Origin of the sequence: Pasteurella atlantica, from assembly GCF_963693435.1 — a bacterium.
In the GTDB taxonomy this organism is placed as follows: domain Bacteria; phylum Pseudomonadota; class Gammaproteobacteria; order Enterobacterales; family Pasteurellaceae; genus Phocoenobacter; species Phocoenobacter atlanticus.
Genome location: NZ_OY856306.1, coordinates 57,672 through 173,014, shown reverse-complemented (window position 1 = coordinate 173,014; position 115,343 = coordinate 57,672). Strand labels below are relative to the sequence as shown.

Annotated in this window: 99 protein-coding genes, 6 tRNA genes, 4 rRNA genes, 1 other RNA gene, 4 pseudogenes and 1 riboswitch (1 of these 115 only partly in view); of the genes and pseudogenes, 56 read left to right on the top strand and 58 right to left on the bottom strand. The window is 34.9% G+C overall.

What is annotated here, in order from left to right:
- The 4 genes in view from U9966_RS00840 to panF are tightly spaced (at most 56 nt apart) and all read left to right on the top strand, a layout consistent with a single transcriptional unit that may run on beyond the window.
- On the top strand, positions 1 to 305 hold the 3' portion of the coding sequence (locus tag U9966_RS00840; RefSeq protein ID WP_306346726.1) for an ABC transporter permease. The gene continues 904 nt to the left of window position 1, outside the view; only the last 305 of its 1,209 coding nucleotides appear in the window; its start codon lies beyond the left edge, outside the window; the stop codon is at positions 303 to 305.
- Positions 306 to 309: 4 nt separating this feature from the next.
- On the top strand, positions 310 to 1,422 hold the full coding sequence (locus tag U9966_RS00835) for an ABC transporter permease (protein WP_306346725.1): 1,113 nt from the start codon (positions 310 to 312) through the stop codon (positions 1,420 to 1,422).
- 56 nt (positions 1,423 to 1,478) lie between these two features.
- A complete protein-coding gene (locus U9966_RS00830) occupies positions 1,479 to 1,724 on the top strand; it encodes a YhdT family protein (RefSeq protein ID WP_211599054.1) in 246 nt (81 codons plus the stop codon).
- On the top strand, positions 1,714 to 3,138 hold the full coding sequence (gene panF / locus U9966_RS00825) for a sodium/pantothenate symporter (protein WP_306346811.1): 1,425 nt from the start codon (positions 1,714 to 1,716) through the stop codon (positions 3,136 to 3,138). The genes U9966_RS00830 and panF overlap by 11 nt, the downstream gene beginning before the upstream one ends.
- Before the next feature lie 90 nt (positions 3,139 to 3,228).
- Here panF and U9966_RS00820 read toward each other — a convergent pair whose 3' ends face one another.
- The 25 genes and pseudogenes from U9966_RS00820 to rppH all read right to left on the bottom strand — a co-directional run.
- Positions 3,229 to 5,685, bottom strand: a complete 2,457-nt coding sequence (locus tag U9966_RS00820; protein WP_306346724.1) for a YadA-like family protein — start codon at positions 5,683 to 5,685, stop codon at positions 3,229 to 3,231.
- Between the two features lie 344 nt (positions 5,686 to 6,029).
- Positions 6,030 to 7,013: a thiamine ABC transporter substrate binding subunit gene (gene thiB, locus U9966_RS00815; protein ID WP_306346723.1), complete on the bottom strand. Its 984-nt coding sequence runs from the start codon at positions 7,011 to 7,013 to the stop codon at positions 6,030 to 6,032.
- A gap of 50 nt (positions 7,014 to 7,063) precedes the next feature.
- A riboswitch (TPP riboswitch) is annotated at positions 7,064 to 7,183 on the bottom strand.
- A gap of 342 nt (positions 7,184 to 7,525) precedes the next feature.
- Complete coding sequence (locus U9966_RS00810) at positions 7,526 to 7,825, bottom strand: hypothetical protein (protein ID WP_306346722.1); 300 nt, start codon at positions 7,823 to 7,825, stop codon at positions 7,526 to 7,528.
- A gap of 93 nt (positions 7,826 to 7,918) precedes the next feature.
- Positions 7,919 to 8,344 (bottom strand): hypothetical protein, encoded by a 426-nt coding sequence (locus U9966_RS00805; protein ID WP_306349279.1) that lies wholly within the window; start codon positions 8,342 to 8,344, stop codon positions 7,919 to 7,921.
- Positions 8,298 to 8,645 carry a lysozyme inhibitor LprI family protein gene (locus U9966_RS00800; RefSeq protein WP_306346720.1) on the bottom strand — a complete coding sequence of 116 codons (348 nt, stop codon included), beginning with the start codon at positions 8,643 to 8,645 and terminating at the stop codon, positions 8,298 to 8,300. Before U9966_RS00800 ends, U9966_RS00805 begins: the two co-directional genes overlap by 47 nt.
- Positions 8,642 to 10,963, bottom strand: coding sequence for a hypothetical protein (locus U9966_RS00795; protein ID WP_306346719.1), 2,322 nt, complete (start codon positions 10,961 to 10,963; stop codon positions 8,642 to 8,644). The genes U9966_RS00800 and U9966_RS00795 overlap by 4 nt, the downstream gene beginning before the upstream one ends.
- A 79-nt stretch (positions 10,964 to 11,042) precedes the next feature.
- A pseudogene (locus U9966_RS00790) lies at positions 11,043 to 11,708 on the bottom strand (IS256 family transposase); the annotation flags it as partial.
- Between the two features lie 15 nt (positions 11,709 to 11,723).
- Entirely contained in the window at positions 11,724 to 12,848 is a 1,125-nt protein-coding gene (locus U9966_RS00785) for an ISAs1 family transposase (RefSeq protein WP_306347859.1), read from the bottom strand.
- An 81-nt stretch (positions 12,849 to 12,929) separates the two neighbouring features.
- A pseudogene (locus U9966_RS00780) lies at positions 12,930 to 13,481 on the bottom strand (IS256 family transposase); the annotation flags it as partial.
- Between the two features lie 321 nt (positions 13,482 to 13,802).
- The gene (locus tag U9966_RS00775) at positions 13,803 to 14,102 is read right to left on the bottom strand and encodes a hypothetical protein (RefSeq protein WP_306347761.1); all 300 of its coding nucleotides are present in this window, start codon (positions 14,100 to 14,102) and stop codon (positions 13,803 to 13,805) included.
- A 115-nt stretch (positions 14,103 to 14,217) separates the two neighbouring features.
- The gene (locus U9966_RS00770) at positions 14,218 to 16,368 is read right to left on the bottom strand and encodes a WG repeat-containing protein (protein WP_306347762.1); all 2,151 of its coding nucleotides are present in this window, start codon (positions 16,366 to 16,368) and stop codon (positions 14,218 to 14,220) included.
- A gap of 49 nt (positions 16,369 to 16,417) precedes the next feature.
- Entirely contained in the window at positions 16,418 to 17,422 is a 1,005-nt protein-coding gene (gene truD / locus U9966_RS00765; RefSeq protein ID WP_306347763.1) for a tRNA pseudouridine(13) synthase TruD, read from the bottom strand.
- Between the two features lie 93 nt (positions 17,423 to 17,515).
- Complete coding sequence (locus tag U9966_RS00760; RefSeq protein ID WP_306347764.1) at positions 17,516 to 18,610, bottom strand: peptidoglycan DD-metalloendopeptidase family protein; 1,095 nt, start codon at positions 18,608 to 18,610, stop codon at positions 17,516 to 17,518.
- Positions 18,611 to 18,635: 25 nt separating this feature from the next.
- Positions 18,636 to 19,061, bottom strand: coding sequence for a LysM peptidoglycan-binding domain-containing protein (locus U9966_RS00755; RefSeq protein ID WP_306347765.1), 426 nt, complete (start codon positions 19,059 to 19,061; stop codon positions 18,636 to 18,638).
- A 14-nt stretch (positions 19,062 to 19,075) separates the two neighbouring features.
- Positions 19,076 to 19,660: a YqaA family protein gene (locus U9966_RS00750; protein ID WP_211597545.1), complete on the bottom strand. Its 585-nt coding sequence runs from the start codon at positions 19,658 to 19,660 to the stop codon at positions 19,076 to 19,078.
- Positions 19,661 to 20,428 (bottom strand): 5'/3'-nucleotidase SurE, encoded by a 768-nt coding sequence (gene surE, locus U9966_RS00745; protein ID WP_211597544.1) that lies wholly within the window; start codon positions 20,426 to 20,428, stop codon positions 19,661 to 19,663.
- Positions 20,429 to 20,570: 142 nt separating this feature from the next.
- The gene (locus U9966_RS00740) at positions 20,571 to 23,735 is read right to left on the bottom strand and encodes a type I restriction endonuclease subunit R (protein ID WP_306347766.1); all 3,165 of its coding nucleotides are present in this window, start codon (positions 23,733 to 23,735) and stop codon (positions 20,571 to 20,573) included.
- Positions 23,736 to 23,837: 102 nt separating this feature from the next.
- A complete protein-coding gene (locus tag U9966_RS00735) occupies positions 23,838 to 24,833 on the bottom strand; it encodes a Fic family protein (protein WP_306347767.1) in 996 nt (331 codons plus the stop codon).
- 7 nt (positions 24,834 to 24,840) lie between these two features.
- The gene (locus tag U9966_RS00730) at positions 24,841 to 26,205 is read right to left on the bottom strand and encodes an ATP-dependent helicase (RefSeq protein ID WP_306347768.1); all 1,365 of its coding nucleotides are present in this window, start codon (positions 26,203 to 26,205) and stop codon (positions 24,841 to 24,843) included.
- A 3-nt stretch (positions 26,206 to 26,208) separates the two neighbouring features.
- The gene (locus U9966_RS00725; RefSeq protein ID WP_306347769.1) at positions 26,209 to 27,960 is read right to left on the bottom strand and encodes an ATP-dependent nuclease; all 1,752 of its coding nucleotides are present in this window, start codon (positions 27,958 to 27,960) and stop codon (positions 26,209 to 26,211) included.
- The gene (locus tag U9966_RS00720) at positions 27,957 to 29,357 is read right to left on the bottom strand and encodes a restriction endonuclease subunit S (protein WP_306347770.1); all 1,401 of its coding nucleotides are present in this window, start codon (positions 29,355 to 29,357) and stop codon (positions 27,957 to 27,959) included. Before U9966_RS00720 ends, U9966_RS00725 begins: the two co-directional genes overlap by 4 nt.
- Before the next feature lie 139 nt (positions 29,358 to 29,496).
- The gene (locus tag U9966_RS00715; protein WP_306347774.1) at positions 29,497 to 31,107 is read right to left on the bottom strand and encodes a class I SAM-dependent DNA methyltransferase; all 1,611 of its coding nucleotides are present in this window, start codon (positions 31,105 to 31,107) and stop codon (positions 29,497 to 29,499) included.
- Between the two features lie 209 nt (positions 31,108 to 31,316).
- Entirely contained in the window at positions 31,317 to 32,111 is a 795-nt protein-coding gene (gene lgt / locus U9966_RS00710) for a prolipoprotein diacylglyceryl transferase (RefSeq protein WP_306347771.1), read from the bottom strand.
- Between the two features lie 21 nt (positions 32,112 to 32,132).
- Complete coding sequence (locus U9966_RS00705; RefSeq protein WP_211597538.1) at positions 32,133 to 32,933, bottom strand: sulfite exporter TauE/SafE family protein; 801 nt, start codon at positions 32,931 to 32,933, stop codon at positions 32,133 to 32,135.
- A gap of 94 nt (positions 32,934 to 33,027) precedes the next feature.
- Positions 33,028 to 33,490 (bottom strand): annotated as a pseudogene (gene rppH / locus U9966_RS00700) (RNA pyrophosphohydrolase); the annotation flags it as partial.
- 213 nt (positions 33,491 to 33,703) lie between these two features.
- On the opposite strand from rppH, the gene U9966_RS00695 reads away from it, so the two are divergent.
- Positions 33,704 to 34,432, top strand: a complete 729-nt coding sequence (locus U9966_RS00695; RefSeq protein ID WP_306347772.1) for a DUF4184 family protein — start codon at positions 33,704 to 33,706, stop codon at positions 34,430 to 34,432.
- Between the two features lie 30 nt (positions 34,433 to 34,462).
- Here the strand turns inward: U9966_RS00695 and trmB are convergent, their stop codons facing one another.
- From trmB to U9966_RS00670, 5 genes are all read right to left on the bottom strand, one after another.
- Positions 34,463 to 35,209 carry a tRNA (guanosine(46)-N7)-methyltransferase TrmB gene (trmB, locus tag U9966_RS00690; RefSeq protein ID WP_407675182.1) on the bottom strand — a complete coding sequence of 249 codons (747 nt, stop codon included), beginning with the start codon at positions 35,207 to 35,209 and terminating at the stop codon, positions 34,463 to 34,465.
- A gap of 22 nt (positions 35,210 to 35,231) precedes the next feature.
- Entirely contained in the window at positions 35,232 to 36,185 is a 954-nt protein-coding gene (locus U9966_RS00685) for a beta-ketoacyl-ACP synthase III (protein WP_306347773.1), read from the bottom strand.
- 135 nt (positions 36,186 to 36,320) lie between these two features.
- Entirely contained in the window at positions 36,321 to 36,482 is a 162-nt protein-coding gene (gene rpmF / locus U9966_RS00680) for a 50S ribosomal protein L32 (RefSeq protein WP_211597406.1), read from the bottom strand.
- Positions 36,483 to 36,503: 21 nt separating this feature from the next.
- Complete coding sequence (gene yceD, locus U9966_RS00675) at positions 36,504 to 37,025, bottom strand: 23S rRNA accumulation protein YceD (protein WP_211597405.1); 522 nt, start codon at positions 37,023 to 37,025, stop codon at positions 36,504 to 36,506.
- 83 nt (positions 37,026 to 37,108) lie between these two features.
- A complete protein-coding gene (locus tag U9966_RS00670) occupies positions 37,109 to 38,233 on the bottom strand; it encodes an ISAs1 family transposase (protein WP_306347859.1) in 1,125 nt (374 codons plus the stop codon).
- Between the two features lie 146 nt (positions 38,234 to 38,379).
- Here U9966_RS00670 and U9966_RS00665 point away from each other — a divergent pair, with 146 nt between their 5' ends.
- The gene (locus U9966_RS00665) at positions 38,380 to 39,639 is read left to right on the top strand and encodes a paraquat-inducible protein A (protein ID WP_306347455.1); all 1,260 of its coding nucleotides are present in this window, start codon (positions 38,380 to 38,382) and stop codon (positions 39,637 to 39,639) included.
- A gap of 3 nt (positions 39,640 to 39,642) precedes the next feature.
- On the opposite strand, the gene U9966_RS00660 is transcribed toward U9966_RS00665, so the two are convergent.
- The 3 genes from U9966_RS00660 to U9966_RS00650 form a co-directional block, all read right to left on the bottom strand.
- A complete protein-coding gene (locus tag U9966_RS00660) occupies positions 39,643 to 40,167 on the bottom strand; it encodes an MltR family transcriptional regulator (protein ID WP_306347456.1) in 525 nt (174 codons plus the stop codon).
- Entirely contained in the window at positions 40,167 to 41,306 is a 1,140-nt protein-coding gene (locus tag U9966_RS00655) for a mannitol-1-phosphate 5-dehydrogenase (RefSeq protein WP_306347457.1), read from the bottom strand. Before U9966_RS00655 ends, U9966_RS00660 begins: the two co-directional genes overlap by 1 nt.
- 77 nt (positions 41,307 to 41,383) lie before the next feature.
- A complete protein-coding gene (locus tag U9966_RS00650; RefSeq protein ID WP_407675181.1) occupies positions 41,384 to 43,252 on the bottom strand; it encodes a PTS mannitol transporter subunit IICBA in 1,869 nt (622 codons plus the stop codon).
- 397 nt (positions 43,253 to 43,649) lie between these two features.
- On the opposite strand from U9966_RS00650, the gene U9966_RS00645 reads away from it, so the two are divergent.
- The 3 genes from U9966_RS00645 to glmS all read left to right on the top strand — a co-directional run bounded on the left by U9966_RS00645 (position 43,650) and on the right by glmS (position 47,920).
- Positions 43,650 to 44,990, top strand: coding sequence for an ATP-binding protein (locus U9966_RS00645; RefSeq protein ID WP_306347458.1), 1,341 nt, complete (start codon positions 43,650 to 43,652; stop codon positions 44,988 to 44,990).
- A gap of 293 nt (positions 44,991 to 45,283) precedes the next feature.
- Positions 45,284 to 46,048, top strand: a complete 765-nt coding sequence (locus U9966_RS00640) for a DeoR/GlpR family DNA-binding transcription regulator (RefSeq protein WP_306347459.1) — start codon at positions 45,284 to 45,286, stop codon at positions 46,046 to 46,048.
- Between the two features lie 36 nt (positions 46,049 to 46,084).
- Positions 46,085 to 47,920, top strand: coding sequence for a glutamine--fructose-6-phosphate transaminase (isomerizing) (glmS, locus tag U9966_RS00635; protein WP_306347460.1), 1,836 nt, complete (start codon positions 46,085 to 46,087; stop codon positions 47,918 to 47,920).
- 64 nt (positions 47,921 to 47,984) lie between these two features.
- On the opposite strand, the gene grxD is transcribed toward glmS, so the two are convergent.
- On the bottom strand, positions 47,985 to 48,311 hold the full coding sequence (grxD, locus tag U9966_RS00630) for a Grx4 family monothiol glutaredoxin (protein WP_306347461.1): 327 nt from the start codon (positions 48,309 to 48,311) through the stop codon (positions 47,985 to 47,987).
- A 106-nt stretch (positions 48,312 to 48,417) separates the two neighbouring features.
- Entirely contained in the window at positions 48,418 to 49,218 is an 801-nt protein-coding gene (cysZ, locus tag U9966_RS00625; RefSeq protein WP_306347462.1) for a sulfate transporter CysZ, read from the bottom strand.
- A 96-nt stretch (positions 49,219 to 49,314) separates the two neighbouring features.
- On the opposite strand from cysZ, the gene zipA reads away from it, so the two are divergent.
- On the top strand, positions 49,315 to 50,157 hold the full coding sequence (zipA, locus tag U9966_RS00620; protein ID WP_306347463.1) for a cell division protein ZipA: 843 nt from the start codon (positions 49,315 to 49,317) through the stop codon (positions 50,155 to 50,157).
- 132 nt (positions 50,158 to 50,289) lie between these two features.
- On the opposite strand, the pseudogene truD (U9966_RS00615) reads toward zipA, so the two are convergent.
- Positions 50,290 to 50,445, bottom strand: a pseudogene (gene truD, locus U9966_RS00615) (tRNA pseudouridine(13) synthase TruD); the annotation flags it as partial.
- 84 nt (positions 50,446 to 50,529) lie between these two features.
- On the opposite strand from truD (U9966_RS00615), the gene U9966_RS00610 reads away from it, so the two are divergent.
- The 3 genes from U9966_RS00610 to U9966_RS00600 all read left to right on the top strand — a co-directional run bounded on the left by U9966_RS00610 (position 50,530) and on the right by U9966_RS00600 (position 51,795).
- Positions 50,530 to 50,742, top strand: coding sequence for an ISAs1 family transposase (locus U9966_RS00610; protein WP_407675180.1), 213 nt, complete (start codon positions 50,530 to 50,532; stop codon positions 50,740 to 50,742).
- 72 nt (positions 50,743 to 50,814) lie between these two features.
- Entirely contained in the window at positions 50,815 to 51,132 is a 318-nt protein-coding gene (gene metJ / locus U9966_RS00605; RefSeq protein WP_211597007.1) for a met regulon transcriptional regulator MetJ, read from the top strand.
- Positions 51,133 to 51,189: 57 nt separating this feature from the next.
- A complete protein-coding gene (locus tag U9966_RS00600) occupies positions 51,190 to 51,795 on the top strand; it encodes a trimeric intracellular cation channel family protein (RefSeq protein ID WP_306347464.1) in 606 nt (201 codons plus the stop codon).
- Positions 51,796 to 51,858: 63 nt separating this feature from the next.
- Here the strand turns inward: U9966_RS00600 and U9966_RS00595 are convergent, their stop codons facing one another.
- On the bottom strand, positions 51,859 to 53,409 hold the full coding sequence (locus U9966_RS00595) for a peptide MFS transporter (protein ID WP_306347465.1): 1,551 nt from the start codon (positions 53,407 to 53,409) through the stop codon (positions 51,859 to 51,861).
- 287 nt (positions 53,410 to 53,696) lie between these two features.
- Between U9966_RS00595 and U9966_RS00590 the strand changes: the two genes are divergently transcribed.
- Entirely contained in the window at positions 53,697 to 55,292 is a 1,596-nt protein-coding gene (locus U9966_RS00590; protein WP_306347466.1) for an ABC transporter ATP-binding protein, read from the top strand.
- A 90-nt stretch (positions 55,293 to 55,382) separates the two neighbouring features.
- Here the strand turns inward: U9966_RS00590 and U9966_RS00585 are convergent, their stop codons facing one another.
- Together U9966_RS00585 and rpoH are read right to left on the bottom strand one after the other, a co-directional pair.
- Positions 55,383 to 56,096 carry an SIMPL domain-containing protein gene (locus tag U9966_RS00585; protein ID WP_306347467.1) on the bottom strand — a complete coding sequence of 238 codons (714 nt, stop codon included), beginning with the start codon at positions 56,094 to 56,096 and terminating at the stop codon, positions 55,383 to 55,385.
- A 147-nt stretch (positions 56,097 to 56,243) separates the two neighbouring features.
- The gene (gene rpoH / locus U9966_RS00580; RefSeq protein ID WP_211597015.1) at positions 56,244 to 57,152 is read right to left on the bottom strand and encodes an RNA polymerase sigma factor RpoH; all 909 of its coding nucleotides are present in this window, start codon (positions 57,150 to 57,152) and stop codon (positions 56,244 to 56,246) included.
- A 117-nt stretch (positions 57,153 to 57,269) separates the two neighbouring features.
- On the opposite strand from rpoH, the gene ssrA reads away from it, so the two are divergent.
- From ssrA to U9966_RS00510, 14 genes are all read left to right on the top strand, one after another.
- Positions 57,270 to 57,636, top strand: a transfer-messenger RNA (tmRNA) gene (ssrA, locus tag U9966_RS00575).
- 765 nt (positions 57,637 to 58,401) lie between these two features.
- A complete protein-coding gene (locus tag U9966_RS00570; RefSeq protein ID WP_306347468.1) occupies positions 58,402 to 58,944 on the top strand; it encodes a YggT family protein in 543 nt (180 codons plus the stop codon).
- 156 nt (positions 58,945 to 59,100) lie between these two features.
- Positions 59,101 to 59,176, top strand: a tRNA-Lys gene (locus U9966_RS00565).
- A 35-nt stretch (positions 59,177 to 59,211) separates the two neighbouring features.
- Positions 59,212 to 59,287: transfer RNA gene (locus U9966_RS00560), tRNA-Lys, on the top strand.
- Positions 59,288 to 59,307: 20 nt separating this feature from the next.
- Positions 59,308 to 59,383: transfer RNA gene (locus U9966_RS00555), tRNA-Lys, on the top strand.
- Positions 59,384 to 59,472: 89 nt separating this feature from the next.
- The gene (mltG, locus tag U9966_RS00550) at positions 59,473 to 60,486 is read left to right on the top strand and encodes an endolytic transglycosylase MltG (protein ID WP_306347469.1); all 1,014 of its coding nucleotides are present in this window, start codon (positions 59,473 to 59,475) and stop codon (positions 60,484 to 60,486) included.
- Position 60,487: 1 nt separating this feature from the next.
- Positions 60,488 to 61,111, top strand: a complete 624-nt coding sequence (gene tmk, locus U9966_RS00545; protein ID WP_306347470.1) for a dTMP kinase — start codon at positions 60,488 to 60,490, stop codon at positions 61,109 to 61,111.
- Positions 61,112 to 61,230: 119 nt separating this feature from the next.
- Positions 61,231 to 62,562 carry an anaerobic C4-dicarboxylate transporter gene (locus tag U9966_RS00540; RefSeq protein ID WP_306347471.1) on the top strand — a complete coding sequence of 444 codons (1,332 nt, stop codon included), beginning with the start codon at positions 61,231 to 61,233 and terminating at the stop codon, positions 62,560 to 62,562.
- Between the two features lie 73 nt (positions 62,563 to 62,635).
- On the top strand, positions 62,636 to 62,977 hold the full coding sequence (erpA, locus tag U9966_RS00535) for an iron-sulfur cluster insertion protein ErpA (protein WP_306347472.1): 342 nt from the start codon (positions 62,636 to 62,638) through the stop codon (positions 62,975 to 62,977).
- 144 nt (positions 62,978 to 63,121) lie between these two features.
- Positions 63,122 to 63,334, top strand: a complete 213-nt coding sequence (locus U9966_RS00530) for a hypothetical protein (protein WP_306347473.1) — start codon at positions 63,122 to 63,124, stop codon at positions 63,332 to 63,334.
- A gap of 206 nt (positions 63,335 to 63,540) precedes the next feature.
- Positions 63,541 to 64,308: a PP2C family protein-serine/threonine phosphatase gene (locus U9966_RS00525; RefSeq protein WP_306347474.1), complete on the top strand. Its 768-nt coding sequence runs from the start codon at positions 63,541 to 63,543 to the stop codon at positions 64,306 to 64,308.
- Between the two features lie 143 nt (positions 64,309 to 64,451).
- Positions 64,452 to 64,961 (top strand): DUF1643 domain-containing protein, encoded by a 510-nt coding sequence (locus U9966_RS00520; protein WP_306347475.1) that lies wholly within the window; start codon positions 64,452 to 64,454, stop codon positions 64,959 to 64,961.
- 189 nt (positions 64,962 to 65,150) lie between these two features.
- Positions 65,151 to 66,317: an FtsK/SpoIIIE domain-containing protein gene (locus U9966_RS00515; protein ID WP_407675179.1), complete on the top strand. Its 1,167-nt coding sequence runs from the start codon at positions 65,151 to 65,153 to the stop codon at positions 66,315 to 66,317.
- A 70-nt stretch (positions 66,318 to 66,387) separates the two neighbouring features.
- Positions 66,388 to 67,395, top strand: a complete 1,008-nt coding sequence (locus tag U9966_RS00510; RefSeq protein ID WP_306347476.1) for an ADP-ribosylglycohydrolase family protein — start codon at positions 66,388 to 66,390, stop codon at positions 67,393 to 67,395.
- A gap of 117 nt (positions 67,396 to 67,512) precedes the next feature.
- Here the strand turns inward: U9966_RS00510 and U9966_RS00505 are convergent, their stop codons facing one another.
- The 4 genes from U9966_RS00505 to U9966_RS00490 form a co-directional block, all read right to left on the bottom strand.
- Complete coding sequence (locus U9966_RS00505) at positions 67,513 to 67,731, bottom strand: hypothetical protein (RefSeq protein WP_306347477.1); 219 nt, start codon at positions 67,729 to 67,731, stop codon at positions 67,513 to 67,515.
- 181 nt (positions 67,732 to 67,912) lie between these two features.
- Positions 67,913 to 69,277, bottom strand: coding sequence for a bifunctional UDP-N-acetylglucosamine diphosphorylase/glucosamine-1-phosphate N-acetyltransferase GlmU (glmU, locus tag U9966_RS00500; RefSeq protein ID WP_306347478.1), 1,365 nt, complete (start codon positions 69,275 to 69,277; stop codon positions 67,913 to 67,915).
- Positions 69,278 to 69,333: 56 nt separating this feature from the next.
- Positions 69,334 to 69,927 (bottom strand): 16S rRNA (guanine(966)-N(2))-methyltransferase RsmD, encoded by a 594-nt coding sequence (rsmD, locus tag U9966_RS00495; protein ID WP_306347479.1) that lies wholly within the window; start codon positions 69,925 to 69,927, stop codon positions 69,334 to 69,336.
- 121 nt (positions 69,928 to 70,048) lie between these two features.
- Positions 70,049 to 71,542, bottom strand: coding sequence for a PTS transporter subunit EIIC (locus tag U9966_RS00490; RefSeq protein ID WP_306347480.1), 1,494 nt, complete (start codon positions 71,540 to 71,542; stop codon positions 70,049 to 70,051).
- A 246-nt stretch (positions 71,543 to 71,788) separates the two neighbouring features.
- Here U9966_RS00490 and ftsY point away from each other — a divergent pair, with 246 nt between their 5' ends.
- Positions 71,789 to 72,949, top strand: a complete 1,161-nt coding sequence (gene ftsY, locus U9966_RS00485; protein WP_306347481.1) for a signal recognition particle-docking protein FtsY — start codon at positions 71,789 to 71,791, stop codon at positions 72,947 to 72,949.
- 129 nt (positions 72,950 to 73,078) lie between these two features.
- Positions 73,079 to 73,630: a hypothetical protein gene (locus tag U9966_RS00480; protein ID WP_306347482.1), complete on the top strand. Its 552-nt coding sequence runs from the start codon at positions 73,079 to 73,081 to the stop codon at positions 73,628 to 73,630.
- A gap of 95 nt (positions 73,631 to 73,725) precedes the next feature.
- Here U9966_RS00480 and U9966_RS00475 read toward each other — a convergent pair whose 3' ends face one another.
- Positions 73,726 to 74,709, bottom strand: coding sequence for a DNA polymerase III subunit delta' (locus U9966_RS00475; RefSeq protein ID WP_306347483.1), 984 nt, complete (start codon positions 74,707 to 74,709; stop codon positions 73,726 to 73,728).
- Between the two features lie 142 nt (positions 74,710 to 74,851).
- On the opposite strand from U9966_RS00475, the gene murD reads away from it, so the two are divergent.
- From murD to lpxC, 9 genes are all read left to right on the top strand, one after another.
- Complete coding sequence (gene murD, locus U9966_RS00470; RefSeq protein ID WP_306347484.1) at positions 74,852 to 76,159, top strand: UDP-N-acetylmuramoyl-L-alanine--D-glutamate ligase; 1,308 nt, start codon at positions 74,852 to 74,854, stop codon at positions 76,157 to 76,159.
- On the top strand, positions 76,152 to 77,351 hold the full coding sequence (gene ftsW, locus U9966_RS00465) for a putative lipid II flippase FtsW (RefSeq protein WP_306347485.1): 1,200 nt from the start codon (positions 76,152 to 76,154) through the stop codon (positions 77,349 to 77,351). Before murD ends, ftsW begins: the two co-directional genes overlap by 8 nt.
- A 106-nt stretch (positions 77,352 to 77,457) precedes the next feature.
- A complete protein-coding gene (gene murG, locus U9966_RS00460; RefSeq protein WP_306347486.1) occupies positions 77,458 to 78,519 on the top strand; it encodes an undecaprenyldiphospho-muramoylpentapeptide beta-N-acetylglucosaminyltransferase in 1,062 nt (353 codons plus the stop codon).
- A gap of 20 nt (positions 78,520 to 78,539) precedes the next feature.
- Positions 78,540 to 79,967 carry a UDP-N-acetylmuramate--L-alanine ligase gene (murC, locus tag U9966_RS00455; RefSeq protein WP_306347487.1) on the top strand — a complete coding sequence of 476 codons (1,428 nt, stop codon included), beginning with the start codon at positions 78,540 to 78,542 and terminating at the stop codon, positions 79,965 to 79,967.
- Position 79,968: 1 nt separating this feature from the next.
- Positions 79,969 to 80,880 carry a D-alanine--D-alanine ligase gene (locus U9966_RS00450; RefSeq protein ID WP_306347488.1) on the top strand — a complete coding sequence of 304 codons (912 nt, stop codon included), beginning with the start codon at positions 79,969 to 79,971 and terminating at the stop codon, positions 80,878 to 80,880.
- Entirely contained in the window at positions 80,880 to 81,689 is an 810-nt protein-coding gene (locus U9966_RS00445; RefSeq protein WP_306347489.1) for a cell division protein FtsQ/DivIB, read from the top strand. Before U9966_RS00450 ends, U9966_RS00445 begins: the two co-directional genes overlap by 1 nt.
- A gap of 13 nt (positions 81,690 to 81,702) precedes the next feature.
- Positions 81,703 to 82,968: a cell division protein FtsA gene (gene ftsA, locus U9966_RS00440; protein WP_306347490.1), complete on the top strand. Its 1,266-nt coding sequence runs from the start codon at positions 81,703 to 81,705 to the stop codon at positions 82,966 to 82,968.
- 228 nt (positions 82,969 to 83,196) lie between these two features.
- Positions 83,197 to 84,402 carry a cell division protein FtsZ gene (ftsZ, locus tag U9966_RS00435; protein WP_306347491.1) on the top strand — a complete coding sequence of 402 codons (1,206 nt, stop codon included), beginning with the start codon at positions 83,197 to 83,199 and terminating at the stop codon, positions 84,400 to 84,402.
- A 10-nt stretch (positions 84,403 to 84,412) separates the two neighbouring features.
- Positions 84,413 to 85,330, top strand: coding sequence for a UDP-3-O-acyl-N-acetylglucosamine deacetylase (gene lpxC / locus U9966_RS00430; protein ID WP_306347492.1), 918 nt, complete (start codon positions 84,413 to 84,415; stop codon positions 85,328 to 85,330).
- Between the two features lie 154 nt (positions 85,331 to 85,484).
- Here the strand turns inward: lpxC and rph are convergent, their stop codons facing one another.
- The 8 genes from rph to purR all read right to left on the bottom strand — a co-directional run bounded on the left by rph (position 85,485) and on the right by purR (position 92,737).
- Positions 85,485 to 86,207, bottom strand: coding sequence for a ribonuclease PH (rph, locus tag U9966_RS00425; RefSeq protein ID WP_306347493.1), 723 nt, complete (start codon positions 86,205 to 86,207; stop codon positions 85,485 to 85,487).
- Positions 86,208 to 86,342: 135 nt separating this feature from the next.
- Positions 86,343 to 87,170, bottom strand: a complete 828-nt coding sequence (rnm, locus tag U9966_RS00420; protein WP_306347510.1) for an RNase RNM — start codon at positions 87,168 to 87,170, stop codon at positions 86,343 to 86,345.
- Between the two features lie 17 nt (positions 87,171 to 87,187).
- Complete coding sequence (gene relA / locus U9966_RS00415) at positions 87,188 to 89,392, bottom strand: GTP diphosphokinase (protein WP_306347494.1); 2,205 nt, start codon at positions 89,390 to 89,392, stop codon at positions 87,188 to 87,190.
- A gap of 80 nt (positions 89,393 to 89,472) precedes the next feature.
- On the bottom strand, positions 89,473 to 90,081 hold the full coding sequence (locus tag U9966_RS00410) for a UbiX family flavin prenyltransferase (protein ID WP_306347495.1): 609 nt from the start codon (positions 90,079 to 90,081) through the stop codon (positions 89,473 to 89,475).
- Between the two features lie 18 nt (positions 90,082 to 90,099).
- Positions 90,100 to 90,591 (bottom strand): CvpA family protein, encoded by a 492-nt coding sequence (locus U9966_RS00405; RefSeq protein ID WP_306347496.1) that lies wholly within the window; start codon positions 90,589 to 90,591, stop codon positions 90,100 to 90,102.
- A 48-nt stretch (positions 90,592 to 90,639) separates the two neighbouring features.
- Positions 90,640 to 91,104, bottom strand: a complete 465-nt coding sequence (gene rnhA / locus U9966_RS00400) for a ribonuclease HI (protein ID WP_306347497.1) — start codon at positions 91,102 to 91,104, stop codon at positions 90,640 to 90,642.
- Positions 91,091 to 91,711: a DedA family protein gene (locus tag U9966_RS00395; RefSeq protein WP_306347498.1), complete on the bottom strand. Its 621-nt coding sequence runs from the start codon at positions 91,709 to 91,711 to the stop codon at positions 91,091 to 91,093. Before U9966_RS00395 ends, rnhA begins: the two co-directional genes overlap by 14 nt.
- 12 nt (positions 91,712 to 91,723) lie before the next feature.
- Entirely contained in the window at positions 91,724 to 92,737 is a 1,014-nt protein-coding gene (gene purR, locus U9966_RS00390) for an HTH-type transcriptional repressor PurR (protein ID WP_211598565.1), read from the bottom strand.
- Positions 92,738 to 93,051: 314 nt separating this feature from the next.
- Here purR and mnmC point away from each other — a divergent pair, with 314 nt between their 5' ends.
- The gene (mnmC, locus tag U9966_RS00385) at positions 93,052 to 95,052 is read left to right on the top strand and encodes a bifunctional tRNA (5-methylaminomethyl-2-thiouridine)(34)-methyltransferase MnmC2/FAD-dependent 5-carboxymethylaminomethyl-2-thiouridine(34) oxidoreductase MnmC1 (protein WP_306347499.1); all 2,001 of its coding nucleotides are present in this window, start codon (positions 93,052 to 93,054) and stop codon (positions 95,050 to 95,052) included.
- Here mnmC and ygfZ read toward each other — a convergent pair.
- Positions 95,049 to 95,888, bottom strand: a complete 840-nt coding sequence (ygfZ, locus tag U9966_RS00380; RefSeq protein ID WP_306347500.1) for a CAF17-like 4Fe-4S cluster assembly/insertion protein YgfZ — start codon at positions 95,886 to 95,888, stop codon at positions 95,049 to 95,051. The genes mnmC and ygfZ overlap by 4 nt on opposite strands.
- A 12-nt stretch (positions 95,889 to 95,900) precedes the next feature.
- Positions 95,901 to 96,764, bottom strand: coding sequence for a YicC/YloC family endoribonuclease (locus U9966_RS00375; protein WP_211598552.1), 864 nt, complete (start codon positions 96,762 to 96,764; stop codon positions 95,901 to 95,903).
- Between the two features lie 244 nt (positions 96,765 to 97,008).
- On the opposite strand from U9966_RS00375, the gene ppc reads away from it, so the two are divergent.
- The 4 genes from ppc (at position 97,009) to upp (ending at position 101,454) form a co-directional block, all read left to right on the top strand.
- A complete protein-coding gene (gene ppc / locus U9966_RS00370) occupies positions 97,009 to 99,663 on the top strand; it encodes a phosphoenolpyruvate carboxylase (protein WP_306347501.1) in 2,655 nt (884 codons plus the stop codon).
- Between the two features lie 194 nt (positions 99,664 to 99,857).
- The gene (rplM, locus tag U9966_RS00365; RefSeq protein WP_211598548.1) at positions 99,858 to 100,286 is read left to right on the top strand and encodes a 50S ribosomal protein L13; all 429 of its coding nucleotides are present in this window, start codon (positions 99,858 to 99,860) and stop codon (positions 100,284 to 100,286) included.
- Between the two features lie 16 nt (positions 100,287 to 100,302).
- Positions 100,303 to 100,695: a 30S ribosomal protein S9 gene (rpsI, locus tag U9966_RS00360; RefSeq protein ID WP_211598546.1), complete on the top strand. Its 393-nt coding sequence runs from the start codon at positions 100,303 to 100,305 to the stop codon at positions 100,693 to 100,695.
- 132 nt (positions 100,696 to 100,827) lie between these two features.
- Positions 100,828 to 101,454, top strand: coding sequence for a uracil phosphoribosyltransferase (gene upp / locus U9966_RS00355; RefSeq protein ID WP_211598544.1), 627 nt, complete (start codon positions 100,828 to 100,830; stop codon positions 101,452 to 101,454).
- 145 nt (positions 101,455 to 101,599) lie between these two features.
- Here the strand turns inward: upp and U9966_RS00350 are convergent, their stop codons facing one another.
- Positions 101,600 to 102,544: a 2-hydroxyacid dehydrogenase gene (locus U9966_RS00350; RefSeq protein ID WP_306347502.1), complete on the bottom strand. Its 945-nt coding sequence runs from the start codon at positions 102,542 to 102,544 to the stop codon at positions 101,600 to 101,602.
- Between the two features lie 156 nt (positions 102,545 to 102,700).
- On the opposite strand from U9966_RS00350, the gene nhaA reads away from it, so the two are divergent.
- Positions 102,701 to 103,861 (top strand): Na+/H+ antiporter NhaA, encoded by a 1,161-nt coding sequence (gene nhaA / locus U9966_RS00345; protein ID WP_306347503.1) that lies wholly within the window; start codon positions 102,701 to 102,703, stop codon positions 103,859 to 103,861.
- Positions 103,862 to 103,930: 69 nt separating this feature from the next.
- On the opposite strand, the gene U9966_RS00340 is transcribed toward nhaA, so the two are convergent.
- Both U9966_RS00340 and U9966_RS00335 read right to left on the bottom strand, forming a co-directional pair.
- Complete coding sequence (locus U9966_RS00340; RefSeq protein ID WP_306347504.1) at positions 103,931 to 104,455, bottom strand: rhodanese-like domain-containing protein; 525 nt, start codon at positions 104,453 to 104,455, stop codon at positions 103,931 to 103,933.
- A gap of 9 nt (positions 104,456 to 104,464) precedes the next feature.
- Complete coding sequence (locus U9966_RS00335; protein WP_306347511.1) at positions 104,465 to 104,746, bottom strand: ArsR/SmtB family transcription factor; 282 nt, start codon at positions 104,744 to 104,746, stop codon at positions 104,465 to 104,467.
- A gap of 144 nt (positions 104,747 to 104,890) precedes the next feature.
- Here U9966_RS00335 and U9966_RS00330 point away from each other — a divergent pair, with 144 nt between their 5' ends.
- The 11 genes from U9966_RS00330 to U9966_RS00280 all read left to right on the top strand — a co-directional run bounded on the left by U9966_RS00330 (position 104,891) and on the right by U9966_RS00280 (position 114,635).
- Positions 104,891 to 105,241, top strand: coding sequence for a carboxymuconolactone decarboxylase family protein (locus tag U9966_RS00330; protein ID WP_306347505.1), 351 nt, complete (start codon positions 104,891 to 104,893; stop codon positions 105,239 to 105,241).
- Between the two features lie 157 nt (positions 105,242 to 105,398).
- Positions 105,399 to 106,439, top strand: coding sequence for an extracellular solute-binding protein (locus U9966_RS00325; protein WP_306347506.1), 1,041 nt, complete (start codon positions 105,399 to 105,401; stop codon positions 106,437 to 106,439).
- A 305-nt stretch (positions 106,440 to 106,744) separates the two neighbouring features.
- Positions 106,745 to 107,944, top strand: a complete 1,200-nt coding sequence (locus tag U9966_RS00320; RefSeq protein ID WP_306347507.1) for an ATP-binding protein — start codon at positions 106,745 to 106,747, stop codon at positions 107,942 to 107,944.
- A 65-nt stretch (positions 107,945 to 108,009) separates the two neighbouring features.
- On the top strand, positions 108,010 to 108,822 hold the full coding sequence (mutM, locus tag U9966_RS00315) for a bifunctional DNA-formamidopyrimidine glycosylase/DNA-(apurinic or apyrimidinic site) lyase (RefSeq protein ID WP_306347508.1): 813 nt from the start codon (positions 108,010 to 108,012) through the stop codon (positions 108,820 to 108,822).
- A gap of 330 nt (positions 108,823 to 109,152) precedes the next feature.
- A 16S ribosomal RNA gene (locus U9966_RS00310) occupies positions 109,153 to 110,694 on the top strand.
- A gap of 86 nt (positions 110,695 to 110,780) precedes the next feature.
- Positions 110,781 to 110,856, top strand: a tRNA-Glu gene (locus U9966_RS00305).
- 261 nt (positions 110,857 to 111,117) lie between these two features.
- A 23S ribosomal RNA gene (locus U9966_RS00300) occupies positions 111,118 to 114,026 on the top strand.
- 150 nt (positions 114,027 to 114,176) lie between these two features.
- Positions 114,177 to 114,292, top strand: a 5S ribosomal RNA gene (rrf, locus tag U9966_RS00295).
- A gap of 52 nt (positions 114,293 to 114,344) precedes the next feature.
- A 5S ribosomal RNA gene (gene rrf, locus U9966_RS00290) occupies positions 114,345 to 114,460 on the top strand.
- The 16S, 23S and 5S rRNA genes sit together here with 3 tRNA genes alongside, the layout of an rRNA operon.
- A 13-nt stretch (positions 114,461 to 114,473) precedes the next feature.
- A tRNA-Asp gene (locus tag U9966_RS00285) sits at positions 114,474 to 114,550 on the top strand.
- Between the two features lie 9 nt (positions 114,551 to 114,559).
- Positions 114,560 to 114,635, top strand: a tRNA-Trp gene (locus U9966_RS00280).
- Between the two features lie 390 nt (positions 114,636 to 115,025).
- Here the strand turns inward: U9966_RS00280 and U9966_RS00275 are convergent.
- Positions 115,026 to 115,286 (bottom strand): GrxA family glutaredoxin, encoded by a 261-nt coding sequence (locus U9966_RS00275; protein WP_306347794.1) that lies wholly within the window; start codon positions 115,284 to 115,286, stop codon positions 115,026 to 115,028.
- Positions 115,287 to 115,343: the final 57 nt, after the last annotated feature.

Below are 115,343 nucleotides of genomic sequence, written 5' to 3'. Positions count from 1 at the left end.
TAACAACAATGTCTAACCGAATGGGTTTATCTAATGCAGGAATTATCACTGCCCCTGCCTTTGCATTTTCAGGTGTAACCTATCCGTTAGTGGCAATGCCTAAAGTTGCGCAAATTATTGCAACAATGTTACCGCTTACTCACTATTTACAATTGCAAATTGCTCAAATTCAAACTCAACAAAATTGGCATTTAGGATTAGCAACCAGTTATGGTTTTATTATTGCTATTATTATAATGATGATATTAGCAACACTATTTACAGCAATAGCATTAAAACGTAAGCATCGTTGGGGTATGAGGTAAAAAAATGAATACATTTATTGCCGCAATACGAGACACATTTAAAAGTATTTTTACGGATGCTGGAGTATTACTTCTTCTCATTATTGCCCCCATTATCTATGGGTTATACTACCCCTTACCTTATAGCACTGAAATTGTACGAAATGTACCAGTGGCGATTGTTGATAATGCTCACGATAGTTTATCTCGTAAAATGATCCGAATGATCACCGCTACACCAACAGTGACAGCAAAGGTAGTTAGTGATGAAAGGCAAGCTAAAGAGTTATTACTTGAAGATAAAATAATGGCATTGATGGTTATTCCTGAAAATTTACAACGCAACGTAATTTTAGGGAAACCAGCAACTGTCAATATGATAGGTAATGGAAACTATGTTCTTGCCAGTAAATACGCACAACAATCTATGGCAAGTGCAGTACTCACACTATCCGCAGGAGTGGAAATTAAAAAATTATTACCTTTTGCAAAAAGTTATCAAAAAGTGACCGCTATTAGAGATCCCGTCCCCTTACAAATTCAGCCTCTTTACAACCAAACAGAAGGTTATGGAAGTTATGTTGTACCTGCAGTAGCTTGGTTAATTCTACAACAAACGTTACTCATTGCTTGTGCAATGTTAGTGAGTACTTGGTATGAAAATCACAAAGCCTATGCTTTTGCAACTCAATGGTTGGGTCGATTAACTACCATTAGTGTTATTCATTATGTTATCTGTTTGGGTTATACAGGGAGTATGTTTAGTTTTTGGGGATACCCTTCAGGAGCAAATCCAATCGGGAATTTATTTTTGATTGCATTATTCTCCCCTTGTGTGGCGACTTTAGGTTGCTTATTGGGGTTACTGATTAAAGACCGTGAACGAACAATGCAAATTTTAGTTTTTTCAGCCTTGCCAATGTATTTTATGAGTGGGTTTTCTTGGCCAGCAGATCTATTACCAATCCCCTTACAATATTTGCGTTGGATTTTCCCTAGCACCAGTGTTATTCAAGCAGGTGTTAGCTTAAATCAACTGGGTGGCACAGTGCTTGATAATCTTCATTATTTTATTGCACTAGGAATCATTACTTGGCTTGGTTTAGCAATGCTATTTTGGTTTGGAAAAAAAGAATAAAAATGTTAACATTTTGTAAATTTTTATAAAAATATGACCGCTTCAAGGAACAATTAATGAAATTATCTGTTACTCAACAGCTTCTTAAAGAAGCTCGCTGGGCGTTGGCTCTTACTGTTTTTTATATTGTGGGTTGGGTTGGATTTGGTTATTTTTCTCCAGCAGGCAAAGGAATGTTAGGTTTTCCTATTTGGTTTGAGTTTGCTTGTATTTACTTCCCTCTATTATTCATTTTTATCACCTTTACTGTTGTAAAAGTCGTTTACAAAGAAATGGATCTTGAGGTAGATGATGAATCTTGATATGTTAGTTCCCTTAATTGCTTACTTGCTATTTGTATTTGGTGTGGCATTTTACGCTTATCAAAAACGTAAAGGACAAAGTTTCTTAAACGAATATTATATGGGTAGTCGCTCAATGTCTGGCTTTGTATTAGCAATGACAACAGCGGCAACTTATGTAGGTGCAAGCTCTTTTATTGGCGGACCAGGAGCGGCTTATAAATTTGGTTTAGGTTGGGTTTTATTGGCAATGATCCAAGTCCCAGTGGTTATATTAACTTTAGGGGTGTTAGGGAAACGCTTTGCCATATTGGCACGTAAAACTAACAGTGTCACTATTAATGATTTACTTTATGCACGTTATAAAAATCGTTTTGTTGTTTGGGTCGCCAGTTTCTCATTACTGATTTCTTTCTTTGCAATGATGACGGTGCAATTTTTTGGTGCAGGACGTTTACTTGAAACAACTTTAGGAATTCCCTATCAAACCGCAATTTTAATTTTTGCGTTAACCGTTGGAATTTATACCTTTATTGGTGGTTTTCGTGCCGTCGTACTTACGGATACTATTCAAGGTATTGTAATGATTGTGGGAACCACCTTATTACTTGGTGGAGTCATTTATACAACTGGTGGGGTAAGTGCTGCAATCAAAACATTAGAAAATATTGATCCAAATTTAATTAGCCCTTATGGGATTGAAGCTCGTCCACTGGATTTTACCTTTATGTTATCATTTTGGGTACTTGTTTGCTTTGGAATTATGGGATTACCAACCCTTGTGGTCAGAAGTATGGCGTATAAAGATAGCAAGGCATTACATCAAGGCATTATTATTGGAACCGTTGTTGTCGCATTTTTAATGTTAGGAATGCATTTATCTGGCGTATTGGGGCGTGCTTTAGATCCAAATTTAACGGTGTCAGATAAAATTATTCCAACACTAATGCTACAAGTAATGCCTCCTATGGTAGCAGGTATTTTTCTGGCAGCACCAATGGCAGCCATAATGTCTTCTATTGATTCAATGTTAATCCAAGCTTCTTCAACGTTAATTAAAGATTTATACATTGCCATCAAACCAGAAGCTATTCATAACGAAACCAAAATTAAACGACTTTCTACCTTAACCACCTTAATTTTTACCCTATTACTTATTATTGCAGCACTCAATCCACCTGATATGTTAATTTGGCTGAATTTAAATGCGTTAGGAGGATTAGAAGCCACTTTCTTTTGGGTAATTCTACTCGGTTTTTTATGGAAAAAAGCCAATGCAATGGGGGCTATTTTCTCTATGATAGGTGGTTTAGGGAGTTATGGTATGTTAGTGATAACAGAAATTAAATTCTTTAATTTCCACGCTATTGTACCAGCGATATTCGTTGGATTAATCGCATTTTTGATTGGGAATATACTACAAGCTAAAAAATAATTCATTTCTCCAAAAGAGGGGATATGAAAAAATAGGGTTCAAAACTATCTTTGAACCCTAAACCTATCAAACTACATTAAATCAACAGAATTACCATTGATAACCAGCACCTAATGTTGTACCAACGCTTCCACCAGATGTTGAATTAAGCGAACCTTTAATAATCCATTTTCCATCATTAGAAATTGTTGAAATACCTATTGCTATAGCATTCGCTCCTTTGTAGTTTGAGCCTGCAACAGCAACCATATTTTTACCCGGTAAATAAGCTTGTGGTAAACCTGCTACTGCCATTGAGCCAGCAATACCTTTATTAGCTTGTTTTTCAACATTGTTAATCGTATTTTTGACTTCATTAAGTTGAGAAACATTAACAGCATCCGTCGGGGCGGTACCGTTAGCTACACCGTGAATTTGATTTTTCCCCATATTGATAGTGATCTTACCAGTATCTGTTTTCTTCATAATCACATTACCAATATTTAGCTGATCAAATTTACTATTTGGTATTGCTGCACTATTATTAGTATGGCTACCTTTAGGGCTTTGGATACCTTGATCACCTTTATCTCCTTGGATACCTCGGTCGCCTTTATCTCCTTTGGCACCAGTATCCCCTTTAGGACCTTTCAGACCTTGAATACCTTGATCGCCTTTCTCTCCTTTGGCACCAGTGTCCCCTTTAGGACCTTTTAGACCTTGAATACCTTGATCGCCTTTCTCTCCTTTGGCACCAGTGTCCCCTTTAGGACCTTTTAGACCTTGAATACCTTGGTCGCCTTTCTCTCCTTTGGCACCAGTATCCCCTTTAGGACCTTTCAGCCCTTGAATACCTTGGTCGCCTTTGTCACCTTTTGCCCCAGTGTCTCCTTTAGGACCTTGAATACCTTGGTCGCCTTTGTCACCTTTTGCTCCAGTATCTCCTTTAGGACCTTTCAGCCCCTGAATACCTTGATCACCTTTTTCTCCTTTGTCCCCTTTATCTCCCTTAAAATTAGGATCATTTTTAAGTGCATCTTTATCTAATGTGACTAAGGCAATATCTTTACCGTCTTTTGTTGTTTTTTGAACTTTTAAGCCATCACCAAAATCAAAAGCAAGACTAGAAAGATTGATATTCGTTCCTTGCGTATAGTTTGCTCCATTTAAAGAACCACCATTATAAAAACTGATAGTAGGTAATGTCACCGCTTGTCTTAATTGGGCAACGTTAACCGCATCAGTATCATTTGTACCTGCCGCTAGTCCTGTAATTTGTCTTGTGTATTTATTTGTACCGTCAGTATCACCAATTGCTAATGCACCTAATGTAGATTTCCAAGTTGCTGTATCATCTGCTCCATTTCTACCACTTACATCTATTCCTTTAGTACCCGGCATTCCTATGGCTTTTGCGTATGATCCTAATGCAATTCCACCTTGAATATTCGCTTCAGCATCAAAACCTAAGGCAATTGTTTTATTTGCCACTGCTTTTGATCTATAACCAATAGCAACGGCTTCTTCAGTACCTTGTCGCCATTGCCGAACAATATCTTCTGATGCAGATTTATCGGCGAAACCAGCTATTGTTCCCGCACCTATTGCAATTGCTCCTTTTGAAAGTGCTTGAGCACCATCAATAAATTTATAGGTTTGATCAGGTTGTTTATCGTTATAGCCCCCCATTGCAATTGAACCATCACCAATGGCTTTATTACGATATCCCAATGCTGTTGAATTAAACCCATAGGAGTGGTTTTCTTCGCCTAACCCAAAAGCATACCAGCCATCTACTTCATTTTGTTTACCTATTGCAACATAGCCATCTGATGTTGCTTTATTACTATTACTTTCAATCCCATCTCGATGACTTTTGTTATTATCTAAACCAACCATCAAGGAATGTTTTCCCTGTGCAATATTATTTTTACCAAATGCTAAAGCATATTCTCCTGCAACATAATTATTTTCTCCTCCTAAAATAGCACCATAAGTGCCACCATCAATTTTATTATTTACACCACCAATAAGTGTTGCCATATTTGCATTCACAATATTTCTCTGAGCAGAATTTGTACTCATTACAATACTGTTATTTCCTTTCATAATATCTTCTGGTTTAGCATTTTGAGGTATATTTTCAGGAAGTGGATTAAAGGTTGTAAATGCCATCGAATGATCACCAATGACTTTTGCCCCTGCACCAACTGCTAATGAATTAATACCCATAGAATGAGCATCTCGTCCAATTGCAATAGCACTTGTTGGCTCTGGACCAAATTCCCGTTTCGTTGCTTGAGCATTATGTCCAATGGCAATGGTGTTATCTGCTCCTACAATAGCATTGTGACCAACTGCAACCACATTATTAGGACGACAATCATCACTGTTTGGATTATTAGGATCTGTATTTACCATCGCTCCTTGACCGAGCAATACTTTAACAAAAGTGGTATCGGGTATTTTACCGTTACAGGTATCATTATAATGCCCCACATAACCATCTTGAAAATCAGTAGGAGCTGCATAAACCTGACAAGAGGCGAGGGCTAACCCTATAGCCAAGCAAAGAGAAGATTTTTTGTATGTATGTATGTATGTATGTATGTATGTATGTATGTATGTATGTATGTATGTATGGTTTTTCATAAAACACCCCATTATATTAGTTGATTTATATAGTTTTGGATAAAGATTGGCCTGCCAAAAAATATACATTTGATTGAGGGCATAGAAAAGGATGATTTTTTTACATTTTAGGGATGATTTTTTGATTTTTGTGATATATATCACAGATTAAAATTAAGATAATATCAATTTTTCATATAATTCATTGATGTGTAAGTATTGTATAGACAGGGTATGCCCTGTCTATTTGCTATATATTTTGTACAATCATACGTTTTACATTAATTAGCCACTGCACTTTGCCATTCTGCTTGCCATTTTCTTAATGTATCTACATTAGGTAAAGATACATTTAAGGCTTTATATACAGGCATAGTCGCAAAAGCAGGATCAATATAATCCACAATAACAGGTTTCATTATGTTATGTGTCGCAATCACTTTTTGTACTTCTTTTTTGTGTAAAAAAGCCAAAAATTGGCGGGCTAACTTTTGTTTTTTGCTGCTTTTCAAAATAGCGGCTACTTCAATTTGAGATAAATGTCCCTCAGAAAAATTGGCTGCAACATAATTATCATTTTTATCATACCAATGGTGATAGAGCGGCGAAGTGCTATAACTTAATACCATATCAGATTCACCTTTTAAAAATGCACCATAAGTTTCAGACCAACCTTTACCGATAGTCACAGTATGGTTAGCTAAATTTTGCCACGCTGTTTTTACTTTATCGCCATAAACACTGTTCATCCAGACTAATAAACCACGCCCAACTGTGCTGGTGCGAGGATCTTGATAAATGATTTTTATATCTTGACGATTAACCAATTCTGCCAAACTTTTAGGTGGTTTTTTTAATTTTTGTTTGTTATACACAAACGTAAACTCACCAAAATCATAAGGATAAAAAGTGTCATTCGTCCATTGTTGTGGCAAATTTAAATCAGCGATTTTTAATTGATGTTTAGTGAATAAGTCTGATTTTTCCGCTTGTTGTAACGAAAAGTTATCTAATCCTAACATTACATCTGCTTTCGTTTTCTTACCCTCTAAACGGATACGATTAAACATTGTAATACCATCTTGAAATGGCATAAATTTCAGGTTACAACCACACTCTTTTTCAAAAAGGGGTGTTAATACTGGTGCCACTCCCCATTCTGCCGTAAACGAATCATAGGTATAAACCGTTAATGTTGGCGTATTCGCTAAAACTGTAGTGGATAATACAAGTGTGGAAAGGATAACGAGTTGATGGTGTTTCATTTGATTTCCTTCTAAAAAATAAAAATAGAAGGATTTAAAACAGAATAATTAAATTGAACTGCCTCAAATCCCTACGCTGATATTACTCAGATCAGGTTCTATGGGTATTTCTCAGCTTTTGTAAAAAGTCACTAAAATGTAACCGCTTACCAGCACCCCAATGAGAACAGTAAGATTATAGAAAAAAGATCGTGATGATACAAGCTTAAACTTAATCAGTTAGAGGCGGTGAGATGTGATTAAGTATTTGCAAATTTTTATCAACATCTTACCGCTTGTTTTCCATAAACGTAATTCCATATAATAGAAGAGTGATAGGCAGTAATAATGAATAACATACCTATTGTAAAAAGTATTTTGATATCTTTTTATAAACTTCTCTCTTTTTAATATTCAGTATGTGTATGTATTTCTTATTTAATCAGTCAAAACCAACTCTCTCACTAACGCAGTCGCATAACTTCCTGACTCTAAAAAGAAGTTTAATTTCAATCCTTCATCAACAAATCAACTTATCTTTCACAATATCTACCTATATCTCCTGCGAGACTCTCAACAAATAACCTGCGTTCTATGTAGTAATATTCGATTCTATCAATAATACCAATTAAAGTCTCTTTAACATAAATACTGTTATTTTTTATAATAAAATAGTTTTGCTTTCTGAAGTCAAGTACATCTGCAATATCTCCCTTTCCATTACCACAATATTTCCATACAGAATTTTCTAAATTATTTTTATCTTTATAAAAAATGAATGTGATAGCTCCTATTAAAAAGAACAAGCTGATTACACCACATTTTCTTCTCATTCTGTTTCCTTCTAAAAGTTTAAAGCAATATTGATAAAGGTAAAAATTTTTATTTTATTAAAATATTTGCAAGAAGTTGTGATCATCTTACCGCTATTGATCTTGGCTTTTTCTCCAATCAGCCAATTCAATCTCTTCACCTGTAATGGCGTCCAAGTACATTATTTTCCCACTTTCTGGATAGATAACAAAATTATAATGTGTCACATAATTTGTACCATTATCTTCAACAACTTTTATACAATAATCTGTATTTTCTATTTCACTAGGGCTTTTAGAAATCAGTAATTTCAATTTCCTTTTACCATTGGATTTATTAACAATATATTGGTTGCTTGCTTGAACCTCTTTCAAGTTCCATATTCTATTCAGCATAGCTTCTTCTGTTGAAAGTTTCTCAACAACTTTTATAGAACCAGCAAGAGTACCAAACTCCACTCCCTGTAACCACTGATTTAAAGTATCAATTCTTTTATCTGTTAATTCTTTTAAGTATGTTGCACTCAATGTTGGATACATACATCACTCGTGGATTCGCATTTTCAGAAACAGGATATTTCATCTCTAATTCTGCATCTCTGAACTTTACCCATAGCCGTTGTGATTTCTTTAACTTTTCAATAAAAAGCGAAGCGGTTTTGTATTCTGATAGAATTGCTTGATACACTTCATTTAATTTTTTATCTGATTTTTGAAACTCAGCATAAGCTAATTGATTCATTTCAGTTTGGGTTTGTGCAAAACAAATTCCACTAAAACAAAATATGATAAATACGAATTTTTTAATTAGTTCTCCTTTAGCTGATTTTTTGGCACTCAAAAAATTCCCAAAAATCGCTTACGCTTCCCCATTTTTTTAAAAATGCGTTCTATCTTGGGTAAATCTTCATGTTTCGGAAAGTCCTGTTTTAGAGTTTCTAATAATGGTTCAGCACGTTCTTTGTCACCAAACTCAAGTAAATTCATCACTGTTGTGCTTATAACATCTCCACGAGCTTCAAAATCAGGTTGTATTTGTTCAACTGCATCAATGTACTGCAAAGCATGTTGATATTGCTCATCGACACGAGATTTTTCTAGGGTTGATAAAAAGGCTACTTCATACGCACTCAAGTATGCATCTTCGCTATCATTAATAGCACAAAATTTAACAAAATCATCCGCAATTACTGTATCTTCAGGACGATGTTTTGGAAATTTATCCCGAGCCATACCACGAAAATGATAAGCGTATGACAACAGCGGATCACCAATAAACCCCAGTTCTTCTAAGGTATTTGACTTAAGACCATATTCTTCAAGTAAATTGATTGCCTCACTTAAATATTTGTCGGCTCGGACGTAATCCTCAAGCTTCATATAGGATGTATATCCCATTTTTACGTAAAGATCAGCTCGTTCACGTGGAGCTACGGTTTTGATCTTAACGGCTTTTTCAAGTTGAGTTAATCCTTCATAGTAGCTTGCGATATCATTTTCGTAAGCACCTTCTTTGAGTTTTAAATAACCATAACCTGCATACGCCTTGAAACAATTCGCTTTATAATCAGGGTGGTTATTGTCACGAAGAATACGCTTAAAATTAGAGGTAAATTCTTTGCACCAAGCCACTTGTGATCTATTTGCCGTCAGAGCTTGTACTTCAAAATAGTGTGCAAGTACTGCTGAATCTTCAGGATTGTTTGCGTATAATAATTTAACTGCACTTTCCAGATTACCAATATAAACATTGTGGGTACATGTCCATTCAACAACTGCTGATGGGCGTAGATCAGATTCTGTCATTGCATTAACCCGCATAGCATGTAAGAAATCTCCATAACGAGCATTAAATGCATTAAGTGCATCGAAATATGGAACAACACCTTTAGTTGCTTGTATCATTAAATAGCAAACATCTAAATAAAGTAGTGAATCAAAATCTAAATAACCATCCAATGTTTGACGAACTGTATCAATATTTTTTTCAGCACGTACGTATTCTCCAAGATTGATCGCACAGTTGATCATACCTGCGCCATTTTCTATAAAAGGGGACAAATAAAAACCTTTTTCACACAGAAGTAGTGCTTTTTCTTCGTTATCTAAATAGCGGTGAACTGATGAAAAATTGCGACAAAACATTGCATACAAATGAGCACTATTAGCATACCCATTGATTATTTTTCCCTGCTCAACACTTTGAAAAATAGAATCGACAAACTCACCTAACCACAATAATAAATGTGCTAATTCATCGCGCTCACGAATTTGCTTCACGCTAGGTTTCTCACATTCTTTGACATCGTTACACGCAACTTTTAAGTTTGTCATAAAAGTTGTCAATTGATCATAGCCTTCCTTTACCTGAGATCCATTAGGTAGCATAAGTTTTTCAGGTAAGCCAATTCCCCGATAAATGCGCGATATCATTAGGCGTAAATACACCCAGTCATTAGTTATGTTATTTAAGTCATAGTTGTCCCACAGAGATAGAACATCAGCATATTTTTCAGCATTAAATAATACAGCAGTTCGCTGTTCATTCGCTCGCTTTTTTTCTAAACCTTTCTGTTCATAAAAATCAATTAAACTGAGTGCTTCATTGAAATCATCTAATCTAATGCGTGCAAAAAACAATTCATTTTCAAGCAATCGTTGCTTAACAATAGGTAAATCCTGATATTGTTCTAGTGCCTTAGTGATTGCATTTGCATCTTCGTATGGAAACAGACCATTTCTATCAACATAATCTTGGTCTTCTTTTGACCAAAAACTAATAAAATCAGTTGATTCAAAGAACTCATAAGAAGTAAGAAATTTCCAAGCAACTTCACTTGCAAAGGTCTGTGTCTCTTCTGTTCTTATCGTTAGTGCTAATGTAATTAATGCTGGGTGACAAGGAAAAGCAAATGCATCGTATTGATACGATTTTTTTGCAAATTCAAATGCTTGATCAGGTTCATTTTGAGCAAAAGCAATTACTGCACGCTGAAAACATAAATGTCCCAAACGCTGATTGCGTTCGTAGTGGTTGATATTCGTATCATTGCTGACTACTTGCTGCTCACTCAAAATAAATGCAATAGCCTTAGAAAAATCCTTTTCATCAATTAAAGAATTTAAGCTTTGAGGAATGAGTTTATTAAAATTTTTCATTATACGTCCTTATTTTTATAAGTTCAGTGAGTGCTTTTAGCAGAGACTGTCTCTTAAACTGTGTAACTGCACTTTTTAGTTAAAGATAATCAGCTAAGCGATCATCAAACTCAATCATAAACTTATTGAGTGCTAATTTCCAGTCTCTAATTGGCATTGTCCATTTTTTAGAGGCATTTTGAATAGCCAGATAAACGACTTTTTTCGCAGAGTCATCCGTTGGGAATAATTTTCTCTTATTGATGACTTTGCGAATAACACTATTTACAGACTCAATAGCATTAGTCGTATAAATGGCTTTTCTTATATCCTCAGGGTAGTTAAACAAGGTATTCAGCTTATCCCAGTGTTTATACCAAGACCGTGATATTTGCGGATATTTATCATCATAAGTATTCGCAAAATTCTCTAGTTCCTGTAAGGCTTCATCTTCCGTTGCGGATTGATAAATTTTCTTTAAATCTCGAGCTACCGCTTTATAATCCTTATAAGGTACATATTTCATTGAATTACGCACCATATGGACAATACAAAGCTGGATTTTGGTTTTTGGATAAACGGCATTAATCGCATCAGGAAAGCCCGTTAAACCATCTACACAAGCAATAAGGATGTCTTTTACACCTCTATTTTGTAATTCAGTCAGTACGCCTAACCAAAATTTAGCCCCTTCATTTTCAGACATCCACAAGCCTAAAAGCTCCTTTTGTCCTTGCATATTAATGCCTAAGGCAAGGTAAATAGCCAGGGCAAGAGCATTTTAATTTATATTTAGAAGTAATTGAGCTCTAAAATTATCATCCAATGCAGCCATTTTTAGCTTACGTTTCATACTTGCTTTACGAGTTGTATCAGTTTTAACAATATTTAATGCTAGTTTTCTAAAAGCATTCATTACCTCAGCTGCATTCCCTCGCCTAATCCTTGAATTATCTTCATGGAAAGTCATATCTAAAGTCCAGTGTAAGCTATTTTCTATCGCCCAATGATTACGAATAATACTATTTAATCTTTCTGCATTAAGGCTAAGAGAACTTATATAATAACGGTTTTCTATTGTCACTTTTTCACCAATATGGCATTTAGCTTCTATACAAATTACGGTTTGGATATTCGCCCATTTTTTATGTTCTGTAAGCCAATTTTTATCAATTTCTAATTGAATACATCTTCGCTCTTCTATTCGTCCATGACCACTAGTAATATGCTCATAAATAGAATGACCAACATTTGCAAACTGTTCTCTATGACATTTGTGAAACCAAGCCTTAACTTCTTTATTTAACTGTCCTTGATTACCTTTTAATGACACCACATAATCCGCACCTTTAGAATGAATCTTATTGATAATAGCATGCTGACATCCCATTGCATCAAGTGTAATAGTGGCTCCTTTTACATCAAGTAAATCTAATAGTTTAGGGATTGCTGTAATTTCATTTGATTTACCCTCTACTTTTTGTTGTCCTAACACTAAGCCATTTTCACAACTCCAAGCACTAACCATATGTAGACTATCTTTTCTATTTTTTGTAGAAAAACTGCCTCTTGCACTTTTTCCATCAATGGCAATAATTTCTCCATCTACTTCTGTTATGAGTTCTTTAACCCAATTGATAAAACAAGTTTGAATAGCTTCAGGTTCTAAGCGACTCATTACCCTTGCTATAGTATCATGTTTAGGAATTCCATTATGAAAAGGTAAATAACGTCTCAACCAGTCTAGTTTTACGTGACCGAAGTCTTCTATATCTTCCCAACCTTCTGCACCAGATAGGACTGCACAGATAGATAGAAATAAAATATCTATAAGTGCATGCTTTTTACATCGTTCAATTCTAGGATCTTTGATAATTGAAAAGTGAGTAATAAAATTATTTGTCATATCAGTAAACCTTTTTTACATTTGTTACTGATCTGATCGTAAAAATAGTATTTAGTTCAATTTAAAATGATCTTGCCCTGGGTAAATAGCCTTGTTAATCACACGTTTATCTTGACGGACTTTAACAACAATGCAGTCTAAATAAACAATAGGATAGACCTCATCAAGGGGGCGAGATTGCCACTCTATAACATCATCTAATAGAGCATCTGTCACACGTGATACCAGTGTAGGTGAGACTTCAGTCCCATACAGGTCTGACACGGTTTCAGTGATTTCACGGGTACTCATTCCTTGTGAATATAAATAGATAATTTTTGAGTCTAGTGTAGGCACTCTTGTTTGTCGTTTTTTGATAATTTCAGGCTCAAAAGTTCCCTCTCTATCACGTGGCGTATCGATAGAGAACTTCCCTTCTTCAGAATATACTGTTTTGGTTGTAACGCCATTTCTAGCGTTACTTCCTTTACGTGTGCCATTCTTTTGATAGCCTAGATGTGCATCTAATTCAGCATTGAGAGATTTCTCAAAGAAACGTTTGTGCAATAGCTGAGTCGCATTTGCGATATCTTCTTGAGAATCTAGTTGCTCAAGTAGAGCATCGATTTGGTTGGTTAAATTTGCTTTTTTCATATTGGTATCCACCTTAATGTTTTTTGTATATTAAAGCAGATACACAGTTATTTTTATAGTCTCTTTTAGCAATTAAATTTGAGCAAAAACTATAACTATCTTACCGTTATTTTTAACCTTACCATAAACGTCTCCCTCTTTCCAATATTCAGTGTGCATGTGTATTTCTTTTTTAGTCAGCCAAAACCAACTCTCTCACCAATGCAGTTACAGAACTTCCTGACTCTAAAAAGAAGTTTAATTCCCCCCCCTCTTCATCAACAAATCACCATTAAGATCTTTTTTGTCTCATGTTATGTAATTTATTTAATTCCAATCAACTTATCTTTCACAATATCTACCTATATCTCCTGCGAGACTCTCAACAAATAACCTACGTTCTATATAGTAATATTCAACTCTATCAATCATACCAATTAAAGTCTCTTTAACATAAATACCGTTATTCTTTATAATAAAATAGTTTTGCTTTCTAAAGTCAAGTACACCTGCAATATGTCCCTTTCCATTACCACAATATTTCCATACAGAATTTTCTAAATTATTTTTATCTTTATAAAAAATGAATGTGATAGCTCCTATTAAAAAGAACAAACTGATTACACCACATTTTCTTCTCATTCTGTTTCCTCCTAAAAGTTTAAAGCAATATTGATAAAGGTAGAAATTTTTATTTTATTAAAATATTTGCAAAAAGTTGTGATCATCTTACCGCTATCATTGATAAATAATCTCTTTACTGACTGTCTCTTTCCGTTGTTTCTTCACCTTTATAATTAAAAACTCGGTTATCAAACCAATATGTTTTATTATCATCTTTTGTATTTCTCCTTCCTTGTTCATACTCTGTGAATTTTGGAAAGTCAGCGACTTTTTCCCCTTTTTGATTAATTAAAAATAAATTTTGTCCATTTAGTAAAGCTACTCTTGTATAACCTTTATAAAACGTTCTATCTCCCCAACCATATTTTATTGGTATCACAAGCTTTCCCTTTGTATTGATAAAGCCACACTCTTTATTAAACTTCTTACAAATTCTTGCGTAACCTTCTCTAAATGGCTCAACATCTTTGTATTTTGAAACATCAAAAGGTGCTTTTTTAGCATTTTTATCTATAAACATAAACTTATCATTTTTGTCTTTAACCAGTAAATAACCATTATGAAATTTCATTGACCAAGACTCAATATCTTTGATAGTCATTTTATTAAGTCTTTTCCCATTCTGATCTAAGAGATAATATTTTGTTGAATATGCATTACTTATAGCAGTAGGTATTAATTTCTTTAAAATTATTCTGTCATCAGCTAATTCGATTCTACTATATTCATTTTGACCGAAACTTAAGATTTTCTTATTATCAGAAAAACGATATAAATTAGTGATCTTATTAGAAGATTCCTTTATTGTTTCAACATAAAAATATTTATTAACATCTAAATCTCTTACAGTAGGACTTAATAACACTTTCATATTTGTTATATCTAACAAACCTCGTTTATCATTGCTAATATCAGAACCTGCAATTTGTACATATTTTTTATCATTATAATAAGTATTAAAAGGGATAAAATAAGGCAATTTTTCCATTTTTGAAGTTTTAGGATTAAGATAAAAATAAGCTATATCTGAATTTTCAGTCATTTTTCCACAATAAATATTGGCTATTTTATGAAAAAGTCTTATAAAGGTTGGCTTAACCACCCATTTACCCTTGCTATTGAGAATGCCTTGCTTTCCTGTGTTAAAATCAATCGCAATTAGATGATGATTTTTATTCGCTAAGGGTTTGATTTTATAAGTGCTCGTAAATTTTTCTATCTTCATTTCTTTTGAAATCAGCACATCAATTTCATTCAACTCCCCACTAAATGTAAGACTTTTACGTATTTTTAATTTTAAAGGTGCTTGTATTGGTGTGTGTTTATTAATATATTGTTGTAATAATTTTTCCGTTTTAATCGTCTTATTAATGATCTGTTTTTTTGCCTCTTTTAGCATCTCTAAATACTGATGAACAAACTGTTGTTGTTTTTCAGATAACACGGTATGTGAAGAAGCACTTCTGTCTCTTAAGATCCTTCCATCTTTATAAATACCTCTAATCTTAATTAATTTACTTAATGTTTGTGGATATTCAAGCACCACTTTGTTATTTACCATCTGTATTAATTTAATATCACCAAATTCAGTATGAATGATTTTATTTTTTTCTGATAATGTTTTTGTTTCTACATTTTCTAATGGAAAATCAATAGTAAATTTTATTGATTTAATTGGTTTTGGATTTTCTAACACAAAGTTTTTTTCAGCAAAACTGCTGTTTAATACAATTTTTTCAATTTCAGTCGCATTGTCAGTTTTTGAGTAGGAATATTCTTTACCATTATCTTTGTCAGTAACCATATATTTTTTCTCAACCGAACTTTTTGATAGCACCAAAGTTTCAATATTTTTATGACTACCATCAAGATATTCCACAGATATTGCTTTAAAAATAGGGATATTATTGTAATTACGACTCCAATAAGAATTATCTTTATTAATCACTTTCACTAAATCATACAAATGAGGTTTCAAAATAATGATATTGTAGGGATAATATATTTTAGAATAAACATCAAGAGCGTCAAAGAAATGCTGAATTTTATTTTTATCAATACTTACTTTTCTTTTTAAATCTATAAAAGTAGGCGCATCATTTACAGAAAAAGATTTTTTACCCTGTATTGGCGCAACTTCAAACTGCATATTAGAAATATCAATCATCATTTCTAACTTTAAGATTTCACTATTAACTTTATCCATTAATGGGTTTTCTTGTGCATTTGCATAACTGATCAAAAAATTTGATAGTACAAATATGCAAGTTATTAATGTTTTCATTATTAGCTCCTGATATTTTTAAAATATAAATGACTGCATAATCAACTCGTTAATCCGTTAGAACCAACTCTCTCACTAACGCAGTTGCATAACTCCCTGATTCTAAAAAGAAGTTTAATTTTAGTCCTTCATCAATAAATAGCCATTCAAAGTTTTGTGGTTTACACAACATTGCTCGGCGAGCGGCTTTCATTCTTACCTCTTTCATCAATTCAATAAAAGATTGGTGTTGTGCAATAATTTGTTGCTCAGGTTGTGGGGCTGATTTGTCTAAGGAATCTTCCCCGATCAGTGGAGCAGTCAGCAATAAATCATTATCTGTTAAACGTTGTTGTAATTCTGCTAACTCATTTTCTGTCGCTTGAAAGAAACTATTTGAGCCTGCAAGTTGTAGTAAATCATTATTTACAACTCGTGAAATAAGGTTTTCTTGAATACGAGCTGAAACCACTTGATTGAATATATCACTACGTGCGGCTGAAAGATAAAAACTGCGTTTTTTACGATCTTTCACCTTAATTTCACCATTCGCCCAACGTTGAGCTTGAATTAAATTATTGCCATCTCGTCCGAAGCGTTGTTCGGTAAAATAGTTAGGAAATCCAACCGCTTGAATTTGGGTTAAGCGTTGTTCTAAATCATCCGTTTGTTTTACCTCTCTTAATAAAAGCTCAAAATGATTACCCACTAACGCCCCCACACGAATTTTACGATTATGGCGAGTCACCTCTAAAATCTCGACACCTTCTTCTGAAAACTGGCTAAAATCTGGTGTTTCCTTACCTGCTAAGTGTAAACAAAACCATTGTTCTGTGATGGCATTGCGATCTTTTAAGCCAGCATAACTCATATTTTTTGCAGAAATACCCGCAAATTTTGCTAATTTTTCCCCTACAAATAAGGTGTTGGCATTGGTTTTACGCACTTTAACCGCAACAAATTCTCCTTCATTAGCAAGATCGTAACCCAATTCTTCTCTCACAATAAAATCTGCAAATTCTGCTTTTAATCGACCCGCTTGTTTGGGTTCACCATTTAGATAGGCTAAATTCATTTTTTAATCCTTAATTTTTTATGATTTTCTAATATGAAAATACCGCTAACACTAGAAAGTGCAAGCGGTAAGATCTCATCAATAATTTACAAATTAACGTCTAGGTAAATATCCTATTGGATTAACTGACTTACCTTTATAACGAATTTCAAAGTGTAATTTTGTGGTGTTAGTACCTGTATTACCCATTGTTGCAATACGTTGTCCTAATTTTACAGTATCGTTTTCATCCACTAAAATTTCATCATTATGTGCATAAGCACTTAAGTAATTATCACTATGCTTGATAATTATTAGGTTGCCATAACCTTGTAGTGCATTACCGGCATAAACTACTCGACCTTTCGCTGCTGCTTTAACGGCTTGCCCTTTGGAACCAGTAAGATCAATTCCTTTATTTCCCCCATCTACTGAAGAAAAAGAAGAAATAACACGTCCAGCTGTTGGCCAATGCCATTTTATGGATTCAGTGTCAGCAACAGGTAGTGAGTGACTATTTGAGACTTTTATTTGTGTTGGTGTTGCTGTATTTGTGGTTGCTTTTATTGGTCCTTTGACTGTTCCATCTGAACCATAAGCAGTACCATTAGCGGCTTGTGTATAAGTAACATTAGGTTCTTGTTTTACAGGTTTTTCAACTACCACTTTTTTAGTCACTACTTTTTCGGTATAACCACTAGAAAGTTTAATTTTTTGACCAATACTTAATGAGTAAGGCTCTTTTAATCCATTCAATTTAGCGACTTCTTTTACATCTTTACCTGCTATATAGGCGATAAGAAACAGAGTATCACCTTTACGAACAGTATACACATTGCCATCATAAGAGCCTTTATCAATTTGGCTATAAATTGGTTTATGTGTTGTACTATCACGAGGGATTTTTATTTTTCTCTCAATTTCCTTCTCTTTCACTTTTATTTTTCGGGTTATTTTTTTTACTACTTTTTTTGTAGATATAGCCGATGGTTTTAAAATCTCTTTCTGAATAGGTTTTGATGCGGTATTCATAGAAGACGGCATTTTTGCACGTTGAAGTCTTACATTGTGATTAACTACATTTACTGGTGGTGGAAGCTGTATATTGCGTCCTGAACCAGAAGCATATTCAACAGGTGCTGCTCGATTAGAGCTACAAGCTGTCAATGCAATCATCGTGAGTGGAAAAAATAAAACAAGTTTTTTCATTACATCAATCTCTATTTTGTATTTATTATTTAAGCATTAAGACTTGTCCAATTGATAAAGTGTATGGATAAGTTAAATTATTTAAACGTGCGATTTCTTCTTTATCTTTTCCTGCTAAATAAGAAACAAAGAATAAAGTATCACCCTTTTGAACTGTGTAAGCGTCTCCAGTATAAGAACCTTTAGCAATTTGACTATAATCAGGTTTACCATTGGCATCTCTTGGAATATTAAAAGTATTATTCACTTGAGATACGGGACGACTAACAGGTATTTCTTGTTGATATACTGGAGGAACGGGTTGCTCAATGGTGTCAGTATTCTGCCAACCGCCACTTACTGTTCCAACTTCTGCCGGCGGTGGAATATCATCTTCAATTGTTGGAGCATACGTTGTACAAGCGGTCAAAGTCAGTGCCATAATCGGAAATAATAAAAATGATTTTTTCATTGTATTTGTACCTTTTATTTAAAAAATTGGTAGAAAGAATAAACGATGACGACGAATAATACAACCGCCCAGCCTATAATTTCAATAGATTTTCGAATTTTATGTGCATATTTTTCTCCCCCCCACGCTGATAATCTTGCTACTAACAAAAAACGTAGAAAACGAGAGATTGTCGCTGTTAATACAAAAGGTAAAAACAACATTTGCATTACACCTGCACAAATCGTAAATATTTTATACGGAATTGGTGAGAACCCTGCTAAAAAGACAACTAAAATGCCCCATTGTTCAAACCAAGTGAGTGTTTTATCAAATTGAGCTTGATAACCCCAACCAAAAATAATGTCTTTTACCCAATCAAAGGCATAAAATCCAATGCCATAACCGATCATTCCCCCCATTACAGAGGCGATCGTGGTATAAATTGCATAACGAGTTGCTAATTTAGGCTGACTCATCGACATTGGAATAAGCATTACATCAGGTGGAATAGGGAAAAATATTGCCTCAATAAAACTGACAAGACTTAACCATAGCCACGCCAAACGGTGTGATGACCATTCCATTACCTTATCATAAATTGTGCCAAATAGTTTCATTTAAAATTTTTCTTTTAACGCTAAAATAGATTGATAAGCCGTCATATCTGCTTGGATTGGTGTGATAGATACCTTATTTTGTTTGACAGCAAAAAAGTCTGTTCCTTCTCCATTATCACTCGGAGTACCACTTGGTCCAATCCAATAAACAGTTGCATCTCTCGGATCTTTTTCTTTAATCACTTTTGCATCAGCAAGACGATTTCCACAGCGAGTAATTTCGATACCTGCTAATTTTGAATAAGGAACATTTGGAACATTTACATTCAAAATTTGTTTATTCGGAAGAAGATTGACTTGTATTTTTTGCAGTAAATCAAGAACCACTTTAGCCGCAGTTTCAAAATAATGCTCGCCTGATACAAGATAAGTTGAATCATTTTTTTCTACTAGAGAAACCGCAATCGAAGGTAATGGTAAATGACGACCTTCAAGGGCAGCGGCAACTGTTCCTGAATAAATTACATCATCACCTAAATTAGCACCGTGATTAATCCCAGAGACAACCAAATCAAATTCTTCTTCAAAAAAACCATTTAATGCTAAGTGTACACAATCTGCTGGTGTACCTGCGACAACAGTATAATTCTGTTCAGAGAGTTTTTTTACTCGCAATGGATCAACTAAGGTTAAACAACTTGATGCTGCACTTCTATTTCTATCTGGTGCGATTATTGTTACATTATGTCCTGCATCACGTAAGGTTTCTGCTAATACATTGATACCCTTCGCATGGATACCATCATCATTACTGATTAAAATTTTCATTTACGTTCCTTATTAATAAAATTTGTAAATTTTTGTTAAGATCTTACCGCTTGTTTTATTTTGTTAAAGCAGTCATCAACTTAAAAACTAATATGTATAGATTGTTTCATACTTTTATACAAGGAGCAATAATGTTATATGATTAAAGCATCTCCGCAATCGCCTCTGCCTGTTCTAATACATATTTAATTGCGTCCTCCTGTTTATCTGGGGGATATTTATAAATCATCAGCATTCGACGCACTAAAATTCGCATTTTGGCTTTTACGCCTTCTTTATATTGCCAGTCGATGGTAGCGGATTTTCGTAGTTTATCGGTAATTTCTCGTGCCAGTTTGATTAAGGTTAAATCACCCATTAGCTCTTTGGCACTGTCATTTTTAGCAAGGGCGTCATAAAAAGCTAATTCTGCCTCGCTTAATCCTAATTTTTGCCCACGTTTGCTTTGTTCATCAAATTCTTTCGCCAAGCCGATCAGTTCTTCAATTATATTTAACACCGATAAATTATGGTTGTGATATTGATTCATCGCTTCTTTTAAACGTTGCTCAAAATCCGCTTTAGTAGTTAAATTCGCACCGCTCAATTCATTGATTTTAGATTTCAAATAACGCTCAATCGCAGACGTCCACAAATCTTTGGTCGGGCTTTGGCGGATCACATCTAAAAACTCATCGGATAACAAGTTGATATTTGGACGTTCTTGTTCGAGTAAATCAAAAAGATCCACCACACCATCAGAAGTAACCGCTTGGTTGATCAAGGAGACTAATTTTAATTGCTGTTCATTTTTACCTGTTTTCGGATCTTTAGTGGCACTGTTTTTGATAATGGTTGCTCGCACAGCGTCATAAAACGCAAGTTCTTGTTTATAAGGTGTGGCTTGGGGCAATGCACCGCATAAAGAAAGCCCTTTTTTGGCTAATCGTACCGCCTCTAAAAAGGCTTTTTTGCGTGGTGTTGCCTCTTTTTTATTTGGATCATTTGGCGATGAATTAACACGATCTAACCCAACAATATGGTTTGCACCATTTAGAATTTCCGTCAATAATTGCGGTGGATTTGTGATTTTTAACACATCATCAAGGCTGAATTTTTTACCGTCCACCACGCTTGCAAATTGCCCACGAATAATAGAAATATACTCACACATTTTGTCAAAAATAGCGTCAATATCCTGCTTAACCGAGCCTTTGCCGTTTGCATTAGTATAATTTGCGGTTGCTTCTCGCAATTCTTCCGTCAGCCCTACATAATCCACGATCAATCCACCATTCTCACGGCTTTTATTACGAAACACACGGTTTACCCTTGCGATCGCCTGCATTAAATTATGCCCTTTCATCGGCTTGTCTATATACATTGTATGGCAACAAGGTGCGTCAAATCCTGTGAGCCACATATCACGCACAATCACCACTTTTAACGGATCATCAGGATCTTTAAAGCGTTTTTCTAACACTTTCTTATCTTGATTATGGATCTGCCACGCCTGTGGATCACTGGCATTACTGGTCATTACAATTTTAATCGCCCCTTGATTAACATCTTCACTGTGCCATTCAGGGCGTAAAGCGGTTATTTTTTGATAAAGTTTTACACAAATATCACGGCTCATCGCCACTAACATTGCCTTACCCTCAAAGACTGCATTACGCTCTGAAAAATGATGAATAAAATCATTCGCTAATTTATCCAAACGCTCGTCCGTCCCCATCAGTTTTTCACGCAAGCGAAATTCAGGACTATCCTCATCATCAAGCAAATCCCTTGCCTCTCTCATCAAGCGATCAAACTCGTTGCTTTCATTTAAACTGATTTGACGTGCCTCATAAATAATCGGTACTGTCGCACCGTCTTCCACCGCGTCTTGAAAATCATAAATCGACACATATTTTCCAAAAACTTCTTGCGTATCACGATCTTCCATTTCAATCGGCGTCCCTGTAAAACCTAAAAAAGACGCATTCGGCAAGGCACTGCGTAAATGTTTGGCAAAGCCTGCACGATATTGCCCTTGTGCGTTAATTTTTTGATTAAAGCCATATTGCGAGCGATGGGCTTCATCGGTAATCACAATAATATTCGAGCGAGAATTTAAAACAGGGTGGCTTTCTTCTTCATCGCTTAACCCAAATTTTTGAATAGTGGTAAAAATCACACCGCCCGCTTCTCGTTTGGCAAGTTCTAGACGTAATTCCTCGCTATTTTTAGCTTGGATCGGTGTTTGTTTTAAAATCGCCTTCCCTTCGTCAAAGGTTTTAAATAATTGACCATCAAGATCATTACGATCTGTGACCACCACAATGGTCGGATTACCTAACACTTTTTGAGATAACACTTTGCCCGTATAAAACAGCATTGATAAAGATTTGCCACTGCCTTGGGTATGCCACACCACACCGATTTTTTTATTCCCCTTGATCGCAATTTCAGTGGATTGCACTGCCTCATTCACCCCATAATATTGATGATAAGCGGCGATTTTTTTGATGATTTTTCCTTTTTCATTCTTCTCAAACACCGTAAAATTTTGGATATAATCCAACAAAATCTCAGGCGAGAATAAACCATTGAGCAAACTTTCTAATTCATTTTCAAACTGTACTCGCACACTGTTCTGCTTTTCGTCCACCACTCGCCACGGTGTAAAACGATCAAAATCCGCCGTAACCGATCCTACTCGTGCTTGGGTGTGATCCGAGATCACCAAAACCTGATTAAAAATAAACAGATCCGTAATTTCATCTTTATAGGTTTGTAACTGAGAATATGCCTTGCTAATATCCGCTTCTTCGATAAGAGGATTTTTCAACTCAAACACCACAATCGGCAAGCCGTTAATATAAGCGATGACATCAGGACGGCGATTGCCTTTTCGCCCCGCAATAGTTAATTGATTGACCACTAAAAAATCATTATTCGCTACATCTTGAAAATCAATCAAACGCACCACATCACTGATTTGCTCGCCCTCTTTTTGATAGCTCACCGCCACCCCATTACGCAGCCAGCCATAAGCCATCTGATTTTGTAACGCTAAATCACTACTATCGGAAAAGCAAATTTTCTGCACCACTTCTTCAATCACAGGCTCAGGAATATCCGAATTTAAACGTAGCAACGCTTGCTTCAACAACGGCTTAAATACCACCTGCGACCCACGAGAACGCCACGCACCGTCAATGGATAACTGCTCATCAATCGGAATATCCTTACCATATTGATACCCCCAACCGAGCATTTTTAATTGTTTAATCGCCATTTGCTCAATAAGATCTTCATTTATCGGTGTGTTTAGTTTCATAATCTGTCCTGTTTTTGTAAATTTTTGTGGGGAATTGACCGCTTGTTTAATAAAAAACAATCAACACCAATAGAAAATGGGGATTTTGTATCGGTGTGGTTTTTATATCTCACTTTTAAAATACACCCTCGCTTTATTCTCCCCCCTTGCATTTAACAAATCATTAAGCACAAATTTATTCAAATAACGTCTTACAGTTGGGGCGGATTTTTTCAATAACTGTTGAGCTTGTTGGTTGCTGATCGTTGTATTGCTTTCTAAATAATGAATAATTTTTGAGTAAGCCTCTTTTTCAGGAAGTGAAAATTTATCGCTCATTATATCGCTCACTATATCGCTCATTTGTTTTTCAGGGTAAGACTGAATGGTTTTCAAAATGATAGAAAGCATAAATTCAATGAATACTGTTGCACTGCTTGTTTTATCGGCTTGTCTTAATGTTGCATAATATTCATCTTGATGTTCATACACGATCGTTTCAATCGGTAGCCACGCAAACACAGGGTTACTTTGGCTCAATAACACATTTTGCCACAAGCGTCCCATTCGCCCATTGCCGTCTGCAAAAGGGTGGATAAGTTCTAATTCATAATGGATTACGCAACTTTTAATTAACGCAGGCGTATCATCATTTTTTGCCCAAGCAAATAAATCTTTTACTAATTTAGGGACAAATTCAGGTCTTGCCCCCATATGAATAACGTCCCCTTTATGGTTAAAAATCCCCACATCGCCCAAACGGAATTTTCCTGCATCTTTGATCAAACCTTGTGTCATTAAACGATGAGCAGTAAGAAAATCTTTCACTGAGTAAGGCGAGAAACGCAATATTTTTTCATACGCCTCATAGGCATTTTTCACTTCTTGAATGTCTTTCGGCTCGCCTAAAACACGTTTACCATTGATAATATCGGTAACTTGTTCAAGGCTCATTGAGTTATTTTCAATCGCCAGTGACGCTTGAATTGAGCGTAAGCGGTTATTTTTTCGCAAATGCAACTGCTTATCATAATCTGCCTGCAAACGTCCGATTTTCTCGGATATTTGGATTGCGAGATTAAGGGCAATGTTGGTTATTTCAAAAGGGGGTTTTTGCATAGTATAATCAGTTTATAAAAATTAATTTTTCTTTAGCTCTAGTACAAGCAACATAAAATAATTCTTTGCTATTGTCATAATTTAAATTATTAAAATCTCTAGACATAACAATTACATTTTTAAATTCTAAGCCTTTTGCAGAATGAATCGTCATCGCAAAGTTTTTTATAGAATCTAAAGTATAAAACTGTCGAGCCTCATCATTCTGAAATACATTCAGAATTTCATCAAAATCTTTTTCTTCATATATCAGTGCATATTTATTTAATTGAGTTAAAGTTTCTGCACTAGGAGTATATTTTAAGTCTTTTATTATTTTCTTTGCCTGCTGATTTGGTAAATTGGGAAATACATACTCTATAAAATCTAACTCTTCTTTAAAAGAGCCAAAGAACATATGAAATAGTAAAGTTAATGGTTGTGGGTTGTTACTTTTGACGATAATATCAGGTAATGTAATAATTGGTAATCCATAATTATTAATTATTTGTCTATTACTCTCATTATTTTGTCCCTTAATTCCTCTAAATAAAAAACATATACCTTCTTTTTTTCTTTCAAAATAACTAACTATTTTAGTTAGTTCAGTTTGTTTACAAGCATATATTCCATTCTTATTCTCATCTGTATTTTGTTCTGTAGGAACCGTATAACTATTCGCACAAAAATCAATTAATTCATGACATCTAAAATTTTTAGTTAAGTGGTAAATATTATCTTGAAATTTAGGATGCTCTTTCATTTTTAAAAAAGCATCTGCACTTGCTCCTCTAAACTGGTAAATAGTTTGATTTTCATCTCCAACTAGTACAACTTGAATGTCTAAATCAAGTAATATTTTAACAATATCATATTGTAGTTTATTATTATCTTGTGCCTCATCAATATATATTGCAGTAAATTTGTACTTTAAATATTTTTGTATATAAGGATATTGTTTAAGAGCCAATAATGCACCTTCTAATAAATAATCTTTTTTAGGATCTTTTGATACAGGTATTTTATTATTAGTATTAACATAATTAACCCACTCTTTTAAATTAGATACTTTTCTATCAAAATCAAAAGATATATTTTTATTTCTAAATAATGGTCTAAATGAAAGAATATGATGCATTAAAAAAGAGTGAAAAGTCATAGAGATAATATTTTTAGCATTTGAAAATTTTAGTTTTTTTCTAATATCTTCAACACTTTTATTGGTAAAACTAATAATTGCAATACTTTTCCAATCTATTATTACCTCTGATTGATTAATAGCTCTTTGAATAATTGTTGTTGTCTTTCCTGAGCCTGCTTTAGCAACAATTATTGCTGAACTCCATTTTTCAGGGTTAATAATAGCATTTTGTTCATCAGTTAACTTAAACATTATTTATACCTCATTATTCAGTGCTTTTAAGCAAATGAAAGCCTCACTATCATAAATTTTTTGAGCAATATCATTGCCTGAATCATTTATGAGCTTTAACTCAGTATATATTTCTTCTTTAATTTCATTGTGATTTAAGTTTATAAAACTCCACATATTCTGCCATTTTTTTTCTTGAAGCCATTCTATAAATTTATTCTTATTACTTAATTCTAAACTATCAGCTAAATCATTTTCTAAATCTACTTCTGACAGATAAATTCCTTTATTTTTTAAAATTTTAATCTCATTTGAATAACATTTACGAATATAATGTCTAAGTTCTTCAGGTTCTTTTTCATCTGAATCAATCTTTTCTATTGGATTATCGCTTATAATATTAAGAATATTAATACATCGATTATATCCTATTGGACTATATGTTATTACATCACTATTTTTAGATTTTCGATTTCTTTTAATATCATTATCTGTTTTTATTAATACTTTAATGCCTAAACCAACTAGTATTTTTACATACTTCTCAAAATGAACACCTAAAATAGGTTGAATAAGAATTCTTTGCCTATCTTTTCCTAAACTATCAAGTACCCATTCAAATAAAAGTTTTTCAGATTCTCCCTCAACAAGTAAAACTTTATCTACAAATAAACACTGAGCTAAGTTTTCTAATAATATATTCTTTGATTTTTTATATTCATCAGGAACAATTAGATATTCTGATTTCGTGCTAATATCATTATTTTCTTTATGTAATCTAATTAAATTAGCATCATCACTAATTCTAAAAAATAATTGTGGAGAATGAGTTGTTAAAAATAAAAAAAGAGAAAATTCTTCACTAAAAATTGTTTTTGATAGTTCAATCTGAGCAGATAAAAATAAGTGATTTTCAGGTTCTTCGATCAATAAAATTGGAATTTTCCTTTGTGAATCTTTTCCATTTTGTAATAAGTAGTTAATAAGAGCATACATTACTTTTCTAACACGACCATCTCCTGATGTTGGATAAACATCTGAGCTATTATTATCACGCATGTATAGTTCAAGGTTATTATGCAAATCTCCAAAAGTATGATTGGGTGATATTTTTACTTGGTAATCTTGATCGAATAATGAAAGTACTTCGTTAATCCCCTCCTCCATTTTTTGAACACTAGAGAGAGTAGAAATCTCAGTATTAATATCCTGATTAGCATTCGATATACTCTTTAGAATTTGTTTATCTGAACTTGTTGCTTCATGTGTAGATAATAATTCTTTTTTAAAGTTTTTAAAACTTGAGTTAATATTATTCTGTGAAGGTATAAATATACAATGAAAAATATCATCTAAAAGACTTCGACTAACACCTCTTGATGGAATATTTATCATTGGTTCAGTTTCTGTTCCCCATTGTAAATCAATAATTGGTTCTCCATTATTCCATTCTGCTAATAATGAAATTTTAAATAACTTATCATCAGATATGGAAGCAGATTCAGCTTTAGCAATAAGAAGTTGGCTATACTCTGAATCATCAGATATATCAAATAAACATGATATTTCAATATTATTATTTGTATTTTGTTTATGAAAATCGGTAACTTGTAAATTGGTATTTCTAATTTTTTGTTCAAACAAAACTCTTAATGCATAAATTAAATTACTTTTACCAACATCATTCATTCCAAAGATCAAATTTTTATTTGATAAATCTATAGAGCAATCTTCAAAATTACGAAAATTTTTTATTATTAATTTTTTTAACTTCATACCTCAATCTCTCCACTCACTAATTTAGGTAATAATATATCTCTTATTTCTTGTAAGAGTTTGTTTTCTGTACTATATCTTTTATCTAAAATTGAAACAATAATATTATGAAATTTTTCTAAAATTTCATTTGGGGGAATAGTAACAAGTTCTTTTTCTAGAAATATTTTAGTTTGAAAATTACTAATTCCTGTACTTTGATTTTGATATTCCCACGTTTTTCCTTCTTTATAGATATTTTGCAAATGAATAGATGATAAATAACCTAATTCCACTGTTTGGGGTCTAAACAAACGACAAAAACTAGCAGGTACTATCGGTATTTCAAATTGTGATAATAATTTTTCTGTAATTAATAATGAACGACCTGTTGGTTGATTTTTACTTCCACCTGAAACTTCAATAACTATATCTCCGTGCTGTAATCTTCTTGCCTGTAATTTTTTATTTTCAACATATCGAATAGGCACATCATTTATTGCTCCCTCATAAACTTTTGGTAAATCAGTTCCTCTAAATATAGCAACTTTTTCTGTATGTTTTTCATCAGGTATTTCTTTTCCCCAATCTCCACCAATCGTTTTATCTAATAGGTTTCCAAAAGGTTTCATCTCCCACCCTAACGGCAACCCATTTTCGCCAAATTCACTTGGGAAGGCTTGGGCGGTTTGGTGTAGTTGGGCGTATTCGGTGGGGGATTGTTGTGCCATTTCGGTAAGCTCGGTGTCTGTTTTGCCTGATAGGGTCATCATCGCTTTACGGTTGGCGGTTTGGATATCGTCGCCGTTTGCGAGTGCGTTTGCTTTGGTGTGTACAGGGTCAAAATCAATAAACCAGCTTTTGAATATTGCTTGTGCGATATTTTCTAGGGTTTGGTTGGTTTCGGTGTTGAGTTGGATTTTTTGGTCTAGCTTATCAAGAATATTTACAACCCAATCTTGATAATCTTTATTCGGTATAGAAACTTCATATTCGCCAAAATATTTTTTATTTAAAATAGGGGTCGCTGAACCACTAGCTATACTTTTAAACTCATTTTGTTTAGTAGATAAAATATAATAAATATATTTATGATTAAATTTTTCATTAACAATAATTGTATTTATTTGCTGATTTGTTACAGCTTTACAAGGAATAATTATTGTTTTTCCCATATCAGAGCCAATACAAGAAACAGCAATACTATTTTTAGGCATTATATATCTAGCAACTGATTGAATACCTTCTAGTGTTAAAAACCGTTCAGTTGAATAAATTTCCCTTCTTCCATCCATATCTTTTGGGGTAATAAACGGAACTCCATTATCTGAGAAAGCATTACTAATTTTAGATGGTGGTGTTTTCCCTGTATATATATTTCCTATTTCACATAGTTTATAAGTTGTCCAATTACTCATATCATAAATCCTTCATTTTCGTAAATTTTCATTATTTTTTAATCGCTTATCGTCCTGTTTATTATTCAATAACGGGCGGATATTCCGTTCGCTTTGCTCACTCAATCCGCCCCTACATTTCGATAATATTTCAAAATATTTAAAACCCTAAACTTTTTAAGTTTTGTTCGATTTGTTGTTCTAACTCTTGTCCTTGGGCAAATTGTTTACGCAAGCAAGCGGTCAGATTTTGCATTTTTTCTGCAAAAGGTATGCCGTCATCTTCGATTTCTTCCGCTCCAACATAACGTCCTGCGGTAAGTACAAAATTATTGTCGGCAATGTCGTTTAATGTGGTAGATTTGCAAAAGCCTGCGATATCTTCATAATCGGTGGATTGTTGCCATTTGTGATAGGTGTCGGCGATTTTTTGGATATCGTCATCAGAAAAATCTCGTAGTACACGGTCTTTCATATAACCGATATTGCGAGCGTCAATAAACAGCACTTCGCCTTTGCGGGTTTTATTTTTGTTTAAAAACCAGATACAGGCTGGAATTTGGGTGTTGGTGAACAGTTGCCCCGGTAAGGCAACCATACAATCAATCAAATCAGAGTTAATGATATTTTTGCGGATTTCCCCCTCGTTGTTGGTTTGGCTACTCATTGAGCCGTTGGCGAGTAGTAGTGCCATTTTGCCTTTTTCGGATAGGTGGTAAATCATATGTTGAAGCCACGCAAAGTTGGCGTTGCTTTCTGGCGGTGTGCCAAATTTCCAGCGTGGATCGTCCGCCAAACTTTCGCTCCACCATTCTTTGATATTAAAAGGTGGATTTGCCATTATGAAATCCATTTTTTTATCAATATGTAACGGATTTTTTAGGGTGTCTTCGTTGCGATTGCCGAAGTCAAAATCAATGCCACGAATTGCCATATTCATTACCGCTAATTTGCGTGTGGTTGGGTTGGATTCTTGCCCATAAATTGAAATGGCGTTGCGGTTGCCCGAGTGGGATTGAATAAATTTATCGGTTGATACAAAAAATCCGCCACTGCCCATTGCTGGGTCGTAAATGCGTCCTTGATAAGGTTCGAGCATTTCAACAATTAAGGTTACGATAGATTTTGGGGTGAAATATTGTCCGCCTTTTTTACCTTCCGCAAGGGCAAATTGTCCTAAAAAATATTCATAAACGTGTCCGAGAATATCTTTGGCGTGTAGGTGGATCGGTTCGCCATTGTGGGTTGGCGTGGTAAAGTTGGTATCTGAAAAGGTATTAACTAAGCCGATCAGCGTGTTCTCTGCCACCCCAAAACTGGCGATACGTTGCAATACCCCTTTGAGTTTGGGATTTTCTTGTTCAATGGCTTCAAAAGCGTCATCAATCAGTAACGCTACCCCTTTAAATTTGCTTCCCCACGGTAATTCATCACCGATATTTGTGTTACACAGGGATTTTATGGTCTCCCAACGGGCTTTTTCAGGCACCCAGAAAATATTATCTTTGGTGTAATATTCACGCTGATTGAGTTCGCTTTGTTGCATTGATTCATCAAAAAATTCAGGATCTAAATAAAGCTCGTCATTAGGATCTTGAAATTGTGTTAATAGTTTGGCTTGGTGGGCGGTAAAGGTGTCGGAGACGTATTTTAGGAAGATAAAACCGAGAACGATATGTTTGTAGTTGGCAGCGTCTAAATTATTGCGAAGTTTGTCGGCAGCGTTCCAAAGTGTGTTATCAAGGTTGCTAAGAAAGGATTGTACAGCTATGCTGTTCTGGTTGCTGGTTGCTGGTTGCTGGTTGCTGGTTGCTGGTTGCTGGTTGCTGGTTGCTGGTTGCTGGTTGCATTATACTATCCTCAAAATAAATGTGTAGCAAAATTTTAATCTTTTTGATAAGAAAAATAAAGCGGTCATTTTTTATTAAGAATTTGTAAATATTCAGGAAAAAATGACCGCTTATGTGTGATATTTTAGGATTATTTTTTGTTGCGTTTATAAGCAATAACCATAATTAAAATTCCCAAAACAATCATCGGTAGTGACAATGTTTGTCCACGCGTGATGATACCTAAATCAAGGGTTAGGCTCATATCTGGTTCTCTGAAATTTTCAACGATAAAGCGGAAAATACCATAGCACAGTAAGAATAGCCCTGATACAGCTCCAAGCGGGCGAGGTTTACGGATAAAGAAATTTAAAATTGTAAATAACAGCACGCCTTCGAGTAAAAATTCATAAATTTGCGATGGATGGCGTGGTTGATAATCAACGTGTGGGAAAATCATTGCCCAAGGCACATCAGTAGTTCTTCCCCATAATTCACCATTAATAAAGTTACCTAATCGCCCCATTCCTAAACCAAAAGGGATCAGTGGTGCGGCAAAATCAGCGGTTTCCCAAAATGTATGTTTTTGGCGACGAGCTGTCCAAAGCATTGCAATGATTACCCCAATCAAACCACCGTGAAACGACATTCCTCCTTCCCAAATACGGAATAGATAAAGAGGGTCTTGAAGAAGTTTATCAAAGCTATAGAAGAATACATCACCAATTCGACCACCTAATATAACACCAAAAAATCCGTTATAAAGCAATTGATCGACTTGCTCAACTGTCCATAAGCCATTAGATTTTTTGGCTCTGCGAGTACCTAACCAATAGGCAAAAGCAAAACCAATAAGATACATTAAACCGTACCATCGTAACGCAAGAGGACCGATTTGAAAGATAATTGGATCGATATTTGGATAAATTAAATAATTTTCGTACATTTTTGCTCTTTTATTTGAAATTTAGTATTTAAAAAACATATTAATTGCAATGCCAATTAACAATAATGCAAATGCCTTTTTTAATATGCTTACGGGTAATTTTGTCGTTAATCTTGCCCCTAATTTTGAGGTAAAAAATGAAATAGAGACAATACATAGCAAAGCGGGTAAATAAACATAACCTAATGAATAATCAGGTAAATTAGGGGCATTATAGCCGTGAAAAATAAAGCTAAACATTCCTGTTAAGCCGAGCAAACAACCACATAATGCGGACGTGCCAATCGCTTTTTTGAGAGGAAGCCCTCTATTTTCTAAAAAAGGGACGGTAAAACCACCACCCGCAATGCCACCAATACTTGCTAAAACCCCAATAGTTCCCCCTGCAATTATCATTGATGATTTGGTTAATTCTTTTGTTACCTTTTGGGATTTTTTTATTGATAAAAACATTTTTATCGATAAATAAAGCATTAATATAGCAAAAGCTTTGGTAATAATATGCTTGGGTAAGCCTGTTACTATTGAAGTTGTTAAAAAGCCCATAATCATCAAAGGTGGAATAAAAAATTTTGCCACTGAAAAATCAATATTACCAAATTTATGGTGGTGTTGAGCAGCAGAGAAGGTATTGACTACAATAGTAGAAAAAGAGATACCAAGAGCCATTGACATAATCAATTGATCTGGAATCCCCATTTTAGGCAACAAATAAACTAAGGCAGGAACGATAACCATTCCGCCTCCAATACCAAATAACCCTGCTAACATTCCAGATACTGCACCTAGTACTATAAATGCAATAAAGAGTGTTACTGACATCAACGCTTCCTCCACGAATTTCGGTGAGTATTACGTTTTGGATGGTAGTTATTATTGATATTATCTGTTTGCTCAGTATTATTTATCATTAGAATTTGGGAAAATTCTTTCATCGCTTTGCGATATACCTCACGCTTAAAAGAGACGACTTGACGCACGGGATACCAAAAGCTAACCCATTGCCATCCATCAAATTCTGGGTTTTTCATTGTATCTAAACGTATTTTGCTTTCTGGTGCCACCAGTTGTAATAAAAACCAACGCTGTTTTTGCCCAATACAAACAGGACGCGTACCTTCATTACGAATTAAACGTTTAGGTAATTTATATCTTAACCAATATTTGGATGCCCAGAGTAATCGTACCTCATTTTTTGTTAAACCAACTTCTTCATAAAGCTCACGGTACATTGCTGTTTCAATGTTTTCACCTTCTTTTACGCCTCCTTGTGGAAACTGCCAAGAATTTTGACCAAACCGCTTTGCCCATAGAACTTGTCCATTTTTATTACAAATAACGATACCAACATTTGGGCGGTATCCATCAGAATCGATCAATTTGACCGCCTTATTTTGAATAATTTTGAATGGTATAGATTGTTTCATACTTTTATTTAGGGAGCAACTGAAACAAAAGAAAAAATTAAAATGCTCTTGCCTTGCTATTCCAAGCATAATATAAGCGGTATGATCCTATCAAAAATTTACAATTTTGTATTATCTTTTTTTCTGATACACTTTTGGTATCAATTATTCATATTATAAAATCAAATGCCATTTACTTTTTCACATCCTGCGATTGTGCTACCGCTAAAAAATATTTTAGGGCGTCACGTCTCATTAATTGCTCTGATTATTGGTAGTTTAACACCCGATTTTGAATATTTTTTAAGAATGAAGATGTATGGCGAATATGGACACACATTTTATGGGGTACTAGGGTTTGATTTGCCTTTAGGTATTATTTTATACCTTATTTTTCATCGCATTATAAAAAAACCATTAATAGAAAATTCTCCTCGATTTATTCAAGGTCGTTTAGCCATATTTAAAAATGATGATGGGTTTGGCTACTTTAAACGACATTATTTTATTGTTATTTTTTCTATTATTATTGGGGCTTATTCACACTTATTTTGGGATCTATTTACTCATCATAATACTTGTTTGGTTAATTACTTTGAACTTCATCAAACTATTGCTAACACGACTATTCCTTTTTTCAAATTATTACAACATTTGAGCAGTGTTGTTGGGATGTTATTTATATTTAGTTACTTATTAATGATGAAACAAGCACCCTGCCAATATACTCAACCTAAATTAAGTTTCTGGTTTAAAATGATAATATTCGCAAGCAGCATTTTTATAATAAGAATATATTTTCTGCAAAATTTGACTCAATATGGGGATATTATCGTTAGTGGAATAACATCAGGAATAGTTGCATTAATAATAGTGTGCTTAAATGAAAAGCTGAAAATAAAAAAATCGCCTTAATGATGAAGGCGATCTTCTCTTACGGCATTTTTATTTTTTAATAAAATACAAATCCCATACACCGTGCCCTAAATTTTTTCCTCGCTCTTCAAATTTGGTTAAAGGGCGAAAATCTGGACGTGGAATATAATCATTAGTAGGGGATTGATTTTCTAATTCTGACTCAAACTGTTGCAAGACTTCCAACATATGCTCTGCATAATTTTGCCAATCCGTAGCAAAATGAATAAAGCCATTAGCGGTTAGTTTATGTAAGATTTTTACAATAAATTCTGATTGAACAATACGGCGTTTATGATGTTTTGTTTTATGCCAAGGATCAGGGAAATAGAGTTGTAAACCTGCCAATGAGTGATCTGAAATACTATCTCGTAAAATTTCCGTTGCATCGTGACAGATCACACGTAAGTTTTTCACTTGCTTTTCCACCGCATAAGCAATACAAGCCCCCACACCCGGTGTATGAACTTCAATTCCAATATAATTTTTATCTGGATTTTGCTCTGCCATTTCAACTAAAGATTTACCCATTCCAAAACCAATTTCTAAAATAACAGGGTTATCATTTCCAAAAATAGTTTTAAAATCAAAGGGAGTGGTTTGGTAATCTAGCCCAAAGGTTGTCCAGTTATTATTCATTGTGTTACGTTGATATTCGCTCATTCGCCCTGTACGCAGTACGAAGCTACGAACTTTACGTTTATAACGTCCATCTTCAGTAAACTCAGCCTGCTCCACTGTTTTACGTTTTTTATCTGCTAAAGTTTGTTGTGTCATTATCTATTCTATATTATTCAAATTAAAAACGAATTAAGGCTGAACCCCAAGTTAAACCACCGCCAAATGCCTCTAATAATAGCGTTTGTCCACGTTGAATACGTCCATCTCGTACCGCTTCATCAAGAGCGGCAGGAATAGAGGCCGCTGATGTATTACCGTGACGGTCTAAGGTTAAAACAACTTGATCTAACCCCATTTTTAATTTGCGTGCTGTGGCTGAAATAATACGTAAATTGGCTTGATGTGGAATTAACCAATCAATTTGATCCCGCTTTAACTGATTATATTCAAGGGTTTCTTCCACTACATTAGCCAATTCTCGAACCGCAATTTTGAACGTCTCATTGCCCTGCATTTCTAAATACGCAGGATCACTTTGTGCAATACGACCTTGATTTTCAAGCATTAATACTTGAGCATTATCACCATTAGCGTGTAAATGAGTAGATAAAATACCCGCTTCTTCCGATGCTTCTAAAATCACAGCACCAGCACCATCGCCAAATAAAATAACCGTTGTACGATCCTTTGGATCTAAAGTTCGAGAGAATAGATCGGAACCTACGACTAATGCTTTTTTCACTTGCCCAGTTTTAATAAATTGATCGGCAACACTTAATCCATACACAAAGCCTGAACACGCAGCCGCCAAATCAAAGGCAATCGTATCTTTAATGCCCAACATTTGCTGAACCTGACAAGCAGAACTTGGAAAAGCGTGGCTGGATGTAGTAGTTGCCACAATAATTAAGCCAATCTCATTAGGATCAATGTTCGCCATTTCCAATGATTTTTTTGCTGCTTCATAACCCATTGTGGCAACTGTTTCATTTTCTGCAGCAATACGACGCTCTTTAATGCCTGTGCGTTGCGTAATCCACTCATCAGAGGTTTCCACCATCTTTTCAAGTTCTGCATTGGTGCGTACCTGCGCAGGTAAATAGCTACCTGTTGCTAGAATTCTGCTATACATTTTGTTCTCTAAAATTTAAAACGATTAATTTTGGCAATTCTAACAAGAATTGCAAAGGCTTTCACTAATTTTTAAAAATAAAAAAAACGAGGACAAAAGTCCTCGTTTTCTCATTCTTAAAGTGGTTAAATTAAATTACTTAATTTTACGACCTTTGTAGAAACCATCTTCACTTACGTGATGACGTAAATGAGTTTCACCACGAGCATCTACTGATACTGCTGCAGTTGTTAATGCATCATGTGAACGACGCATACCACGTCTTGAACGAGTTTTTTTACTTTTTTGAACAGCCATTGGCTATACTCCTAATCTAGATTATTTTTTTAAGTTAGCTAATACGGCGAACGGATTTGGTTTTTCTTCTTCCTCGTCAGGAATTTCACCAAAAACCTGCTCCGCCACGGACACTTCACAGTGTTCATAATTATGTTTCGGGACTAGGGGTAAATTGAGAATAAATTCATCCACAATAGCATCTAGTAAATTTATTTCACCAAATTCATTTAATTCAAGTGGTTCATAAATTTCGGGCAAATTGTCCGCCTGATTCATATTAGATACTGGACTGAAACTAAACGTACAGTCGAGTACTTGTGAAAATGGGTTACCACAACGCTGACATTCTAACTCTACTTCAACATTTGCGGTGCCTTTCATCACCGTCAAGCCTTGAGAATCAATATCAAGCGAAAGTGTAACTTGTGCATCACTTTGCACATTACCAACAAGTTCATCCAAACGACCTAAAGCATCTTTTAGAAAAAAACCTTTGTAGTCCATACGATGCTGCGCATCTTTTTTAGGATTAATTGTTAGGGGTAGTTTTACCTTTTTCATAGGGTGCAGATATTACAGATAGAAAGTAAAATAGTCAAAGGGAAAATTGTATTTTTTAAAACTTACTTCAGGGCAAGAGCATTTTAATTTATATTTAGAAGTAATTGAGCTCTAAAATTATCATCCAATGCAGCCATTTTTAGCTTACGTTTCATACTTGCTTTACGAGTTGTATCAGTTTTAACAATATTTAATGCTAGTTTTCTAAAAGCATTCATTACCTCAGCTGCATTCCCTCGCCTAATCCTTGAATTATCTTCATGGAAAGTCATATCTAAAGTCCAGTGTAAGCTATTTTCTATCGCCCAATGATTACGAATAATACTATTTAATCTTTCTGCATTAAGGCTAAGAGAACTTATATAATAACGGTTTTCTATTGTCACTTTTTCACCAATATGGCATTTAGCTTCTATACAAATTACGGTTTGGATATTCGCCCATTTTTTATGTTCTGTAAGCCAATTTTTATCAATTTCTAATTGAATACATCTTCGCTCTTCTATTCGTCCATGACCACTAGTAATATGCTCATAAATAGAATGACCAACATTTGCAAACTGTTCTCTATGACATTTGTGAAACCAAGCCTTAACTTCTTTATTTAACTGTCCTTGATTACCTTTTAATGACACCACATAATCCGCACCTTTAGAATGAATCTTATTGATAATAGCATGCTGACATCCCATTGCATCAAGTGTAATAGTGGCTCCTTTTACATCAAGTAAATCTAATAGTTTAGGGATTGCTGTAATTTCATTTGATTTACCCTCTACTTTTTGTTGTCCTAACACTAAGCCATTTTCACAACTCCAAGCACTAACCATATGTAGACTATCTTTTCTATTTTTTGTAGAAAAACTGCCTCTTGCACTTTTTCCATCAATGGCAATAATTTCTCCATCTACTTCTGTTATGAGTTCTTTAACCCAATTGATAAAACAAGTTTGAATAGCTTCAGGTTCTAAGCGACTCATTACCCTTGCTATAGTATCATGTTTAGGAATTCCATTATGAAAAGGTAAATAACGTCTCAACCAGTCTAGTTTTACGTGACCGAAGTCTTCTATATCTTCCCAACCTTCTGCACCAGATAGGACTGCACAGATAGATAGAAATAAAATATCTATAAGTGCATGCTTTTTACATCGTTCAATTCTAGGATCTTTGATAATTGAAAAGTGAGTAATAAAATTATTTGTCATATCAGTAAACCTTTTTTACATTTGTTACTGATCTGATCGTAAAAATAGTATTTAGTTCAATTTAAAATGATCTTGCCCTGAAACTTACTTGCAAAACTCATTATATTATAGACAATAGTCTTAATTATTCCGAATAAAAAACACGAATGAAACAAGACTTAACTTACTTACAACGTTGCAAAGAGTGTGATATCACAGTAAAAATTGCAAAAACTGACCATAATCATACCGCTTGTTGCCCGAATTGTAATAAAGTGTTACATCAAGGACATAGCTGGAAGCTCATTAAATGCACAATTATTGCTATCTCTATTCTTATTTTACTTCCTTTTGCATTAACCTTTCCCCTAATGCGTATTGATTTATTAGGAATGCCAGTCTATGCCTCTGTTTGGGGAGGCATTTGGAAAATGGCTATTTCTGGCTATGCGATTACTGCCTTTATGGTACTTATCTGTGCTGTGATTATGCCTTGCCTTTTTGCCTCACTGGTTGTTACATTAGCAATACAACGTTTATTAAAACAACGCCCCAAATATACATTACTGCTACTAACCAAAATTCAACCCTGGGTAATGCTAGATGTTTATTTTGTTGCTTTAGCTGTAGCTGCATTTAAAGTACACGAATATGCAGATTTACATTTTGATATTTATCTCTCTGCTTTTGTTATCACAACCCTACTAACTACACTATTATTTATCAAAATCAATCCTCAACAATTATGGTCTGATTTTTATCCTGAATATCATACCCTACCTCCAGCTCACCCTTGTTCACCCACACTTTGTGCAGAATGCGAATATACCTTTGATGAAAACATCATTGATTTAAAAGGGCGATTACGTTGCCCACGTTGTGAAAGTAAATTAACTATTTCTGATAGTATAAAATTACAACGAGTTTGGGCAACACTAGTTGCTGGTACTATAATGCTTATTCCAGCAAATATTTTACCTATTTCAATCACCAATTCGGCAGGTTCAATTTCTGCAGACTCTCTTATTTCAGGCGTTCTACTATTTATAGAAATGGGAAGCTACTTAGTCGCAATGATTGTTTTTGTTGCGAGCATCCTAGTTCCTTTCAGTAAAATTATCATTATCACTTATTTATTATTGGCGATTCACTATCGTTTTAAACACAATATTCACTTTCAATTAAAGCTACTGCACTATGTTCATTTTGTAGGACGCTGGTCTATGTTAGATTTATTTGTGCTTGCTTTAATGATGTCGCTCGTAGAACGAGGACAAATCATCAGTTTTTCTGTCGGCAGTGCTGCTGTATTCTTTGGTGCCGCCGTCTTTTTAACAATGATTTCATCATCAAATTTAGATGCCAAAATGTTATGGAAAATACACAAGAAACATAAAGAACAAAATAAGCGGGTAGATGTTGAGTAAAATTTACAAAGGACTCTCAATATCTAGTTTTTCACTAATACTACTTACCGCTAAAATAAGAGTGGAGCGGATCATTTTATCAAGACGGGCTTGTTGCATTTGATATTGTATCGGATTGTTATTATTTAAAGCTGGTTGTTGTTTAAGTAACGCTAAGATAATAGTTAAATCAATATGATGAAGTTTTTTTATAAAATCAATAATTTTAGGATCTGAAAAAGCAAATTCTTCAACTTCATTACTTAGGTATTCTTTTAATTCAATAAAAAGATTAATATCTTGAAAAACTTCCATAGAAATAGCACCTAAACTAACTAGGACTTTTAATCTGACAGGTAATTCAGCGAGTGGACCTTGATGTTCAAAGAGCGAATTAACCACAGATTCAACCACAAAGTCTTTTTTACGAAAAACACGGTTAATCAATTGCTCAACAGCGTGAGAAAATTGGTTAACCGAAAGAGCGAGAAACCCTCTTAATGAAGGTGCATCGCTCAGTTTTTCAATAAAATTATCTTGAGATGCCATTATTTATATAGTTTTATAATTTTTGAAATAATATCTTCATTCGTTAATCCTGTATAATGCTTAACTGCATCATAAAGACCATTCTGATCAATATACTCCGCCAATTCTATGGCTTGTGGATCATCTTGATTACGATATTGTAATGCCATCACCACACCTTCAATTAAATGCTGATTAGGTAAATCAAATTCTATCGTACCTAATAAAGGTTTAATCAAGCGATCATTTTGACTAAGTTTACGAATAGGCTCACGTCCAACTCGATTTACATCATCATCTAAATAAGGATTTTCAAAACGTTTGATAATTTTTTCTATATAAGCGGAATGTACTAATGGATCAAAATTATAACGTTTAATTAAAACTGCGCCACTTTCTTCCATTGTTGCTTTTACCTTAGATTTGATATTTTCTAAAATAATGGCATCTTTTATATATTTTACATCCGCTTGTTTACCTAAATAAGCAGTGACTAAATGTCCTGTATTAAGAGTAAATAGCTTACGCTCTACGAACGCCATCAAGTTATCAGTTAATTCCATACCTTGAATATCTGGAATAGTACCTTTAAATTGAGTTTGATCGACAATCCATTCACTAAACTCTTCAACAGTTACTTCAAGTGGGTCATCTAAATTTGGTTGAGTAGGTGGAACAATACGATCAACCGCTGAATCAACAAAACCAACTATTTGTTCAATTTGTTGTTGCTGTTCATTATTTAAGTATTGAAATACATTCTCTTTTAAAAAAGAAGTACCTCTTACCATATTTTCACAAGCGATAATATTTAATGGTTGAGAATTATTATTTTCTAAACGTTTTACTAATCCTTTGGCAAGCGTTGGTGCAATAATTTTTAATACATTTGGACCAACAGCTGTAGTGATTAAATTAACGGTACTAATTTTGTTTAGTAGCGCGACTTCATCTGCTGAATTGATAGCCTCTATATTTCTCACTATTTCTACACGACTATTATCACCAACAATTTTTACACCGTACTGTTTTTGCTGATTAATTTGATCGATTTGAGTTTGGTTGATATCAACAAAGGTAATATGAATATTAGAGTCAGCTAATAATTTACCAATAAAACCACGCCCGATATTACCTGCACCAAAATGTAATGCATTCATAAGATTAAATCCTTTTTGTAAAATGTTGGTAAGATCTTACCGCTTAAAAACCCCCTTTTGCAAGGGGGTCTCTTTGATTATTTACCTTGTAGTAAATTTAATACTTGTTGTGGGTCATCTGTCGTCATTAATGTGTGCATTTTTTCTTCATCATCTAATGCGTTGGTTATTGCTGTGATAACTTGAATATGCTCATCATTACGAGCCGCAATTCCAATGACCAATTTTGCAACACCATCCTCTTCATCATCAATGAAACGTACACCATCACGATATTGACAGAATACAATACCTGTTTCTAACACACTTTCTTTAGCAGCAATTGTTCCGTGTGGTACGGCAATTCCTTCTCCAAGATAAGTGGAAACCTGTTTTTCACGTTCAAACATTGCAGGTATATAATCTTCTTTAGCAAAGCCAAGTTTAACAAGTTTTTCGCCAGCAAACTGAATGGCTTGCTCTTTATTTGTCGCAGTTAGATTTAAGAATATTTGCGATTCTTTCAATTCTAAGCAGTGAGCTGGCTTAGCTTTTTTTGTTAGGCTCGAATTTACTCCTTCATCATTAACTAGATCTTGTACAAGCTGATTATAAAAAGTGTTATCTAAGAAATTATTTAATGACAAATGTTGTGCATTTGGTACTTGTTGTTTTGCTCGAGTGGTTAAATCTTTATGCGTAATAACCAGTTGAGCATTATCAGGTAAATCATTGATGGCAAGATTTTTTACCTCAATATTTAAGCCTGCTTCCTCAACTTTCTTACGTAACATACTCGCCCCCATTGCACTTGATCCCATTCCTGCATCACAAGCAACATAAATTTTATTTACTTGTTGTAATGAAGCTGATGAAACACCTTTACTTTGTGCTTTCATTGAGTGCATTTTAGATTGAGCTGATTCTAAATCATCACCCTCTTCATCTGTTACTTTTTGTGTTTTCAATAACACTGATGCAATAAGGAAAGAAACAGTACAAGAAAGTGCAATTGATAATAACACGCCTAATGTTGCACCTTTTGGCGTCATTAATAATACTGCAAAGATAGAACCTGGAGAAGCAGGTGCTACAAGACCAGCATTAAACAGTGTTAAGGTAAACACACCAGTCATACCTCCAGCAATTACAGCCAGAATTAAACGTGGGTTCATTAACACATAAGGGAAGTAAATTTCGTGAATACCACCAAAGAAATGGATAATAGTTGCACTACCTGCAGTTTGTTTTGCCAAGCCTTTTCCAAAGAACATATAGGCAAGTAAAATACCTAAGCCTGGACCTGGGTTTGCTTCAATTAAGAAGAAAATTGATTGTCCAATTTCTTGGGATTGTTGAATACCAAGCGGAGAGAAAATACCGTGGTTAATCGCATTATTTAAGAATAAAATTTTTGCTGGCTCAACAAGTAATGATGTTAATGGAAGCATATTCGCTTTAACTAATACATCAACCCCAGCAGCAAATAATTCTGAAATTTGAGTGACAATTCCACCGATAACACTATAAGCCAAAAGAGCCAAAATCATACCGATAATACCAGCGGAGAAGTTATTTACTAACATTTCAAAGCCAGTTTTTACTTTTCCTTCAACCCAGTTATCAAAAGTTTTAATTGCTAAACCACCAAGTGGACCTGCAATCATTGCTCCCAAGAACATTGGAATTGATGCACCAACGATAATTCCCATTGTTGCGACCGAACCAACAACGGCACCACGTTCACCACCAACTAAACGACCACCAGTATAACCAATTAAAAGTGGTAATAAATAAGTAATCATAGGACCAACAAGTTTTCCTAAATACTCATTTGGCAACCAACCTGTTGGAATAAATAGGGCTGTAATAAACCCCCATGCGATAAATGCCCCAATATTAGGCATTACCATATTGGATAAGAAACGTCCAAAACCTTGAACTTTCACTTTAAAATTTGAAGACATAATAGCACCTCATTAAATGCTGTGAATAAAAAGACATTGATTAAAAATCAGTGACTAAATTAGCACTTATTTTTTTAACAACAAAAGAATTTATTTTAAAAATGTGATAGATGTCACATAAAATTTTTTATAGATATTTTTAAAGTGTGATCTAAATCACAATTTTAAATATATATTAATAAAAGCATGATATGGATCACGTTTTTATGACGTCCTTTTGTAAATCATTATAAAAATATCACTACTCATTCTAGTTTGGATTACTTAATAAACATCTAAATTCGTGATAATTTTATAAAAAAGAATGTGCTATTTCGTGATAAAATTAAGCTTATAAACTTGTTATTTTGTGATCCTGTTGATATTATTAGCTTTATTTTTATGAAAGGACAGAGTAATGCTAAAAAGAAAAGCGTATGATAAATTGATTGAATGGAAGCAGCAATCATTAGGTAAAACTGCTCTTTTGATTAATGGTGCTAGACGAGTCGGCAAAAGCTATTTGTGTAAAGTCTTTGCTCAAAATGAATATAAAAGTCATTTAATTATTGATTTTGCTAATGTTCCAAAAGAGATTAAAAATTTATTTGAAGAAGAAAGCTATGATCTTGATTTGTTTTTTCTCAAACTATCTGCATTTTATGGTGTTATTCTTTATGAAAGAGAAACGTTATTTATTTTTGATGAGATACAACAATACCCAAGAGCAAGGCAGTTAATTAAATATTTGGTTCAAGATGGGCGTTATGATTATATTGAAACTGGTTCTTTGTTATCAATAAAACGTAATGTTCAAGATATTGTTATTCCATCAGAAGAAGAGCATATTTTTCTTTATCCACTAGATTTTGAAGAATTTTTATGGGCAATGGGCGACAAAACCACAATCCCGATGCTAAAAACTTTTTTTCATAAAAAACAGCCATTAGGACAGGCTTTACATCGTAAAACTTTAAATTATTTTAGACAATATATGTTAATAGGTGGAATGCCACAGGTTGTTGATAATTATATAAAAAATAAAGATTTTATTGCGGCTGATAAAATTAAGCGAAATATTTTAACTTTATATCGTAATGATATTGCTAAGTTTGCAAGGAATTATCAGAATAAGGTATTGGCTATTTTTGATGAAATTCCAGGACAATTATCTAAAAAAGAAAAAAAATATACATTATCAGCATTATCTAAAAATGCACGTTTACGAGAATATGAAGACGCATTTATGTGGTTATCTGATGCAATGATTGTTAATACTTGCTTCAATACAACAGATCCTAATGTGGGGTTGGCACTAAGCAGTGATTTTAGTACAAGAAAATGCTATATGGCAGATACAGGTTTACTATTAACACTGGCATTTTATGATAATGAGCAATTACATTCAGAAGTTTATAAAAATATTTTATTTGATAAATTAAATATAAATGAAGGAATGTTGATGGAAAATATCGTAGCTCAAATATTAAGAACGCAAGGATATCGTTTATTTTTCTATTCTAGAAGAGATAAAGAAAATACTAAAAATAATATGGAAATAGACTTTTTATTATCTCACAATAAAAAAATTAGTGCTGTTGAAGTAAAGTCATCAAGTTATCGTAAACATAGTTCTTTGGATAAATTTAATTTGAAATTTAACCATAAAATAGAACAATCAATCATTCTTTATCAAAAAGATTTAATGATAAAAGATAATGTTTTGCATTTACCGATTTATATGGCTATGTTTTTATAGCTTAAAAGTAAAGAGGGATATTTTCATAACCCCCTCTTTACCACTTATTTTGTACAATTTTAAGCTAATTGAGAATAAAACACCTGAAATCGTGAGATTTTTATAAAATAGAATATGCGATTTAGTGATCTTATTGATTTTATTATATTTAAGTCATAAAAAATATAATATTCTAACTTTTGATACTGCCCATCATCTTATTTTTACAAATCCCCACAAAAATCTTACCGCTTATCTCTTTTTTATTATATAATTACGAAACGAAACTTAATTAAAGGCAATCAAAACATTTTATGTCAAAACGAAACACTCAACAACGTCGTCATTTAATTGCTACTCTTGTTCAAGAACAAGGGGAAGTGAGTGTGGAACAGTTATCAGAACAGTTTGAAACCTCAGAAGTAACAATTCGCAAGGACTTAACAATACTTGAAGAGAGTGGGCTATTGTTACGCCGTTATGGTGGGGCAATTAAAATGCCGTCTGAATTTATTGATGAGCAACATATTGAAGATATTTCGAAACAAAAGAAAGCGATTGCAAAATTGGCGGTAAATTGTATTCGTGAGCATAATCGTATCATTATTGATAGTGGTAGTACGACTGGGGCATTGATTCCTTATTTGAATCAAGCAGGGCTAGTTGTGATGACAAATTCTCTTGCACTTGCTTCAGAATTAACCGCTTTGGAAATTGAGCCAACGGTATTGATGACAGGGGGAACGTGGGATTCTCGTTCGGAATCTTTTCAAGGAAAAGTGGCGGAAACCGCATTGCGATCCTATGATTTTGACCAGTTATTTATTGGTGCTGATGGATTAGATTTAGCACGGGGTACAACGACTTTTAATGAGTTGGTTGGATTAAGTCAGGTTATGGCGGAAGTATCTCGTGAAGTGAATGTGATGATTGAATCTCACAAAATGGCAAGAAAAATGCCTAATGTGGAATTAGATTGGGATCAAATTGATCGTGTGATTACCGATAATCAAATTGATTTAGAAATGAAGAAAGCGTTGGAACAAAAAGGTATTGACGTTCTAATTGCTCAAATTTAGTGATTTTAAATTTATACATAAAAGGAAAATAAAACTATGTGTGGAATAGTAGGTGCAGTAGCACAGCGTGATGTGGCAGACATTTTGGTTGATGGGTTACATCGTTTAGAATATCGTGGTTATGATTCAGCGGGCGTTGCTGTGCTAAATGCGACAACCAAAGAGATGCAAGTCGTTCGCCGAGTCGGTAAAGTAAAAGAATTAGAAAATGCAGTGGCGGAAAGTAATGTAATTGGTGGAACAGGCATTGCTCACACACGTTGGGCAACACACGGCGAACCAAGTGAAATCAATGCACACCCTCACGTCAGTGGTAAAATTGCGGTAGTTCACAATGGTATTATTGAAAACTACGAAGAATTACGTGAAGAATTAAAAGCAAAGGGCTATGAATTTTTATCACAAACGGATACCGAAGTTATCGCTCACTTAGTAGAATGGGAATTACGCACATCTGAAACGTTACTAGAAGCAGTGAAGAAAACCGTAAAACAGTTGCGTGGTGCTTATGGTACTGTGGTGATGAATCAAGATGAACCAGAACATTTAATCGTGGCTCGTTCAGGCAGTCCATTAGTGATTGGGTTAGGTGTAGGCGAGAACTTTATCGGTTCAGATCCTTTGGCGTTATTAAGCGTAACCCACCGTTTTATTTACTTAGAAGAAGGCGATGTTGCGGAGATTACACGCAAAACAGTCGATATTTTTGATCGTGAAGATAAGCCTGTGCAACGTGAAATTCACGAATCGCATTTTGAAAATGATGCGGCAGATAAAGGGCAGTATCGCCACTATATGCAAAAAGAAATTTTTGAACAACCAGTTGCGATTATCAATACTCTTGAAGGTCGTATTACCAACGGTAAAGTGAATGTTGACGCTATGGGTAAAGATGTCGATAAAATCTTAGCAAAAGTTGAGCATATCCAAATTGTAGCGTGTGGTACATCTTATAACGCTGGAATGGTGGCTCGCTACTGGTTTGAGTCTATTGCTGGCGTAAGTTGTGATGTGGAAATTGCCTCTGAATTCCGCTATCGTAAATTTGTGACTCGTCCAAATAGCTTATTGATTACCCTTTCACAATCGGGGGAAACCGCAGATACGTTGGCAGCATTACGTTTAGCACAAGAATCAGGGTTTATGTCATCAATGGTGATTTGTAACGTGGCAAGTTCATCATTAGTGCGTGAATCTGACTTTGCCTTTATGACAAAAGCGGGCGTAGAAATTGGTGTTGCGTCAACCAAAGCTTTTACCACTCAATTAACTTGTTTATTACTTTTAAATACTGCAATTGGGCGTTTAAAAGGGACATTGAGCGAACAAGAAGAGAAGCAAATCGTGCAATCTTTACAACGCTTACCCGCACAAATTGAAAGTGCGTTAGTGTTTGACAAAGAAATTGAAAAATTATCACAAGATTTCGCCGAAAAACACCATACTCTATTCTTAGGACGTGGTGAGTTTTATCCTATCGCAATGGAATCAGCATTGAAATTAAAAGAGATTTCTTATATTCACGCAGAAGCTTACGCCGCAGGTGAATTAAAACACGGTCCATTAGCCTTGATTGATAGCGATATGCCAGTGGTGGTAATTGCTCCTGAAAATGATTTATTAGAAAAAGTAAAATCAAATATTGAAGAAGTGAGTGCCAGAGGCGGACAGCTTTATATCTTTGCGGATAAAGATGCTGGTTTTACGGATTCAGATAATTTCAAAACGTTAGTAATGCCAAAAGTCGATCAGGTTACGGCACCGATTTTCTACACCGTGCCATTACAATTATTGTCTTATCACATCGCCTTAATTAAAGGCACTGATGTTGATCAACCTCGTAATTTAGCAAAAGCAGTAACGGTTGAGTAATATAATTTATGTAATTAAAAACCCCTATTCTTTTGTAAAGTAATAGGGGTTATAAATACTAAAATTAAGCTGGATTTTCTTCAGTCGCTTCTTTTAATAGTTTTTGAAGCTCACCTTTTTGATACATTTCTAAAATAATATCACAACCACCTACTAATTCACCTTTAACCCAAAGTTGTGGAAAAGTTGGCCATTGTGCATATTTTGGTAATTCTGAACGAATATCAGGATTAGTTAAAATATCTACATATCCAAAAGGAACTTTGCATCCTATCAATGCTTCTACTGCTCGAGCTGAAAAACCACAAGAAGGAAATTTTGGTGATCCTTTCATATAAATAAGAACAGGATTTTCTGTAATTTGTTTTTTGATTTTCTCTATTGTTTCCATTATAAGCCTCTAATCTAAATATAGGAGAGTATTTTAGCAAATTTTAATTAAGATCGCACCGCTTATCCTGTTTAATTAAATAGCATTTTATATTTTATTTATAAATTTACTCTTTTTTTCTATCATAAAACTCCCCTAAATCACTATTTAAAAAGAAAGTACGGTATTCTTGTGTCCACATTGCAGTTGCACCACACACCGCAACAGGCATAATAACTAAATTAATTACTGGAATTAATGTGGCAATGCTTATCAGTGTACCAAAAGTTAAGTTCATTACTTTATGTTCAGATAATGCTTTTTGCATCCTAATAAAGCTAATTTTATGATTATCAAAAGGATAGTCACAATATTGAATTGCAACTAACCAACATCCCAATATAAATAATAATATAGGGATCACCGTTTGTCCTAAAAGAGGTACAAAGCCTAATGTAAATAAAATAACTAATCTAGGAAGTGCATACATCATTTTTTGCCATTCTCGTTTAAGCATTCTTGGAATGTCTTTTAATATATCGGCAAAAGAAGTATCTAATAACAGTTCCCCCGTTAATTGAAGTTCCACTTTTTCTGCCAATAAGCCATTAAAAGGCGCAGCAATAAAATTGGCTAGTGTTGTGAAAGTAAAATAGAAAAAGAGCATTAAACCCAAAATTGCAATAGGGATCAATATCACGGTTATCCAATCTAACCAGCTAGGCATAAAGCTTACAAGAGAATTTAACCAATCATTAAGGTTAACAATAAATAACCATACTAAACCTATAATCAGCGTAATATTAATCAGTAATGGAAACAAAATAAAAGGAAGTAATTTTCGCTGAAAAATCAAACGCCATCCAAAAGTAAAATAATAAATCCCTGCCTCAAACTGATTTTGAGAAGGTGGAAGTAATAAAATCATAATATTTTTCCTTATATTTTTAAAATATTCTTAGAAATATGGTAAGCTATTCATATCATTTTTCAAAGTACATACTATAAGACAAAAGAGGATGCAATGGAACTCTCAATTATTTTCTTTATTTTAGCTGGAATACTGATTACATTGTTAATTGGTTATTCAATCTTGTCTTCTCGCAGAGAAAAATCCCATATATTTGAAAATGACTTTGCTAGTCGTCCACAACAACCCATCACACCATTAAATGAACTCTCTTTTTCTCATTTATCTCAGAATGAGAAGTATGACAATGTACAAGATGACACGTCGACAAAACAATTGTCAGAAAATAATGAAAACTCTACAGTTGAAAAGTCTGTCAATAAAATAAAAATACGTTTAAACAATAAGAAAAATGCGAAAGAAAAAGAGAAGCAAAAACAAAAAGTAGAAGAGAGACAATTATCCTTATTTAATACTCAAGACACAATTAAAAATGAGGAAGAAGAGGTAGAGGTAGAAAAACAAGCACCAGAGGTAACACAGACTCAAGAGAAGACAACAGAAGAGAAAATTATTACCCTTTATCTTGTTGCTCCTGAAAATAAAGAATTTTCTGGTGAAGAAATTGTTCAAAAGCTCGAAGAAATGGGGTTTCAATATGGTGAACATAAAATTTTTCATCGTCATATTGATAACAGTGCGAGTCCAATTATCTTCAGTGTTGCTAATATGATGCAACCTGGGGTATTTGATCTCGATAAAATACACTCATTTTCAACAATTGGTCTTCTCTTTTTTATGTATATTCCATCAGCTGGAAATGATGTTACAAATTTACGATTGATGATCAGCACAGTAGAAAGCTTATCTAAATCACTCGGCGGATTTATGCTGAATGACCAACAAGCGTTATTTGACAAACAATCTCACTTGGAATACATACGAAGAGTACAATAATTTACAAACAGACTAAAAGCTATATTGTTAAAAAATAGCTCTCTTAAAAAGGGGGGGGAAGGTCATACTTTAATTAAAGCAAGATAGGAACCAGAATCTAATAAAACCAATAAATTACATTGTTGATATAGATACTATTAAGGTATTGGTATTGGTTTTACGAACTTTAACCGCAACAAATTCCTCTTCATTGAACTCATAACCGAGTTCTTCTTTTGCGATAAAATCTGCAAATTCTACGCTTGCTTGGATTCTCCATTTAGATAGGTTATTTACCGTAAAACTCACCGAGATACGCCATTCTTAATTGAGCAAGGTAAATTTGAGCACAATTATAGAAGTGGTAAGGAAAAGAACAATCAAAGAAAAAAAGTGAAGAAGTTTCTTACTATAAGCTCTTTGCTTATTGCACCTGAGATGGTAGCAAAAGCAATAAGAAGTCATTGGAGTATTGAAAACAGTTCATACTGGGTGCTTGATGTAATTTTTAAAGAAGATGAATCAAGAATTTGTCTAGAAAATGCCCCTGAATATATGGCAATATTTAGGCATTTTGCAATGAATTTATTATTAAAAAACAAATAAGAAGTCTAGACGGCTATATTCATTATTTGTTAGAATGAACCTTGAAATTTATTAATTATAAGGATCCCTTAAATGGCAGATTGGAGTGGCGAATATATTAGCCCTTATGTTGAGCATGGTAAGAAAAGTGAACATGTTCGTAAAGTCACCGTTTCTATTCCAGTGAAAGTACTAGAAATTTTAACGAATGAGCGAACTCGTCGTCAAATAAATAATCTCCGCCACGCAACCAATAGTGAATTGCTTTGTGAGGCTTTCTTACATGCTTTTACAGGGCAACCCCTTCCAACAGATGAAGATTTAATGAAAGCCCGTCACGATGAAATTCCAGAAGAAGCGAAGTTAAAAATGCAAGAACTAGGTATTGATCCAAAAGACTGGCAATACTAAAGAATCAATTTGAAAATTTTGATAACTATCTTACCGCTTGATTTTAAAGGAGAATAAATGTTTCTATATATTGTCGATCTGCTTGGTACGGCTATTTTTGCGGTTTCTGGTGTTTCAATGGCATTTAGATTAAAAATGGATGCTGTCGGGGTTTTAGTGTTGGCGAGTGTTGTTGCCATTGGAGGGGGAACTATTCGAGATATTGTATTAGATGTTCCTGTTTTTTGGCTTACTGATAATAACTATATTTGGGTGGTCATTGCAACTTGTATACTAATGATTGTATTCACTAAAAAACCTACCCGTCTACCTTGGTATATCTTGCCCGTTTCTGATGCTTTTGGATTAGCATTTTTTGCTATTATGGGGGCTGAAAAGGCACTGCATTATGGATTTTCTCCTACTGTTGCAGTGTTAATGGGAACCCTCACAGGATGTGGTGGTGGTGCAATTCGAGATGTATTGGCAGGTCAAATTCCCTTTATTTTTCAAAAAGAAATTTATGCCTCTGCTTGTATTATGGGCGCTACCGTATACTGTTTATTAGATTATTCTCACTTACCACGTTTTGTAAATGTATTGGTAGGCATAGCTGTCGTATTAGCTATTCGTTTAACTGCAATAAAATGGCAACTTTCTTTACCTACTTTTTCTAAAGATTAAAAATATCCATAAAAAAACCCACCAAAGCGGTGGGTTTTTCATAAGATTTTACTAATCCTTTAATTAGTGTACGCCGTGCATACGTTTTTTCAAGAATTTAGACATTAATACGATAATCACTGCTGCACCTACTGGAATTAATGTAAATAGCAAGAAGAAGCCTGATAATCCCATCATTTCATTTAATGCATCGATTGAGCTTGCAGTGTAACCTGATAATAAATTACCGATAAATGCGGCAAACAACCAAACACCGAACATTAAGCCTACGAAACGTTTTGGTGATAATTTACTTACATAAGATAAGCCGATTGGTGATAAACATAATTCGCCCATTGTATGTAAGAAGTAAGCTGCAATTAACCAGAACATTGAAACTGATGCCTCTGCAACACCTGATTTAATACTCATTGAACCATAAGCTAAGAAACCAAAACCTGCTGCGAGTAAGATCATTGCAATTGCGAATTTCATTGGACCTGATGGATTAAATTTAGTATCCCAAATTTTAGAAACTAATGGTGCAAATGCGATAATAAAGAATGAATTTAAAATACCAAACCAAGAAGCAGGTACTTCAATTTGATCCGTTGAGCTAAATTCACCGTATAATTTCCAAATCACAATCCCCCAAATAATCACAAAACTGGTCATTAAGAAACTGTTTGATAGTGCAATTTTTGAGAAAGTTTGTTTAACTAATAAACCTAAAACCCAAGTGACAATAATCACTGGTACAACCGTTAAGAAGAAGTTTGCCCATACAAAGATAGTCGCCCACTCACCCGTTAAAACACGTTGTGTATAGTCTTTTGCAAAGATGGTCATTGATGAACCCGCTTGCTCAAATGCCCACCAGAATACAATAGTGAATAATGCAAATACACCTACTGCAATTAAACGATCTTTTTCTGTTCCAGTAAGAGATTCTTTTGTTACTTCTTTGCTTTCTGCATTTTCAGCAACGACTTTTTTGTGCAGTGAACCGATTTGACCGAATAATGCTTTTGAGAAGTAGAATTGAAGTAAACCGAATAACATAAAGATACCCGCTAAACCGAAGCCGTAAGACCAACCCACAGTTTCACCTACATAACCACAAAGCATAATACCTAAAAATGCACCTGCGTTAATACCCATATAGAAAATGGTATAAGCACTGTCTTTTTTCGATTCTTTTTTGTAAAGATCACCGACCATTGTCGAGATATTTGGCTTAAATAGACCGTTACCTAATACAAGCAAGGTTAAACCAAGATAGAATGACCATTGCCCCATAAATTCGAAGGCAAGAGATAAATGCCCTAAGGTCATTAAAAATGCACCACCAACAATGGCAACTCTTGCACCCGTTAAGCGGTCAGCAATATAACCCCCAATTAAGGGTGTAAAATAAACTAATGAGCTGTACCACGCATATAACACACCCGCATCTTCACGAGACCAAGCCCAACCACCTTCATCAAGGGCTGAAACTAAGAAAAGTACTAACAATGCACGCATTCCGTAGTAACTAAAACGTTCCCACATTTCAGTAAAAAATAACACAAATAATCCCGCTGGGTGATTTAACACCTTAGGATTAATCTTATTATCAATAGTCACTTCCGACATAATTTAAACCTCCTAATAATAAAAAAACTTACGTAAATTATCGTTTTTTATAATAAAAAACAAGCAAAAAATAACATATTTTGAGCATAACTCTCGTTTTATCTTATTTTTGCTTATAAATACAACACATCATTACTCCATCAGCTTTAATTTTATCTATTTACAAAATGATTTTTTTGTAGTAGAAATGTTGTTTTGATATCATCATTTGTGCTATTGCAAAATGTATTGAATCCAAAAGATAAACAATAAAAATATAATTTAATGCAAATTTACAGGATATAAAAATGAAATTACTTGAAGTGAAAAACTTAAATGTTTACCTGAAGACTGATGATGCATTAGTACACGCAGTGCAAGGTATCTCTTTTGAGGTAGAAAAAGGACAGACATTGGGCATTGTTGGAGAATCAGGTTCAGGAAAATCTGTTACCTCTATGTCTATTATGCAACTGTTACCTGAAAATATCGTCTCTTATGGTGATAACGCTGAAATTATTTTTGAAGATAAATCAATTTTAACCCTTTCAGAAAAAGCAATGCGTGATTTACGTGGTGGGCGTATTGGAATGATTTTCCAAGAACCAATGACGTCATTGAATCCGTTTATGCGAATTGGTTCTCAGATCGTGGAATCTGTGATGACCCACCAACCCCAACTTTCTAAAAAAGAAGCCAAACAATTAACGCTAGACACCTTAAATATTGTAAAAATTCCCGATGCAGAGAAAAAAATGGATTGCTATCCACACGAATTCTCTGGTGGTCAACTACAAAGAATTATGATTGCAATGGCAATTATTAATAAACCAGATTTATTGATTGCTGATGAACCTACTACTGCTCTTGATGTTACAACTCAAGCTGAAATTCTTGATTTAATAATGGATCTTCAAAAAGAGATGGGGATGGCAATCATCTTAATTTCACACGACCTACGCCTTGTGCATAATTACAGCGATAATGTCTGTGTGATGCAAAATGGAAAAATTATTGAGCGAGGTGATACAGACGAAGTATTTAATAATCCTCAACATTCCTATACTCAAGAATTACTTAATCCTATTCCTGACACCTTAAAACCTGCACCAGATGAAAATGCGAAGGATCTGATCGTGCTTAAAAATGTAGACGTAGATTACATCGTACAACGCTCTTGGTTTGGTAAACCTAAAAAAGTATTTAATGCCGTTAAAAATATCTCTTTAAACCTCAAAAAAGGGGAAACGCTGGGTATTGTGGGCGAATCAGGTTCTGGAAAATCTACTCTTGGGCGTGCTGTAATGCAAATTTTAGATTATCAAGGTGATATTTATTTTGATAACCGTGATATTCCATTACTTTCAAAAGAAGATCGCCAAGCGCTGAAAAAAGATATGCAAATGGTCTTCCAAGACCCCTTTAATTCCCTTTCTCCTCGTTTAACAGTAGGAGAAATTATTGGCGAGGGATTATTGGTTCATTTTCCTAAAATGAGTAAACAAGAACGCCGTGAACGAGTAATGAAAATGTTAGAAGAGGTTAACTTATCGCCTTCTATGATTAACCGTTACCCTCACGAATTTTCAGGAGGACAACGTCAGCGTATTGCTATTGCTCGAGCAATGATTTTAGAACCAAAGTTTGTCTTACTTGATGAACCCACCTCTGCGCTTGACCGCTCAACGCAATTAACGGTGATTGAATTATTAAACAGCTTGCAGAAAAAATATGATTTGAGCTATTTATTTATTAGTCACGATTTGTCTGTGGTTAAAGCATTAAGTAATCACGTAATGGTAATGCAACAAGGTGAAGTCGTCGAAAGTGGAGATACACAACAAATCTTCCATAACCCTCAGCACCCTTATACTCAACGTTTAATTAAGGCGTCTAATCTATAACAAGTAAGCGGTTACTTTCTTATCAAAATTTACAAACAGCAAATCGGTTTATTTATACCATTTGCTGTTTTTAATTTATCTGATACGCAACTATTTAAACTTTACTGTTCCAGAGGCGTGACTAATAATGGTTTCTTTCCCCGCTTCTAGTGGTAAGCTATCTTCATCTTGAAAACTTGATTTTGAAGCATAAGTCATTTGTGCCATTTGACCACGATAAAGTCTAGGCGTATTATTAACGCTATCTAATTGAATGTTAACTAAAAGATAACTTTCCGCATTTAATCCTTTTTTAATAATTTCTGCTTTATGCTGTAATTTTTTGATCATCTCCGCCGTCATTTCATCTTCTAACACTGCACGCTTTTCAGGAGAAACACTAAAATCGATAGAGTTTAATGCAATTTCATCACCTAGCCCATTAAGTAATTTTTCCATTGCCTCAAAATCTTTACTTTTAAATCGAATATCTCCTTGAGCTTCCCATCCTTTTACTTTTTCTTTTTTGTAATGAGGATAGTTTTGGATACCTGTTGCTTCCACTTCAATGGTTGGGTATTTCTTTGCTAGTTCCAGTACTTCATTTAAATTTTTAGAAACAAAGGCTCTTAATTCAACTAAAGATTTTCCTGTTTTACGACTGTACACAGAAGCAGACATTAAATCTTTATCCACCGTACGACGCACTTCAGTAGAAAACTGGAAAGTGGATTTATACTCATCATTACTCTTTTTTTCTTGTGCTAAAGCACTAAAACTAGCAATTATAAGCGGTAAGATAATAAGATATTTTTGCAATTTCATTGGTACTCCTTAATCGTTTAAGATTGGTTTTGCTTGGATGAGTTATTGTGGAATGAGTTCCCATTTTTATTGGGTATAAAAATAAACCAAGCGGTAACATTTTGATCAAAATTTGCAAATTTTGAATAATATATTACCGCTTCAACACTACTCTAATGTAATAGCTTGTTTAATTTTCTTCAGTGCTGCCGCTTCTAGCTGACGTACTCTTTCCGCAGAAATACTGTATTTATCTGCTAAATCTTGTAATGTTGCTTTATTGTCGTCTAACCAACGAGTTTTAATGATTTCTTGACTTCTCTCATCTAAAGTCGCTAACGCATAGGCAAGTTTGGCTGTTGCTTGTCCGCTATATTGCTCATCTTCAATATCATCAGCAAAATTAGAGTTATCATCTTCCAAATACATAGAAGGAACATAAGCCTCATCACTATCTTCATTGGTAGGTAAATCAAATCCCATATCTTGACCCGTCATACGAGATTCCATTTCTTTCACATCAGAAGGCTGTACTCCTAACTCATTAGCAACGTGCTTAACTTCTTCTTCATTAAACCACGCTAAACGGTGTTTATTTTTACGTAAATTAAAGAATAATTTACGTTGTGCTTTGGTGGTGGCAACTTTTACAATTCGCCAATTTTTCAGTACATATTCGTGAATTTCTGCTTTTACCCAATGTACGGCAAAAGAAACTAAACGAACGCCTACTTCAGGATTAAAACGTTTTACTGCCTTCATCAATCCAATATTGCCCTCTTGAATTAAATCTGCCAGTGGTAAACCATAGCCCATATAACCACGAGCAATATGTACCACAAAGCGAAGATGAGAAAGGATTAATTGTTTTGCTGCTTCAATATCTTCATCATAGTATAAGCGTTCTGCTAGCTCTTTTTCTTCTTCAGCGGTTAAAACAGGATATTGATTAGCCATACGAATATAACTATCCAAATTACCTTGAGGAATTAACATACTGTTTGCAAAATCATCACGTTTTGCAGGTAAATGTTTTTCTTTTGCTTCAAGTAATTTAGTTTCTTGGGTATCACTCATTCTATTTCCTTAATTTGCAATCAAGTAGCTATATTAACATAGAAAACAAAATTGCAAAAAAGTTTACAGATCTTACCGCTTCTGATAGAATTGTTTTTCTTAAGATTTTTTAAGAATGGGGCTGATTCAGGATTCGACGGGATTAGCGAAGCCCAAAGTGCATGTCGAGGTGCGGTAGGCCTCGTAAATAAACCGCAAAAAAATAGTCGCAAACGACGAAAACTACGCACTAGCAGCTTAATAACCTGCTTAGAGCCTTCTCTCCCTAGCTTTAGCTTGTAAGACGGGGATCAAGAGGAGTCAAAACCAAACAAGATCGTGTGGAAGCCGCAACTTGAGGATCGAAGCATTAAATTAAACCAAGTTCGCTTACTTATCGCGTGTCTATCCGCAGTGAGTAAGTTAAATTAAAGATTAGACTAAACATGTAGTACTGACGGTAGAGAAATTTCGGACGGGGGTTCAACTCCCCCCAGCTCCACCAGAATATCATTTTTTAACGTTCGCCAACGTTTCATAAAGTATCACAAAGCCAGTTATAACAAGGCTTTGTGCATTTCATAGAGTTTTATAGCGTTTCATTAAATTTCATTACAATCTGCCTTTAATGATCCCTCAAGTGATCCCTCACTTAGAAAAGGGCAAAAACGAGGGCACATACTATAGAGATATGAGCGGTTTTTTTATGGTTCGGACAAGATCATCCTGCATCATATATAAGATTTAGGGCAAGATCATTTTAAATTGAACGAAATACTATTTTTACGATCAGATCAGTAACGAATAACAAAATGTTTACTGATATGACAAATAATTTTATTACTCACTTTTGAATTATCAAAGATCCTAGAATTGAACGCTGTAAAAAGTAAATTCAATCTAAAGGGGCTGATTATGTTGTGTCATTAAAAGGTAATCAAAGATAGCTAAATAAAGAAGTTAAGGCTTGGTTTCACAAATATTACAGACACAAGTTGTAATGCGAGTATGAAACGTAAATTCAAAATGGCTGCATTGGATGATGATTTTAGAGCTTTGTTACTTTTAGGTAAAAATTAAAATGCTCTTGCCCTGATATCAAAAGTGTATCAGAAAAAAAGATAATACAAAATTGTAAATTTTTGATAGGATCATACCGCTTATATTATGCTTGGAATAGCGGTTAGTTCATTCAAACTATTTACAAAAAGTGTAAGTTATGTCAATCTGAACGGATTATATTATATCAATTTATAGCGTGGTTAAATTTATGGAATTTATTATTAGTCTTTTGAACATTGTGATTAGTTTTTTTAGTTTTGTTCTTATCTTACGAGCGTGGTTGGAGTTTTGTAGAGTTAGCCCTCAGCTACCCATCTCTCAGTCTCTTCTTCGTTTAACTCAGCCTTTGGTTAATCCAGTAAGCAAGGTTATTCCTAATCTACGTGGAAATATTAATGTCGCCGCTATTTTGATTGCGATGGTGATAGTAACACTCTTTTATTTTTTCTTTATTGACACTATTTCTATTACCACAGCGGTGTTGATTGGTTTATTAAGTGTGTTAAAAACTTTTGGACAAATTTTATTTTTTACTACATTAATTCGAGCATTAATGAGTTGGGTAACGCAAGGTAATCATCCTTTAGATTATACCGTAGCACAAATTACAGAGCCCGTATTGGGTTTAATTCGCCGTTTTCTTCCAAAAACAGGAATGCTTGATTTTTCTGTAATGGTATTGGCATTTATTTTATTAGCATTAAACCAATTTTTGTATAGTCATTTAGGTGGGCTTTGGGCAATTGCATAAGTTTACTAAATGACCAAGTAAGCGGTAGGATTATTATGAAAATTTACAAAATCGAGTGGAAACTATCCAGTTAATCTATAATTATGTAAAAATTTTAAAAAAAGGGGTTGATTAGATTTTTAAAATCAGTATGATTACCCCTCGTTGAATAGTGACGGGGCATTAGCTCAGTTGGTAGAGCAGTGGACTTTTAATCCATTTGTCGAAGGTTCGAATCCTTCATGCCCCACCATTCACGTACCCTATATTATGTTAGTAGTTTAATAAGGGGCATTAGCTCAGTTGGTAGAGCAGTGGACTTTTAATCCATTTGTCGAAGGTTCGAATCCTTCATGCCCCACCACTTCTTACTCTATATCATTAGGGGCATTAGCTCAGTTGGTAGAGCAGTGGACTTTTAATCCATTTGTCGAAGGTTCGAATCCTTCATGCCCCACCATTTAATTTTCTTAAATTTGCAAAAAAATCTTAAAATCGTACCGCTTTTTGGTATAGTTACATCAATTTATTTATTCTTCCATTTTAGTTATGTTAAAAAAAATTATATTTATTTTATTTTTGCTTCCTATTTGCTTAGTCTCATTAGTAAGCTATCGTTATTTTCAAATTATTAATCAACCTATTGAAAGTAAACCTCAGCAATTTTTAATTATTGAGAGAGGCACTTCTAGTAAACAATTAGCCACCTTACTTAGCCAGCAACATATTGTTAAGAAATCATTTTTATTACCTTATATTATTCGCTTCGACCCTAAATTTAAAGATTTTAAAGCAGGGGTATTTTCTCTTGATAAGGTAACAACATTAGGTCAATTATTAGAGCAAATAACGGGCTATCAACAAGTTCAACTTTCGTTGCGTTTTATTTCTGGAAAAACATTTAAAGATTGGTTAGAAACAATTAAACAAGCCTCGTTTTTAAAACAAACGCTAAAAGGAAAATCAGAAGAAGAAATTGCTAAATTATTAGGCATTCCACATTCTAAATTAGAAGGATGGTTTGCTCCAAATACCTATAATTATATTCCTTATTCAACGGATCTGGCATTATTACAACGCCTTTATAAAAGACAAAAAACTATCTTGGATAACGCTTGGAATAATAGGGATGAAAATTTACCACTTAAATCAGCCTATGAAATGTTAATTCTTGCTTCTATCATAGACAAAGAAACAGCCAAAGCAGAGGAACGACCTCAAATTGCCTCCGTTTTTGTTAATCGATTACGTTTAAAAATGCGTTTACAAACCGACCCAACCGTAATTTATGGAATGGGAGATAAATATAAAGGCAACATTACAAAAAGAGATTTACGAAAACCAACAGCTTATAATACCTACGTGATAGAAGGCTTGCCTCCAACGCCTATTGCAATGCCAAGCGAAGCAGCAATTAATGCGGTTGCTCATCCCGATACTACTACTTATCTATATTTTGTGGCAGATGGAACGGGGGGGCATAAATTTAGTCGTACACTTAAAGAACATAATCAAGCAGTGCAAGAATATCTAAAATGGTTAAGATCCAAGAAAGGAAATTAAAATGTTAAAGGGAAAATTTATTGTTATTGAAGGTTTGGAAGGTGCAGGAAAAAGTAATGCACAGCAAATTGTCATAGATAGCTTACAAAAACATAATATTCAGTTTATTACTACTCGTGAACCCGGTGGAACGCCTATTGCTGAAGCATTACGCCGAATTTGGAAAGAAGGTGTTGAAGGAGAATATACGACAGATAAAGCAGAATTATTAATGCTTTATGCGTCAAGAACACAATTAGTAGAAACCATTATTCAACCTGCATTAGACAATGGAATATGGGTTGTAGGTGACCGTCATAATATGTCTACTTTAGCCTATCAAGGTGGTGGGCGAGGATTAAGTGAACCATTGCTCAATACAATCAAAAATGCCATTTTAGGTGAGTTTGAACCCGATTTAACGCTTTATTTGGATCTTGATCCTAAAATTGGTTTAGAGAGAGCAAAAGGACGTGGCGAACTCGATCGGATAGAGCAACAACATATCGATTTTTTTTATCGTACTCGAAAACGTTACTTGGAATTAGTAGAACAAAACTCTAAAGCAATAAAAATTAATGCAGAACAGTGCTTAGAAAAGGTTTCAGAAGAAATTAGAACGGTTGTTGAGAAGTGGTTAATTTAGTTTGAAATTAATAAAAAATAGTTCAAAAAATGAGATTATTCAGTTAAGCTATATGACGTGAATTAAAACGAATTATAGTTAGAAAAATTGTCTTACTTAACCTAAATTAGAGGTGTTTTATGCTGTACTTTGAATTTCTACTTTTGCTTGGTTTCCTTTATGCTGGAAGTCGTTATGGTGGTGTAGGTTTAGCCGTTGTTTCTGGTATTGGTTTAATGGTTGAAGTCTTTATTTTACGAATGCCACCTACTTCGCCACCTATCAATGTGATGTTGATTATTTTAGCCGTTGTAACCTGTGCATCTATTTTGGAAGCTGCGGGTGGGTTGAAATATATGTTACAAATCGCAGAACGTATTTTACGTCGCAACCCAAAACGAGTCACTATTTTAGGACCATTAGTGACTTATACAATGACATTAATGCTTGGAACAGGACACGCTGTTTATTCAATAATGCCAATCATTGGAGATGTAGCTCTAAAAAATGGAATTCGTCCTGAGCGTCCAATGGCTGCATCTTCGGTAGCATCACAACTGGCGATTACAGGCAGCCCTATTTCAGCGGCAGTTGTTTATTACTTGGGACAAATTGTCGCCTTAGAAGGTTTCTCTCACGTTACATTGTTAAGTATCGTGGGAGTAACTATTCCCGCCACACTTACAGGAACAATCGCACTTTCGCTTTATAGCTTACGTCGTGGTAAAGAATTGCAAGATGATCCTGAATATCAACGTCGTTTACAAGATCCTGTTTGGAAAGAACGTATTGCAAATACAACGAGTACCACTTTAAATGAAGAGCTACCTCCCGCAGCACGTAATTCAGTATTAATTTTCTTACTTGCTTTAGTCTTTATTGTGATTGTTGCTCTTGTTCCTGAAATTCGTACCATTGGCAATGCCAAAAAAGCCATTGGAATGGGGACAATTATCCAAATGGTTATGCTCGCTTTTGGGGGAATTATTTTATTAGCCACTAAAACTGACGTGCAAAAAGTACCAAATGGCGTAGTGTTTAAATCAGGAATGGTGGCAACCTTAGCAATTTTTGGTATTGCGTGGATGAGTGATACTTATTTCAAATATGCAATGCCATCATTTAAAGCGGGCATTATTGATATGGTTACCGATTATCCTTGGGCATTTGCCTTTGCATTATTTGCGGTTTCAGTTGTGATCAATAGCCAAGCGGCAACAGCTCGTATGTTACTTCCAGTTGGACTTGCAATCGGTTTACCTGCACCATTATTAGTTGGGCTAATGCCAGCAACTTATGGTTATTTCTTTATTCCAAACTATCCTTCTGATATTGCAACCGTAAACTTTGATATTTCTGGTACAACTAAAATCGGAAAATATTACTTTAACCACAGCTTTATGGTTCCTGGACTAATTGGGGTTGTTGTTGCCTGTTTCGTTGGTGTGGGATTAAGTAGCATATTAATTTAATTCAAACAAGTTGATTGATACGCCTAATTAGTAGATAATACCCCACTATTTTTTTAATTTAGTGGGGTTTTTTATGAGTGATATCAATGTTCCTCTGATCTTTACAGATGCAGCTGCGGCTAAAGTAAAGAGTCTAATCGAGGGGGAAGAGAATCCAAACCTCCGCTTGCGAGTTTATATTACAGGTGGAGGTTGCAGTGGCTTCCAGTATGGTTTTACCTTTGATGAAGCAGTAAACGAGGGTGATTTAACGATTGAAAATCAAAATGTTGGATTAGTTGTCGATCCAATGAGCTTACAATATTTAATTGGCGGAACAGTTGATTATATTGAAGGGTTAGAAGGTTCTCGTTTTGTTGTTAATAATCCAAATGCAAGTTCCACTTGTGGTTGTGGATCGTCATTTACTGTTTGATTAAGTAAAATCATTTTATCTTAGCGATATAAATATTAATTTTTAATGATGTTGGTTTTTCATAGAGTGCAAAAAATAATATTGTGAAATAATTTTTGACTGATTTATACTTCACTAATATTTAAGATATTAAAAGTAATTAAAATGACGATTGAAAAACCAACCACAGTGCAATTCCATTTAGAAGTATTACGCCAAATTCCAAAAAGTTATTCTATCACCGCCGATGAGTTACAAAAGAAAATGAGCAATCTCGGTTTTGAGCGTTCATTACGCACCGTTCAACGTACCCTTGATTCAATTTTTCCTCTCAACCTTTACCTTTTACAAAATTTTAATTTGTCTCACTATATTTAAAAGAAAAACTTGATGAGAATATTTGGGATATTGAGTATAAAATCTAGTATAAATCATTTTTTTTATTTCTTGAGTATTATTTAAAAACACCAGTTGTTTGAAAAGCTCCTATGTAGTTTGTTGTTTAAATTGACATTTTTTAAATTTGGCGCTTAAACGAGGTTAAAACGTGTTAGTGAAAACCAGTAAATAATAAAGGAGGAAATATGCAAAATTGTCAGATTACTTATTGTCAGCAAGCCAAAGGAAAAAGTCAAAAGCGAAGAAATCAAGATGCGTTGTTTAATGGTAAAGAAGTGTTGCAATGCTATCGTAAAATTGCAACCACATTTATTCCTGACTATTCCCATTTTATATTAGGTGTCGCAGACGGTGTATATAGCAGTGGAAACTCTTCCAAAGCAAGTCAATTTTGGTGTGAGCAGTTAGCCGAATGTCAGCAAAATAAAGGATCTTTAACTTATAAATGGCTTTGTGAAACGCAGGAAAAATTTAATACAGAATTAGCGAAGCATTATTTTGGTGCAACAACGACTCTTGCCGCCGTAGAGATTGATTTAAAAGTCCAACAAGTTAAGTTGTTAAATGTCGGTGACAGTCGAATTTATTTGATTAACTCACAAGGCGAATGGCGACAACTTAGCTATGATCATACTTTGTTATCTGAATTAACGAATGATCCAACCGCTAATAAAAATGATTATGCATCTATTTATAGTGGTTTAGCCTCTTATTTGGTGGCAGATTTTCAACCATTTCAAACGGCTTATTTTTGCGATCGAATAACCGTTCAAAAAGGTGAAACTCTTTTATTATGTACTGATGGTTTAACTGATACTCTTTCTGTTAGACAATGCAGTGAAATTTGGCAAAAATATGCAACTAATCAACAGCGTTTAAATGCGTTTCATAAGATACTTTTAAACCAAAAGTATTATGACGACTTTTCTATTATTTGTTGTGAATTTTTATAATTAATAAGGAGAAATAAAAAGATAGATAAATGTCACAAAATCACAAAAAATTGCTTTAATTTAATTTAATTTAATTTAATTTAATTTAATTTAATTTAATTTAATTGTAGACTATGCCTAGAATTAATTAATAGGAGAATATTATGAGTACTTTCTATCATATCAAAGGTGTTACTGTAACAGCTAATTTTTCAAATTGTAAAAACTATCGATATCGTCTTTCTATAAAGAAAAATGATGTTTTAGGAACTAAAAAAGTTTGTGTAATTATGCAAAACCCCAGTATTGCAGGTGAAGATATAGCAGATCTTTCTGTACAGAAATTAGAAAAACTTATTTTTACTATGGATAACTATGAAGAATTTCGAGAAGTTAATGAAATCATTATAGTTAATCAATTTGCAGATATTCAAACCACTGATTTTAATGGTTTTAATAGTGTACCAAACAAAGAGAATGACCAATTTGTAAGAGAAGCTATTGATTCATCAGATATAATCTTAATTGCTTGGGGTAAAAGTAATCCTTATCAAGAACAAATCAATAAAATTAATTCGTGGTTAGAAAATACCGATAAACTTCTTTTACAAACTGAAAGACATCCCTCTAGAATGGGATATGATGATTGTATTAAACCGTATAATATTTATTAAAAAGTAATTTTTTATTTTTCATAATTTTGTTTTTTATACCCTTTACCTCAAAAAAGTTAAAGGGTATTTTTTGCAAATTGTTCAACAAATCTTACCGCTTATTTTTTAACAACGACACAATTTGTCGCATTCATCTTTATCATACTAACTAATCTTAAAATAAATATAGCTAAATTAAGGAAAAACATAATGTCTAATGTTAATCTAAAAAATAGAATAAAAGCATTTTTCTCTAAATGTACTTTATATAAGCATACTTCAACCTCTCATTCTCATCATAAAACCGTATATCTACAAGATATTATTAAAAGCAATGAATTCCTTAATACTAAAGCAAAATTACCAATAGTATTGGGAAAAGATCTTAGTGGTCAGCCAGTTATACTAGATATAGCAAGAATGCCACATCTACTTATTGCAGGAAAAAGTGGAAGCGGAAAATCAATGGCTGTAAATACAATGATCTTAAGCTTACTTTACAAATTTTCCCCTGAACAAGTACATTTTATTATGATTGATCCAAAAATTGTAGAATTAAGTATCTACGATAATATTCCACACTTATTAACACCTGTTATAACAGAGATGAAAAAAGCGGGAAATACGTTACATTGGGTTATTAATGAAATGGAACGCCGTTATATACTTTTAGATCGCTTAAATGTACGTAATATTGAAGAGTATAGCGATAAACTCAAACAATCAGGAATGGGAGAAAATTTAAGTTATATTGTGATTATTATTGATGAGTTTTCTGATTTGTTAATGGTTCACGGTAAACGGATTGAAGACTATATCGTGCAAATTGGACAAAAAGCCCAAGCGGTAGGAATTCATCTGATTTTAACAACGCAACGACCATCTGAAGAGGTCATTACAAAACTAATTAAATCGAATATTGCCAGTCGAATTGCATTTAAAGTTACAAGCAACATTGATTCAAAGACGATTTTGGATAAAAACGGCGCTGAAAGTTTATTAGAACAAGGGGATATGCTTTATTCCACAGCTGGCACTCCAAATTTAATGCATATTCAAGGTGCTTTTATAAAAGACAGTGATATTAAAAAAGTAGCAGATGATTGGCGAGCAAAAAGCCGTCCAAATTATATTGATACAATTATTGAAACCGCTAAAAATGACGAAAAATCAGGATCATCAAATAATGGTGATTTAGATCCACTCTTTGATGAAGTGGTTGCTTTTGTTATTGAGTCAGAGGTGACTTCTGCTAGCGGACTACAGCGTCAATTTTCGATAAGTTTTCCACGTGCTGTACGAATTCTGGATCAACTACAACAAAAAGGCATTCTTTCAACACCTGATAATCGAGGAAAGAGAACGATTTTGACATAATCAAAATATACCCTACATTTTGGGGATATTTTAAAATGAAGAAAAAGATAAAAAAATAAAAGGAGAAATGATGACTAACTCAATTAATAAAAATAAATTTTATGCAAGTTTCTACGGCTTAGCGATTGGCGATGCTTTAGGTGTACCCGTTGAGTTTATGACTCGAGAAGAATTACAGGAAGATCCTGTTACAGATATGCGAGAGTACGGTACATATTCACAACCTAAAGGCACGTGGAGTGATGACACCAGTATGAGCCTCGCAACTTTATCAGTATTGAGTGAAAAATATTTTTCTTATAGCAAAATTTGTGATGAATTTACAAATTGGTATCAAAATGCGAAGTTTACCCCACACGGTGAAACCTTTGATATTGGAAATACAACAGTACAAGCGATATATCATTATCTTTTGGGTGCAAAACCACTAGAATGTGGGCTTAGTGAAGAAACAAGTAATGGCAATGGTTCACTAATGAGAATGCTACCTGTATTACATTTTATTTATCTTGAGCATTGGGAAGACGACAACCACATAACACCTTTTGCAAGGGAGTTTATCTATAATCTTTCTGCTTTAACACACGCTCACGAGCTAAGCAAAATGGCGTGTTTATACTACGTTTATATCGGTGGCTATATTTTAAAATATACGGACACAATGACCTTGCCACAAATTATAGAAAAAGCGATCCAAAATATTGACCAGTATTATCACCAAAATTATGAAGATATTACCATTTATAACTATATGCAAAGTGAAAATCTTCTCACAAGTTTATCTTTAACTAAAAACCAGCTAAAAAGTACAGGTTTTGTTATTCATAGTTTAGAAGCAAGTATTTGGTGCTTATATAATACAAAAAATTATAAAGAAGCGGTGCTAACTGCGGTTAACTTAGGAGAAGATACCGATACTATCGGAGCAATTACAGGCTCACTTGCAGGGCTTTATTATGGATTAGATTCTATTCCAAAAGAATGGATTGATGATTTACAAAATAAAGCATTAATTGATGAAATTTGCGATCAATTTTATGCAAAATATAAGCCTAAAAAGACCGCTATAATTACTTAACTAGTGATGATTTTTAGATTTTTCTTGGTCGGCTTGTTTTGCAATATGACGAGCCACCAATGCAAATACACACATAATTACTGCAACAATAAAAAGTCCTGTTGTTGAGATCATTTTTTACTCCTTAATAGCATTTCGAAAAATAATTCCAATATATAAACTAACGCATATTATAACCAATAATAACCCTATTCTAATAATCTTATCTTCAAGAAAATTATTATCGTACAATATCACAGGAACTGTCAAAATAGCAACTTTGGTTATATCATCTGAAATTTTTGCCCAAGCAGTTAATGTTTCATCTCTTATTGAAAGTTTAAATAAATTTACCATTTTTGTTCCTACTTTTTACGTAGGAGCATTATATATAAATAGAATTTGCCAAGTTGATTTATAAACTAATTTTACGATCTCGATCGAAACATTGATATTTCTAGGTCTAACTTTTTCTTAACATTCAAAAGAATAGGGTTCAAAAACCAGTTTGAACCCTATTAAAAAATACAATGAAAGATTATTTCTTCTTAGTCGGACGTTGCCACCCCTGAATATGTCTTTGTGCAACTCGTGTGATTACAAGCTCTTTTTCTGCAACATTTTTAGTAATAGTCGCACCAGCCCCAATCGTTGCACCGTTTTCAATGGTTACAGGAGCAACTAATTGACAATCTGAACCGACAAAAACATCATCGCCAATAATGGTTTTAAATTTATTTGCACCGTCATAATTACAAGTAATCACTCCTGCACCAATATTGCAGGTTTCGCCGATTTCAGCATCACCGACATAGCTTAAATGGTTTACTTTTGAACCTTTGCCAATTTTAGAATTTTTGATTTCAACAAAGTTTCCAACGTGAGTTTCAGCGGCAAGATCTGCCCCTGGACGTAAACGAGAGAAAGGTCCGATAATGGCTTTTTGCCCCACAACCGCATTTTCAATCACAGAATAAGGTTTGATTTCTACGTTATCGCCAATTTGACAATTTGTTAAAACACAGCCCGCACCGACTTTGACATTATTTCCAAGCACTACATTGCCTTCAAAAATCACGTTCACATCAATTTCAACATCTTTACCGTGTTGCACTGTGCCACGCACGTCAATTCTTGCAGGGTCAATCACTCGTACGCCACCCAGCATAAGTTTTTCTGCTTGTTTTTGTTGATAAAAACGCTCTAAAGCTGCCAGTTGTAAACGGTTATTTGCCCCTTCCACTTCCATAAATTCATCGGCTTGTACCGCTTGAACCTTGAAACCGTCTTGATTTGCAAAAGCGATAATATCTGTAATGTAATATTCTTGTTGAGCGTTGTTGTTATCTAAACGCCCCAACCACTGTTTGAAACTTTTGCCACTTGCGACTATTACGCCCGTATTCACTTCTTTAATCGCTAACTGCTCTGGATTTGCGTCTTTTTGTTCCACAATGCCCACTACCGAACCTTGATCACGCAAAATACGTCCGTAACCTGTTGGGTTATCAAGCTCTACGGTTAATAACGCAATGCCATTTTGTGGTTTTTGAGCAATCAATTTTTGCAAGGTTTCTTTGGTAATCAAAGGCGCGTCGCCGTAAAGCATTACGATATTTTCATCATCATTGAAAAATGGTGCTGCTTGTTGCATTGCGTGTCCTGTGCCGAGTTGCTCGGTTTGTAGCACCCAATTTAGTGGCTCATCTTTTAACACTTGTTGCATTAACTCGCCACCGTGTCCATAAATTAAATGAATATTGTCCGCTTCTAATGATTTTGCAGTATCGATGACGTGTTTAACCATCGGTTTACCTGCTACTTTGTGCAACACCTTTGGTAAATCAGAATACATACGAGTGCCTTTGCCTGCGGCTAAAATTACAACACTAAGTTGAGTCATTGAAAATCCTTATAAATAATTAAATTAATTTTTACGTATTGTAAAGAAAGTGATGATTAATCGCAAACTTGAATAAGACGACAGGTCACTTGCCCAAAGGTTTTTTCTTTGAGAATTTGCCACGTTTCTGGTAATACTAAAGCGGTATGATTTTTTTCCGTTTCTACATAAATCAGTCCATTGGGTGCAATATAGTTATTTTTAATCAATAAATCCAATACTTGTGGCACAAAGCCTTTATTAAAAGGGGGGTCGATAAAAATCAGATCATAGGGCAATTCATTATTTTTTTGAGCAAGGAATTGCAAAGTATCGGTATTGATAACTATGCCTTTATCGGTTTTAAGCAAGGCTAAATTACTTTTTAATTGTTGTGATGCTTTTGCAAATTTTTCCAAAAAAGTGACCGCTTGTGCCTGACGAGAAAGGGCTTCTAACCCAAGTGAACCACTTCCCGCAAAGCAATCTAAACAACGTGCGTTTGCCACATCATTCATCAACCAATTAAAGACGGTTTCCTTAACACGATCTGTGGTCGGTCTTAATCCTTCGGCATTTAAAACAGGTAATTTTCTGCCTCGCCATAGCCCTGAAATAATCCTCACTTCGCCCATTTGACGAGATTTACCTGAAATTTGTGGTTTTTTCATAACAAAAGGTACTCAAAAGAAATATAGAAGGGGCATTTTATCTTAATTAGAAGAGGAACGAAATAAAAAGCCCTTATATTTAAAGATTAAATACAAGGGCAAATTCCAAAAAGAGAATAAATTAATCTTCTCTCCCTAAAATCTGATTAACTTCACTTTTATAAAGTACGGCTTTTGCACCAAATATTGCTTGAATACCACCGCCAACTTCTAGCACTTCAATGGCTCCAAGAGATTTTAAGACAGCTTTATTCACAGCGTTGACATCTTTTACAGAAACACGTAAACGAGTAATACAAGCATCAACATTCTCAATGTTTTCTGCTTTTCCTAATGCTTCAATAATTTTATGAGCATTTTCGGTTAACGATGTCTCTTTTTGTTCAATAATTTCTTCTTGGTCATCGCCACGTCCCGGTGTCATCACATTAAACTTACGAATTAAGAATAAGAATGAGAAATAGTAAAGTGCAGCCCAAGGTAAACCAACCATTACCACCGTAATCCAGTTTGTTTTTGCATTGCCTTGCAAGATCCCAAATAGGAAGAAATCAATAAAACCACCAGAGAAAGTATTACCGATCGAAATATTTAAGAAATCAGCAATATAGAATGAAACACCGTCTAAGAAAGCGTGGAATACATATAACCAAGGAGCGACAAATAAGAACATAAACTCAATCGGTTCAGTAATTCCCGTGATAAAAGAGGTTAATGCAGCACCTAAAAATAATCCACCAATTAAATTACGTTTTTGTTTAGGAATGGCGTGATACATTGCTAAACAAGCCGCTGGTAAACCAAACATCATTGTGTCAAAACGTCCCGCAAAGAAACGTGTTCCTTCGGTAAATAAGCCTTGATGATTTGGATCGGCTAATTGAGCAAAAAAGATTTTTTGAGCCCCAATGATAGTTTCACCATTTACAATTTCTGTTCCTCCTAATTCGGTGTACCAAAATAATGGATAAATCATATGATGTAGCCCAACTGCACCACTCAAACGCATTAAGAAACCATAGAAAAATGTACCAATTTCTCCCATTGCGGCAATGTCTTTTCCTGCCTCTAATAACCAATTTTGAAATGTCGGCCAGATTAAGAAAAATAATGATCCAACAAAAATAGCAGCAAACGCAGTAACAATTGGAACAAAACGTGAACCACCAAAGAAGCCTAATATTTGTGGTAATTGAATATTATGATATTGATTATGTAATTTTACCGTGATTAATCCCATTACCAATGCACCGATAACACCAGTATCAATGCCTTTTACTTCAGGTGAAAAAATTGGAATTAATACCGCAATAGTACCAGTCATAATTAGGTAACCAACAACAGAAGCAAGAGCAGCCACTCCTTTGTCTCGTTTTGCTAGACCGATACCTAAACCAATACAAAGCAATAATGCAAGATTAGAAAAGACCACACCTCCCGCACCAGACATCACTTTAAAGATACTTTGTAATGCCGGATTATTTAAGATTGGATAAGCCTGAACGGTGGCTTGATTTGATAATGCTCCACCAATCCCTAGTAAAAGCCCCGCAGCCGGTAAAATAGCGATTGGTAGCATAAATGCTTTACCAATTTGTTGAAGTTTTTTAAACATAACAGACTCCTTATTACCAAGTAAGAATTCACATAATTTACTCCACTTTATAAAAATAATATATATCCACAATAATAGATTGTGATCGAAGTCACATATTATTGTTCTATTCAAAATAAGACTAAATATACTCTTATCGATCTTATTTTATAACACTTATTATAAATTTCTCTTTTTCATAACAAAAAGGCAAAAAAATAAAGTAGAATAAAGCTCTATTTTATCAATTATTAAGAGAGTAAGAATATGGCGAAGAAAAAAGGATTCTGGTCATCACTATTTGGTGATAAACAACAAACTAATAAACAGCAAATTATCGCAGAACAAGAAACAGAAGGACAAGTTGAAGAGCAAGCGGTTACTTGTGATGAAAAATTTGCAAAAAATGAACAAAATGTTACCGCTATTCATCAATCTGACGTTGAAGTAACAGCTGAATTGCAATCTGAAATCATCGATAATTATCAAGACAAACCTACTCAAGATGGCTTTTTCAATCGTCTTATCAATGGATTAGTAAAAACAAAACAAAATATTGGTTCGGGATTTTTGGGTTTTTTTCAAGGTAAAAAAATTGATGATGAACTGTTTGAAGAGTTAGAAGAAAAACTATTAATTGCCGATTTAGGTATGCCAACTACTACAAAAATCATTAATAATTTAATTCAGCATACCTCTAAGAAAGAATTGAAAGAGGCAGAATTACTTTATCAGCAATTAAAAATCGAATTGGCTGATGTACTAAAACCTGTGGCACAGCCTTTGGTGATTGATGAAACGAAAAAACCTTATGTAATTTTGATGGTGGGGGTTAATGGGGTAGGAAAAACCACCACTATTGGGAAATTAGCACGCAAATTTAAAGACGAAGGTAAATCAGTAATGCTTGCTGCGGGCGATACTTTCCGAGCTGCTGCGGTGGAACAATTACAAGTTTGGGGGGAACGTAACCAGATTCCTGTTGTGGCACAATCTACGGGTTCAGATTCTGCATCTGTGATTTATGATGCGATGCAATCAGCTAATGCCAAAGGTATTGATATTTTACTGGCTGATACCGCAGGGCGTTTACAAAATAAAGATAATTTAATGGACGAATTAAAAAAAATTGTCCGAGTGATACGTAAATATGATGAAACTGCACCACACGAAATTATGCTAACACTTGACGCCTCAACTGGACAAAATGCCATCAGCCAGACGAAACTTTTTAACGATGCCGTTGGTCTAACAGGCATCTCTCTCACTAAATTAGATGGAACAGCAAAGGGGGGCGTTATTTTCTCCATTGCAGATCAATTTAATATTCCAATACGATTTATTGGTGTTGGAGAGAGCATTGAAGATTTGCGTCAATTTGATGCAGATGAATTTATTGACGCATTATTTAGTAATGAAAAAAGCTAATTCCTTAAGATTACTAAATACTGCATAATGGAAGGTTCCTTTACTATTATTTAAAAGTATGGGATAATTCTGCTTTCGTTCAAGACAGAATGAATTATTTTGAGATAAACAATATTAGGAGTCATCTCTATGAAAAAAATGCTATTAAGTGCATTAATACTAGGTTCAGCAGTTACTTTAACTGCTTGTGATAAAGTTGAAGAATTAAAAGCCTCTGTTACCGATACAGTAACAGAAGCGAAAGATTCAGTAGCAGAAAAAACGACTGAAGGTAAAGATTCAGCTACAGAAAAAATGAATGAAGCTAAAGATACTGCGATGGAAAAAGTAACTGAAGTTAAAGATGCAGCAGTTGCAAAAGCAACTGAAGTTAAAGATGCAGCAGTTGCAAAAGTAGCTGAAGTTAAAGATGCAGCAGTTTCAAAAGCAACTGAAGTTAAAGATGCAGCAGTTGAAAAAGCAGCTGAAGTTAAAGATGCAGCAGTTGAAAAAGTAACTGAAGTTAAAGATGCAGCTATGGCGAAAGCTACAGAAGCAACAGATGCAGTTATGAACAAAGCAACTGAAGTAACAGATTCTGTTATGGGAAAAGCAACTGAAACTAAAGAAGTTGTTGGTGAAGCAGTTGAAAAAGCAACTGAAACTCAAGAAGTAATTAAAGCAACAGATGGTACAAAATAAGTTACCTGAGTAAATACTTTTATAAAACCCTACTTAATTAAGTAGGGTTTTTTTATATATAAACTAGTAATAGCCAATATCTTGTACCATAAAATTTATTCAAAAACCTCTAAAACAAGTTTAGTTAAACAATCGAGTAACATCAATTCTAAATTTACACCATTGATATGAAGATTTTGCTGAGTTTGTTGAATAATTTTATGTCCTTTTAATAATTTTTGAGCAGTAATTTGTTGTCCAAAAATTAAAATACCTTTTTGTAAATCAGAATTTATCCAGTTGGTGGTAATATTCATTTGGGCTTTGAGAGCATCACTAAAGAATGATGACAGCCAATCGAGTTGTTCTGATATATTTTCTTTCTCTTTATCAAAACTTTTTAACAACAATAGAATATTTTTACTTTTATAAAATCGCCAGAAATTTTGTAAAAAGGTTTTACGCTGTGATAAGCGGTCAGTTTCAATAAACTTTTTGCAAAAAAGTGGACGATGGTGACACAATCGCAGTGCAGTACTTAATTCTTCCCTCTCTTTTTGTGGATAAATATTTTGTAGCCATTGCAATGATAAAGTACTTTCAGGTGCATAGATAACCCATTGTTGACAACGACTTTGAATAGTGGCAAGAACAGTGGACTGTAACGGTGCTTTTAATAAAAAATAAACGTTATTATGAGGTTCTTCTAAGGTTTTTAGTAATGCATTGGCACTGGATTCATTGAGTTTATCTGTATCTGCAATATAAATGACAATATTACCATCTTGTTGTGCAAATTGTTGTAATTGACTATTCAATTCTCGAATTTGATCAATACCGATTTCTTTATTTTCCATAGATTGTAAAATATGGAAATCAGGATGGTTTTGACTTTCGACTAGAAGGCAACTTTTACATTGATAACAAGGTTGTTCTCCTTGTGGATGATGACATAGTAGCCAATGAGCAAAATGGCGAATAAGTACATCTGTTCCTAACCCTATTTCTGTTTTAAAAAGTAAGGCGTGATGTTGGTGATTTTGTAGGAATGCATTGCTTAATTGCTGGTATAAATTATATTGCCAAGGATAGAGTTTCATAAATATGTTTTTAGAAAAAATTATAGGTATATTTCAACACTTAATGGCTTTTTTTGCAAATTTTTATATAAATCTTACCGCTTATAAGGTTATTTATGCGATAATTGAAAAGATTTTTTTACCATTTTAGGATCGTAAATTTATGCAAACTTGTTATCAAGGAAAAAGAGTTACTATTGTTGGATTAGGTAAAACAGGGCTTTCTTGTGTTGATTATTTTTTAGATAAAAAAGTACAATTACGAGTGATTGATACTCGTGAAGAACCTGCAGGTATTGATCAATTACCACAAAATGTAGCATTACATACAGGCAGTTTAAATTTAGATTGGTTATTAAGCTCTGATTTAGTGGTAATAAGCCCTGGGTTGGCATTAGCAACACCTGAAATTCAGCAGGTATTAAAAGCTGGCATTGAAGTTGTTGGTGATATTGAATTATTTTGTCGTGAAGCAATAGCACCCATTATTGCGATTACGGGGTCTAATGGTAAAAGTACCGTCACCGCATTAACGACTGAAATGGCAAAACAAGCAGGGTTAAAAGTTGGTATGGGGGGGAATATTGGTGTACCAGCGCTAACCTTATTAAAACAAGATTATGAATTATATGTATTAGAATTATCTAGTTTTCAATTAGAAACAACTTTTTCACTTAAAGCAAAAGCTGCGACAGTATTAAATATTAGTGAAGATCATATGGATCGTTATGTGACGTTAGACGATTATCGTTTAGCTAAATTACGAATTTATAATAATGCTGAAAATGTGATCGTAAATGCAGAAGATACACAAACGTATCCTGAGCAAGCGGTCACTTCTTTGATAGATTTTGCAGAAAATAATGCTAGATATTCATTGAGAGATGAACAGTTATATTCTGGGGATGAAGCTATTATTTCAGCGGATAAGTTAAAAATAACAGGGCGTCATAATATGTTAAATGCTCTTGCTTCTATTGCACTTGCGGAAGCAGCTAATATCCCTAAAAATGGAATTGTAAGAGCGTTGCAAAGTTATACTGGATTAGCGCATCGCTTTCAATTAGTACCAACTAATGATGGCATTCTTTGGATTAACGATTCCAAAGCAACCAATGTAGGAAGTACTGTCGCCGCATTAAATGGGTTAGAGATACAACAAAAATGTTACTTATTACTCGGTGGTGATGGTAAAGGTGCAGATTTTTCAGAATTAAAACCTTTTATCAATAAATCAAATATTGTATGTTATTGCTTTGGAAAAGATAGTAATAAACTAGCAGAACTTACACCTAATAGTCTGGTGGTAGACACAATGGAAGAAGCAATAAAAAGAATTCGTCCACAATTAAAACAAAATGATAGGGTTCTATTATCACCCGCTTGTGCTAGTTTAGATCAATTTCCTAATTTTGAAGTAAGGGGAGAGACATTTATAAAATTAGCATTAGGAGAGTTAGATAATGAGTGAACAGTTGGCAAAAGATAAGAAAATATGGTTTGAACTTACTCCTCAAAATGTATTATATGATCGCACATTAATGTGGTTATTTTTTGCATTATTGGTTTTTGGATTTATAGTCGTGACCTCTGCCTCTATTCCTGCTGGATTAAGATTAAAAAATGATCCTATTTATTTTGCATTACGAGATGTGGTTTATATTTTCATTTCGTTATGTATTTTATTTTTCTTTATTCAAATTCCAATTCAAAAATGGGAAAAATACAATATAGGATTGTTTTTTATTGCTCTTGCATTATTAATTGGCGTGTTATTTGTTGGACATAACGTGAATGGTGCAACTCGCTGGATCCGTTTGGGAATGATGAACTTCCAACCTGCGGAGTTAGCGAAGTTAGCCATTATTTGTTATTTTGCAGGGTTTTATGTAAGAAAATTTGATGAAATGCGAAATAGAATGATGAGCTTTGTACGACCAATGATCATTTTAAGTTTATTTGGCAGTTTATTGATTTTACAGCCAGACTTAGGAAGTACTGTTGTTATTTTTGTTCTCACTTTTGCAATGCTATTTATTGTTGGTGCAAGAATTTTTCAATTTTTGTTTTTAGGTATTACAGGTGGTGGTCTTTTCTTATTTTTTGTTTTAACCTCTGAATATCGTTTAAAGCGAGTAAAAACTTTTTTAGATCCTTGGGCAGATGCTTATGGTGATGGTTTCCAATTAACCAATTCACAAATGGCATTTGGACAAGGTGAGTTATTTGGCAAAGGGTTGGGTAATTCAGTTCAGAAATTAGGCTATTTACCAGAGGCTCATACTGACTTTATTATGGCTGTTGTTGGAGAAGAATTAGGCTTTATTGGTATTTTAAGTATTACCTTATTATTTGTTTTACTCTCTTTAAGAGCGTTAAAAATTAGCCGAGAGTCATTGTTATTAGAAGAGCGTTTTAAAGGCTTTTTTAGTTTTGGTATTGGAATTTGGATTTTTTTACAAAGTTTTGTTAATTTAGGTGTGGCTTCAGGTTTACTTCCAACTAAAGGATTAACCTTTCCTCTTGTGAGTTACGGTGGCTCGAGTTTGATTATTATGTCTATTGCGATTGCGATTTTATTAAGAATTGATTATGAAAATCGCTTAGCAAATTTACAATCTGAAAATCTAAATAAAAATGAAGAAAGCGGTAGGGTTGAGTAAAAATTTTGCAAAAATTAATCCTTTATTTTTGTATTTAGTTGTTTGAGGTACAATGACGACTTTATAGAGTATATCTATAATAAATAATTAAAAAGTGAATAAAAATATGACAAAAAGATTATTAGTAATGGCGGGTGGAACTGGGGGACACGTTTTTCCTGCTCTAGCTGTGGCAACAGAATTACAACAACAAGGTTGGAAAATCTGTTGGCTAGGAACAAAAGATCGAATGGAAGCAGAACTCGTGCCAAAATATAATATTCCCATTCAATTTATTCAAATTTCAGGATTACGTGGCAAAGGGATTAAAGCTTTGTTAAAGGCACCTTTTACCATTTCACGCGCTGTATGGCAAGCTCGTAAAATTATTAAAGAGTTTCAACCTAATGCAGTGCTAGGAATGGGAGGGTATGTTTCTGGACCAGGTGGCATTGCTGCAAAATTGTGCGGTGTACCAATTGTTCTACACGAGCAAAATGCGGTGGCAGGATTGACCAATGTTTGGCTTTCAAAAGTGGCAACTCGTGTGTTGCAAGCTTTCCCAAATGCGTTTAAGCATAAAGAAGTAGTTGGCAATCCAGTTAGACAAGATTTATTCCAACTTCCTTCACCAGAACAACGTTTCACAGAACGTGAAGGTGCCATAAAAATTCTAGTAATGGGTGGTTCACAAGGGGCGAGAATTTTAAACCAAACATTGCCACAGATAGCGGGTACATTTGGAGAAAAAATTGCAATTGTACACCAAGTAGGGAAAGGTAATTTAGAATATGTGCAACAACGTTATGCGAAACAATCAGTAGAAAATGTGATTGTGACTGAATTTATTGATGATGTTGCACAGGCTTATGGTGATGCAGATCTTGTGATTTGTCGCTCAGGAGCATTGACGGTATGTGAAATTGCTGCTGCTGGAGTACCTGCGATTTTTGTACCATTCCAACACAAAGATCGTCAACAATACTTAAATGCAAAATATTTGGAACAAGTAAAAGCAGCAATTATTATTGAACAAAAAGACTTTACTGTTGACAATTTAGTAAGACAATTACAGTGTTTAATCACCGATCGTCAACAATTATTAGCAATGGCATTAAATGCTCGTGAAGTCGCCACCCCTTTTTCTGCGAAACGAGTGGCAGAAGTGATCGTTGAAGTAGCGAAATAAGCAAAGGATAAAGAATAATAATGAAAAATTATCAAGATCAAGTAAGAAAAATCATTCCAGAAATGCGTCGTGTTAAGCAAGTTCATTTTATTGGTATTGGTGGTGCTGGAATGAGTGGTATTGCTGAAATTTTATTAAATGAGGGCTACCAAATTTCGGGTTCAGATATTGCTGAAAGTCCAGTAACAAAAAACTTTGTAACCAATGGAGCAAAGATTTTTATTGGACATCGAGCTGAAAATATTGACGGAGCAAATGTAGTAGTGGTTTCAAGTGCCATTGATGAAACAAATCCTGAAATTATTGCAGCTAAAGAGCAACGGATACCAGTTATTCAACGTGCTCAAATGTTAGCGGAGATTATGCGTTTTCGTCACGGTATTGCCGTAGCGGGGACACACGGTAAAACCTCAACAACAGCAATGCTTTCAATGGTTTATGCTCAAGCTAAACTTGACCCAACTTATGTAAATGGTGGTTTAATTAAATCAGCTGGTAAAAATGCCCACCTTGGTGCGAGTCGTTATTTAATTGCAGAAGCAGATGAGAGTGACGCATCATTTTTACACTTACAACCGATGGTTTCTGTGGTCACTAATATTGAACCCGATCATATGGATACTTACGGTGGTTCATTTGATAAAATGAAACAAACCTATGTGAAATTTTTACATAATTTGCCTTTTTATGGTCTTGCAGTAATGTGTGCTGATGATAAAGATTTAATGGAACTAGTGCCACAAGTTGGACGACAAGTGATTACTTATGGCTTTAGTGAAACAGCGGATTATCGCATTGAAAATTATGAACAGACTGGTTTTCAAGGGCATTATACCGTTGTTTGTCCAACAGGTGAAAAGATGAATGTATTACTTAATGTTCCAGGTAAACATAATGCATTAAATGCAACTGCAACATTAGCCGTTGCAAAAGAAGAAAATATTTCAAATGAAGCAATTTTGGAAGCATTAGCAGAGTTTCAAGGAGCAGGTAGACGTTTTGATCAGCTAGGGGAGTTTATTCGTCCTAATGGTAAAGTATCTTTAGTTGATGATTATGGGCATCATCCAACAGAAGTGGATGTCACGATTAAAGCTGCTCGTAGTGGGTGGAAAGGTAAACGTGTGGTAATGGTGTTCCAACCACATCGCTATTCTCGAACGCGTGATTTGTTTGATGATTTTGTGAATGTCTTGTCAAATGTGGATGTATTGATTATGCTTGAGGTTTATACTGCTGGTGAACAAGCGATTGCAGGAGCAGATAGTCGAGCATTATGTCGCTCTATTCGTAATTTGGGTAAAGTAGATCCAATTTTGGTTTCTGATACTGATAAATTAGGTGAGGTATTAGATCAGGTTATTCAAGATGGTGATTTGGTATTAGCTCAAGGGGCTGGGAGTGTTAGTAAAATTTCTCGTAATCTAGCAGAAAGTTGGAGAGGATAGAATGAGTTTAAAAGATGAAAAAATAGCGGTACTCTTTGGTGGAGTATCCTCAGAAAGAGAAGTTTCATTAAAATCAGGAGAAGCCGTATTTAATGCGTTAAAAAATCTTGGTTATAATGTGGAAGCCGTGGATACTAAATTTACCCCAGTTGAAAAATTAAAAGAAATGGGCATTCAACGTGTTTTTAATATTTTACACGGTGGTGTGGGTGAAAATGGTGTATTACAAGGTGTATTGGATCAATTAGAAATCCCTTATACGGGTAGTGGTGTAATGGCATCAGCAGTAACAATGGATAAATTTCGAACTAAACTTTTATGGCAAGCGGTTGGTTTACCAACAGCAGAAATGGAAATTGTACATAAAGGGGAAGCGGTACGATCTGAGGAAATTTTTGCAAAATTAGGGTTACCTCTTTTTGTCAAACCTGCTTGTGAGGGGTCAAGTGTTGGCGTGGTAAAAGTAAAAGAAAAAGAACAATTAATTCCAGCAATTGAAGAAGCATTAAAATATGATGATACCGTATTAATTGAAGAATTTTTGGCAGGGGCAGAATATTCTGTACCCGTATTAGGTGATGAAGTATTACCAACAGTACAAGTTATTCCCGATGGTGAGTTTTATGATTATCACGCTAAATATATATCTGATAAAACACAATACATTTGTCCTGCATTAGATGATAATCGTCAGGCAGAGATTGCAGAATTAGTGATGAGAGCTCATCAAGTTTTAGGTTGTCGTGGATGGAGTCGAATTGATGTAATGGAAAATAATAAAGGTGAGTTTTTTCTAATGGAAGCCAATACTTGCCCAGGGATGACAACGCACAGTTACTTTCCTTTTGCTGCAGCGAAAGTGGGATATAGTTTTGATAAATTGGTTGAACGTATTTTGGAGCTAAGTATTTAATGTGGTGGCGAAAAAGTAATCAAGTATTTGCTAAGCAGAAAAAAAATCGTTCAGCAAGGGAGAGATTACGTACAAAATATAAAAGTAGTTCATATTCTGTTTTTATTTTTATTCGTCCTTTGGTAGTATTGCTCTGCGTAGTATTGGCTTATGTGGTTTATAGTAATAGAGATTATTGGCTTGAAAGGTTAGATAACGATACTTCCATTACATCTTATGCCCTTACACATAAACTTCAATTTACTACGCATACTGATATTCGAGATGTACTTTCAACAGGTAAGCCTCTAAAAGGATATTTTGGGCAAAATATTGAGCAAGTGAAAGAAAGATTATTGACAATTCCTTGGGTTCATAGCGTTGTAGTAAGAAAACTATGGCCTGATAAACTGAGTTTAACTATCTTGGAACATCGCCCTGTTGCATTATGGAATGATACTAAATTGTTATCTGATCGAGGAGTTGTATTTACTTTACCTTTTGATCGTGTCAATCGTACAGGCTTTCCTGTATTATATGGACCAGATACAGAAGGAAAAAAAGTATTGAGTGCGTGGTGGAAAATTAAACAAGATTTGAGAGTCAGAAATTTAATATTAAAATCAGTTTATATAGATGGAAGAGGATCGTGGAAAATTAAGTTATCAAATGAGCTTGAATTACTTTTAGGAAGAGGTGATTGGGCATCCAAAATTGATCGTTTTGTAAAAATTTTTCCACAAATTAATGTACCAGAAGGAAAAGTAATTTCTTATATAGATTTACGTTATAAATATGGTGCCGCTGTAGGGTTTATTTCTAAAAAATAGTAGATGAAAAAATATGTCAAAAATTGCAGAATCTAAAATTATAGTAAGTCTAGAGGTGGGATCATCAAAGATCGTCACTGTTGTTGGAGAGGTTTTACCTGATGCTGTTGTGAATGTATTAGGTACGGGCGTCTGTCCTTCTAAAGGGATCAAAAGAGGAAGTGTTGTTGATCTAGATGCGGTCACAGGTGCAATTAAAAGAGCGATTGAGCAGGCAGAATCTATTGCAAATTGTGATATTCAAGGTGTAACCTTGGCTATTACAGGAGAACATATCCAAACACTTAATGAACTTGGTAGTGTTGCTTTGGGAAGTGGAGAGGTTACTCACAATGATATTGAAGCAGCTATTCATACTGCTCGTTCGGTAAAATTATCAGAAGGTGTTGAAACATTACATATCATCCCACAAGAATATAAAGTGGATCATTTAGAAAGAACAAAAAAGCCACTGGGTTTACAAGGTATGCGTTTGCAAGCACAGGTACATTTGATCACTTGTCATAAAGATTGGTTACGCAATTTATGTAAAGCCGTTGAAAATAATAAATTAAATATTGATCAGGTTGTTTTTTCAGGAATTGCATCAAGTTATTCAGTGCTCACTGAAGATGAAATGGAATTGGGTGTGTGCCTTGTGGATATTGGCGGAGGCACGATGGATATTTTAGTTTATTCTGGTGGTGCATTGCGTTATAGCAAGGTTATTCCATTTGCAGGAAATGATATCACTCAGTATGTTTCTAAAGTATTTACAACTTCTCCTAATGATGCCGAAAATATTAAAGTGAAATATGCAAGTGCGATTTCACCACCTTCTACTTTTGTTGATACAAAAATTGAAATTCCAGGTTTGGGTGGGCGTAGACCTCAAAATATTACTAAACAGGATTTTTCTAGTGTAATTTCTGAGTGTTATATAGATTTATTAAAATTAATACAAACAGAATTGGAACTTTTGAAGGAAGAATTGACTCAAAGAGGAATTAAGCTTGATTTAACCGCTGGCGTCGTACTAACTGGAGGAGGATCTCAAGCAGAAGATATTGTTGAATGTGCAAAAAATGTATTTGGAATGGCTGCTCGAGTTGGTTATCCTTTAAATATTACAGGTTTAACAGACTATGTAAATAAACCTCAGTATGCAACAGCATTGGGTTTATTACAATATAGTTATCTAAATAGTGATGACATTAATAATAAACCATTACCTTCAAATGATAAAGGTATGTTGAGTGTGCTTAAAAAATCATATAATTGGATAAAATCAAATTTTTGAAATTCAATTTAAAATAATGAAATCGCATAATTTATATACAAATCATTGTATTGTATTGTTAATAGGGCAGTAATGCATAATACTTAGTATGCAATTGTACTATGATTGTGGTAATATATTAATTAATATAGTCTTAAAATAAGTAAAAGAAAAATTTATATAATTTATGTAAGTCACATTTTAGATAGAAATGTAGGTTTTAGACTTGCATATTAGGGAGAATAAATAATGTTTGAACCAGTATATGAAGTAACACCTGATGCCGTGATCAAGGTCGTTGGTGTTGGTGGTGGTGGCGGTAACGCATTAAATCATATGGTTGAAGGACAAGCCGATGAAAATGGTGAGCTGAGTGGCGGTGTTGAATTTTTTTCTGTTAACACAGATGCTCAAGCATTGCGTAAAACAGCAGTGCGTCAAACTATTCAAATTGGGGATAAAATTACTAAAGGATTGGGTGCTGGAGCAAATCCCAATGTAGGTCGCCAAGCTGCAGAAGATGATAGAGATGCATTAACCAATATGTTATCTGGTGCAGATATGGTATTTATTTCTGCAGGAATGGGAGGAGGGACTGGTACAGGTGCCGCTCCTGTTATTGCCGAAATTGCAAAAAATGCAGAACCACCCGCATTGACTGTTGCCATTGTGACTAAGCCTTTCCGATTTGAAGGCGCTAAGCGAATGAACTATGCAGAACAAGGTATTGCTGAGTTATCTAAGCATGTCGATTCTTTAATTATTATTCCTAATGATAAATTACTAAAAGTTTTACCTAAAAACGTTAAAATGTTAGATGCTTTTAAAGCAGCAAATGATGTGTTACGTAATGCTGTTTTAGGTATTACTGATATGATTACTTCTCCAGGTTTAATAAATGTCGATTTTGCGGACGTTAAAACCGTAATGTCTGAGATGGGACGAGCAATGATGGGAACAGGTATTGCTGATGGAGAAGGTCGCGCAGAAAAAGCCGCACAAGAAGCTGTCGCTAGTCCATTATTAGAAGATGTTGACTGGTCTGAAGCAAAAGGTATTCTAGTTAGTATTACTTCAGGAATGGATATTGAATTAAGTGAAGTATATGAAGTAATGGATTATATTCACGAATATGCAGCCTCTGATGCGACAGTTGTATTTGGAACATCGATTTACCCAGAAATGGAAGGGCAAATTCGGGTGACTCTTGTTGCAACAGGTATTGGTCCTTCTGAACAAGAAATGTTAAGAGCAAATAATATGAGAGTGCAGCATTCAATTACTTCTCATTTAGAAACGTCTCAACCAGAATTAAAACCAGCAGCAAGTTTTTCTGAGAGAAACGCTTATGCAACAGAAAATGAAACGACAAAAGTGAATAACCAACAACCGCATCGTATTGATGAACAGAGATTATTCTCGCCTTCATCAATTCCTGGTTTTTTAAAGAAATAGTAAGGTAAATATGATTAAGCAAAGAACCCTGAAAAAATCAATAAAAGTAACGGGAATCGGATTGCATAGTGGTAAAAAAGTAACCCTTACGTTGCGTCCTGCTCCTGAAAATACAGGTGTGATTTATGCTCGTACTGATTTAGAGCCTGCTGTTTATTTTCCTGCGAGAGCCGATTTTATTCGTGATACGACGTTATGTACTTGTATGATCAACGATGATGGTGTGCGTATTTCAACGGTTGAGCACTTAAATGCGGCTATGTCTGCTGTTGGATTAGATAATGTAATTGTAGAAATTGATGCGCCTGAAATTCCTATTATGGATGGTAGTTCTAGTCCATTTATCTATTTATTGTTAGATGCAGGAGTTGAAGAACAAAATGCATTGAAAAAATTTATTCGTATCAAAGAAACAGTGCGAGTAGAAAATGAAGACAAGTGGGCAGAATTAAAACCTTATAATGGCTTTAAACTTGATTTTACAATTGATTTCTCTCACCCTGCAATCAGTAAAGATGTTGGGCATTACCAAATGGAATTTTCAACAAAAAACTTTATTCAGCAGTTAAGTCGTGCGAGAACCTTTGGTTTTATGAAAGATATTGAATTACTTCAATCGATGGGATTAGCACTAGGTGGAAGTTTGGATAATGCGATTGTACTAGATAATTATCGTATCTTAAATGAAGAGGGGTTACGTTTTCCTGATGAATTGGTTCGTCATAAAATGTTAGATGCTGTTGGTGACTTATTTATGTGTGGTTACAATATTATCGGTGAATTTTCTGCCTATAAATCAGGGCATGGCGTAAATAATCAATTATTAAGAGCGGTGCTTGAAAATGAGAAAGCTTGGGAATTTGTGACTTTCGATGATAAAGCAACAGTGCCTTTTGGTTATCAGAAAAAGGGTCATATTTTAGTTTAATTAAGATGTATTGGTAAATTACTGATATTATCAAGGGCAACCGTAAGTTTTTACCTATTGATGTATAAATATATTGTAGAGACAGGACATGCCCTGTCTCTACGTAAGTAATTGGATTTTTTAAATATGATATTGCCTTGTAGGAAGTGAAGTATTATTGAGCATTTCGTAATGCTAAATGCTGTGCCTCGAATAATTGCTCAATACCTTGTTTTGCGAGATCTAATAATTGTAATAATTCACTATGAGAAAATGGTGTTCCTTCTGCAGTACCTTGTACTTCGACAAAATGACCACTTTCGACCATAACGACATTCATATCTGTTTCAGCGTTGCAATCTTCGATGTATTCTAAATCACAAATAGCGTCATTATTTACCACCCCAACAGAAATTGCAGCAACAAGACTTTTCATCGGATTTGTTTTTAGTTTTCCTGTATCGATTAACTTATTTAACGCATCTTGTAAAGCAACCGCTGCACCTGTAATTGCCGCGGTACGAGTACCACCGTCGGCTTGAATAACGTCACAATCTACGGTAATAGTACGTTCACCTAAGGCTTTTAAATCAACAACTGCACGTAATGAACGACCGATTAAACGTTGGATTTCAAGGGTTCGTCCACCTTGTTTGCCTTTTGATGCTTCACGTTGTGTGCGTGAGTGTGTCGCACGAGGAAGCATTGCATATTCTGCGGTTACCCAACCTTGATTTTTACCTCTTAAAAAACGAGGAACAGATTCATCAATTGAGGCATTACATAACACTTTGGTTTCACCAAATTCAACTAATACTGAACCTTCAGCATATTTAGTATAGTTACGAGTGATTTTTACTGGGCGAGTTTGGTTTGCTGTGCGATTATTTGGACGCATACATTCTCCTAAAATTAAAAAGTTAATCTATTCTAACAAATAATACCAGTAATGTATGCGGTTGTTCTGAATAAGCGGTATGATCTTTGTTATTTTTTACAATTAAAAATATTTTTGTACCAAGAGGTCATATGGTCATTTTTCTTTCCATAGTTCCCAAATAGGTTTACAGTTTGTGGGAAGGGTAAGATCTTTACCGAGATCTAACCATTGGGTTGGATAGTGGAAATCAGAACCAACAGAGGAGTAGAGATCAAACTCTTCTGCCCAACGGGCGAGAAGTTGGCGTTGATCTCGCGACTGTCCGCAACCTGCGACCTCAATTCCATCTCCTCCTGCTTCTTTGAAGGCGGTAATTAAACGGCGTATCCAACGTGCAGTGAGTTTATATTTAAGAGGGTGGGCAATGTTGATTACTCCGTCTGCGTGATGTATTACATCAATGGCTTCTTCCATTGAACACCATATTGGTTTAACGTAAGCAGATTTACCTTGTCCTAAATACTTTTTAAATGCTTTTTCTATATTGTTGACGGCTTCAATTTCAACTAAAAAACGGGCATAGTGAGCACGTGTGATTTCACCTTGTGCCAATTTTTTTGCCCCTTCATAGGCATTTGGAATACCTGCTTTGGCTAATTTTTCTGCGATGTGAATTGCTCGCTGTTCTCTTAAGGCGGTCTGATTTTGTAATAAATTTACCAATTTTTCATTATTTTCATCAAAATTTAAGGCACTTAAATGGATATTTTTATTTTGCCATATGACAGAAATTTCTACTCCTGAAATAAGTTTAATTGGCAAGTGTTGTGTCGCTTGCTTTGCTTCTTCTAAACCATTGATAGTATCGTGATCTGTTAAGGCTAAAATATTAATACCTTTTTCAACCGCACGTTGTATCAATTCTGTAGGAGTAAGCAGTCCATCCGAGGCAGTGCTGTGACTGTGTAAATCATAAATTATTGTATTGTTTGTCATTGTTAACCTGCGAAGCGTTTAGCTTCAATTATATCGCTCAGCTGTGTAATACGAGAAAGCAATTTTGCAAGAAATTCAACATTTGTTAATTCAATTTCCATATCAATGGTCGCAATATTTGATTTAATATCTGTTCTACTCGATACACCAAGTACATTCACTTTTTCATTTGCCATAATACTGGTAATATCTCTTAATAAACCATTACGATCGTTGGCAATGATTCGAATGGTTAAACTAAAGCCTCTAGTATCATTTGCTCCCCATTGTGCTTTGACAACGCGTTCTGGATTAATGCTTCTTAATTCAAAAAGTTGTTCACAATCCGATTTATGAATGGAAATTCCTCGTCCTTGAGTAATATAACCCACAATTTTATCTCCTGGGATAGGTTGACAACAGCGTGCAACAGTGTGCATTAAATTACCTACACCATCGATAATAATATCACTACTTTTTCCTTTATTGATAGTATTTGAGGCTTTAAATTGAACACTTTTTAGTACTGCTTCATCTTCTTGCTCGGCTGTGGGTTTAATCAATTTACTTTGTAAATAATGACTAAATTGATTTAATTTAATATCACCACTGCCAATAGCGGCATAGAGGTCACTAATATGTTTTAGGTTATAACGAGGTAATCCATATTGTTCAATTTGCTTTTGTGTAAAGTTAAATTTTGTCATTTCAGCATCGAGAATATCTTTTCCAAGAGGAATATTTTTATCTCGATCTTGCTTTTTAAAGAAATTGATAACTTTAGCTCTGGCTCGTGCTGTATTAATAAAGCCTTGATTTGGATTTAACCAGTCTCGACTTGGATTGGGGTTTTTCTGAGTGATAATTTCAACTTGATCGCCCATTTGTAGTAAATAGGTAAAAGGAACTATTCGTCCTGCTACTTTTGCACCAATACAACGATGTCCTACTTCACTATGAATAGCATAGGCAAAATCAAGAGGTGTAGCATTTTTAGGAAGATCTATTACTTCACCACGAGGAGTAAAGACGTAAACTCTATCATCAAAGACTTGGCTACGTAGTTCACTAATAGATTCATTCGATTCTGCAATATCATTCTGCCAATCTAATAGTTTACGTAACCATACAATTTTATCTTCATAGCCAGCACGCCCAGCAGCACCTCCTTCTTTATATTTCCAGTGAGCTGCGACGCCAAGTTCCGCACTGTCGTGCATTTCTTGAGTTCTAATTTGTATTTCAATGGGTTTGTGACCTTTGCCTAAAATAACAGTATGCAAGGATTGGTAGCCATTAGGTTTTGGATTTGAAATATAATCATCAAAATGCTCAGATAAATGTTGATAATGAGTATGAACAATTCCCAAAGCGGTATAGCAATCTTCTAAGGTTGGTACAATAATTCTCACTGCTCGAATATCAAATAGTTGTTTAAATGCAAGGTTTTTGCATTGCATTTTTTTCCATATACTATAAATATGTTTTGGTCTACCATAAATATGAAAACCATCTAATTCTTGTTCAAGTAAAGCGGTCAGATTTTTAATAAATTTTGCAATATATTTTTCACGATCTAAACGTCGTTCATTGAGTTCGAATTTTGCAACTTGTTTATATTTGCTAGGGTGTAAAGCTCTAAAACAGTAGTCTTCTAACTCCCATTTTAACTGTCCAATTCCTAATCGGTTAGCAAGTGGGGCATAAATTTGAGAACATTCTTTTGCCGCTAAAACAAGTTCTTCTTCTGTGTGATTTTTATCTCGTAGATAAGTAATGCGTTCAGCAAGTTTAATAACCATACAGCGGAAATCTTTTACCATTGCTAACAACATACGGCGGATATTATCAATTTGAATATCAGAAGAGTAACCTGCATTTAATTGACGAATATTATCCATCTCTAACACACCTTTAACAAGCTCGGTAATGCTCGCATTAAAATTATCTTTAATTTCAATTAAATCAATAATTTTATGCTTAACGAGAGGAACTAAAAAAGCGGCAACTAGACTATCATCATCCATATTTAAACTATGCAAGATTTCAATCATTTCAATACCAAACCACATTAATGGATATTGTTCGATATCAAGTTTTTCTTGTGCATAACGCCAAACAATTTGGATTTCTTCAAAAGTTACAGGTGACATTTGCAAAGAAGTGCCCCAACTTACTAATTCGAAATCATTTGGGTCCAGAATATGGGAATGACGAATTGCAACCATAGTTCCTCCTATAACTGTTAACTGTATGATGTAATAAAAGATAATACATATTTCTATTTAATATTTAAACTAAAATATTATTATTCACTTTTCCAGCGTGTAAATAGCTCTTGTTCAAGATAAATATCAAATTGATCTAGTAGGCGATTTACCCCTTGATCCACAATATCTGCAACAGTTTGTGGTTTATGATAAAAAGCAGGCATTAGAGGTACGATCTGTCCACCAATTTCAGTCAGTTGTGTCATTAAGCGTAAATGCCCTAAGTGTAAGGGGGTTTCACGTACACAAAGCACTAGAGGTTTTCTCTCTTTTAAAATAACGTCTGCGGCACGAGTAATTAAATCATCAGTATAACTATGTGCAATACCTGATAATGTTTTCATTGAGCAGGGGACAATAATCATTCCTTTTGTAATAAATGAACCTGATGAAATTGCGGCACCAATATCTCGTATATCATAAATTTGGTGAGCGAATGATTTTATTTGATTAAGAGAATAGTCCGTTTCTATTGCAATGGTTTGTTTTGCCGCATTGCTAATAATTAGATGTGCTTCTATATTCGTTTTTTGTAACACTTCGAGTAATCGAATCGCATAAATGACACCACTCGCCCCTGTTATCGCAATAATTAAACGTTCAGGCAAGCGGTGAGATTTTGGTGATTTTTTACAATTTCTTTTCATTAAACTATTTTAATATCGTTACTGTAATAAACTAGAGTTTGCTTGAAGTTGTTCAAAAAACCACTTAACAATAAAACCAAAATGGGGAATTAATTGGGATTCTTTCCACCATTCACTGTCACTAGCTTGAGTGAAATCAAAGAAGAATAATATTGCTGCGACAATTAATATGCCACGTAACGCACCAAATACCATTCCAAGTACTCGATCTGTACCACTTAATCCTGTTTGATCAACGAGTTTACCTAACAAAGCATTAATAATGCTCATTATTATGAGTGTACCAATAAATAATAATATCGCAGCCAGTCCGTCTCTTATTAACTCAGATTGTTGTAGATAAATCGAATTTACTTGTGTGAAATATCCACTGAAATAGGGGTAAAAATAGCTTGCTACAAAAAAAGCAGTTACCCAACCAATTAAGGACATTACTTCTCTAATAAATCCTCTCCATAAACTCACTAATGAAGAAAAAACAATAATACCAATAATAATATAATCAATCATAATACCTCTTTTTTCTATTCCTTATTCTATAAATAGTTGCCAGAATAATTAATTTAAATTTTCGTAACCAACATCTTGTAATGTTGGATTATTTGCCCCTGATTTGGCTAATTCATCACAAATTTCGTTTTCACGGTGTCCTGAATGCCCTTTAACCCATCGCCAATCAATTTTATGTTGTTGGATTTGTTGATCTAGTGCAATCCATAAATCTTTATTTTTAACTGGTTTTTTCGCACTGGTTTTCCAGTTATTTTTTCGCCAATTAAAAATCCATTTTTGGATTCCATTTTGCATATATTGGCTGTCACTAAATAATGTAATATAGCAGGGTTCTTTTAGTAAACTTAATGCCTCAATGACCGCACGTAATTCCATTCTATTGTTGGTCGTTTGAAAATAACCTTTACTTATTTTTTTTTCGTGCTGATTGTAGCGTAATACGATACCAATACCACCTTTACCTGGATTACCTAAACAGGAACCATCAGTAAAAATTTCAACGTGCTTCATTAATTTTTACCTTTTGTTTTTTACGCATTTGATAAATCTTCCAAACAACAAATAAGATGACAGTAACCAAAATGACATAAATAATAGCCTGTCCTTTATGTATTTGTTCTTTTAGCCACTCTAAATTTGAAGCACCAAAATCACCTAAATAAACCCAAATTGGAACGGAAATAATGGCAGCACAAAAATCAACAAGGATAAATTGAAAATAATTAACACGATTGGTAATACCAGAAACAAGATAAACTACCGCTCTTAATCCAGGTAAGAAACGAGCAGTAAATAATAAGCGATTTCCATATTTATCAAACATTTTTCTTACTGCAGATAATCGTCCTCGACGAACTAAAGGCTTAATAAAACGAAAGCGTAAAATTTTCTTACCATAAATTCGTCCAAGCCAATACATTGTACTATCACCAGCTAATACTCCTATCATACTTACTACCAGCATAATATGTACATTAGTATAGCCTAAACCAGAAATAACCCCCCCAGAGACTAACGTTATGTCTTCAGGAATAGGTAAACCAAAACCACAAGCGAGTAATACTAAAAAAACAGCCCAATAGCCATAACTACTAAAAAAATCAATTAAAAATTCCATTAAAAAACCTATCTAATTTTTATTTAAATTACGAACTGAATCACGCACAACTAACTCAGGCATAAACTCTAATATTTGTGGTTCATTTCGTTTTTCTTTTGAAGAAATTCGCTCAAGTAATAATTCTAGCACTCTATCTGAAAGTCGTGATTTGGATTGATGCATTGTTGTTAAAGGAGGGGCATAAAAGCGAGAGTTATGAATATTATCATAACCAATAACAGAAATATCTTGTGGTACAGATAATCCTCTAAGATTAATTGCTGAAATTGCACCTAATGCCATTACATCACTAAAACAAAAAATTGCTGTAGGTAATTCATCTAAATCAAGAATATTATTCATACACTCAAAGCCACCTTCTGGTTCAAAATCACCTTCCTGAATCCATTGTGGTTCAATCAATAGATTTGCTTCATCCATTGCCTTACTAAAACCTTGAAAACGATTTTTTGATACTGTTTTAAACAAATCTCCTGTAATAACTGCTATTTTTTTATGCCCATTCTCAATTAAATGTTGAGTAGCGAAATAGCCACCAATAAAACTATTGTCAGCGATAAGATCATTACTATTATCTCGCAATCCCCAATCCATTACTACCATAGGAATATTCGCTTTATTTAACAGTGCAAGAGAGTTTTCAGTATATTCACTACACATAACCAAAATACCGTCAACACGTTTCGTCATTAACATATCTAAATGGTTTTGGATTTTTTCAGGATCATTTTGAGTATTACATAAAAACAGTGAGTAACCCATTTCATAACAATGACGTTCCATTGCGAGAATGATTTCTGCAAAAAAAGGGGATTCACTGGTGGTAACAATCATTCCAATAGATTTTGTGGTATTGACTTTCAAACTACGGGCAACCGCACTGGGAGAATAATTTAATTCAGAAATGGCATCCCAAACAGATTGCGTTGTTTTTTCTGCAACGAAACGCGTTTTATTAATTACGTGAGAAACCGTAGTGGTTGAAACTCCAGCTAATTTTGCGACATCTTTAATGGTTGCCATTGGTTTTTTCCTGAATTCAATGTAAATTTGTGTCTATTATAGCTGACTTTTTATAAAATTTTTAAATAAAATTACACCTTTGATTGCATTTTGAAAAAATAGTTTTAAAATGAAAGTGTCTTTTTTACTTTTTAGGAGGTTTTTATGGGGACTTTAGGTTATTCAATGCTAACAGTATGTGCATCTCTAGGTATGATTGTGCTTTTTGCATATAATATTTTTTAATAAATATTGATATTAAGAAATTAGATAAGAAGTGGGATTTTCCCACTTTCTTTTTGCCTTATTTTTAATCTGATAGAAATTTACCAAAAATGTCTAAACTTACTTTTGCCACCATTTTATTTAATACGGATAACACACCTTTTTCAACGCAATTTAATGATATATATTTTTCGACTCAAGATGGTCTTGCTGAAAGTCTTTATGTTTTCCAAGAAGGTAATCAATTGTGGGAAAAATGGCAAAATCACACTCAATCAGCCTTTGTTATCGCAGAAACAGGATTTGGAACAGGATTAAACTTTTTTGCAGTGGCAGAAAAATTCCAGCAATTTAAACAACGAAATCCTACTCACATATTACAACGTTTATACTTTATCTCTTTTGAGAAATATCCTTTAACTTCACAACAATTAACGAAAATTCATAGCAATTATCCACAATTTGCAAATTTTTCACAACATCTGACCGCTTGTTGGAATGTCTGGCAAACAGGTTGTCAGCGTTATCATTTTGATAATGTTTATCTTGATCTTTGGTTTGGAGATATTTTAGATAACCTGCCACAACTTGGTGATTTATATAATGAGAAAATCGATGCGTGGTTTTTAGACGGTTTTGCACCAGATAAAAATCCACAAATGTGGTGTGAAAGCTTATATCAGCAAATGTTTCGCTTAACCAAAAATGGTGGCTCATTTGCGACTTTCACTGCGGCAAGTACTGTGCGTAGAGGATTACAGGCAGTTGGATTTGATGTTAAAAAACGTAAAGGTTTTGGTAAAAAACGGGAAATGTTATGGGGTGAAAAACCACCACAAAGTGAAAGATCAGCGATTAAAGTCCCTTATTATTATCAGCAACCACAACCTGAAACGGACAATATTGCGATTGTTGGGGGCGGAATTGCAAGCCTATTTTTAAGTTTATCCTTATTAGAAAAAGGTAAAAAAGTCACTTTATACTGTAAAGATAGTGCTTTAGCTCAAAATGCTTCTGGCAATAAACAAGGTGCTATTTATCCGCAACTCAGTGATGATGATGAACGAAATATCCGTTTTTATGTGCATAGCTTTGATTATGCGTTGCAACGAATTCAACAACTAGAACCCCATATTGATTTTGAACATAATTTAAGTGGCGTGGCAATTTATGGCTACAATCAAAAAAATCAGAATAAACTACAAAAGCTCGCCAATCTTAACTATGATCATTCACTCTTTCATTTATGTAATGCTGAGCAATTAAGTGACAAAATTGGATTACCTGTCACCAATGGTGGAGGTTTTATTCCTCGTGCAGGTTGGCTATCGCCGATTCAATTTGTACAAAACAGTTTTGCGTATTTAGAGAAAAAAGGCTTAAAAATCGTACTTAATCACGAAGTAACTAGCCCTGTTTTTAAAGATAACCTTTGGCAATGGCAACATAATGGTCAAACCTTTGCTCATCAAACCTTAGTGCTAGCCAATGGACATAAACTCAAAGACTTCACTCAGACAGAAGGTATTCCTCTTTATGCAGTACGTGGGCAAGTTAGCCAATTTCCTACAACCCCAGAGCTACAAAAATTAAAAACCGTTTTATGTTACGACGGTTATTTAACCCCTGTTTCAGCACAAGGAACACATTGTATCGGTGCAAGCCACGTACGTGATAATACAGATACCCATTTTAGTTTAGAAGAACATCAGCAAAATATTGCAAAATTACAACAAAATGTCACCGCTTGTGATTGGAATAAAGAAATTGATTATTCACAAAATCTCGCCAGAATGGGGGTGCGAGCGACATTAAGAGATCGTATTCCAATGGTAGGCTTAGTGGGTCATCTAGGCAAACAGCGAGAGCAATATAATAATTTATTTAACCTTCGCCGTCGCAGAAAACCGATTGAAACTGCTACTGTTTATCCACAACTTTATACCATTGTTGGTTTAGGATCTCGTGGCTTAACTACCGCCCCATTGCTTGGAGAACTACTTGCTAGTCAAATTTGCAATGAACCTATTCCGTTAAGTGAAGATTTATGGCACGCCTTAAATCCTAATCGTGTATGGTTAAGAAAACAGTTAAAAGGGACGCCTATCTAATTATTTTTAAACAAAGATAATTTTGTTTCGTTGATACGAAATATATTTTCTGTACTTATATCATTATTTAATACCACTTGCACCCAAAGTTGGTTATCTGCAATAAGACTATATAAAATTGTTCCCGTAGATTTCCAATTTTCACCTAATTGCATTTCAACCGCTGAGCCAATGTCAGGTAATGAGGAATTTTCAGAAAGTGTGCCAACGAGAGTAAACATTGCTCTTTTGTTTGCTCCTCGATATTTGGCTCTTGCAACGGTTTCTTGCCCAATATAGCAGCCTTTTTTAAATGAAATCGCCTGTTCAATATCTTGTAAATTCAAGGCTTGAGGAATAAAAGTGAGTCTATTTTGTTTTAATAAAATAGGGATACCATTTTGAATATCAAGCAGATCCCAATATTCACTGTTTTCAGTTGCATCAAGGGGGTGTTCACTTAAAATAATATGACGAGATGAATTTTCTTCCAATTGACAAGCGGTATGATTTTGGTAAATTTTTGCAAAAATCTCACCGCTTATATTTTGTTCAATACAACCATAAACAAAGATTTGCTTTTCAGTAAAAGTCACTTTTGAAAAAATGGCATATTTTTTTAATTGATCTATCGCTTCAGGTAACAAATCTTGATGAATAATGATTAAAAACTGATTTTCTGATTGTCGATATAAACGCCATAAGCCACTGACTTTACCTTTCGGATCGCAGTGAGCCGTTAATGTTTGTTTACCCATTTCTAATTTTGCAACATCACAAGTGAGTTGTCCTTGTAGAAATTTTTGTGCATCAAGTCCTGCAACTTCAATTACTTTATATTGTTTTAGATAAATCATTACTTTTCCGTTTTATTCTAAATTCTGAATTTGTTCACGCATTTGTTCAATCAAGACTTTTAATTCTACTGCAGAATTCGTAATTTCATTATTGATTGATTTTGATGCCAACGTATTCGCTTCACGATTTAATTCTTGCATCATAAAATCTAATTTACGCCCAACAGCTCCGCCTCTATTTAAGATTGCGGTTGTCTCTTTTACATGTAATTGTAGACGATCTAATTCTTCTGCGACATCAGATTTTTGAGCAATTAACACCATTTCTTGCTCCAAACGTTGTGGGTCGCACTGTACATTCAGTTCATCAAATTTTTGTTGCAAACGTTCTTTTTGCCATTGTAATACTTCTGGCATTTGATTTTGTACTTTGGTCGCCTCAATGGAAATTGCGTCTAAACGCTGTTGAATTAAACTATGTAAACTTTCACCTTCACGCCCTCGCATTGCAATAAAATCACTAAGAATTTGTTCAAAGCCAGTTAATAAATCTTCAGCAATTTGATCAAAATCTTGATTGGCATTATCAACGACACCAGGATAACGCAGTACATCAACAAGGTTTATTTCGCCTTCATCAGCTGTAGCTTTAAGCCATTTTAAGGAATTGATAACTTGAGTGGCATACTCTTGATTGAGAGCTAACCCATTATTTTGATTATTATTAAGCTCGATTTTTAAACTACATTCTACTTTACCACGAGTTAGACTGGCTTTTAAACGATCACGTAAGGTCATTTCTAAATGACGAAAAGTATCTGGTAGACGAAAATAAGTATCTAAAAAACGTTGGTTTACAGAGCGAAGCTCCCAAACGGCAGATCCCCACTCTTTTTTTATTTCAAGGTGTGAAAAAGCAGTCATACTATAAATCATTATGAATTTCCTTTTATAATTAATGCTACTACATTGGTAGTTATATTGTGGTATTTTAAACTAAAACATCAGATTAACATAGCCTGTGTTTAAAGTAATTATTTTAAATAAAGCTTAATCATTTCACCGTTTTAGTTGAGAGAGATCAGTATAGTGTTAATTTCTTAATGTTTGGTTTTGCTTTTAAAAGCATTTTACGGTATACCTACAGTCAGTAAATTTTTTATTATAAGGAAGCAAAATAATGAAGCAACATACCACATCAGTAAAAAATACACTAAGCAGTAATATAAATATGCTAGGAAATTTTTTAGGGGAAACTATCCAAGATGCTCAGGGAAGTGAAATTTTAGATCTAATTGAGAATATTAGAATGCTTTCAAGAGCTTCTCGTGCTGGAGATGAGAAATCAAGAGAACAACTATTAGATACTCTTTCTACTATTTCAACGGAGAATGTATTACCAGTAGCGCGTGCATTTAACCAGTTCTTAAATTTAACTAATATTGCAGAACAGTACCAAATGATTGCTCGTAATAGTAATCAATCCTCATTTGGTGAACGTTCATTAGGAAAATTATTCGAACGTTTAAAAGAAGAGAATGTACCCGTTGAAAAAGTCGTGCAAACAGTCGAAAAACTATTGATTGAGTTAGTTTTAACAGCACATCCAACAGAAGTTACACGTCGCTCTTTAGTTGGAAAACACGTTGAAATCAACCGTTGTTTGAGCCGTTTAGAACATAATGATTTGCCAGAACCTGAGGTTATTCGTTTAAAACGTCGTTTGATGCAAATGATCGCATTAGCGTGGCATACCAATGAAATTCGTACGCAACGTCCAACGCCGATTGATGAAGCAAAATGGGGAATGGCAGTGATTGAAAGTAGCTTATGGAAAGCGGTGCCAGAATTTTGTCGTCAATTAAATTTTCATTTAGAGAAAAATTTTGGTGTGCAACATAACGTAGGTTTAACGCCTATTCGTTTTTCATCTTGGATGGGGGGAGATCGTGATGGAAACCCTTTTGTTACACACGAAACCACTCGCACTGTGCTTGCAATGAGTCGTCGTAAAGCTGCAGAACTATTTTTAAATGATATTAGAGAATTAGCCGATGAGCTTTCAATCGTAGAATGTACCCCTGAATTTAGCGAAAAATACGGTTTACATTTAGAACCTTATCGTGTTGTTGTAAAAGAATTACGTGCAAAATTGATTAACACTGTTGCTTATTATACCGAAGTGTTAGACGGTAAAGATTTAACTGTTCATAAAGATGAAATTATCTCCAGTGATGAGCAATTATGGGAACCCTTGTATGATTGTTACCAATCATTGCATAGTTGTGGAATGCGAATTGTAGCAAATGGTGAATTATTAAATACATTACGTCGTATTCGTTGTTTTGGTATTGGTTTATCTCGTTTAGATATTCGTCAAGAAAGTACACGCCACGAAATGGCGATTGCTGAAATTACTCGTTATATTGGTTTAGGCGATTATTCACAATGGTCAGAAGAAGATAAACAAGCCTTTTTAGTAAGAGAATTAAACTCTCGCCGCCCACTTATTCCAACAAATTGGACACCAAGTGCAGACACCAAAGAAATTTTAGATACTTGTAAAGTGGTTGCCGAGCAACCAGAAGGTGTGATTTCTGCTTATGTTATTTCAATGGCACGTGAAGCCTCTGATGTGTTAGCGGTACATTTATTATTAAAAGAAGCAGGTTGTAAACCTTCTATTCCAGTTGCGCCATTGTTTGAAACCTTGGATGATTTAGATCGTTGCGAATCAGTAATGACACAATTATTTAATATTGGCTGGTATCGTGGCATTATTGCTAATAAACAAATGGTAATGATCGGTTATTCAGATTCAGCAAAAGATGCGGGGATGTTAGCTGCCTCATGGTCACAATATAAGGCACAAGAAGCTCTTGTAAATTTGGCAGAGAAAAATGGCATTGAATTAACTTTATTTCACGGACGTGGAGGTACAATCGGTCGTGGTGGTGCACCCGCTCACGCAGCGTTATTCTCACAACCACCTCGCTCACTGAAAAATGGTTTACGTGTAACTGAGCAAGGTGAGATGATCCGCTTTAAATTAGGTTTACCTATCGTTGCCCTAGAAAGTTTAGAATTGTATGCGAGTGCGATTTTAGAAGCGAATATTTTCCCACCACCAGAACCAAAACAAGTGTGGCGAGAGATGATGGAGAAAGGATCAGATATTTCGTGTGAAGCATACCGTAATATTGTACGTGGTGAAGCGGATTTTGTGCCCTATTTCCGCAGTGCAACCCCTGAGCTAGAATTAGGCAAATTACCACTAGGTTCTCGTCCTGCAAAACGTAATCCAAATGGAGGAGTAGAAAGCTTGCGTGCAATTCCTTGGATCTTTGCTTGGATGCAAAATCGTTTAATGCTACCCGCTTGGTTAGGTGCAGGAACAGCATTGCGTCAATTAATGGATGAGGGAGATAAAGCATTGTTAAGTGAAATGTGTTCAGAGTGGCCATTCTTTTCAACTCGTATTGGAATGCTGGAAATGGTCTTTACTAAAGCAGATTTATGGTTAGCGGAGCATTACGATCAACGTCTTGTGGATCCGAAATTACATAATTTAGGGAAAACATTAAGGGCACAACTTCAATCAGATATAGACACCATTATGGAGCTTGCTCATCACGATAGTTTAATGGGAGACTTGCCCGAAGTCGTGGAATCCATTCGTTTGCGTAATGTTTATACTGATCCTCTTAATTTGTTGCAAGTGGAATTATTACACCGTTTGCGTAACCAAGATGAAGAAAATAGAGATCCAATTTTAGAACAAGCTCTAATGATTACGATTACGGGTATTGCTGCAGGAATGCGTAATACAGGGTAATGTTATCATTAATATAAAAAAATACTTATTGAGTTTTAAACTTAAAATCTGTACAATTGCCGAACCCTGTTTTGCTTGGTTTTCCCGCCAAGCAAGTTTTGTTTAAGCGAACTCGAAGGGGTTAGGTTTGAACTTTTAGGTAATACTCATTTCGAGTATTGGGTTAATAACTATTAAATATTGGTATTAAATTAATGAAAACTTTTGTAGCAAAACCAGAAACCGTACAACGTGACTGGTATGTAGTAGATGCACAAGGCAAAACTTTAGGTCGCTTAGCGACTGAAATCGCTAGCCGTCTTCGTGGTAAACATAAACCTGAATATACTCCACACGTGGATACAGGTGATTACATTATAGTAATCAATGCAGAAAAAGTGGCAGTAACAGGTAGAAAAGAAAGCGATAAGATCTATTACTGGCACACTGGCTATATCGGTGGTATCAAACAAGCTACCTTTAAAGAGATGATTCAACGTCGTCCAGAAGCTGTGATTGAAATTGCGGTTAAGGGTATGTTGCCAAAAGGACCTTTAGGTCGTGCAATGTATCGTAAATTAAAAGTGTATGCAGGTTCAGAACATAACCACGCAGCACAACAACCTCAAGTTTTAGACATTTAATCACGGAGCAAACAAAATGGCAGAGAATCAAAATTATGGCACAGGTCGCCGCAAAAGCTCTTCAGCTCGTGTATTTATCAAACCGGGCAGCGGTAAAATTGAGATCAACAACCGTTCATTAGACGTGTATTTTGGTCGTGAAACCGCACGTATGGTTGTTCGTCAACCTTTAGAGTTAGTTGAATTAACTGATAAATTAGACCTTTACATTACGGTTAAAGGTGGTGGTATTTCTGGTCAAGCAGGTGCAATCCGTCATGGTATTACACGTGCATTGATGGAATATGATGAGTCTTTACGCCCAGCATTACGTGCAGCAGGTTTCGTTACTCGCGATGCTCGTTGCGTTGAACGTAAAAAAGTGGGTTTCCGCAAAGCACGTCGTCGTCCACAATTCTCAAAACGTTAATTCTATATTTTCGTTTCCAAAAGCAGAGAGCAATCTCTGCTTTTTTTATTTCTTTTATTTCCCCTTATATTAAAAAGTCTGTTAGAATATTCGATCGAGTATTATTTTATTTCTAAGACAAAGGGGTTAATTATGAAAATTGTTGAAGTAAAACACCCACTCGTTAAACATAAATTAGGTTTAATGCGTGCCGCTGATGTAAACACAAAGCACTTCCGAGAACTTGCTACTGAAATTGGTAGCTTACTGACTTATGAAGCAACCGCTGATTTAGAGACAGAAAAAGTCACTATTGAAGGTTGGAATGGTGATGTGGAAGTTGATCGAATTAAAGGTAAAAAAGTAACAGTTGTCCCTATTTTACGAGCAGGTCTTGGAATGATGGATGGGGTACTTGAACATATGCCAAGTGCAAGAATTAGTGTTGTAGGTATGTATCGCAATGAAGAAACTTTAGAGCCAGTTCCTTATTTTCAAAAATTAACTAATGATGTAAGTGAACGTTTAGCAATTGTCGTTGATCCGATGTTAGCTACAGGTGGTTCAATGATTGCAACTATCGATCTTTTAAAAGAAGCAGGGTGTAACAATATTAAAGTTTTAGTGTTAGTTGCGGTACCAGAAGGGATTGCAGCTCTTGAGAAAGCACACCCTGATATTGAACTTTATACTGCTTCTATTGATGATCACTTAAATGAAAAAGGTTATATTATTCCAGGTCTAGGTGATGCGGGAGATAAAATATTTGGTACAAAATAATAATTTTTGATCTGCTAAATAAAAACATTTAACCTCTTCTAAATCTAGAAGAGGTTTTTTGATTTTTTGGCATAGTAGATAAAATATAGTGGTAAAATACTTTTTGTTTTCTTAGATCTACAAAAATCTTACCTTTTTATCTTGCCTACAAAGTTTTCACAAAATCTTCAATATTCTGAGCCACCTTATTACATAATGTTGCAGTTGCAGACTGGCTTGCCCAAGCAACGTGTGGAGTGATTAACAAATTAGGTAAATTTTTTGCTGCTTGCATTAATGGATTATCAATTTGTGGGGGTTCTTGAATCATTACATCGATGCCAGCTCCTGAAATTGTGCCATTTTCTAATGCGTCAAGTAATGCTATTTCATCAACCAAAGGACCACGCCCCGTGTTGATTAAAATAGCATTAGGTTTCATTAAAGCTAGGGTTTTTGCATTAATAAGATTTTGTGTAGTTTCTGTTAAAGGGCAATGTAAAGTAACAATATCCGATTCTTTTAATACTGTTTCAAATGGTGTATATCCTTCCCGTATGATTGTTGCATCTTTGTGTTCTGCATAAAGTACTTTCATTCCTAAAAGCTCGGCTAAACGTCCCACTTCTGTTCCTAAACAACCTTTACCAAAAATACCAATGGTTGAACCACGGATATCGGTAATTGGAAAATCAGCATAATAAAATTGTCCACAGGTTGCCCAACGGTCGGTTAAAACTTGGTCTTTATGATAAGAAATAAGTTGATGTTTTAATGAAAAAATCATACCAAGTACGTGTTCAGGCACGGTGACACTGGAATAACCTGTCACATTTTTAACCTCAATTCCCAACTCTTTAGCGGCAACCAAATCAATATTATTTGTACCTGTTGCTGTAACAGCAATAAGTTTTAATTTGGGTAATTTTGACATTATTTCACGATTAAAAATAATTTTACTCATAATCACAATATCAGCATCTTTGGCTCTTTCGTAAAGCTCATCAGCGGAGGTATGAGAATATTCAATCCAATTATGTGGAAATTGCGGACGTGGAATGCTGTGCGTGCTAGGTATGGCTGTACTTTCTAAAAATACGATATTTAACATAAAAATTCCCCTATTATTTAATTATTATGCTATCTATGATAAAAAGGCTATAATCGAACAATAAAAATAAAATGTCAAATATTCTCTCTATTGAGACTATTCTTGTGATAAAAGAAAAGTTTTATTGATAAATACATACAAAAAGGACGTAATATAATGCTGTTAGCAATTCAATCTCTTTTAAAAAAAGAGCCAATCAGTGGGATTTTATTATTTGTATTAGCTCTTGTGGCAATGCTATTTGCAAACACGGGTTTAAATTCACTTTATACTAGTTTTTTGAATATGCCTGTTTCTATTCAAGTAGGGCATTTTGAAATTGATAAATCATTATTACATTGGATCAATGATGGTTTTATGGCAGTATTTTTTATCTTAGTAGGGTTAGAGGTGAAGCGAGAGTTATTTGAGGGATCTCTTTCAAGTTATCAACAAGCTATTTTTCCTGCCATTGCAGCTATTGGTGGAATGGTTATCCCCGCCCTTATTTTTTATATGATTACCTATACCAGTCCTGAATTGCAAAAAGGTTGGGCAATTCCAATGGCAACAGATATTGCGTTTGCATTGGGGATTGTTGCATTGCTAGGAAAGAGAGTGCCGTTAGCATTAAAAGTATTTTTATTGGCATTGGCTATTATTGATGATTTAGGGGCAATTGTTGTTATTGCGATTTTTTATTCTGATACCTTGAGTATGACAGCTCTTATTTCAGCAAGTGTTGCTATTGTTATATTGGCAATAATGGGAAAATGTAAAGTGAGTTCTATTGGGGCTTATATATTGGTGGGTTTGGTATTGTGGGCTTCCGTATTAAAATCAGGCGTACACGCGACTTTAGCAGGTGTAATTATCGGTTTTTGTATTCCACTAAAAGGACGAAATGGTGAACGTCCATTACATCAATTGGAACATAGCTTAGTACCTTGGTGTTCACTCTTTATTTTACCATTATTTGCTTTTGCGAATGCTGGAGTAAATTTAAATGGAGTGAGTTTATCAATGGTGACATCAGCTCTGCCACTCGGTATTGTTTTTGGTCTAATTGTTGGTAAACCATTAGGGGTATTCTTATTTAGCTATCTATCTGTAAAATTCCGTATTGCCACCTTGCCAGAAGGAATTAATTTTAAACAGATTTTAGCGGTTGCATTTTTATGTGGTATTGGGTTTACAATGTCGATGTTCCTTGCCAGCCTTGCTTTTATTGATGGAGCAGGAGAAAATTTAAATATTTTATCTAGGGTAGGGATTTTAATTGGTTCAATAGTCTCTGCCATCTTTGGTTATATACTATTACGTCAAACGACTAAATAGATAAAAAGAAAGCGAGATCATTAAGGGTTATACCTTTTAGATCTCGCTTTTTATTATTGCGTTATTGTATTATTTATTCCAAGGCATTTTTTGTAATAACATTGCCATTCCACATTTTCCCGTTACTCCAGCGAATACTAAGCCACAGCCTAAGAAAAGAGTCAAAGTTGTTCCTAAATTTGAGCTAAAACCAAGTAAAGAGAATACAATATTAAATGTTCCTGCGGCAGTTAAAACCTGACGGAACATTGGCATTTTTCCTTTATCAAGATCACGAATAACGTCTAAGTTGGCGTTATCCCACGCTTCAATACCACCGATTAAATTATAAATTTCAGCATCAGGTAATTGTTTGATCGCTTGTTCTGCTGCCATTTCTCCACGTTTACCTTTTAAGCATTGGAATACAATTTTACGTTTTTCATTAGTAAGATGTGGAATATGCTTATCAATGTAGGTTAGTGGCATAGACATTGCTTGAGGAATACGCCACTCGGTAAATTCGTTTGGTTCACGCACATCAACCAAAATGGCTTCACCAGAGGCTAACCATTGTTGTAATTGTGTTGCTTCAACTGTTTTCAGATTACTCATTTTTGCTCCTTAGCTATTGCAATAAACATTATGTAATGTTTCTAATAATGTTTTCATTCGAGGATCTTTAAGATAATAATTTAGAGTGCGGTGATCTCTATTGTAATCAATAATTCCCGCTTTTCTAAGAACCGCTAGATGGTTAGACATTAGCGTCTGTGGAGCATTTGTTAAACTCATTAATTCCGAGACATTTTTACTCTCTTCTGTTAACGCACATAGCACCATTAGTCGATAAGGATTAGCAATAATTTTTAATTGAGAAGCTGTATCTTCAGCATTTTGTATCATTTCTTGCACGCCTTAAACCTCCATACTAAACAACATTGTTTTATTTATAATAACATATTTTATTTGATGTGAGTACTTTTACATAACATAAAAACCTGATATCATTTATATTGTTTTTATAAACTATAATTTAGGAGAAAAAGAATGAGTCACAATTACACAGAACTAACACAAGCCCTTAATCAAAAATTAGCACAACTTCGCTCTGCTATCCCAGATACAATGCAAGGTTTTAGCCAAATGGCACAATCTGCATTAAAAGAAGATGCGCTTTCATTTAAACAAAAAGAGATGATGGCAATGTCTATTGCGATTGCAATGCGTTGTCAAGGTTGCTTAGGTTTTCATGCAAAAGCTCTCGTTAAAGCAGGTTGTACTCGTGCTGAATTTATGGAAATGGTACAAGTTGCTATTTATATGGGTGGTGGTCCATCAGTGATGACTGCTGCAGAAGCATTAATGGCATACGAAGAATTTGGTGGAGAAAAAGAATAGTTTTAATATGACAAGCGGTATGATTTAATTTGTTTTTTGCATATTATTCGGTTTGCAGAATAAAAAACCGTCCCTTTTATTGTTGGTAAATTCGTTTATAAAACGTTATACTCGTTCCCCTATTAGTATAACAATTTTAAACGTTAAGGATATTAAATTGACAAAATTAATTAAAAAACTCTTTTTTGCAATTACAACTTTAAGTGTGGCGGTTTCTGCACAAGCTACAGAAAAATTATATGTTTATAACTGGACTGAATATGTACCTTCAAGCTTATTAGAGAAATTCACGGAAGAAACAGGGATAGAGGTGATCTATTCTACGTTTGAAAGTAATGAAGAAATGTATTCAAAAATGAAGCTTACTCAAGGTGCAGGTTATGATATCGTGTTCCCTTCAAGCTATTATGTGAGCAAAATGGCAAAAGAAGGAATGTTAGAAAAATTAGATAAAACAAAATTAGCCAATTTTAAATATGTGAGTAAAGAATTAATGGGGCAAAGTTTTGACCCTAAAAATGATTACTCATTACCTTATATTTTCGGTTTAACAGGTATTGGTGTTAATAAAGAAGAAATTGATCTAACCACAGTAACTAGCTGGGCAGATTTATGGAAACCTGAATATAAAGGCTTATTACAGTTAATGAATGATTCTCGTGAAGTGTTCCATATGGCACTATTATTAGATGGAAAATCACCAAACACCACTAACCCAGAAGAAATCAAAACCGCTTATGAGCGTTTAAAAACCTTAATTCCAAATGTATTAACCTTCAATTCAGATGCACCTGAAATGCCATTTTTACAAGGTGAAGTATCAATCGGAATGATTTGGAATGGTTCGGCATATTTAGGTCAAAAAGAAGACCCAAATTTAACCTTTATTTACCCAAAAGAAGGAGCGATTGTCTGGATGGATAACTACGCTATTCCAAATACTGCTAAAAATAAAGAAGCAGCTTATAAATTTATTGACTTCTTACTACGTCCAGAAAGTGCAAAAGTTGTGATTGAAAAATTAGGTTTCTCAATGCCAAACGAAGGAGTAAGAGATTTATTAACCCCAGAACAATTAGCAGATAAAGTATTATTCCCACCAAAAGAAGAGCTTGAAAAAGGCATTGCCCAAGCAGATGTAGGCGATGCGATTGAAGTGTATGAAAAATACTGGAATAAATTAAGAACCAGTAACTAAGGTTAAAATATAGCGGTCAGATTTTTATAAAAATTTACCGTTTTTCATACTTAACAAAAACCTGTTGCAGATGATTTGCGACAGGTTTTTTATTTATAAATTTATAGGGTTGGATTAGCAAACTTGTTTGCGTATATCCGACCGTTTACTAAATAGCAATTGAATACAAAAAATGGCTTGTTTCTATTATAATCTATATAAATCATAAAATTTTAAACGTATCGATTATAATAGAAATCGTTATTGATTTTTGTATTTTTTTCTATTATAGTCTAAGCATTAAAGTAATGTAATAAGGGTTATCTATGAAATATGTTGTTAGACCAAAATATACTAAAAAAATAGAGAAATTTGTTGATAAATCCGTGATCAAAGTATTAACTGGAATGCGACGAGTAGGAAAATCAACAATTTTAACGATTATAAAAAATGAAATATTAGCGACAATTCCTACTGAGCAAAAAATTTATATTAATTTTGAGTCGTTAGAGTTTTTACATATTAATGATGCTAATGCGTTAGCTAAGTATTTGACTGAAAACTTAAAAGGAATGAAAGGCAAAGTTTATTTCTTTTTTGATGAAATTCAGTTAGTAAAAGATTGGGAAAAAGTCATCAATGGTTTAAGAGTAGATAGAGATTGTGATATTTATATTACAGGTTCAAATTCAAAACTCATTTCAGGAGAATTAGCCACATTATTAGCAGGGAGATATGTAGAATTTGAAATACAGCCCTTTACATTTGATGAATTTTTAATGGTTTATACTGAAACAAACTTAAATAGAGATGAATTATTTAATAAATTTCTACAAGTTGGCGGAATGCCAATTTTAAGGTATTTTAATTTAGAGGAAGAAACGAGCTATAAATATTTGCAGGATGTTTATAATACAGTTTTAGTAAAAGATGTTTTAAATTATAACAAAATACGTGATGTTGATATATTTAATCGTATTCTAAATTTTGTCATTCAAAATATCGGTGCAACTTTTTCAGCCAGTAGCATTAAAAAGTATTTAAAAAGTGAAAGCCGAGAAGTGTCCGTCGATACCGTTTTAAATTACTTAGAATATTGCCAAATGGCTTTTATTATTAAAAAAGTGCCGAGATACGATCTTATAGGTAAAAAAACATTAAAAATAGATGAAAAATATTATCTTACTGATCACGGTTTTCGACAGTCTAAGGGATATTCTAATATTAAAGATATTGAAAAAACCTTAGAGAATATTGTTTATATAGAATTGATTTCTAGGGGCTACCAAGTTGAAATCGGTAAGGTTGGTACGAAAGAAATCGATTTTATTGCGAGAAAAGATAAAGAAATTATCTATTATCAAGTTTCTTATTTAATGGCAACCGAACAAACCAGAGAACGAGAATTTGGGGTATATAAAAATATCAGCGATAATTATCCAAAATATGTCCTTTCAATGGATAACCTCGATTTCAGTCAAGATGGAATCATTCATCAGAATATTATTGATTTTTTATTACAGTAAGTAAGCGGTCAGATTTTATTTACTATTTGCAAAATCTTATCCTTATATATAGAAGAGAAAACAAAATGCCAGAATTACCCGAAGTTGAAACTAGCGTGCGAGGAATATCCTCTCATCTTGTGGGAAAAACCATAAAAGAGATTATTATTCGCCAAAAGCAGCTGCGTTGGTTGGTGAGTAATGAATTGAGCGAAATGCAAAATGCCCAAATTACCGCAATTTCACGCCGAGCTAAATATCTGATTATTCACACCACAAAAGGCGAAATTATTATTCATCTTGGAATGTCGGGTTCATTGAGTATTTTAGAAAAAGAAACCAAAGACGTTGGCAAGCACGATCACGTTGATTTAATTACACAAGATGGCATTGTGTTACGCTATAACGACCCACGCCGATTTGGTGCGTGGCTATGGGCGGAAAAAATTTCACAAATGCCCATTTTTCAAAAACTCGGATTAGAACCCCTTTCAGCAGAATTTAATGGCGATTACCTATATAAGAAGAGTAGAAAGAGAAAAGTGGCAGTTAAAAAGTTCATAATGGATAATGCCGTTGTGGTGGGCGTAGGGAATATTTATGCGTGTGAAAGTTTATTTTTAGCAAAAATTCTGCCTGAGCGATTAGCTTGCACCTTAACAAAGGAACAATCTCACTTATTAGTAACGATAATTAAGCAAGTTTTAATCAAAGCGATAGAGCAGGGTGGTACAACCTTGAAAGATTTTGTCCAACCAGACGGCAAACCAGGTTATTTTACACAAGTTTTACAGGTGTACGGACGCAAAGGCGAAGAATGTAATCAGTGCCAAAACCAAATTAAGACAAAAATCATCGGGCAACGCAATACGTTTTATTGTGATTATTGTCAAAAATAAGCGGTCACATTTTAATAAAAATTTACAAAAAACATTCAAATTGAATTAAAAAACATCGAATAGCAAAAAAATTAAATATTTTTCCAAAAAGTACTTGCGTTGTATTTTGAAATCTCTATAATACGCCACACACAACGACGCACTGTTGTGAAAGATTTTGCTAGGTGCGTCGTTGTTTTTTGCTCTTTAACAATTTATCAGACAATCTGTGTGGGCACTTGTTGATTGACTTATTTGAAAAAAATATTTGAAATAAAGAAGTCTTAATAAGTGTCACTGAAAATTTTTTTAATAAAAATTCTATGTCAGTTTATTGAGCGATTAAACTTTTAATTGAAGAGTTTGATCATGGCTCAGATTGAACGCTGGCGGCAGGCTTAACACATGCAAGTCGAACGGTAACAGAAGAAAGCTTGCTTTCTTGCTGACGAGTGGCGGACGGGTGAGTAATGCTTGGGAATCTGCCTTGTGGAGGGGGATAACTACGGGAAACTGTAGCTAATACCGCGTAATATCGAAAGATTAAAGTATGGGATCTTCGGACCATATACCACGAGATGAGCCCAAGTGAGATTAGGTAGTTGGTGAGGTAAAGGCTCACCAAGCTGACGATCTCTAGCTGGTTTGAGAGGATGACCAGCCACACTGGAACTGAGACACGGTCCAGACTCCTACGGGAGGCAGCAGTGGGGAATATTGCACAATGGGGGAAACCCTGATGCAGCCATGCCGCGTGAATGAAGAAGGCTTTCGGGTTGTAAAGTTCTTTCAGCGATGAGGAAGGGTTTGTATCTAATAGGTGCAAACATTGACGTTAGTCGCAGAAGAAGCACCGGCTAACTCCGTGCCAGCAGCCGCGGTAATACGGAGGGTGCGAGCGTTAATCGGAATAACTGGGCGTAAAGGGCACGCAGGCGGTTGTCTAAGTCAGATGTGAAAGCCCCGAGCTTAACTTGGGAATTGCATTTGAGACTGGGCGACTAGAGTCCTCTAGGGAGGGGTAGAATTCCACGTGTAGCGGTGAAATGCGTAGAGATGTGGAGGAATACCGAAGGCGAAGGCAGCCCCTTGGAGAGAGACTGACGCTGAGGTGCGAAAGCGTGGGTAGCAAACAGGATTAGATACCCTGGTAGTCCACGCTGTAAACGATGTCAATTTGGGGGTTGGGCTTTAAGCCTGGCGCCCGTAGCTAACGCGATAAATTGACCGCCTGGGGAGTACGGCCGCAAGGTTAAAACTCAAATGAATTGACGGGGGCCCGCACAAGCGGTGGAGCATGTGGTTTAATTCGATGCAACGCGAAGAACCTTACCTACTCTTGACATCCATAGAAGAGACTAGAGATAGTCTTGTGCCTTCGGGAGCTATGAGACAGGTGCTGCATGGCTGTCGTCAGCTCGTGTTGTGAAATGTTGGGTTAAGTCCCGCAACGAGCGCAACCCTTATCCTTTGTTGCTAGCGAGGTAATGCTGAGAACTCAAAGGAGACTGCCAGTGATAAACTGGAGGAAGGTGGGGACGACGTCAAGTCATCATGGCCCTTACGAGTAGGGCTACACACGTGCTACAATGGCGTATACAGAGGGCGGCGAACCTGCGAAGGTAAGCGAATCTCAGAAAGTACGTCTAAGTCCGGATTGGAGTCTGCAACTCGACTCCATGAAGTCGGAATCGCTAGTAATCGCGAATCAGAATGTCGCGGTGAATACGTTCCCGGGCCTTGTACACACCGCCCGTCACACCATGGGAGTGGGTTGTACCAGAAGTAGATAGCTTAACCTTCGGGAGGGCGTTTACCACGGTATGATTCATGACTGGGGTGAAGTCGTAACAAGGTAACCGTAGGGGAACCTGCGGTTGGATCACCTCCTTACCTGAATAAGCGACAATGAGTGCTCACACAGATTGTTTGATAGAGAAATAAGAGACAAAAAAGAGATAAGAGTATCTCTAAATGTTGTCCCCATCGTCTAGAGGCCTAGGACATCGCCCTTTCACGGCGGTAACGGGGGTTCGAATCCCCCTGGGGACGCCATTTAAAGATATTTATTATCTTATTGTTCTTTAAAAAATTGGAAACAAGCTGAAAACTGAAGACTTTCAAGTTCAGAAGACAGAGTACGGAAGACAGATGACAGGAATTAAAACTGTAATTTGTTAAAGTGGCTGTTTTTTGAGAAGAAGTCTGAGTAAGAAACTAAAAAATAGTATGTTGAACAAAAGCAACATACGAACTTGAGTTGTTTAATGTAACAATGTTGGGTTTTCTTTATTTTAAGAATACTTGAGGTTGTATGGTTAAGTGACTAAGCGTACACGGTGGATGCCTTGGCAATCAGAGGCGAAGAAGGACGTGCTAATCTGCGATAAGCTTGGAAGAGTTGATAAGAAACGTGATAATTCCAAGATTTCCGAATGGGGAAACCCAATAGGTGAAGAACCTATTATCAATGACTGAATACATAGGTCATTGAAGCGAACCGGGAGAACTGAAACATCTAAGTACCCCGAGGAAAAGAAATCAACCGAGATTCTGTGAGTAGCGGCGAGCGAAAGTGGAAGAGCCAGTTAGTTTTAGCATTTGTATTAAGAGAATGAGTTGGGAAACTCAATCATAGAGGGTGATAATCCCGTATCTGAAAATGCAATTGTGGAACTAAGCTAACGATAAGTAGGGCGGGACACGTGATATCCTGTTTGAAGATGGGGGGACCATCCTCCAAGGCTAAATACTCCTGATTGACCGATAGTGAACAAGTACTGTGAAGGAAAGGTAAAAAGAACCCCTGCGAGGGGAGTGAAATAGAACCTGAAACCGTGTACGTACAAGCAGTAGGAGCAACTTCGTGTTGTGACTGCGTACCTTTTGTATAATGGGTCAGCGACTTATATTTTGTAGCAAGGTTAACCGAATAGGGGAGCCGTAGGGAAACCGAGTCTTAACTGGGCGTTTAGTTGCAAGGTATAGACCCGAAACCCGGTGATCTAGCCATGGGCAGGTTGAAGGTTGGGTAACACTAACTGGAGGACCGAACCGACTAATGTTGAAAAATTAGCGGATGACTTGTGGCTGGGGGTGAAAGGCCAATCAAACCGGGAGATAGCTGGTTCTCCCCGAAATCTATTTAGGTAGAGCCTTGAGCGGACACCTTTGGGGGTAGAGCACTGTTTCGGCTAGGGGGCCATCCCGGCTTACCAACCCGATGCAAACTCCGAATACCAAAGAGTGATACTCAGGAGACACACGGCGGGTGCTAACGTTCGTCGTGAAGAGGGAAACAACCCAGACCGCCAGCTAAGGTCCCAAAGTCTATATTAAGTGGGAAACGAAGTGGGAAGGCTTAGACAGCTAGGATGTTGGCTTAGAAGCAGCCACCATTTAAAGAAAGCGTAATAGCTCACTAGTCGAGTCGGCCTGCGCGGAAGATGTAACGGGGCTCAAATATAGCACCGAAGCTGCGGCATTGAATAGTTAATTCTATTCATTGGGTAGGGGAGCGTTCTGTAAGCGGATGAAGGTGAATCGAGAGGTTTGCTGGACGTATCAGAAGTGCGAATGCTGACATAAGTAACGATAAAACGAGTGAAAAACTCGTTCGCCGGAAGATCAAGGTTTCCTGTCCAACGTTAATCGGGGCAGGGTGAGTCGACCCCTAAGGCAAGGCTGAAAAGCGTAGTCGATGGGAAACGGGTTAATATTCCCGTACTTGTAATAACTGCGATGTGGGGACGGAGAAGGTTAGGTTATCAGGGTATTGGATATCCCTGTTTAAGCCGGTAGGTGGGAATTCTAGGCAAATCCGGAATTCTGAATAACACCGAGAAGTGATGACGAGGCTCTAAGGAGCTGAAGTAACTGATACCACGCTTCCAGGAAAAGCCACTAAGCATAGGTTATTATAAATCGTACTGTAAACCGACACAGGTGATCAGGTAGAGAATACTCAGGCGCTTGAGAGAACTCGGGTGAAGGAACTAGGCAAAATAGCACCGTAACTTCGGGAGAAGGTGCGCCGGCGTAGATTGTAGCCCTTTACGGGTGAAGGTTGAACCGGTCGAAGATACCAGCTGGCTGCAACTGTTTATTAAAAACACAGCACTCTGCAAACACGAAAGTGGACGTATAGGGTGTGATGCCTGCCCGGTGCTGGAAGGTTAATTGATGATGTAATCGAAAGAGAAGCTTCTGATAGAAGCCCCAGTAAACGGCGGCCGTAACTATAACGGTCCTAAGGTAGCGAAATTCCTTGTCGGGTAAGTTCCGACCTGCACGAATGGCATAATGATGGCCAGGCTGTCTCCACCCGAGACTCAGTGAAATTGAAATCGCCGTGAAGATGCGGTGTACCCGCGGCTAGACGGAAAGACCCCGTGAACCTTTACTATAGCTTGACACTGAACCTTGAATTTTAATGTGTAGGATAGGTGGGAGACTTAGAAGCAGTAACGCCAGTTATTGTGGAGTCAACCTTGAAATACCACCCTTTAACGTTTGATGTTCTAACGAAGCGCCCGAAACGGGTGTTCGGACAGTGTCTGGTGGGTAGTTTGACTGGGGCGGTCTCCTCCCAAAGAGTAACGGAGGAGTACGAAGGTTTGCTAATCACGGTCGGACATCGTGAGGTTAGTACAATGGTATAAGCAAGCTTGACTGCGAGACGGACATGTCGAGCAGGTACGAAAGTAGGTCATAGTGATCCGGTGGTTCTGAATGGAAGGGCCATCGCTCAACGGATAAAAGGTACTCCGGGGATAACAGGCTGATACCGCCCAAGAGTTCATATCGACGGCGGTGTTTGGCACCTCGATGTCGGCTCATCACATCCTGGGGCTGAAGTAGGTCCCAAGGGTATGGCTGTTCGCCATTTAAAGTGGTACGCGAGCTGGGTTTAGAACGTCGTGAGACAGTTCGGTCCCTATCTGCCGTGGGCGTTGGAGAATTGAAAGGGGCTGCTCCTAGTACGAGAGGACCGGAGTGGACGCATCACTGGTGTTCCAGTTGTTTCGCCAGAAGCATTGCTGGGTAGCTACATGCGGAATAGATAAGTGCTGAAAGCATCTAAGCACGAAACTAGCCTTGAGATGAGTTCTCCCAATCTATAAGATTGTAAGGGTTGTTTGAGACTAAGACGTAGATAGGCAGGGTGTGTAAGCGTTGTGAGACGTTGAGCTAACCTGTACTAATTGCCCGAGAGACTTAACCATACAACACTCAAGTGTTTTTGTTTCAGAAGACAGAGGACGGAAGACAGAAGACTGTAAGGTTGGAGTTTGAAGTTTAAGAAAGTTAAAGTAGAAGCTTGTTTTTAATTTAAAGAATGAAGAAAAGATTAGATATAAATATCGACAGATTTTCCTGATGGCCATAGTGCAACGGAACCACCTGATTCCATACCGAACTCAGAAGTGAAAAGTTGTAACGCCGATGGTAGTGTAGGGTCTCCCTATGTGAGAGTAGGACACCATCAGGGTTTTATTACATTAGTTTATTCATTATGAGTAGACTAACTTAATAAAAATTTTTCTAACAGTAATAGTGCAGTAGTACCACCTGACTCCATACCGAACTCAGAAGTGAAATGCTGTAACGCCGATGGTAGTGTAGGGTCTCCCTATGTGAGAGTAGGACACTGTTAGATTTTCCAAATTTGCGGAGTGGTAGTTCAGCTGGTTAGAATACCTGCCTGTCACGCAGGGGGTCGCGGGTTCGAATCCCGTCCATTCCGCCAACTCTTTTTAGGGGCGTAGTTCAATTGGTAGAGCGTCGGTCTCCAAAACCGAATGCTGGGAGTTCGAGTCTCTCCGCCCCTGCCATTTCTTATTATTGAGTAAATATTACTAACAAGTCTTTATTTTCTATGTGAATGAAGAAATGGTTAGGTAGCTACAAAATTCTACACTTTATCATTTTTTTAAATTAAAAATTCTTGTACATAATGACATCTGATTTGAAAAATTATGTTAGAAATAAACCATTTTTTCACCTATATATGTAAGGGAAAAATAAACAAAGAGTTTATGAGGCAGAAAAGTTCTGCTTTTTTTAATTTAAATATATAGATAAATTAAATTGTGACAAAACTTTACCTTGTTCAGTAGTTTTGTGTACTATTTTGTTGTTTGTGAATAATATTGTTATTTGTCATATTTTAGAGCGGTATAAAGGGTATTTGTTGTATCCACAATATTATGTATTTGAAATACTTATTTAATACCAAACTGTTGTTTCACTAAAGTTTGAAATTCGGTACAGCCACCAACATATTTATCATCAATAAAAATTTGTGGTACCGTCCTAACAGGTTTGCCCACTTTTGGCTCTAAATCAGATTTTGAAATATTATTTGTTTCCATATCAACAAATTTGAAATTAACATCATCTAATGTTACTTTCATTTTTCTAGCTAGTGCGATAGCACGAGTACAATAAGGACAGCTTAAACGTCCGTAAATTTCAATAAACATAAGTACATTCCTATAAAAACAATTAAAACCAAATCATCGCATCTAATTTGAGAATTT

Bases quoted from the DNA above. Each gene is read 5' to 3' on its own strand.
- U9966_RS00835 (WP_306346725.1), top strand. From the start codon at position 310: ATGAATACATTTATTGCCGCAATACGAGACACATTTAAAAGTATTTTT.
- U9966_RS00830 (WP_211599054.1), top strand. From the start codon at position 1,479: ATGAAATTATCTGTTACTCAACAGCTTCTTAAAGAAGCTCGCTGGGCG.
- panF (WP_306346811.1), top strand. From the start codon at position 1,714: ATGAATCTTGATATGTTAGTTCCCTTAATTGCTTACTTGCTATTTGTA.
- thiB (WP_306346723.1), bottom strand. From the start codon at position 7,013: ATGAAACACCATCAACTCGTTATCCTTTCCACACTTGTATTATCCACT.
- U9966_RS00810 (WP_306346722.1), bottom strand. From the start codon at position 7,825: ATGAGAAGAAAATGTGGTGTAATCAGCTTGTTCTTTTTAATAGGAGCT.
- U9966_RS00805 (WP_306349279.1), bottom strand. From the start codon at position 8,344: ATGTATCCAACATTGAGTGCAACATACTTAAAAGAATTAACAGATAAA.
- U9966_RS00795 (WP_306346719.1), bottom strand. From the start codon at position 10,963: ATGAAAAATTTTAATAAACTCATTCCTCAAAGCTTAAATTCTTTAATT.
- U9966_RS00785 (WP_306347859.1), bottom strand. From the start codon at position 12,848: ATGACAAATAATTTTATTACTCACTTTTCAATTATCAAAGATCCTAGA.
- U9966_RS00775 (WP_306347761.1), bottom strand. From the start codon at position 14,102: ATGAGAAGAAAATGTGGTGTAATCAGTTTGTTCTTTTTAATAGGAGCT.
- U9966_RS00770 (WP_306347762.1), bottom strand. From the start codon at position 16,368: ATGAAAACATTAATAACTTGCATATTTGTACTATCAAATTTTTTGATC.
- truD (WP_306347763.1), bottom strand. From the start codon at position 17,422: ATGAATTTAGCCTATCTAAATGGTGAACCCAAACAAGCGGGTCGATTA.
- U9966_RS00760 (WP_306347764.1), bottom strand. From the start codon at position 18,610: ATGAAAAAACTTGTTTTATTTTTTCCACTCACGATGATTGCATTGACA.
- U9966_RS00755 (WP_306347765.1), bottom strand. From the start codon at position 19,061: ATGAAAAAATCATTTTTATTATTTCCGATTATGGCACTGACTTTGACC.
- U9966_RS00750 (WP_211597545.1), bottom strand. From the start codon at position 19,660: ATGAAACTATTTGGCACAATTTATGATAAGGTAATGGAATGGTCATCA.
- surE (WP_211597544.1), bottom strand. From the start codon at position 20,428: ATGAAAATTTTAATCAGTAATGATGATGGTATCCATGCGAAGGGTATC.
- U9966_RS00740 (WP_306347766.1), bottom strand. From the start codon at position 23,735: ATGAAACTAAACACACCGATAAATGAAGATCTTATTGAGCAAATGGCG.
- U9966_RS00735 (WP_306347767.1), bottom strand. From the start codon at position 24,833: ATGCAAAAACCCCCTTTTGAAATAACCAACATTGCCCTTAATCTCGCA.
- U9966_RS00730 (WP_306347768.1), bottom strand. From the start codon at position 26,205: ATGTTTAAGTTAACTGATGAACAAAATGCTATTATTAACCCTGAAAAA.
- U9966_RS00725 (WP_306347769.1), bottom strand. From the start codon at position 27,960: ATGAAGTTAAAAAAATTAATAATAAAAAATTTTCGTAATTTTGAAGAT.
- U9966_RS00720 (WP_306347770.1), bottom strand. From the start codon at position 29,357: ATGAGTAATTGGACAACTTATAAACTATGTGAAATAGGAAATATATAT.
- lgt (WP_306347771.1), bottom strand. From the start codon at position 32,111: ATGTACGAAAATTATTTAATTTATCCAAATATCGATCCAATTATCTTT.
- U9966_RS00705 (WP_211597538.1), bottom strand. From the start codon at position 32,933: ATGTCAGTAACACTCTTTATTGCATTTATAGTACTAGGTGCAGTATCT.
- U9966_RS00695 (WP_306347772.1), top strand. From the start codon at position 33,704: ATGCCATTTACTTTTTCACATCCTGCGATTGTGCTACCGCTAAAAAAT.
- trmB (WP_407675182.1), bottom strand. From the start codon at position 35,209: ATGACACAACAAACTTTAGCAGATAAAAAACGTAAAACAGTGGAGCAG.
- U9966_RS00685 (WP_306347773.1), bottom strand. From the start codon at position 36,185: ATGTATAGCAGAATTCTAGCAACAGGTAGCTATTTACCTGCGCAGGTA.
- rpmF (WP_211597406.1), bottom strand. From the start codon at position 36,482: ATGGCTGTTCAAAAAAGTAAAAAAACTCGTTCAAGACGTGGTATGCGT.
- yceD (WP_211597405.1), bottom strand. From the start codon at position 37,025: ATGAAAAAGGTAAAACTACCCCTAACAATTAATCCTAAAAAAGATGCG.
- U9966_RS00670 (WP_306347859.1), bottom strand. From the start codon at position 38,233: ATGACAAATAATTTTATTACTCACTTTTCAATTATCAAAGATCCTAGA.
- U9966_RS00665 (WP_306347455.1), top strand. From the start codon at position 38,380: ATGAAACAAGACTTAACTTACTTACAACGTTGCAAAGAGTGTGATATC.
- U9966_RS00660 (WP_306347456.1), bottom strand. From the start codon at position 40,167: ATGGCATCTCAAGATAATTTTATTGAAAAACTGAGCGATGCACCTTCA.
- U9966_RS00655 (WP_306347457.1), bottom strand. From the start codon at position 41,306: ATGAATGCATTACATTTTGGTGCAGGTAATATCGGGCGTGGTTTTATT.
- U9966_RS00650 (WP_407675181.1), bottom strand. From the start codon at position 43,252: ATGTCTTCAAATTTTAAAGTGAAAGTTCAAGGTTTTGGACGTTTCTTA.
- U9966_RS00645 (WP_306347458.1), top strand. From the start codon at position 43,650: ATGCTAAAAAGAAAAGCGTATGATAAATTGATTGAATGGAAGCAGCAA.
- U9966_RS00640 (WP_306347459.1), top strand. From the start codon at position 45,284: ATGTCAAAACGAAACACTCAACAACGTCGTCATTTAATTGCTACTCTT.
- glmS (WP_306347460.1), top strand. From the start codon at position 46,085: ATGTGTGGAATAGTAGGTGCAGTAGCACAGCGTGATGTGGCAGACATT.
- grxD (WP_306347461.1), bottom strand. From the start codon at position 48,311: ATGGAAACAATAGAGAAAATCAAAAAACAAATTACAGAAAATCCTGTT.
- cysZ (WP_306347462.1), bottom strand. From the start codon at position 49,218: ATGATTTTATTACTTCCACCTTCTCAAAATCAGTTTGAGGCAGGGATT.
- zipA (WP_306347463.1), top strand. From the start codon at position 49,315: ATGGAACTCTCAATTATTTTCTTTATTTTAGCTGGAATACTGATTACA.
- metJ (WP_211597007.1), top strand. From the start codon at position 50,815: ATGGCAGATTGGAGTGGCGAATATATTAGCCCTTATGTTGAGCATGGT.
- U9966_RS00600 (WP_306347464.1), top strand. From the start codon at position 51,190: ATGTTTCTATATATTGTCGATCTGCTTGGTACGGCTATTTTTGCGGTT.
- U9966_RS00595 (WP_306347465.1), bottom strand. From the start codon at position 53,409: ATGTCGGAAGTGACTATTGATAATAAGATTAATCCTAAGGTGTTAAAT.
- U9966_RS00590 (WP_306347466.1), top strand. From the start codon at position 53,697: ATGAAATTACTTGAAGTGAAAAACTTAAATGTTTACCTGAAGACTGAT.
- U9966_RS00585 (WP_306347467.1), bottom strand. From the start codon at position 56,096: ATGAAATTGCAAAAATATCTTATTATCTTACCGCTTATAATTGCTAGT.
- rpoH (WP_211597015.1), bottom strand. From the start codon at position 57,152: ATGAGTGATACCCAAGAAACTAAATTACTTGAAGCAAAAGAAAAACAT.
- U9966_RS00570 (WP_306347468.1), top strand. From the start codon at position 58,402: ATGGAATTTATTATTAGTCTTTTGAACATTGTGATTAGTTTTTTTAGT.
- mltG (WP_306347469.1), top strand. From the start codon at position 59,473: ATGTTAAAAAAAATTATATTTATTTTATTTTTGCTTCCTATTTGCTTA.
- tmk (WP_306347470.1), top strand. From the start codon at position 60,488: ATGTTAAAGGGAAAATTTATTGTTATTGAAGGTTTGGAAGGTGCAGGA.
- U9966_RS00540 (WP_306347471.1), top strand. From the start codon at position 61,231: ATGCTGTACTTTGAATTTCTACTTTTGCTTGGTTTCCTTTATGCTGGA.
- erpA (WP_306347472.1), top strand. From the start codon at position 62,636: ATGAGTGATATCAATGTTCCTCTGATCTTTACAGATGCAGCTGCGGCT.
- U9966_RS00530 (WP_306347473.1), top strand. From the start codon at position 63,122: ATGACGATTGAAAAACCAACCACAGTGCAATTCCATTTAGAAGTATTA.
- U9966_RS00525 (WP_306347474.1), top strand. From the start codon at position 63,541: ATGCAAAATTGTCAGATTACTTATTGTCAGCAAGCCAAAGGAAAAAGT.
- U9966_RS00520 (WP_306347475.1), top strand. From the start codon at position 64,452: ATGAGTACTTTCTATCATATCAAAGGTGTTACTGTAACAGCTAATTTT.
- U9966_RS00515 (WP_407675179.1), top strand. From the start codon at position 65,151: ATGTCTAATGTTAATCTAAAAAATAGAATAAAAGCATTTTTCTCTAAA.
- U9966_RS00510 (WP_306347476.1), top strand. From the start codon at position 66,388: ATGACTAACTCAATTAATAAAAATAAATTTTATGCAAGTTTCTACGGC.
- U9966_RS00505 (WP_306347477.1), bottom strand. From the start codon at position 67,731: ATGGTAAATTTATTTAAACTTTCAATAAGAGATGAAACATTAACTGCT.
- glmU (WP_306347478.1), bottom strand. From the start codon at position 69,277: ATGACTCAACTTAGTGTTGTAATTTTAGCCGCAGGCAAAGGCACTCGT.
- rsmD (WP_306347479.1), bottom strand. From the start codon at position 69,927: ATGAAAAAACCACAAATTTCAGGTAAATCTCGTCAAATGGGCGAAGTG.
- U9966_RS00490 (WP_306347480.1), bottom strand. From the start codon at position 71,542: ATGTTTAAAAAACTTCAACAAATTGGTAAAGCATTTATGCTACCAATC.
- ftsY (WP_306347481.1), top strand. From the start codon at position 71,789: ATGGCGAAGAAAAAAGGATTCTGGTCATCACTATTTGGTGATAAACAA.
- U9966_RS00480 (WP_306347482.1), top strand. From the start codon at position 73,079: ATGAAAAAAATGCTATTAAGTGCATTAATACTAGGTTCAGCAGTTACT.
- U9966_RS00475 (WP_306347483.1), bottom strand. From the start codon at position 74,709: ATGAAACTCTATCCTTGGCAATATAATTTATACCAGCAATTAAGCAAT.
- murD (WP_306347484.1), top strand. From the start codon at position 74,852: ATGCAAACTTGTTATCAAGGAAAAAGAGTTACTATTGTTGGATTAGGT.
- ftsW (WP_306347485.1), top strand. From the start codon at position 76,152: ATGAGTGAACAGTTGGCAAAAGATAAGAAAATATGGTTTGAACTTACT.
- murG (WP_306347486.1), top strand. From the start codon at position 77,458: ATGACAAAAAGATTATTAGTAATGGCGGGTGGAACTGGGGGACACGTT.
- murC (WP_306347487.1), top strand. From the start codon at position 78,540: ATGAAAAATTATCAAGATCAAGTAAGAAAAATCATTCCAGAAATGCGT.
- U9966_RS00450 (WP_306347488.1), top strand. From the start codon at position 79,969: ATGAGTTTAAAAGATGAAAAAATAGCGGTACTCTTTGGTGGAGTATCC.
- U9966_RS00445 (WP_306347489.1), top strand. From the start codon at position 80,880: ATGTGGTGGCGAAAAAGTAATCAAGTATTTGCTAAGCAGAAAAAAAAT.
- ftsA (WP_306347490.1), top strand. From the start codon at position 81,703: ATGTCAAAAATTGCAGAATCTAAAATTATAGTAAGTCTAGAGGTGGGA.
- ftsZ (WP_306347491.1), top strand. From the start codon at position 83,197: ATGTTTGAACCAGTATATGAAGTAACACCTGATGCCGTGATCAAGGTC.
- lpxC (WP_306347492.1), top strand. From the start codon at position 84,413: ATGATTAAGCAAAGAACCCTGAAAAAATCAATAAAAGTAACGGGAATC.
- rph (WP_306347493.1), bottom strand. From the start codon at position 86,207: ATGCGTCCAAATAATCGCACAGCAAACCAAACTCGCCCAGTAAAAATC.
- relA (WP_306347494.1), bottom strand. From the start codon at position 89,392: ATGGTTGCAATTCGTCATTCCCATATTCTGGACCCAAATGATTTCGAA.
- U9966_RS00410 (WP_306347495.1), bottom strand. From the start codon at position 90,081: ATGAAAAGAAATTGTAAAAAATCACCAAAATCTCACCGCTTGCCTGAA.
- U9966_RS00405 (WP_306347496.1), bottom strand. From the start codon at position 90,591: ATGATTGATTATATTATTATTGGTATTATTGTTTTTTCTTCATTAGTG.
- rnhA (WP_306347497.1), bottom strand. From the start codon at position 91,104: ATGAAGCACGTTGAAATTTTTACTGATGGTTCCTGTTTAGGTAATCCA.
- U9966_RS00395 (WP_306347498.1), bottom strand. From the start codon at position 91,711: ATGGAATTTTTAATTGATTTTTTTAGTAGTTATGGCTATTGGGCTGTT.
- purR (WP_211598565.1), bottom strand. From the start codon at position 92,737: ATGGCAACCATTAAAGATGTCGCAAAATTAGCTGGAGTTTCAACCACT.
- mnmC (WP_306347499.1), top strand. From the start codon at position 93,052: ATGTCTAAACTTACTTTTGCCACCATTTTATTTAATACGGATAACACA.
- ygfZ (WP_306347500.1), bottom strand. From the start codon at position 95,888: ATGATTTATCTAAAACAATATAAAGTAATTGAAGTTGCAGGACTTGAT.
- U9966_RS00375 (WP_211598552.1), bottom strand. From the start codon at position 96,764: ATGATTTATAGTATGACTGCTTTTTCACACCTTGAAATAAAAAAAGAG.
- ppc (WP_306347501.1), top strand. From the start codon at position 97,009: ATGAAGCAACATACCACATCAGTAAAAAATACACTAAGCAGTAATATA.
- rplM (WP_211598548.1), top strand. From the start codon at position 99,858: ATGAAAACTTTTGTAGCAAAACCAGAAACCGTACAACGTGACTGGTAT.
- rpsI (WP_211598546.1), top strand. From the start codon at position 100,303: ATGGCAGAGAATCAAAATTATGGCACAGGTCGCCGCAAAAGCTCTTCA.
- upp (WP_211598544.1), top strand. From the start codon at position 100,828: ATGAAAATTGTTGAAGTAAAACACCCACTCGTTAAACATAAATTAGGT.
- U9966_RS00350 (WP_306347502.1), bottom strand. From the start codon at position 102,544: ATGTTAAATATCGTATTTTTAGAAAGTACAGCCATACCTAGCACGCAC.
- nhaA (WP_306347503.1), top strand. From the start codon at position 102,701: ATGCTGTTAGCAATTCAATCTCTTTTAAAAAAAGAGCCAATCAGTGGG.
- U9966_RS00340 (WP_306347504.1), bottom strand. From the start codon at position 104,455: ATGAGTAATCTGAAAACAGTTGAAGCAACACAATTACAACAATGGTTA.
- U9966_RS00335 (WP_306347511.1), bottom strand. From the start codon at position 104,746: ATGATACAAAATGCTGAAGATACAGCTTCTCAATTAAAAATTATTGCT.
- U9966_RS00330 (WP_306347505.1), top strand. From the start codon at position 104,891: ATGAGTCACAATTACACAGAACTAACACAAGCCCTTAATCAAAAATTA.
- U9966_RS00320 (WP_306347507.1), top strand. From the start codon at position 106,745: ATGAAATATGTTGTTAGACCAAAATATACTAAAAAAATAGAGAAATTT.
- mutM (WP_306347508.1), top strand. From the start codon at position 108,010: ATGCCAGAATTACCCGAAGTTGAAACTAGCGTGCGAGGAATATCCTCT.
- U9966_RS00275 (WP_306347794.1), bottom strand. From the start codon at position 115,286: ATGTTTATTGAAATTTACGGACGTTTAAGCTGTCCTTATTGTACTCGT.